The sequence below is a fragment of the Streptomyces sp. NPDC001848 genome (assembly GCF_042891915.1).
GTDB lineage: Bacteria > Actinomycetota > Actinomycetes > Streptomycetales > Streptomycetaceae > Streptomyces.
The window spans coordinates 564632-679974 of the sequence record NZ_JBIATP010000001.1 but is presented as its reverse complement, the minus strand read 5'-3'; the positions used below and the strand labels follow the sequence as shown (position 1 = coordinate 679974).

At 71.5% G+C, this 115343-nt stretch carries 89 protein-coding genes (2 of these 89 running past the window's edge); 58 read left to right on the top strand and 31 right to left on the bottom strand.

Annotated elements, in window-relative coordinates; translation table 11 throughout:
- The 9 genes from ACFYZJ_RS03035 to ACFYZJ_RS02995 form a co-directional block, all read left to right on the top strand.
- Window positions 1-2597, top strand: the final stretch of a protein-coding gene (locus ACFYZJ_RS03035; protein WP_388562173.1) for a HAMP domain-containing protein. 2863 nt of this gene lie to the left of the window's left edge; only the last 2597 of its 5460 coding nucleotides appear in the window; the start codon falls outside the window, past its left edge; it ends in the stop codon at window positions 2595-2597.
- A gap of 286 nt (window positions 2598-2883) precedes the next feature.
- Window positions 2884-3564 (top strand): two-component system response regulator, encoded by a 681-nt coding sequence (locus tag ACFYZJ_RS03030; protein WP_388562171.1) that lies wholly within the window; start codon window positions 2884-2886, stop codon window positions 3562-3564.
- A gap of 138 nt (window positions 3565-3702) precedes the next feature.
- On the top strand, window positions 3703-6423 hold the full coding sequence (locus ACFYZJ_RS03025; protein WP_388562169.1) for a DNA translocase FtsK: 2721 nt from the start codon (window positions 3703-3705) through the stop codon (window positions 6421-6423).
- A 289-nt stretch (window positions 6424-6712) separates the two neighbouring features.
- Entirely contained in the window at window positions 6713-7582 is an 870-nt protein-coding gene (locus ACFYZJ_RS03020; protein WP_388562167.1) for a helix-turn-helix domain-containing protein, read from the top strand.
- Between the two features lie 117 nt (window positions 7583-7699).
- The gene (rimO, locus tag ACFYZJ_RS03015) at window positions 7700-9181 is read left to right on the top strand and encodes a 30S ribosomal protein S12 methylthiotransferase RimO (RefSeq protein ID WP_388562165.1); all 1482 of its coding nucleotides are present in this window, start codon (window positions 7700-7702) and stop codon (window positions 9179-9181) included.
- The gene (gene pgsA, locus ACFYZJ_RS03010; protein ID WP_388562163.1) at window positions 9178-10035 is read left to right on the top strand and encodes a CDP-diacylglycerol--glycerol-3-phosphate 3-phosphatidyltransferase; all 858 of its coding nucleotides are present in this window, start codon (window positions 9178-9180) and stop codon (window positions 10033-10035) included. The genes rimO and pgsA overlap by 4 nt, the downstream gene beginning before the upstream one ends.
- On the top strand, window positions 10032-10577 hold the full coding sequence (locus ACFYZJ_RS03005) for a CinA family protein (RefSeq protein WP_388562161.1): 546 nt from the start codon (window positions 10032-10034) through the stop codon (window positions 10575-10577). The genes pgsA and ACFYZJ_RS03005 overlap by 4 nt, the downstream gene beginning before the upstream one ends.
- 109 nt (window positions 10578-10686) lie before the next feature.
- Complete coding sequence (locus ACFYZJ_RS03000) at window positions 10687-11064, top strand: helix-turn-helix domain-containing protein (protein WP_388562159.1); 378 nt, start codon at window positions 10687-10689, stop codon at window positions 11062-11064.
- A 203-nt stretch (window positions 11065-11267) separates the two neighbouring features.
- Window positions 11268-11738 (top strand): Dps family protein, encoded by a 471-nt coding sequence (locus ACFYZJ_RS02995; RefSeq protein ID WP_388562157.1) that lies wholly within the window; start codon window positions 11268-11270, stop codon window positions 11736-11738.
- Window positions 11739-12315: 577 nt separating this feature from the next.
- Here the strand turns inward: ACFYZJ_RS02995 and ACFYZJ_RS02990 are convergent.
- The 4 genes from ACFYZJ_RS02990 to ACFYZJ_RS02975 form a co-directional block, all read right to left on the bottom strand.
- Window positions 12316-13077: an SDR family NAD(P)-dependent oxidoreductase gene (locus ACFYZJ_RS02990; RefSeq protein WP_388562155.1), complete on the bottom strand. Its 762-nt coding sequence runs from the start codon at window positions 13075-13077 to the stop codon at window positions 12316-12318.
- Between the two features lie 33 nt (window positions 13078-13110).
- Window positions 13111-13953 carry an Fpg/Nei family DNA glycosylase gene (locus ACFYZJ_RS02985; RefSeq protein ID WP_388562153.1) on the bottom strand — a complete coding sequence of 281 codons (843 nt, stop codon included), beginning with the start codon at window positions 13951-13953 and terminating at the stop codon, window positions 13111-13113.
- Between the two features lie 82 nt (window positions 13954-14035).
- Window positions 14036-18964: an ATP-dependent helicase gene (locus tag ACFYZJ_RS02980; protein ID WP_388562151.1), complete on the bottom strand. Its 4929-nt coding sequence runs from the start codon at window positions 18962-18964 to the stop codon at window positions 14036-14038.
- 231 nt (window positions 18965-19195) lie between these two features.
- Window positions 19196-20140, bottom strand: a complete 945-nt coding sequence (locus ACFYZJ_RS02975; RefSeq protein ID WP_388562149.1) for a hypothetical protein — start codon at window positions 20138-20140, stop codon at window positions 19196-19198.
- 80 nt (window positions 20141-20220) lie between these two features.
- Between ACFYZJ_RS02975 and ACFYZJ_RS02970 the strand changes: the two genes are divergently transcribed.
- On the top strand, window positions 20221-20415 hold the full coding sequence (locus tag ACFYZJ_RS02970; protein WP_388562147.1) for a DUF3046 domain-containing protein: 195 nt from the start codon (window positions 20221-20223) through the stop codon (window positions 20413-20415).
- A gap of 58 nt (window positions 20416-20473) precedes the next feature.
- Window positions 20474-21688: an AI-2E family transporter gene (locus ACFYZJ_RS02965; RefSeq protein ID WP_388562145.1), complete on the top strand. Its 1215-nt coding sequence runs from the start codon at window positions 20474-20476 to the stop codon at window positions 21686-21688.
- Between the two features lie 22 nt (window positions 21689-21710).
- Here ACFYZJ_RS02965 and ACFYZJ_RS02960 read toward each other — a convergent pair whose 3' ends face one another.
- Window positions 21711-22445 carry a hypothetical protein gene (locus ACFYZJ_RS02960; protein WP_388562220.1) on the bottom strand — a complete coding sequence of 245 codons (735 nt, stop codon included), beginning with the start codon at window positions 22443-22445 and terminating at the stop codon, window positions 21711-21713.
- A gap of 423 nt (window positions 22446-22868) precedes the next feature.
- On the opposite strand from ACFYZJ_RS02960, the gene recA reads away from it, so the two are divergent.
- A complete protein-coding gene (gene recA / locus ACFYZJ_RS02955) occupies window positions 22869-23999 on the top strand; it encodes a recombinase RecA (protein ID WP_388562143.1) in 1131 nt (376 codons plus the stop codon).
- A 3-nt stretch (window positions 24000-24002) separates the two neighbouring features.
- Window positions 24003-24779, top strand: a complete 777-nt coding sequence (gene recX, locus ACFYZJ_RS02950) for a recombination regulator RecX (protein WP_388562141.1) — start codon at window positions 24003-24005, stop codon at window positions 24777-24779.
- 83 nt (window positions 24780-24862) lie between these two features.
- On the opposite strand, the gene ACFYZJ_RS02945 is transcribed toward recX, so the two are convergent.
- The 8 genes from ACFYZJ_RS02945 to ACFYZJ_RS02910 all read right to left on the bottom strand — a co-directional run bounded on the left by ACFYZJ_RS02945 (window position 24863) and on the right by ACFYZJ_RS02910 (window position 31355).
- Window positions 24863-25264, bottom strand: a complete 402-nt coding sequence (locus ACFYZJ_RS02945; protein WP_388562139.1) for a rhodanese-like domain-containing protein — start codon at window positions 25262-25264, stop codon at window positions 24863-24865.
- Window positions 25261-25809 carry a cysteine dioxygenase gene (locus ACFYZJ_RS02940; RefSeq protein WP_388562137.1) on the bottom strand — a complete coding sequence of 183 codons (549 nt, stop codon included), beginning with the start codon at window positions 25807-25809 and terminating at the stop codon, window positions 25261-25263. The genes ACFYZJ_RS02945 and ACFYZJ_RS02940 overlap by 4 nt, the downstream gene beginning before the upstream one ends.
- A gap of 72 nt (window positions 25810-25881) precedes the next feature.
- A complete protein-coding gene (locus tag ACFYZJ_RS02935) occupies window positions 25882-25929 on the bottom strand; it encodes a hypothetical protein (RefSeq protein ID WP_309506048.1) in 48 nt (15 codons plus the stop codon).
- Window positions 25930-26071: 142 nt separating this feature from the next.
- Window positions 26072-27754, bottom strand: coding sequence for an FAD-dependent monooxygenase (locus tag ACFYZJ_RS02930; protein ID WP_388562135.1), 1683 nt, complete (start codon window positions 27752-27754; stop codon window positions 26072-26074).
- 173 nt (window positions 27755-27927) lie between these two features.
- The gene (locus tag ACFYZJ_RS02925) at window positions 27928-28812 is read right to left on the bottom strand and encodes an amino acid ABC transporter permease (protein WP_388562133.1); all 885 of its coding nucleotides are present in this window, start codon (window positions 28810-28812) and stop codon (window positions 27928-27930) included.
- Window positions 28809-29474, bottom strand: coding sequence for an amino acid ABC transporter permease (locus ACFYZJ_RS02920; RefSeq protein ID WP_388562131.1), 666 nt, complete (start codon window positions 29472-29474; stop codon window positions 28809-28811). The genes ACFYZJ_RS02925 and ACFYZJ_RS02920 overlap by 4 nt, the downstream gene beginning before the upstream one ends.
- Before the next feature lie 75 nt (window positions 29475-29549).
- On the bottom strand, window positions 29550-30389 hold the full coding sequence (locus tag ACFYZJ_RS02915; protein ID WP_388562129.1) for a glutamate ABC transporter substrate-binding protein: 840 nt from the start codon (window positions 30387-30389) through the stop codon (window positions 29550-29552).
- Window positions 30390-30578: 189 nt separating this feature from the next.
- Window positions 30579-31355, bottom strand: coding sequence for an amino acid ABC transporter ATP-binding protein (locus ACFYZJ_RS02910; RefSeq protein ID WP_388562127.1), 777 nt, complete (start codon window positions 31353-31355; stop codon window positions 30579-30581).
- Between the two features lie 358 nt (window positions 31356-31713).
- On the opposite strand from ACFYZJ_RS02910, the gene ACFYZJ_RS02905 reads away from it, so the two are divergent.
- Both ACFYZJ_RS02905 and ACFYZJ_RS02900 read left to right on the top strand, forming a co-directional pair.
- Window positions 31714-32400 carry a response regulator transcription factor gene (locus ACFYZJ_RS02905; protein WP_388562125.1) on the top strand — a complete coding sequence of 229 codons (687 nt, stop codon included), beginning with the start codon at window positions 31714-31716 and terminating at the stop codon, window positions 32398-32400.
- A 9-nt stretch (window positions 32401-32409) separates the two neighbouring features.
- On the top strand, window positions 32410-33825 hold the full coding sequence (locus ACFYZJ_RS02900) for an ATP-binding protein (protein WP_388562123.1): 1416 nt from the start codon (window positions 32410-32412) through the stop codon (window positions 33823-33825).
- A gap of 38 nt (window positions 33826-33863) precedes the next feature.
- On the opposite strand, the gene ACFYZJ_RS02895 is transcribed toward ACFYZJ_RS02900, so the two are convergent.
- On the bottom strand, window positions 33864-34862 hold the full coding sequence (locus ACFYZJ_RS02895) for a TAXI family TRAP transporter solute-binding subunit (RefSeq protein WP_388562121.1): 999 nt from the start codon (window positions 34860-34862) through the stop codon (window positions 33864-33866).
- Window positions 34863-34960: 98 nt separating this feature from the next.
- Between ACFYZJ_RS02895 and ACFYZJ_RS02890 the strand changes: the two genes are divergently transcribed.
- The 3 genes from ACFYZJ_RS02890 (at window position 34961) to mgtA (ending at window position 38348) form a co-directional block, all read left to right on the top strand.
- A complete protein-coding gene (locus tag ACFYZJ_RS02890; RefSeq protein WP_388562119.1) occupies window positions 34961-35365 on the top strand; it encodes a MazG nucleotide pyrophosphohydrolase domain-containing protein in 405 nt (134 codons plus the stop codon).
- Window positions 35366-35440: 75 nt separating this feature from the next.
- The gene (locus ACFYZJ_RS02885; protein ID WP_388562117.1) at window positions 35441-35797 is read left to right on the top strand and encodes an ArsR/SmtB family transcription factor; all 357 of its coding nucleotides are present in this window, start codon (window positions 35441-35443) and stop codon (window positions 35795-35797) included.
- Window positions 35787-38348: a magnesium-translocating P-type ATPase gene (mgtA, locus tag ACFYZJ_RS02880; protein ID WP_388562115.1), complete on the top strand. Its 2562-nt coding sequence runs from the start codon at window positions 35787-35789 to the stop codon at window positions 38346-38348. Before ACFYZJ_RS02885 ends, mgtA begins: the two co-directional genes overlap by 11 nt.
- 138 nt (window positions 38349-38486) lie before the next feature.
- On the opposite strand, the gene ACFYZJ_RS02875 is transcribed toward mgtA, so the two are convergent.
- Together ACFYZJ_RS02875 and ACFYZJ_RS02870 are read right to left on the bottom strand one after the other, a co-directional pair.
- Window positions 38487-38717 carry a hypothetical protein gene (locus tag ACFYZJ_RS02875; RefSeq protein ID WP_388562113.1) on the bottom strand — a complete coding sequence of 77 codons (231 nt, stop codon included), beginning with the start codon at window positions 38715-38717 and terminating at the stop codon, window positions 38487-38489.
- Between the two features lie 78 nt (window positions 38718-38795).
- Window positions 38796-39590: an SGNH/GDSL hydrolase family protein gene (locus tag ACFYZJ_RS02870; RefSeq protein ID WP_388562111.1), complete on the bottom strand. Its 795-nt coding sequence runs from the start codon at window positions 39588-39590 to the stop codon at window positions 38796-38798.
- Between the two features lie 243 nt (window positions 39591-39833).
- Here ACFYZJ_RS02870 and ACFYZJ_RS02865 point away from each other — a divergent pair, with 243 nt between their 5' ends.
- On the top strand, window positions 39834-40670 hold the full coding sequence (locus ACFYZJ_RS02865; RefSeq protein WP_388562109.1) for an alpha/beta fold hydrolase: 837 nt from the start codon (window positions 39834-39836) through the stop codon (window positions 40668-40670).
- Window positions 40671-40794: 124 nt separating this feature from the next.
- Here ACFYZJ_RS02865 and ACFYZJ_RS02860 read toward each other — a convergent pair whose 3' ends face one another.
- From ACFYZJ_RS02860 to ACFYZJ_RS02845, 4 genes are read right to left on the bottom strand one after another with little or no spacing between them, the layout of a single operon-like run.
- Window positions 40795-42432: an ATP-binding cassette domain-containing protein gene (locus ACFYZJ_RS02860; RefSeq protein ID WP_388562107.1), complete on the bottom strand. Its 1638-nt coding sequence runs from the start codon at window positions 42430-42432 to the stop codon at window positions 40795-40797.
- Window positions 42429-44156, bottom strand: a complete 1728-nt coding sequence (locus tag ACFYZJ_RS02855; protein ID WP_388562105.1) for an ABC transporter ATP-binding protein/permease — start codon at window positions 44154-44156, stop codon at window positions 42429-42431. Before ACFYZJ_RS02855 ends, ACFYZJ_RS02860 begins: the two co-directional genes overlap by 4 nt.
- Complete coding sequence (locus tag ACFYZJ_RS02850) at window positions 44153-45451, bottom strand: cytochrome d ubiquinol oxidase subunit II (protein ID WP_388562104.1); 1299 nt, start codon at window positions 45449-45451, stop codon at window positions 44153-44155. Before ACFYZJ_RS02850 ends, ACFYZJ_RS02855 begins: the two co-directional genes overlap by 4 nt.
- The gene (locus ACFYZJ_RS02845; protein WP_388562102.1) at window positions 45444-46811 is read right to left on the bottom strand and encodes a cytochrome ubiquinol oxidase subunit I; all 1368 of its coding nucleotides are present in this window, start codon (window positions 46809-46811) and stop codon (window positions 45444-45446) included. The genes ACFYZJ_RS02850 and ACFYZJ_RS02845 overlap by 8 nt, the downstream gene beginning before the upstream one ends.
- A gap of 394 nt (window positions 46812-47205) precedes the next feature.
- Between ACFYZJ_RS02845 and ACFYZJ_RS02840 the strand changes: the two genes are divergently transcribed.
- Together ACFYZJ_RS02840 and ACFYZJ_RS02835 are read left to right on the top strand one after the other, a co-directional pair.
- A complete protein-coding gene (locus ACFYZJ_RS02840) occupies window positions 47206-48291 on the top strand; it encodes an LLM class flavin-dependent oxidoreductase (protein WP_388562100.1) in 1086 nt (361 codons plus the stop codon).
- Entirely contained in the window at window positions 48288-48902 is a 615-nt protein-coding gene (locus tag ACFYZJ_RS02835; RefSeq protein ID WP_388562099.1) for an FMN reductase, read from the top strand. Before ACFYZJ_RS02840 ends, ACFYZJ_RS02835 begins: the two co-directional genes overlap by 4 nt.
- 169 nt (window positions 48903-49071) lie before the next feature.
- Here ACFYZJ_RS02835 and ACFYZJ_RS02830 read toward each other — a convergent pair whose 3' ends face one another.
- From ACFYZJ_RS02830 to ACFYZJ_RS02815, 4 genes are all read right to left on the bottom strand, one after another.
- Complete coding sequence (locus ACFYZJ_RS02830; protein WP_388562097.1) at window positions 49072-50019, bottom strand: AraC family transcriptional regulator; 948 nt, start codon at window positions 50017-50019, stop codon at window positions 49072-49074.
- Between the two features lie 71 nt (window positions 50020-50090).
- Window positions 50091-51047 (bottom strand): alpha/beta hydrolase, encoded by a 957-nt coding sequence (locus tag ACFYZJ_RS02825; RefSeq protein WP_388562095.1) that lies wholly within the window; start codon window positions 51045-51047, stop codon window positions 50091-50093.
- 158 nt (window positions 51048-51205) lie between these two features.
- Entirely contained in the window at window positions 51206-52201 is a 996-nt protein-coding gene (locus ACFYZJ_RS02820; RefSeq protein ID WP_388562093.1) for an alpha/beta hydrolase, read from the bottom strand.
- A gap of 122 nt (window positions 52202-52323) precedes the next feature.
- Window positions 52324-55065, bottom strand: a complete 2742-nt coding sequence (locus ACFYZJ_RS02815) for an AAA family ATPase (RefSeq protein WP_388562091.1) — start codon at window positions 55063-55065, stop codon at window positions 52324-52326.
- A gap of 243 nt (window positions 55066-55308) precedes the next feature.
- Between ACFYZJ_RS02815 and ACFYZJ_RS02810 the strand changes: the two genes are divergently transcribed.
- From ACFYZJ_RS02810 to ACFYZJ_RS02775, 8 genes are all read left to right on the top strand, one after another.
- Window positions 55309-56364 carry a helix-turn-helix domain-containing protein gene (locus ACFYZJ_RS02810; RefSeq protein WP_388562089.1) on the top strand — a complete coding sequence of 352 codons (1056 nt, stop codon included), beginning with the start codon at window positions 55309-55311 and terminating at the stop codon, window positions 56362-56364.
- A gap of 327 nt (window positions 56365-56691) precedes the next feature.
- Window positions 56692-59439, top strand: coding sequence for a helix-turn-helix transcriptional regulator (locus tag ACFYZJ_RS02805; protein WP_388562087.1), 2748 nt, complete (start codon window positions 56692-56694; stop codon window positions 59437-59439).
- Window positions 59440-59522: 83 nt separating this feature from the next.
- Entirely contained in the window at window positions 59523-60251 is a 729-nt protein-coding gene (locus ACFYZJ_RS02800) for an alpha/beta hydrolase (protein WP_388562085.1), read from the top strand.
- A gap of 339 nt (window positions 60252-60590) precedes the next feature.
- On the top strand, window positions 60591-61841 hold the full coding sequence (locus tag ACFYZJ_RS02795; RefSeq protein WP_388562083.1) for an extracellular solute-binding protein: 1251 nt from the start codon (window positions 60591-60593) through the stop codon (window positions 61839-61841).
- Window positions 61813-62769, top strand: coding sequence for a carbohydrate ABC transporter permease (locus ACFYZJ_RS02790; RefSeq protein ID WP_388562081.1), 957 nt, complete (start codon window positions 61813-61815; stop codon window positions 62767-62769). The genes ACFYZJ_RS02795 and ACFYZJ_RS02790 overlap by 29 nt, the downstream gene beginning before the upstream one ends.
- Window positions 62770-62777: 8 nt before the next feature.
- On the top strand, window positions 62778-63593 hold the full coding sequence (locus tag ACFYZJ_RS02785; RefSeq protein WP_388562079.1) for a carbohydrate ABC transporter permease: 816 nt from the start codon (window positions 62778-62780) through the stop codon (window positions 63591-63593).
- 92 nt (window positions 63594-63685) lie between these two features.
- Window positions 63686-65215: a tRNA (N6-isopentenyl adenosine(37)-C2)-methylthiotransferase MiaB gene (gene miaB, locus ACFYZJ_RS02780; protein WP_388562077.1), complete on the top strand. Its 1530-nt coding sequence runs from the start codon at window positions 63686-63688 to the stop codon at window positions 65213-65215.
- Window positions 65216-65247: 32 nt separating this feature from the next.
- Window positions 65248-65958 carry a class III extradiol dioxygenase subunit B-like domain-containing protein gene (locus tag ACFYZJ_RS02775; protein WP_388562075.1) on the top strand — a complete coding sequence of 237 codons (711 nt, stop codon included), beginning with the start codon at window positions 65248-65250 and terminating at the stop codon, window positions 65956-65958.
- 177 nt (window positions 65959-66135) lie between these two features.
- Here the strand turns inward: ACFYZJ_RS02775 and ACFYZJ_RS02770 are convergent, their stop codons facing one another.
- Together ACFYZJ_RS02770 and ACFYZJ_RS02765 are read right to left on the bottom strand one after the other, a co-directional pair.
- On the bottom strand, window positions 66136-66417 hold the full coding sequence (locus ACFYZJ_RS02770; RefSeq protein ID WP_388562073.1) for an antitoxin: 282 nt from the start codon (window positions 66415-66417) through the stop codon (window positions 66136-66138).
- Window positions 66418-66442: 25 nt separating this feature from the next.
- A complete protein-coding gene (locus ACFYZJ_RS02765; protein WP_388562071.1) occupies window positions 66443-66709 on the bottom strand; it encodes a hypothetical protein in 267 nt (88 codons plus the stop codon).
- Window positions 66710-66891: 182 nt separating this feature from the next.
- On the opposite strand from ACFYZJ_RS02765, the gene miaA reads away from it, so the two are divergent.
- From miaA to hflX, 6 genes are all read left to right on the top strand, one after another.
- Window positions 66892-67830, top strand: coding sequence for a tRNA (adenosine(37)-N6)-dimethylallyltransferase MiaA (gene miaA, locus ACFYZJ_RS02760; RefSeq protein WP_388562069.1), 939 nt, complete (start codon window positions 66892-66894; stop codon window positions 67828-67830).
- Window positions 67831-67937: 107 nt separating this feature from the next.
- Window positions 67938-68426 carry a hypothetical protein gene (locus ACFYZJ_RS02755; protein ID WP_388562218.1) on the top strand — a complete coding sequence of 163 codons (489 nt, stop codon included), beginning with the start codon at window positions 67938-67940 and terminating at the stop codon, window positions 68424-68426.
- A 57-nt stretch (window positions 68427-68483) separates the two neighbouring features.
- Window positions 68484-69353 (top strand): diaminopimelate epimerase, encoded by an 870-nt coding sequence (dapF, locus tag ACFYZJ_RS02750; protein ID WP_388562067.1) that lies wholly within the window; start codon window positions 68484-68486, stop codon window positions 69351-69353.
- 450 nt (window positions 69354-69803) lie between these two features.
- Window positions 69804-71987 carry a RelA/SpoT family protein gene (locus ACFYZJ_RS02745; protein ID WP_388562065.1) on the top strand — a complete coding sequence of 728 codons (2184 nt, stop codon included), beginning with the start codon at window positions 69804-69806 and terminating at the stop codon, window positions 71985-71987.
- A gap of 380 nt (window positions 71988-72367) precedes the next feature.
- Window positions 72368-73870: a M1 family metallopeptidase gene (locus tag ACFYZJ_RS02740; protein ID WP_388562063.1), complete on the top strand. Its 1503-nt coding sequence runs from the start codon at window positions 72368-72370 to the stop codon at window positions 73868-73870.
- 174 nt (window positions 73871-74044) lie between these two features.
- Entirely contained in the window at window positions 74045-75535 is a 1491-nt protein-coding gene (hflX, locus tag ACFYZJ_RS02735; protein ID WP_388562061.1) for a GTPase HflX, read from the top strand.
- Between the two features lie 107 nt (window positions 75536-75642).
- Here the strand turns inward: hflX and ACFYZJ_RS02730 are convergent, their stop codons facing one another.
- Complete coding sequence (locus ACFYZJ_RS02730) at window positions 75643-76878, bottom strand: trypsin-like serine peptidase (RefSeq protein WP_388562059.1); 1236 nt, start codon at window positions 76876-76878, stop codon at window positions 75643-75645.
- Window positions 76879-77184: 306 nt separating this feature from the next.
- On the opposite strand from ACFYZJ_RS02730, the gene ACFYZJ_RS02725 reads away from it, so the two are divergent.
- From ACFYZJ_RS02725 to ACFYZJ_RS02710, 4 genes are all read left to right on the top strand, one after another.
- Window positions 77185-78627, top strand: a complete 1443-nt coding sequence (locus ACFYZJ_RS02725; RefSeq protein WP_388562216.1) for a diaminobutyrate--2-oxoglutarate transaminase family protein — start codon at window positions 77185-77187, stop codon at window positions 78625-78627.
- A gap of 169 nt (window positions 78628-78796) precedes the next feature.
- Window positions 78797-80731: an IucA/IucC family protein gene (locus tag ACFYZJ_RS02720; protein ID WP_388562057.1), complete on the top strand. Its 1935-nt coding sequence runs from the start codon at window positions 78797-78799 to the stop codon at window positions 80729-80731.
- 70 nt (window positions 80732-80801) lie between these two features.
- The gene (locus ACFYZJ_RS02715) at window positions 80802-81545 is read left to right on the top strand and encodes a GNAT family N-acetyltransferase (RefSeq protein WP_388562055.1); all 744 of its coding nucleotides are present in this window, start codon (window positions 80802-80804) and stop codon (window positions 81543-81545) included.
- Window positions 81546-81724: 179 nt separating this feature from the next.
- Window positions 81725-83698: an ATP-dependent DNA helicase gene (locus ACFYZJ_RS02710; protein ID WP_388562053.1), complete on the top strand. Its 1974-nt coding sequence runs from the start codon at window positions 81725-81727 to the stop codon at window positions 83696-83698.
- A gap of 164 nt (window positions 83699-83862) precedes the next feature.
- On the opposite strand, the gene lexA is transcribed toward ACFYZJ_RS02710, so the two are convergent.
- A complete protein-coding gene (lexA, locus tag ACFYZJ_RS02705; protein ID WP_388562051.1) occupies window positions 83863-84642 on the bottom strand; it encodes a transcriptional repressor LexA in 780 nt (259 codons plus the stop codon).
- A 552-nt stretch (window positions 84643-85194) separates the two neighbouring features.
- Here lexA and nrdR point away from each other — a divergent pair.
- Both nrdR and ACFYZJ_RS02695 read left to right on the top strand, forming a co-directional pair.
- Window positions 85195-85752, top strand: a complete 558-nt coding sequence (gene nrdR, locus ACFYZJ_RS02700) for a transcriptional regulator NrdR (RefSeq protein ID WP_388562049.1) — start codon at window positions 85195-85197, stop codon at window positions 85750-85752.
- Between the two features lie 152 nt (window positions 85753-85904).
- Window positions 85905-88790, top strand: coding sequence for a vitamin B12-dependent ribonucleotide reductase (locus tag ACFYZJ_RS02695; protein ID WP_388562047.1), 2886 nt, complete (start codon window positions 85905-85907; stop codon window positions 88788-88790).
- A 117-nt stretch (window positions 88791-88907) separates the two neighbouring features.
- Here ACFYZJ_RS02695 and ACFYZJ_RS02690 read toward each other — a convergent pair whose 3' ends face one another.
- On the bottom strand, window positions 88908-89438 hold the full coding sequence (locus tag ACFYZJ_RS02690; protein WP_388562045.1) for a TerD family protein: 531 nt from the start codon (window positions 89436-89438) through the stop codon (window positions 88908-88910).
- Window positions 89439-89592: 154 nt separating this feature from the next.
- Between ACFYZJ_RS02690 and ACFYZJ_RS02685 the strand changes: the two genes are divergently transcribed.
- From ACFYZJ_RS02685 to ACFYZJ_RS02675, 3 genes are all read left to right on the top strand, one after another.
- On the top strand, window positions 89593-90198 hold the full coding sequence (locus tag ACFYZJ_RS02685; RefSeq protein ID WP_388562043.1) for a YdbC family protein: 606 nt from the start codon (window positions 89593-89595) through the stop codon (window positions 90196-90198).
- Window positions 90199-90312: 114 nt separating this feature from the next.
- Window positions 90313-90972, top strand: coding sequence for a histidine phosphatase family protein (locus tag ACFYZJ_RS02680; protein WP_388562041.1), 660 nt, complete (start codon window positions 90313-90315; stop codon window positions 90970-90972).
- Window positions 90973-90984: 12 nt separating this feature from the next.
- Window positions 90985-91890: an ADP-ribosylglycohydrolase family protein gene (locus tag ACFYZJ_RS02675; protein WP_388562039.1), complete on the top strand. Its 906-nt coding sequence runs from the start codon at window positions 90985-90987 to the stop codon at window positions 91888-91890.
- 185 nt (window positions 91891-92075) lie between these two features.
- Here the strand turns inward: ACFYZJ_RS02675 and ACFYZJ_RS02670 are convergent, their stop codons facing one another.
- Complete coding sequence (locus tag ACFYZJ_RS02670) at window positions 92076-93623, bottom strand: MFS transporter (protein WP_388562037.1); 1548 nt, start codon at window positions 93621-93623, stop codon at window positions 92076-92078.
- Window positions 93624-93798: 175 nt separating this feature from the next.
- On the opposite strand from ACFYZJ_RS02670, the gene ACFYZJ_RS02665 reads away from it, so the two are divergent.
- From ACFYZJ_RS02665 to ACFYZJ_RS02655, 3 genes are all read left to right on the top strand, one after another.
- Entirely contained in the window at window positions 93799-94422 is a 624-nt protein-coding gene (locus ACFYZJ_RS02665) for a TetR/AcrR family transcriptional regulator (protein WP_388562035.1), read from the top strand.
- A gap of 139 nt (window positions 94423-94561) precedes the next feature.
- Window positions 94562-95263: a ribonuclease HII gene (locus tag ACFYZJ_RS02660; protein ID WP_388562033.1), complete on the top strand. Its 702-nt coding sequence runs from the start codon at window positions 94562-94564 to the stop codon at window positions 95261-95263.
- Between the two features lie 69 nt (window positions 95264-95332).
- A complete protein-coding gene (locus tag ACFYZJ_RS02655) occupies window positions 95333-95938 on the top strand; it encodes a hypothetical protein (protein WP_388562031.1) in 606 nt (201 codons plus the stop codon).
- Between the two features lie 208 nt (window positions 95939-96146).
- On the opposite strand, the gene ACFYZJ_RS02650 is transcribed toward ACFYZJ_RS02655, so the two are convergent.
- Window positions 96147-96782, bottom strand: coding sequence for a hypothetical protein (locus ACFYZJ_RS02650; protein ID WP_388562029.1), 636 nt, complete (start codon window positions 96780-96782; stop codon window positions 96147-96149).
- A gap of 347 nt (window positions 96783-97129) precedes the next feature.
- Here ACFYZJ_RS02650 and ACFYZJ_RS02645 point away from each other — a divergent pair, with 347 nt between their 5' ends.
- From ACFYZJ_RS02645 to ACFYZJ_RS02595, 11 genes are all read left to right on the top strand, one after another.
- The gene (locus tag ACFYZJ_RS02645) at window positions 97130-99289 is read left to right on the top strand and encodes a RecQ family ATP-dependent DNA helicase (protein WP_388562027.1); all 2160 of its coding nucleotides are present in this window, start codon (window positions 97130-97132) and stop codon (window positions 99287-99289) included.
- 229 nt (window positions 99290-99518) lie between these two features.
- On the top strand, window positions 99519-100460 hold the full coding sequence (locus ACFYZJ_RS02640; protein ID WP_388562025.1) for an ABC transporter ATP-binding protein: 942 nt from the start codon (window positions 99519-99521) through the stop codon (window positions 100458-100460).
- Window positions 100457-101815, top strand: coding sequence for an ABC transporter permease (locus ACFYZJ_RS02635; RefSeq protein ID WP_388562023.1), 1359 nt, complete (start codon window positions 100457-100459; stop codon window positions 101813-101815). Before ACFYZJ_RS02640 ends, ACFYZJ_RS02635 begins: the two co-directional genes overlap by 4 nt.
- Before the next feature lie 4 nt (window positions 101816-101819).
- Window positions 101820-104576, top strand: coding sequence for an alkaline phosphatase family protein (locus ACFYZJ_RS02630; RefSeq protein WP_388562021.1), 2757 nt, complete (start codon window positions 101820-101822; stop codon window positions 104574-104576).
- Window positions 104577-104782: 206 nt separating this feature from the next.
- Window positions 104783-106324: a DUF4192 family protein gene (locus tag ACFYZJ_RS02625; protein WP_388562019.1), complete on the top strand. Its 1542-nt coding sequence runs from the start codon at window positions 104783-104785 to the stop codon at window positions 106322-106324.
- A gap of 200 nt (window positions 106325-106524) precedes the next feature.
- Entirely contained in the window at window positions 106525-108663 is a 2139-nt protein-coding gene (locus ACFYZJ_RS02620) for a glycogen debranching N-terminal domain-containing protein (RefSeq protein ID WP_388562017.1), read from the top strand.
- Between the two features lie 131 nt (window positions 108664-108794).
- Window positions 108795-109553: an NUDIX domain-containing protein gene (locus tag ACFYZJ_RS02615; protein ID WP_388562015.1), complete on the top strand. Its 759-nt coding sequence runs from the start codon at window positions 108795-108797 to the stop codon at window positions 109551-109553.
- A 121-nt stretch (window positions 109554-109674) separates the two neighbouring features.
- A complete protein-coding gene (locus ACFYZJ_RS02610; RefSeq protein ID WP_388562013.1) occupies window positions 109675-111414 on the top strand; it encodes an ATP-binding cassette domain-containing protein in 1740 nt (579 codons plus the stop codon).
- A 162-nt stretch (window positions 111415-111576) separates the two neighbouring features.
- Window positions 111577-112464 carry a FadR/GntR family transcriptional regulator gene (locus ACFYZJ_RS02605; protein ID WP_388562011.1) on the top strand — a complete coding sequence of 296 codons (888 nt, stop codon included), beginning with the start codon at window positions 111577-111579 and terminating at the stop codon, window positions 112462-112464.
- Between the two features lie 535 nt (window positions 112465-112999).
- Window positions 113000-114538, top strand: a complete 1539-nt coding sequence (locus tag ACFYZJ_RS02600) for an RNA polymerase sigma factor (protein WP_388562009.1) — start codon at window positions 113000-113002, stop codon at window positions 114536-114538.
- Window positions 114539-114658: 120 nt separating this feature from the next.
- Window positions 114659-115343, top strand: partial view of a S1 family serine peptidase gene (locus ACFYZJ_RS02595; protein ID WP_388562007.1) — the 5' portion only. It continues 134 nt past the right edge of the window; the window shows 685 of its 819 coding nt (coding positions 1-685); it begins with the start codon at window positions 114659-114661; the stop codon falls past the right edge of the window.

The window sequence follows — 115343 nt, the reverse complement described above, 5'->3', positions numbered from 1 at the left end:
AGTCCGTGAACCAGATGGCGTCGAACCTGACCGGCCAGGTGCGCAACATCGCCATGGTGACCACGGCCATCGCCAAGGGCGACCTGACCAAGAAGATCGACATCGACGCGCGCGGCGAGATCCTGGAGCTGAAGACGACCATCAACACGATGGTCGACCAGCTGTCGTCGTTCGCCGAGGAGGTCACGCGCGTGGCCCGCGAGGTGGGCACGGAGGGCCAGCTCGGCGGCCAGGCACGCGTGCGTGACGTCGACGGCACCTGGCGGGACCTCACGGAGTCCGTGAACGAGATGGCCGGGAACCTGACCCGGCAGGTGCGCGCCATCGCGCGCGTGGCGACCGCGGTGACGCGCGGCGACCTCAACCTGAAGATCGACGTGGACGCCTCCGGGGAGATCCAGGAGCTTCAGGACTACATCAACAAGATGATCGCCAACCTGCGCGACACCACGATCGCGAACAAGGAGCAGGACTGGCTCAAGGGCAACCTGGCCCGCATCTCCGCGCTGATGCAGGGCCGCCGCGACCTGGAGGACGTGGCCTCGCTGATCATGAGCGAGCTGACGCCGGTAGTGTCCGCGCAGCACGGCGCGTTCTTCGTCGCCATGCCGCTGGTCGACGGCCAGGACGTGAGCGCCGAGAACGAGGACCAGTACGAGCTGCGCATGCTGGGCTCGTACGGCTACTCGATGGGCTCCATGCCGACGTCGTTCCGGCCCGGTGAGGCGCTGATCGGGACGGCGGCCGAGGAGAAGCGCACCATCCTGGTGGAGAACGCGCCCAGCGGCTACCTGAAGATCTCCTCGGGGCTCGGGGAGGCTCCCCCCGCCCAGGTGATCGTCATCCCGGTGCTCTTCGAGGGGAAGGTGCTCGGCGTCATCGAGCTGGCGTCTTTCACTCCGTTCACGCAGATCCAGAAGGACTTCCTGAACCAGATCGCCGAGATGATCGCGACGAGCGTCAACACCATCTCCGTCAACACCAAGACGGAGGTGCTGCTGAAGCAGTCGCAGGAGCTGACCGAGCAACTGAGGCTGCGGTCGGAGGAGTTGGAGCAGCGGCAGAAGGCCCTCCAGGCGTCCAACGCCGAACTGGAGGAGAAGGCCGAGCTGCTGGCCCAGCAGAACCGCGACATCGAGGTCAAGAACACCGAGATCGAGGAGGCGCGGCAGGTCCTGGAGGAGCGCGCCGAGCAGCTCGCGGTGTCCATGCGCTACAAGAGCGAGTTCCTCGCCAACATGTCGCACGAGCTGCGGACGCCGCTGAACTCGCTGCTGATCCTGGCCAAGCTGCTCGCCGACAACGCCGAGGGCAACCTCTCGCCGAAGCAGGTGGAGTTCGCCGAGACCATCCACGGCGCAGGCTCGGATCTGCTGCAGCTCATCAACGACATCCTGGACCTGTCGAAGGTCGAGGCGGGCAAGATGGACGTCTCGCCGACGCGGATCGCGCTCGTCCAGCTCGTCGACTACGTGGAGGCCACCTTCCGGCCGCTGACCGCGGAGAAGGGCCTGGACTTCTCGGTGCGGGTGTCGCCGGAGCTGCCCGCCACGCTGCACACCGACGAGCAGCGGCTGCTGCAGGTGCTGCGCAACCTGCTGTCCAACGCGGTGAAGTTCACCGACACCGGGGCGGTGGAGCTGGTCATCCGGCCTGCGGGCGGCGACGTCCCGATGGCCATCCGGGAGCAGCTCCTGGAGGCCGGCTCGCTGCAGGACGCGGACGCGGAGATGATCGCGTTCTCCGTGGCCGACACCGGCATCGGCATCCCGGCCAGCAAGATGCGCGTGATCTTCGAGGCGTTCAAGCAGGCCGACGGCACCACCAGCCGCAAGTACGGCGGTACGGGCCTCGGACTGTCCATCTCGCGGGAGATCGCCCGGCTGCTCGGCGGTGAGATCCACGCGCAGAGCGAGCCCGGCCGCGGCTCGACGTTCACCCTGTACCTGCCGCTGCACCCGAGCGAACTGCCGCCGCACGGCTACTCGCAGCTCGCGCCCACCATGGAGGCCGGTGAGCTGCTGGCGTCCGAGGCCGAGCTGTCCGCGCCGGACATCGAGACCCCGGCCGAGGTGAAGTCGTACCAGGAGACCCAGAACGGGCCCGCGGCGCTCTTCCGGCGCCGCCGCAGGGCCGTGACCGCGGGCCGCGGCGGCGCGGGCCACGACCAGGCCGGCGGCGAGCCGCAGGAGGGCGCGCTGCCGCGGCAGGGAGTGCGGTTCGACGGCGAGAAGGTGCTGATCGTCGACGACGACATCCGTAACGTCTTCGCGCTGACCAGCGTCCTGGAGCAGCACGGTCTGTCGGTGCTGTACGCCGAGAACGGCCGTGAGGGCATCGAGGTCCTGGAGCAGCACGACGATGTCGCGGTCGTGCTGATGGACATCATGATGCCGGAGATGGACGGGTACGCCACGACCACCGCGATCCGGCGGATGCCGCAGTTCGCGGGGCTGCCGATCATCGCGCTGACGGCGAAGGCGATGAAGGGCGACCGGGAGAAGGCCATCGAGTCGGGCGCTTCCGACTATGTCACCAAGCCGGTCGATCCCGATCATCTTCTGTCGGTGATGGAACAGTGGATGCGCTCGGAGTGAAGGGTTGGCGGAGAACACCTGCCGTTCACGCGGAGTTGCCGCGTGAGGGCGGTGGGAGCCGTGTAGAAGTGCGGTGTGCGGGGAACCTTCTGTTCTCCTGCCGCGTTTCTGCTATGTGCACAGTGACATCGCGGTGACAGGGTGTGGCGACAGGCGGGGTGCGGCTACGATGACCGGCACAAGGACGGGCGGCGCAAGGGAGTCGTCCCCTGGGGCGGCGCCGGGCAGCGTCGTCCTGAGTCCTGTGGACCGGGGAGGCCCCAAGCCGGGGCGAGGAGGGCGGGCCATGGTGCAGAAGGCCAAGATCCTCCTGGTCGATGACCGGCCGGAGAATCTGCTGGCGCTGGAGGCCATCCTCTCTGCGCTCGATCAGACGCTGGTCAGGGCATCGTCCGGGGAGGAAGCGCTCAAGGCGCTGCTGACGGACGACTTCGCGGTGATCCTGCTGGACGTCCAGATGCCGGGCATGGACGGCTTCGAGACCGCCGCGCACATCAAGCGGCGCGAGCGGACCCGGGACATCCCGATCATCTTCCTGACCGCCATCAACCACGGACCGCACCACACCTTCCGGGGGTACGCGGCGGGTGCGGTGGACTACATCTCCAAGCCGTTCGACCCGTGGGTGCTGCGGGCGAAGGTCTCCGTTTTCGTCGAGCTGTACATGAAGAACTGCCAACTGCGGGAGCAGGCGGCCCTGCTGCGACTCCAGCTGGAGGGCGGGAAGCCCGGGGGCGGCGACAGCAAGGAGTCGGCGGGCATCCTCGCCGAGCTCTCGGCGCGGCTCGCGGCGGTGGAGGAGCAGGCGGAGGCGCTGTCCAAGCAATTGGACGACGAGTCGGCGGACGCGGCCGCGGTGGCGACGGCGGCCCATCTCGAACGCAAACTCACGGGCCTGCGCAGGGCGCTGGACGCATTGGAGCCGGGGACGGGCAGCGGGGCGCCGTCGCTGCCTTCGCAGAACTGACGCAGGGCCGGGTCCGGGGCGGTGCGATGAACGCCCGATTGAGCGGATGTCAACTTGGTGCGTCTCCTGAGGCGACACGAACGGGTGAAGCTGCAGGGGCGCGTGTTCCCTGCCCTTTCCCCCGGTAATCTCACACCCATGGCCCCACGTCCCGCAGCCAAGAAGTCGCCCGCGAAGAAGGCGGCCGCTCCGAGGAAGGCTCCGGCGAAGAAGGCCCCCGCCAAGAAAGCCGCCGCGAATAAGGCGCCCGCCAAGAAGGCAGCGGCGAAGAAGCCCGCCCCCGCGCCGGCGCCCAACCCGACCGCGGGCGTGTACAGACTCGTACGCGCCCTGTGGCTCGGCGCCGCGCACGCCGTCGGAGCCCTGTTCCGCGGCATAGGGCGGGGTGCGAAGGGGCTCGACCCGGCGCACCGCAAGGACGGTCTCGCGCTGCTGCTGCTCGCGCTGTCGCTGATCGTCGCCGCCGGCACCTGGGCCAATCTCCGCGGTCCCGTCGGCGCCCTCGTCAAGATGCTGGTGACCGGCGCCTTCGGCCGCCTCGACCTGCTGGTGCCGCTGCTGCTCGGCGCGATCGCCGTGCGCCTGATCCTTCACCCGGAGCGGCCGGAGGCCAACGGCCGCATCGTCATCGGCCTGTCCGCGCTCGTCATCGGCGTGCTCGGCCAGGTGCACATCGCCTGCGGCGCCCCCGCCCGCAGCGACGGCATGCAGGCCATAAGGGACGCCGGCGGGCTCATCGGCTGGGCCGCGGCCACCCCGCTGACGTACACCATGGGCGACGCCCTCGCCGTGGCGCTGCTCGTCCTGCTCACGTTCTTCGGCCTGCTCGTCGTCACCGCCACCCCCGTCACCGCCATCCCGCGGCGGCTGCGCCGGCTCGGCATCCGGCTGGGGCTCCTGCACGACCCGGCGGACGAGGTCCCGACCGAGGACGACGAACGCTACGACGAGCAGTGGCGCGAGGCGCTGCCCCGCACCCGGCGCCGCGGCCCCGCCCCCGACGTGTACGACCCGGAAGGAGCCGAGCAGGAGGCGCTCTCCCGGCGCCGCGGCCGTCCCCGGCGCCCCGCGGTGCAGCAGCCCGCCATGGGCAGGGAGATGGACGCCGTGGACGTCGCGGCGGCCGCCGCCGCGGCCCTGGACGGTGCCGTCCTGCACGGGATGCCGCCGTCCCCGGTCGTCGCCGACCTCACCCAGGGCGTGAGCGTCTCCGACCGGGAGCCGACCACGCCGACGCCCGTGCCGGCCGCGCGCCCCCAGCCGCAGGAGCGCCCCCAGCCGGAGGCGCCCGCGTCCCCGGCCGCGGTGCCCGACCTGACGAAAAGGGCCCCCGAGGAGCCCCGCGAGCTGCCGCCGCGCGCCGAGCAGCTGCAGTTGTCCGGCGACATCACCTACGCCCTGCCCTCCCTGGACCTGCTCCACCGGGGCGGCCCCGGCAAGGCGCGCAGCGCCGCCAACGACGCCGTCGTCGACGCGCTCACCAACGTCTTCACCGAGTTCAAGGTCGACGCCCGCGTCACCGGCTTCACCCGCGGCCCGACGGTCACCCGGTACGAGGTCGAGCTCGGCCCCGCCGTGAAGGTGGAGCGGATCACCGCGCTCACCAAGAACATCGCGTACGCCGTCGCCAGCCCCGATGTGCGGATCATCAGCCCGATCCCCGGCAAGTCCGCGGTCGGCATCGAGATCCCGAACACCGACCGGGAGATGGTCAACCTCGGTGACGTGCTCCGTCTCGCCGAGTCCGCCGAGGACGACGACCCGATGCTGGTCGCCTTCGGCAAGGACGTCGAGGGCGGCTACGTCATGCACAGCCTGGCCCGGATGCCGCACCTGCTGGTCGCCGGCGCCACCGGCTCCGGCAAGTCGTCGTGCATCAACTGCCTGATCACCTCGGTCATGATGCGCGCCACCCCGGAGGACGTGCGCATGGTCCTCGTCGACCCCAAGCGGGTCGAGCTGACCGCGTACGAGGGCATCCCGCACCTGATCACGCCCATCATCACCAACCCCAAGCGGGCCGCCGAGGCGCTCCAGTGGGTCGTCCGCGAGATGGACCTGCGCTACGACGACCTGGCGGCGTACGGCTTCCGGCACATCGACGACTTCAACGAGGCCGTCCGCAACGGCAAGGTGAAGCCACAGGAGGGCAGCGAGCGGGAGCTGCAGCCCTACCCGTACCTGCTGGTGATCGTCGACGAGCTGGCCGACCTGATGATGGTCGCGCCCCGGGACGTCGAGGACGCGATCGTGCGCATCACGCAGCTCGCGCGCGCCGCCGGCATCCACCTGGTGCTCGCCACCCAGCGGCCGTCCGTGGACGTCGTCACCGGCCTGATCAAGGCCAACGTGCCCTCCCGGCTCGCCTTCGCCACCTCCTCCCTGGCCGACTCGCGGGTCATCCTCGACCAGCCCGGCGCCGAGAAGCTGATCGGCAAGGGCGACGGGCTCTTCCTGCCGATGGGCGCGAACAAACCGGTGCGCATGCAGGGCGCGTTCGTGACCGAGGAGGAGGTCGCGGCGGTCGTCCGGCACTGCAAGGAGCAGATGACGCCCGTCTTCCGGGACGACGTCGTGGTCGGCGGCAAGCAGAAGAAGGAGATCGACGAGGACATCGGTGACGACCTGGATCTGCTGTGCCAGGCCGCCGAGCTGGTCGTCTCCACCCAGTTCGGATCCACCTCGATGCTCCAGCGCAAGCTGCGCGTCGGTTTCGCCAAGGCCGGACGTCTGATGGACCTCATGGAGTCGCGGAACATCGTCGGCCCCAGCGAGGGGTCCAAGGCACGTGACGTTCTTGTGAAACCCGACGAGTTGGACGGCGTGCTCGCCCTCATCCGTGGGGAGTCTCAACCGTAGGGATCCGGACGGTCCCGGGCCGCGCCGCGAGGGCCGGCCGAGCCGGTCCGAGTGCGCCCCCGGCGGGCCGCTCGGACGCTCGGTCGTGACCCACTCGTAAGTGTTCCGTGAGCAACCGTTTCCCGCCATCGGACGTCAAGTTGAGAGAGGACGGACGAGTCTCTCGGCATCAGGATGACCGGCCATTCTGATGGCGTACAAAGTCCTACCGCCCGGTTGCCCCACCCTTTCGTACCCCTCCTAGACTGAACTTCCAGCACAGGTGGCTACACGCTCGAAAGGCGCCCCCGTGTCCATCGGCAACTCCCCTGACGGCAACTCCCCTGAGGACGCGCGCCCGTTCGAAGACGGCCGTGACGACGCCTCCGCGTCGGACCGCCCCTCGATCGGCCGAGCCCTGCGACAGGCGCGGCTCGCGGCCGGGCTGACCGTCGACGACGTCAGCAACGCCACCCGGGTCCGTGTCGCCATCGTGCACGCGATCGAACAGGATGACTTCGCCCCCTGCGGCGGCGACGTCTACGCCCGCGGTCACATCCGTACGCTCGCGCGCGCGGTGCACCTCGACCCGGCCCCGCTGCTGGAGCAGTACGCCGCCGAGCACGGCGCACGGCCCGCCCCGACCCCGGCGGCCCCGCTGTTCGAGGCGGAGCGCATCCGGCCCGACCGGCGGGGGCCCAACTGGACCGCTGCCATGGTCGCCGCCATCGTCGTGGTGATCGGTTTCGTCGGGTTCACCCTGATCAAGGGGACCGGCAGCTCGGACACCGTCGACACGCCGGTCGCGAAGGGCCCCACGGCGAGTGCCGGGAAGTCCGCCTCGCCCACCCCGAAGAGCAGCAAGCCCGCCGACCAGAAGCCCGAGCCGTCCGAGAGCGCCATCGCGGCCGCGCCCCGGGACAAGGTGACGGTCCAGGTGAGCGCCGTCGACGGCCGCAGCTGGATCTCCGCCAAGGACCACAACGGCCGGAGCCTCTTCGACGGGCTGCTGAAGAAGGGGGACTCCCAGACCTTCCAGGACAAGCAGAGGATCGACCTCGTCCTCGGCGACGCGGGCGCCATCCAGCTCTACGTCAACGGCAAGAAGATCCAGGACGACTTCAAGCCCGGCCAGGTGGCGCGCCTGACCTACACCAAGGGCGACCCCGTCACCGGCTGACCGAGCGGCGCTCAGCAGTGATCAGGGGGACTCAACGGGCATGGACACACGGGGTTGGCCAAGATCGGCCAACCCCGTCGACGTGGGCTGTCAGCGGGACGAAGTAGTCTTGAGCCCATGCCTGAACGCCGTACCGTCGCACTCGTCACCCTTGGCTGCGCCCGTAACGAGGTGGACTCGGAGGAGCTCGCAGGCCGTTTGGAGGCGGACGGCTGGCAGCTCGTGGAGGACGCCGAGGACGCGGACGTCGCCGTGGTGAACACGTGCGGCTTCGTCGAGGCCGCCAAGAAGGACTCCGTGGACGCCCTCCTGGAGGCGAACGACCTCAAGGGACACGGCAGAACGCAGGCCGTGGTGGCGGTCGGCTGCATGGCCGAGCGGTACGGCAAGGAGCTCGCCGAGGCCCTTCCCGAGGCCGACGGCGTGCTCGGGTTCGACGACTACGAGCACATCTCCGACCGGCTCCGGACCATCCTGTCCGGCGGCATCCACGCCGCCCACACCCCGCGCGACCGGCGCAAGCTGCTGCCGATCAGCCCCGCGGAGCGGCAGTCGGCGGCCGACGTGGCCCTGCCCGGGCACGGCGCCCCGGCCGACCTCCCCGAGGGAATCGCCCCGGCCTCGGGCCCCCGGGCGCCCCTGCGCCGCCGTCTCGACGGCTCCCCGGTCGCCTCGGTGAAGCTCGCCTCCGGCTGTGACCGGCGCTGCTCCTTCTGCGCCATCCCGTCGTTCCGGGGCTCCTTCATCTCCCGCCGCCCGAGCGACGTGCTGAACGAGACCCGCTGGCTGGCCGAGCAGGGTGTGAAGGAGATCATGCTGGTCTCCGAGAACAACACCTCCTACGGCAAGGACCTGGGCGACATCCGCCTCCTGGAGTCCCTGCTGCCGGAGCTGGCCGAGGTGGACGGCATCGAGCGGGTCCGCGTCAGCTACCTCCAGCCGGCCGAGATGCGCCCGGGCCTGATCGACGTGCTGACCTCCACCCCGAAGGTCGCGCCCTACTTCGACCTGTCCTTCCAGCACTCCGCGCCAGGGGTGCTGCGCGCCATGCGGCGCTTCGGCGACACCGACCGCTTCCTGGAGCTGCTCGACACGATCCGCGGCAAGGCACCCGAGGCGGGCGTGCGCTCCAACTTCATCGTGGGCTTCCCCGGCGAGACCGAGGCCGACCTGGCCGAACTGGAGCGCTTCCTGAACGGCGCCCGGCTGGACGCGATCGGTGTCTTCGGCTACTCCGACGAGGAGGGCACGGAGGCCGCCACGTACGACAACAAGCTCGACGAGGACGTCGTCGCCGAGCGCCTGGCCCACATCTCCCGGCTCGCCGAGGAACTGGTGTCACAGCGCGCCGAGGAGCGCGTCGGTGAGACCCTCCACGTGCTCGTCGAATCGGTGGGCGAGGACGACGACGAGGTCGCCGCGTCCGGCAGGGCCGCGCACCAGGCGCCCGAGACGGACGGCCAGGTGCTGTTCACGAGGGGCGAGGGGCTGAGCGCGGGACGTATGGTCGAGGCGAAGGTGGTCGGTACGGAAGGTGTCGATCTGGTGGCCGAGCCCCTTGCGGGGGCGCTCGGGTGTCCTGAGGAGGCGGGCAGATGACCGGAATCCCAGCCTCCGCGGCGGGTGGCTCCTCCGGTGCGCGCGGAGCGGCGTCCACGCCGGGTGCCTCGGGTGCGACCGGCAGGTCCGGGGCCAAGCCGGCCAAAGGGCCCGGCGGTGCGTCGGTCGCCAAGTCGGACAGGCGTCCGGACGGCCCGGACGCACCCCGGGGCTCCGGCCCGGCACCCCGGGGCTCCGGCCCGGCCGACGGGCAGGAGGGCGTACGACCGGCGCGGGGCGGCAAGCTGACGGCCGCCGCGGTCAACCAGGCCAGCGTCTGGAACGTCGCCAACCTCCTGACGATGCTCCGCCTGCTCCTCGTGCCGGGCTTCGTCGCGCTGATGCTGGCCGGCGGCGGGTACGACCCGGCATGGCGCTCGCTCGCCTGGGCCGCCTTCGCCGTCGCCATGATCACCGACCTGTTCGACGGCCATCTGGCACGCACCTACAACCTGGTCACCGACTTCGGGAAGATCGCCGACCCCATTGCCGACAAGGCGATCATGGGTGCGGCCCTGATCTGTCTGTCCGGGCTCGGCGATCTGCCGTGGTGGGTGACGGCCGTCATACTCGGCCGGGAGCTGGGCATCACCCTGCTGCGCTTCGTCGTCATCCGCTACGGGGTGATCCCGGCCAGCCGGGGCGGCAAGCTGAAGACGCTGACGCAGGGCGTCGCCGTCGGCATGTATGTGCTGGCACTCACGGGGTGGCTGGCGACCCTGAGGTTCTGGGTGATGGCCGTGGCCGTCGTGCTGACCGTCGTCACCGGGCTCGACTACGTGAGACAGGCCATTGTGCTGCGCAGGCGCGGCATCGCCGAGCGCCGCACCGCGGCCGAGGAGGCGGAACGGTGAATTCCATGGCCGCCGAGCTGCTGCGACTACTCACGGTGAGAGGTGAGACCCTCGCCGTCGCCGAGTCGCTGACCGGTGGCCTGGTGGCCGCGGAGCTCACGGCTGTGCCCGGCGCCTCCACGGTCTTCCGCGGCTCCGTGACCGCGTACGCCACCGATCTCAAGCGGGACCTGCTCGGTGTGGACGGTACCCTGTTGGATACCCGTGGCGCGGTGGACCCGCAGGTCGCGGTTCAGATGGCGGTCGGCGTGCGCAAGGCGCTCGGCGCGGACTGGGGCCTCGCCACAACAGGAGTGGCCGGCCCCGACCCACAGGACGGACAGCCCGTCGGCACGGTCTTCGTGGCCGTCGCCGGGCCCTTCGAAGAGGTTTCCGACGAACTTGGTGGCGAGAAAGTGGCCTCCCTGCGGTTGAACGGCGACCGTGCGGAAATCCGTATGGAGAGTGTACGGAGCGTGCTCGCACTGCTCCTGGAGCAGCTTGCGGGCGAACAGACCGGGAACGAGCGGGCACAGGATACGGAACAGAACGGGGGGACTTGATGTTTGCAGCTTTCAGTGAACACAACAGCGCTCCCCGCACGGCCGCGGCGCAAGGCGGTACGGTGGGGCGAGAAGGATGCGGCTACGCGGTCCGAGGAGGGAGCCACCGATGATTCTGCTCCGTCGCCTGCTGGGTGACGTGCTGCGTCGGCAGCGCCAGCGCCAGGGCCGTACTCTGCGCGAAGTCTCCTCGACCGCCCGAGTCTCGCTCGGCTATCTCTCCGAGGTGGAGCGGGGGCAGAAGGAGGCGTCCTCCGAGCTGCTCTCCGCGATCTGCGACGCGCTGGACGTACGGATGTCCGAGCTCATGCGGGAAGTGAGCGACGAGCTCGCGCTCGCCGAGCTGGCACAGTCGGCGGCGGCCACCGATCCGGTGCCCGCACCGGTGCGTCGCCCGATGCTCAACTCCGTGTCCGTCACCGGTGTCCCGCCGGAACGGGTCACGATCAAGGCGCCCACCGAGGCAGTGGACGTGGTGGCCGCCTGATCCTCACGCGCGGGAGCGGGTGAGGCGGCAAGCTCTACGAGAGCCCCGGCCCGGGGCCTCTCCGGGGAAGACCTGGAGGGGCACGGCCGGGGCTCTCGTGCGCTCCCGGCGCCGGTGTGACTCCCGTTTGCCGGGTTCGGGTGGGGCCGTCATGGTGGAGGGGCGGGGGCTCGGGATCGTACGAACGCCTGCGGAGGATGCCGATGTACGTCGTGAAGAGCCCGCTGCCCGACTCGGACCTCAAGACCGTCTCCGAGGCGCTGCAAGGCGCCCTGGTCGACCTGCTCGACCTCTCCCTCGTCGCCAAGCAGATCCACTGGACCATCATCGGACCGCGCTTCCGCTCCATCCACCTCCAGCTCGACGAGGTCGTCGACACCGCGCGGCGGCACTCCGACACCGTCGCCGAACGGGCCTCCGCGCTCGGCGTCCCGCCGGACGGACGTGCCGCGACCGTCGCCCGCAGCAGCTGCATCGGCTCCGTGCCCCAGGGCTGGGTCAAGGACACGGACGCGGTGGGCACCCTCGTGTCCGCGCTCGGCGCGGTGGTCACACGGATGCGGGAGCGGGTGCAGTCGACCGCCGAGGCCGACCCGGTGAGCCAGGACATCTTCATCAACGTCACCGCGGACCTGGAGAAGCACCACTGGATGTTCCAGGCGGAGAACGCGTGAGCGCCGGTGTCTGTCCTTCCGGCCCGTGTCCGGGGCCGGCCCCGGCGGGATGTGCGCGGGATGCGCCGCGTGCGCCAGATGCCGGGGGCATGCGCTGGGTCCGGTGCGCCTGTGTGCCGCTGGTGCGCCCTCCCTGGCGGTGACGGCCCGGTCTAGGGTCTGGTTCCTCGGGTTGGAGGTGACGGCCATGGCGGGGCGCACGGCGCGCTGGGGGGTTGCGCTGGCGCTGGGTGCGCTGTGGTGGTGGGGGGTGCTCCGACTCGTGCTGGCACCCGACGCAGGGGTGCTGGAAGGTGCGGTCGCCACCGGGGGATGGGGGCTGAGTCTGCTGCCGGTGCACTGTGTGCCGAAGGCCCGGGCCGTGGGGGCGGCCGGGTCGGATCAGTGGGCTCGGACCTGGCGGCGGTGGCAGGCCGTGAGGGGGCGCGGGAGGGGCGCGCAACCGGGGTGAGGGGGTGGGTGCAGGGGGAGTGTGCGGGGCCGGGACCAGGGCGTCCGGGGGTGTTCAGGGGACCCCCGGGGGCCAGCCCGTGACCGGCCCGGCCGCGCCCGCCCCCGGGCCCTGTGGCTGTGGTCATCACCAGGGCATCGCCACGCCGCCGTTCGGGCGGAGGATCTGCCCCGTCACGAAGGACGAGGCGCCGCAGGCCAGGTACAGCACCGTGTGCGCGACGTCCTGTGGTTCGCCGACCCGGCCCAGCGGTGACAGCCGCGCCATGAACCCCTCCGTGCGCTCCTGCGACTGCCCGTGCCGGGCGGTCATCGGCGTACGGGTCCAGCCCGGCGCCACCGCGTTGACCCGTATGCCGTGCGGCCCGACCTCGGTCGCCAGCGTCTTCGTCAGCTGCACCACGGCCGCCTTCGCCGCGCCGTAGCAGAGCAGCCCCGGGCCGCCGGTGTCGACGGCGCTCGACGCCATGGTGACGATGCTGCCGCGGGTGCCGTCCCCGATCATCCGGAGCGCCGCCTCCTGGCAGGCGTACAGCACCCCCTTGAAGTTGACGGCCATGACCCGGTCCAGGTCCTCGTCGCGGGTCTGAAGGACCGGGCTGCTGTGCATGATCCCGGCGACGGCCGCCATGGCGTCGAGGCGCTCGCAGGAGGCGACCGCTTCCTTGAGCCGGGCCCGGTCCGTCACGTCGAGGTGGTGGGTGTGCGCCGTGCCACCCCGCTCCTCGATCATGGTCGCCGTCTCGCGCAGCCCTGGCGCGTCGCGGTCGGCGCAGTGCACGGTCGCGCCGGCCTCGGCGAGCAGCACGGCCGAGGCCCGGCCGATGCCGCTCGCGGCGCCGGTGACGAAGACGGTGCGTGCGCTGAGGTCGTACGCCGTGACGGGCATGACAGCGACGCTACGAGCCTTTCTGACGGTCCGTCAATCAGTTGGGTGGGGACGGAAGTGACGGTGGTCCGCGGCGCCCGTGGCCGGAGTCGGGCCCCACTGGCAGGCCGGGCACCAATAGGTGGGCCGCTCCCGGGAGCCGTCGCCCTGCTCCGCCACCTGAACCGGGGTGCCGCAGCGCAGGCAGGGGCGGGGCGCGCGGCCGTAGACGAAGAGGTTCTGCTCGCGCCGTCCGGTGGTGTTGCGGGCCGGGCGGTCGCGGTTCGCCTCCAGCAGCCTCTGGGCGAGGGTGGGCAGGTGGGCGGCGTGCCCGGCCGGGAGCTCGCCGACGGGCAGCCACGGGGTCACCCGGAGCAGGAAGCAGAGCTCGCTCTTGTAGACATTGCCGATGCCGGCGAGGTTGCGCTGGTCGAGCAGGGCCTCGCCGAGGGGGCGGGCGGGGTCGCGCAGCAGGTTCTCCAACGCTTTGCCGGGGTCCCAGTCGGGGCCGAGGAGGTCGGGACCGAGGTGCCCCACGGCACGGGGCTCGTCGCCGGTGCGGAGCAGTTCCAGGACGGGCAGGCGGTAGCCGACCGCCGTGCGGTCGCCGGTGCCGAGGATCGCCCGGATCTGGTGGGCGGGACCGCCGCTCCAGCGCTGCCCCGCCGCGAAGACCTTCCACGCACCGTCCATCATCAGGTGCGAGTGCAGCGTGAGCCCGCCCTCGATACGGGCCAGCAGGTGCTTGCCGCGCGCGGTGACGTCCAGGACCGTACGGCCGGTGAGATCGGCCGTCGCGTACCTGGGCACCCGGAGGTCGGAACGCGTCAGCACCTTCCCCGCGAGCGCGCCGTGCAGACGCTTCGCGGCCTGGTGGACGGTGTCACCTTCGGGCATGGGTCAAGGGTGGCACGGTCGGGCGGTGGCGGCTGAGGGCCTGGGCGGCATCGCTGCCGCCTTCGGCGCGGGTACGGTCGGCTCACGCACGGATCCGCAGTCCCCGCGGGGTCGCTATGAAGCCCGCTCCTTCCAGGAGGACGCCGAAGGGGGACGACAGTGCCGAGGCGCCGTTGACCCGTTCCACCGTCACGGTGCCCAGGGAACCCGCCCGGGCGGCCGCCCCCAGGGCCTCGGCGGCCATGCGCAGACGCTCGTCCTCGGTCGGCCCCGCCTGCGGGTCGGAGGGCCAGGCCAGCACGGTCTTGCCGCCCCGCTCGACGTAGAGCGTCAGCTCACCGTCGACCAGGACCACCAGCGAACCGGCCTTCCGCCCCGGCTTGTGCCCCGCACCCGTGGGCGGCTCGGGCCAGGGCAGTGCCGCGCCGTACGCGTTCGCGGGGTCGGCGGCGGCGAGGACCACGGCTCGGGCCGGCCCGGAGGTACGGGTGCGGTTCGGCGAAAGGCCCCCTCGTCCCTGCTGCCCGTAGGGGGAGCGGGAGGCGGGAGACCCTGGGGAGAAGCCGGGCCCCGAACGGGGGCCTCCGAAGCCCGGGGCGGACAGCGGGTCCGGAGCGGTGGGGCCCATGTCGAAGGCGTCGGCGAGGTCGGTGCCGAACGGGTCCTCGGGGCCGTCGCTGCCCGGGACCGTGTCGGAGGCGAACGGGTCTGTGTGAGCGCCGCCGAAACCGTTCCCGGGGCCGGGCGCCGCGCCCGGCAGGGGTTCACCCCTGTCGCGGGCGTTCGCCACCGCGCGCAACCGGTCCACCGCGCCGTCCATCGCGAACTGTGCCGCGCCCAGCCCCTCGACGACATAGCCGCGCCGGGCCTGACCGCTCTCCTCGAAGGCGGACAGCACCCGGTACACGGCCGAGAAGCCGCCCTCCACCCCCTCCGCGGCCACCGCGCCCCGGGTCACCACCCCGTGCCGGTCGAGCAGCGTCCGGGCCAGGGCGTGGGCGCGGACGGTGGGGTCGGCCTCGTGTGCGGGCAGCTGCGACCAGCGGCCCGCGACGGTCGGCGGACCCGTGCGGGACTGGGGTCGGGCGGCGGCCGTCAGTGAGCCGTAGCGCCCGCGCGGGACGGCGCGCTTGGCGCGGTGCGCCGTGGCTCCCGCGGTGCGGCCCGAGCCGAGCAGGGAGCGCATCGGCGCCAGCGTGTCGTTCGTCAGCCGCCCCGACCACGCCAGGTCCCAGATCGCGTCGGCCAGTTGGGGTTCGGTGACGTCCGGGTGGGTGGTGGCGCGGACCTGGTCGGCGATCTGCCGGAAGAACAGCCCGTAGCCGCCCGAGAGGGCGTCCAGCACCGACTGGTGGAGGGCGGTCAGCTCCAGGGGGTGCGGGGCGGACAGCAGCAGGGGGGCGGCGTCCGCGAGGTAGAGGGAGATCCAGCCGTCCTTGCCGGGCAGCGCGCCCGCGCCCGCCCACACCACCTCGCCGGCGGCCGTGAGTTCGTCCAGCATCGCGGGAGTGTAGTTCGCGACGCGGGACGGCAGGACGAGCTTCTCGAGCGCGGACGCGGGCACCGACGCCCCCTGCAACTGCTCGACGGCGCGCACCAGCCCGTCCACGCCCCGCAGCCCGTGCCCGCTGCCGACGTGCTGCCACTGCGGCAGGAACTGCGCCAGCGCCGGCGCCGGAACCGGCTCCAGCTCATGCCGCAGCGCCGCCAGCGAACGGCGCCGCAACCTGCGCAGCACCGCCGCGTCGCACCACTCCTGGCCGATGCCCGCCGGATGGAACTCGCCCTGGACGATCCGCCCGGACGCCGCCAGCCGTTGCAGCGCGCCCTCGGTGACGGCGACCCCGAGCCCGAACCGGGCGGCCGCCGTCGCCGACGTGAACGGCCCGTGAGTACGCGCGTACCGGGCCAGGAGGTCGCCGAGCGGGTCCTTGACCGGCTCGGTGAACGCCTCCGGGACGCCGACGGGCAGCGCCGTGCCCAGCGCGTCGCGGAGCCGGCCCGCGTCCTCGACCGTCGCCCAGTGGTCGGCGCCCGCGACCCGCACCTTGATCGCGCGGCGGGCGGCGGCCAGCTCGCGCGCCCACTGCGGGTCCGCCCCCCGCGCCACCAGGTCGGCGTCCGTGAGCGGCCCCAGCACCCGCAGCACGTCCGCGACCCCCTCGACGTCCTTGACGCGCCGGTCCTCGGTGAGCCACTGCAGCTCCCGCTCCAGCTCGGTCAGCACCTCCGCGTCGAGCAGTTCGCGCAGCTCCGCCTGGCCCAGCAGCTCCGCCAGCAGCCGGGAGTCCAGCGACAGCGCGGCGGCGCGCCGCTCGGCGAGCGGGGAGTCCCCCTCGTAGAGGAACTGCGCGACGTACCCGAACAGCAGCGAGCGGGCGAACGGAGACGGCTCCGGGGTGGTCACCTCGACGAGCCGCACCTTGCGGGACTCCAGATCGCCCATCAGCTCGACGAGCCCCGGGACGTCGAAGACGTCCTGCAGGCATTCACGCACCGCCTCCAGGACGATCGGGAACGAACCGAACTCGCTCGCCACCTGCAGCAGCTGGGCCGCGCGCTGGCGCTGCTGCCACAGCGGGGTGCGCCGGCCCGGGTTGCGGCGCGGCAGCAGCAGCGCGCGGGCCGCGCACTCGCGGAACCGGGACGCGAACAGCGCCGAGCCGCCGACCTGGTCGGTGACGATCTGGTCGACCTCGCCCTTGTCGAAGGCGACGTCCGCCGCACCGACGGGCGCCTGCTCGGCGTCGTACTCCAAGCCGACCCTCATCGGCTCCTGGTCCAGCAGGTCCAGGCCCATCAGGTCGGCGTCCGGCAGGCGCAGCACGATGCCGTCGTCGGCGTGCATGACCTGGGCGTCCATGCCGTACCGCGTGGACAGGCGGGCGCCCAGCGCCAGCGCCCACGGGGCGTGCACCTGGGCGCCGAAGGGGGAGTGCACCACGACCCGCCAGTCGCCCAGCTCGTCGCGGAAGCGCTCCACCACGATCGTGCGGTCGTCGGGCACGTGGCCGCAGGCCTCGCGCTGTTCCTCCAGGTACGACAGCACGTTGTCCGCGGCCCAGGCGTCCAGCCCAGCAGCCAGCAGCCTCAGGCGCGCGTCCTCCTTGGGCATCGAGCCCACCTCGCGCAGGAACGCGCCCACCGCGCGGCCCAGTTCCAACGGGCGACCCAGCTGGTCGCCCTTCCAGAACGGCAGCCGGCCGGGCACACCGGGCGCGGGGGAGACCAGGACGCGGTCGCGGGTGATGTCCTCGATGCGCCAGGAGCTGGTACCGAGGGTGAACACGTCCCCGACCCGGGACTCGTACACCATCTCCTCGTCCAGCTCGCCGACCCGGCCGCCGCCCTTCTTCGGGTCGGACCCGGCGAGGAACACCCCGAACAGCCCGCGGTCCGGGATCGTGCCCCCGGAGGTGACGGCGAGCCGCTGGGCGCCGGGGCGGCCGGTGATCGTGCCCGCGACCCGGTCCCACACCACGCGCGGCCGCAGCTCCGCGAAGGCGTCGGAGGGGTAGCGGCCCGCGAGCATGTCCAGGACCGCCGTGAACGCCGACTCCGGCAGCGAGGCGAACGGGGCCGCCCGGCGCACCACCGCGAGAAGGTCGTCGAACTGCCAGGTGTCGAGCGACGTCATCGCGACGAGCTGCTGCGCGAGCACGTCCAGGGGGTTCGCCGGTACCTTCAGTGACTCGATTGCGCCCGTGCGCATCCGCTCGGTGACCACGGCCGCCTGCACGAGGTCGCCGCGGTACTTGGGGAACACGATGCCCTTGGAGACCGCCCCGACCTGGTGGCCGGCGCGTCCCACGCGCTGCAGCCCGGACGCCACGGACGGCGGAGACTCGACCTGGACGACGAGGTCCACCGCGCCCATGTCGATGCCCAGTTCGAGGCTGGAGGTGGCGACCACCGCCGGCAGCCGGCCCGCCTTCAGGTCCTCCTCGACCAGGGCCCGCTGCTCCTTGGAGACCGAGCCGTGGTGGGCGCGCGCGAGCACCGGGGGCGCCCCTTGTGCGGCGCCGGAGCCGCCCATCAGCTGGGCGGGCGCATGGTGCTCCTGAAGCGTCTCGCCCGTCGCCCTCTCGTAGGCGATCTCGTTCAGCCGGTTGCACAGCCGCTCCGCGAGGCGGCGGGAGTTGGCGAACACGATCGTGGAGCGGTGCGCCTGGACCAGGTCGGCGATGCGTTCCTCGACATGCGGCCAGATGGACGGACGCTCAGCGCCCTCGGTGCCGTCGGAGACGGGGGAGCCGCCCAGCTCGCCGAGGTCCTCGACGGGCACGACGACCGAGAGGTCGAACTCCTTGCCCGACTCGGGCTGGACGATCTCCACCTTGCGGCGCGGGGAGAGGAAGCGGGCCACCTCGTCCACCGGGCGCACGGTGGCGGACAGGCCGATGCGGCGCGCGGGCTTCGGCAGCAGCTCGTCGAGCCGCTCCAGGGACAGCGCCAGGTGCGCGCCCCGCTTGGTGCCCGCAACCGCGTGCACCTCGTCCAGGATGACCGTCTCCACGCCCGTCAGCGCGTCGCGCGTGGACGACGTCAGCATCAGGAACAGTGACTCCGGAGTGGTGATCAGGATGTCCGGCGGGCGTGTGGCCAGGGCGCGGCGCTCGGCGGCCGGGGTGTCGCCGGAGCGGATGCCCACCTTCACCTCCGGCTCGGGCAGGCCGAGCCGGACCGACTCCTGGCGGATGCCGGTGAGCGGACTGCGCAGGTTCCGCTCCACGTCGACCGCGAGGGCCTTCAGCGGGGACACGTACAGCACCCGGCAGCGCTTCCTGGGGTCGGCGGGCGGCGGGGTGGACGCGAGCCGGTCCAGCGCGGCGAGGAAGGCGGCCAGCGTCTTGCCGGAGCCGGTCGGGGCCACGACGAGCACGTCCGAGCCCGCGGCGATGCCACCCCACGCCCCGGCCTGGGCCGCGGTGGGCGCGGAGAACGCCCCCGTGAACCAGGCGCGGGTCGCGGGTGAGAAGCCGTCCAGGGCTCGGTGTGCGGAGCTGACCATGCGTCCATCCTGCACCCGCTCACTGACAATGCCTCGTGACCTGCGGAAACATGCGGCGCCCTGGCACTGGCCCCGGACTCGGTCGGCCTCCCGACACCCCGCCTCACAGGCCGGACAGGCGGCGGCCTCGGCACGGAGCCGTCCACCCGTCATCGGTGCCGGTGGCCGAGCGTGCCGCCCGACCCACCGTCGCCATCACGCACCAGGGCCGCGCGTTGCGGCCGCTGCCTGTCAGCCGATGGCCCGCCCGTACGCCCTGAGAGTGAGCAGCGCGTCGATGGTCACCATCGGGCGGCCCTCCAGGGCCGCGCCCGGAGCCCACTGACGCCACCGGATGGGCCAGCCGCCGTCGTCCTGCTGCTCGGCGGCGAGGAAGTCCAGGGCGCGCTCCATCTCCTCGTCGGTGAACCACACGCGAGCGAGGGAGTCCGGGGTACGCGCGAAGTCGTACGGGAAGTGGTGCTCGCCCGGCGCGTACCCGGGGGCGACCGGACAGGCCTCCCGCCGATCCGGGTCCAGGACCGCGAGCCGCTGTTCGCGCACCAGGCGGCCCAAGCGGTCGGCGGCTGCCTCCGCGCGCGGGCGGTCGGGCGCCGAGTCCAGAAACGCAACGGCCGCCTCGACCTCGTAGGGATGCGACTTGTCCAGCGACTCGACCGCCTGCCAGCAGAAGTCGGTGGCCCGGAACATCCACGCGTGCCACACCTCGTTGCGGTGCAGCAGGCCCACCACCGGTCCCGTGGCGAGCAGATCACTCGGCGGGTTGTCGGTGATGGGCACGAACGGTGCGGCCGGATAGCCGCGCTGAACGGGATGAACCGCCGGAAGGGCGCCGTCCGGCGTCGACACGGCGGTCAGATAGCGGCACACGCGCTCCACCCGCTGCCCGCCGCAACGGCCGATCGAGTCCAGCACCCGCAGGGCGTGGGCCGTGTGCAGGGGCTGGCTGACCGGGCCGCGCAGATCCGGCTCCAGGGCGTGACCGTACCCCTCGTCCTCATTGCGGTAGGCGGCCAACGCCGTCTCCACGGGATCGGCCCCGCCGCCCAGGAAGTGGTACGCGAAACGCCGCTGCTCCAGCACGCGCGCGGTGAGCCACACGAAGTGCTCGGCGCGGGAGAGCGGGGAGCGCGCCGAGGGCGCGGGAAGGAGTGGGGATGCTCCGGTTTCGGCCATGGATCAGACCGTAGGACGGAAAGCGTTCTCGGCAAGCCGTCCCGGCCCGGGCCCACTCTCAGGGGCGGGATACTGGTGTCATGCGGTTGACGGTCTTCTGGCAGCGGATGGCGGATCACTTCGGTGAGGCCTACGCCGACACCTTCGCGCGCGACCACGTGATGTCGGAGCTCGGCGGGCGCACCGTGCACCAGGCGCTCCAGGCCGGCTGGGAGGCCAAGGACGTGTGGCGTGCCGTGTGCACGGCCATGGACGTGCCGCGGGAGAAGCGCTGACGGAGCGCGGAGATCCACAGGGGCCCCGGATGTCGCCGACGTGGGCGAGACTGGCTCCGTGGCCCCGACAGACGAGACCGCGCAGGTCCCCCACCAGGCACCACCGCTCGGCACGACACCGCCCCAACCGCCCCCGCCGGGCGGCGGCGCCGCGCCGGGCGCCCGTATGCCGCGCTGGCTGCCGCGCGCCATGGTGCTCGCCCTCGCGCTCATCGCCGTGTTCCAACTGGGCAGCTGGGCGTTCCACCAGCTCACCGGCCTGCTGATCAACATCCTGATCGCGTTCTTCCTGGCACTCGCCATCGAGCCCGCGGTCAGCTGGATGGCCGCCCAACGCATGCGCCGGGGACTGGCCACCTTCCTCGTCTTCCTCGGCCTGGCGATCGCCGTGGCCGGGTTCGTCACGCTGCTCGGCTCCATGCTCGCCGGCCAGATCATCAAGATGGTCGAGGGCTTCCCGGGCTACCTCGACTCGGTGATCAACTGGATCAACACCACGTTCCACACCCATCTCAGACGCGTGGACGTGCAGGACAGCCTGGTCCACTCCGACTGGCTCCAAAAGTACGTCCAGAACAGCGCCACCGGTGTCCTGGACGTCTCCGCCCAGGTACTGGGCGGTCTCTTCCAACTGCTGACGATCGCCCTGTTCTCGTTCTACTTCGCCGCCGACGGGCCCAGGCTGCGGCGCGCACTGTGCTCGGTGCTGCCGCCCGCCCGGCAGGCCGAGGTGCTGCGCGCCTGGGAGATCGCCGTCGACAAGACGGGCGGCTACCTCTACTCGCGCGGCCTGATGGCGCTGATCTCGGGCATCGCGCACTACGTCCTGCTGCAGGCGCTGAGCATCCCGTACGCACCCGTGCTCGCCGTCTGGGTCGGACTGGTCTCGCAGTTCATCCCCACCATCGGCACCTATCTCGCGGGCGCCCTGCCGATGCTGATCGCCTTCACCGTGGCCCCCTGGTACGCCCTGTGGGTGCTGATCTTCGTCGTGGTCTACCAGCAGTTCGAGAACTACATGCTGCAGCCCAAGCTGACCGCGCGGTCCGTGGACATCCACCCGGCCGTCGCCTTCGGGTCCGTCATAGCGGGCACCGCCCTCCTCGGCGCGGTCGGGGCGCTGATCGCCATCCCCGCGGTCGCCACGCTGCAGGCCTTCCTGGGGGCGTACGTGAAGCGGTACGACGTCACCGACGACCCCCGCGTCCACGGGCACCGCACACGCGGCTCGGGCAGTCTCACGGCGCGCGTGCGGCGGCTGTTCGCGCGCTAGGGGTGGCTGACGACGCACCCGCTCACCAGGTGAGAGCCGCCCAGAGCCCCGCGCCGAGCACCGTGGCCGCGTAGCCGCCGACCGCCGCGTACATGACCCGCCGCCTGGTGGCGTCGCGCCAGGACGTGCGGGACAGCAGCCAGGCCAGCGCGGGCAACACCAGCACGGCGTGCAGGCTGACCCCGTGCAGCGGCTTGAGCGGCGCCGTGGAGTGGTACGCCGCCTGTTGGTGCCCGGCCCGGGACAGCACGGTCCCGCGCGCGATCATCGCGGCACCCGAGAGCAGCCCCACGATCAGGATCGCGAACCCGGAGCGCAGCGCGAGTGCCATACCGAGGGGGCCGCCCGGCCGGCGCCGGAACGCCGTGGCGGCGAACGTCGAGAGCACGACGACGAGGACGACGCCGCCCAGCGCGAGCGTCATCGCCACCGCGGTGTCGAAGGGCGTCTCGGTGTTGAGGTGCGAGGGCACGCGCCGCCACGCCTGGAGGGTGATCCCGGCGACCTCCACGACGCAGTCGGCGGCGAACACGGCGAGCAGCACCGCACGGAGCCGCCACCCGATCCGCAGGTACGACGTCACCCAGGTGACCGCGATCAGCGTCAGCCCGAACGAGAGCCCGAAGGTGAAGGGCTTGCGCCAGGAGACGGGACCGTCCCAGGGACCGCCGTCGACGGCGAACACCACCAGATGCGCCAGACCGGCAAGGATCAGCAAGGCACCGGTCGCTTGGCACAGACGCTCCACCGGGCGCATGCCGGATCCCCGTTCCGGCAGGAGCGACGGCCACGCCCCTGCGACGGACCCCTCTGCCAGCCTCTCGTGTTCCATGGGCCAAGGCTCCCGGGAGCAGCCCCGGCCCGTCGTCCTCCAGCCGAAGACACCCGCCGTACCCCGCGGGGAGTAGCCGGGCCCCGGGCCGCTGTCGAAGCAGCCGGCACCGTGTCGCTGTCGGTGCGCGACCGTAAGCTCGGAGGCGTCGGCGGCGCGCTTGACACAAAAATCGAACATCCATTCTTATGGAGGCTCCGGCGAGCTCACGGTGGGCGTTTCGACACGGTTTTGACGGAGAAGTGCCCGAGTTATCCACAGCCGGACGAGCGTCGAGGCGCATTGTCAGTGGCAGGCGTTAGCGTCTTTGACGTGAAGCGATCGACTCAAGCAAACCGGGTGGAACCCATGGCAGGTACCGACCGCGAGAAGGCCCTCGACGCCGCCCTCGCACAGATTGAACGGCAATTCGGCAAGGGCGCGGTCATGCGCATGGGCGAGCGGTCAAAGGAGCCCATCGAGGTCATCCCGACCGGGTCGACCGCGCTCGACGTGGCCCTCGGCGTCGGCGGTCTGCCCCGCGGCCGCGTCGTGGAGATCTACGGACCGGAGTCCTCCGGCAAGACCACGCTGACCCTGCACGCGGTGGCGAACGCGCAGAAGGCCGGCGGCCAGGTCGCCTTCGTGGACGCGGAGCACGCCCTCGACCCCGAGTACGCGCGCAAGCTCGGCGTCGACATCGACAACCTGATCCTCTCCCAGCCCGACAACGGCGAGCAGGCCCTGGAAATCGTGGACATGCTGGTCCGCTCCGGCGCCCTCGACCTCATCGTCATCGACTCCGTCGCCGCGCTCGTCCCGCGCGCGGAGATCGAGGGCGAGATGGGCGACAGCCACGTCGGTCTGCAGGCCCGTCTGATGAGCCAGGCCCTGCGGAAGATCACCAGCGCGCTCAACCAGTCCAAGACCACCGCCATCTTCATCAACCAGCTCCGCGAGAAGATCGGCGTGATGTTCGGCTCACCGGAGACCACGACCGGTGGCCGGGCTCTGAAGTTCTACGCCTCGGTGCGCATCGACATCCGCCGTATCGAGACCCTGAAGGACGGCACGGAGGCGGTCGGCAACCGCACCCGCTGCAAGGTCGTCAAGAACAAGGTCGCCCCGCCGTTCAAGCAGGCCGAGTTCGACATCCTCTACGGCCAGGGCATCAGCCGCGAGGGCGGCCTGATCGACATGGGCGTGGAGCACGGCTTCGTCCGCAAGGCCGGCGCCTGGTACACGTACGAGGGTGACCAGCTCGGCCAGGGCAAGGAGAACGCACGCAACTTCCTCAAGGACAACCCCGACCTGGCCAACGAGATCGAGAAGAAGATCAAGGAAAAGCTGGGCGTCGGCGTCCGGTCGGAGGAATCCACCGCCGAGCCCGGCACGGATGCGGCGAGTGCCGCCGCCCCCGCGGCCGACGACACCGCCAAGACGGCGCCCGCACCGGCGGCCAAGGCGGCCAAGGCCAAGGCCCCGGCGGCCAAGAGCTAGCCCATGACACGACGGACCGACTGGGCCGAGTACGCCCACCCCATGGCCCCGCAGCGGCGGGGAAGCGGGCGCGACACGGGGTTCGTCGGGGGCGGTGACGAGGCGTACGACGACGTGCGCGGCGACGCGGACGCGCACGGCGAGGACGTTCCACGCGGCGAGGACCGTGTGCCCGGTGGACGGGGACGAAGGCGGCGGCGCGGTGGCGGGGAATTGGCCGACGCCCCACAGGACGGAGGCTCTTCCCTCTCGTCGAGGGCCGGGACGGGGGAGCACCCGGGGGACCCGGTTGAGCGGGCGCGGGCGATCTGCCTGCGCCTGCTCACCGGAACTCCACGCACGCGCAATCAGCTCGCGGACGCCCTGCGCAAGCGGGAGATCCCCGAAGACGTGACGGACGAGGTGCTGTCACGCTTCGAAGAGGTCGGCCTCATCGACGACAGTGCCTTCGCGGACGCCTGGGTGGAATCCCGGCACCACGGCCGGGGCCTGGCCCGCCGGGCGCTCGCCCAGGAGCTGCGGACCAAGGGCGTGGACTCCGCGCTGATCGACGCGGCGGTGGGACAGCTGGACGCCGAGCAGGAAGAGGCCACCGCGCGCGAGCTCGTCGCCCGCAAACTGCGCGCCACGCGGGGCCTCGACCGCGACAAGCGCCTGCGCCGTCTCGCGGGCATGCTCGCCCGCAAGGGCTACTCCGAGGGGATGGCCCTGCGCGTGGTCCGCCAGGCGCTGGCGGAGGAGGGGGAGGACACGGAGGGGCTGGGGGACGAGGGGGCCTGAAGGGGGGAGGGGAGGGAGGGTGGGGGGAGGGGCCCTCCCCCCGGAAGAACCTCACAGCCTCCAACAGGCAACCGCAGAAACCCCTACGACGCCACCGGCAGCCCCGCCGCCCGCCAAGCCTGGAAGCCGCCCACCAGGTCGGTGGCGCGGTGCAGGCCCAGTTGGCGCAGGGACGCGGCGGCCAGACTGGAGGCGTAGCCCTCGTTGCAGACGACCACGACGCGCAGGTCATGGCTGGTGGCCTCGGGGAGGCGGTGGCTGCCCTGCGGGTCCAGGCGCCACTCCAGTTCGTTGCGTTCGACGACCAGTGCGCCGGGGATGAGTCCGTCACGGTCCCGCAGGGCCGCGTAGCGGATGTCCACGAGCAGGGCCTCGCCGGCCCGTGCGGCCTCGTGGGCCTCAGCGGGCTCCACCCGGTCCAGGTCCTCGCGGACCCGCTCCAGCAACTCGTCGATGCCCACAGGGTGTTCGGGTGCGGAACTCACTGCCAGTCCTCCGGGCGTTCGACCTGCTCCAGGCGCAGCACCTGCCCCGTGCGACTGTAGCGGCGGATCTGCGGCAGCGGCGGGTGGTAGGCGTGCACCGATACTGCGTGTCGCTCGGTGGACTCGTTGAGCACCTCGTGCACATGGTGCCGGCCGAAGGAGCGGCCCTCACCGGCCGGCAGTCGTCGTTTCCGGTCGACTCCGTCGGTGAGTTCCAGGGTCTTCCAGCCGTCCGACGGCAGCCGGACCGCGAGGGAGTTCTCCTTGAGTTCGCCCGATGCGGTGACGAAGGCGCCGACCGAGTCGGCGTGGTCGTGCCAGCCGGTGCCCGTCCCGGGCGGCCAGCCGATCAGCCAGGCCTCGCTGCCGCCGGGACCCTCGAGCCGTACCCAGGTACGGCCCTCGGGATCCAGCGGGAGCGAGGCGATCAGTTCGGCGTCGGCGGCCGTACGGCGTGCGAAGTCGAGGAGTTGGGCCTGGGTGGGAGCCTGAGCCCGGGGCCGGGCGGAGTCGGCGGGCAGGGGCACGGAAGGGGAGTGAGACAAGGGGTACCGTCCTGAAGGGTTCGCGTGGGGCGCGCTGCGGCAGAGGCACTGCGCGCGGTGAAGGGAACGAGATCAACAGGACGGGCGACACACGCAGCCCGCATAGCGGACGAGGTCCATATGGACCCTCCGCCACAGGTGCGCATACGTGTCGGTCATGGTCCGGAGTACACCATGGCGGTGCCGACCGGTCAACTCACGGTCCCCATGTGGACCTCATGGTGACCGTGAGCGCGGGCAACGGAGTTCCCCTCCGCAGCGCCTAGCGTGCGCTCGCCGCCTGTGCCTTCGCCGGGCCGCCCAGTGCCGCCTCGGCCGCCGCGTAGAGGTCCGCGGGACGCACCCCCGCGAGTGCCGTCACCAGATGGCCGTCCGGCCGGATCAGCAGGACGGTGTGGGCGGCGGCGCCCGGGTAGCCCTCGGCGACCAGCAACTCCGCGGGGTGCGGCAGGGCCGTCACCGCCGCCGCCAGCCGGGGCATGATGCCGGCCGACACCCAGTGTTTGCGGTCCCATACGCCGGTGCCCGGCGCGACCAGCACCACCAGGAGCGATCCGCGGCCGAGCCGGTCCCGCAGCCGTACGAAGGACCCGTCCTCCGCCGTCACCCGTACGTCTGCGACCTGGGCCCCGGGTTCCGTGGCCACGAAGGCCGCCGACTCGCTGGGCGCGGCCGCCAGCGGTGAGGCGGCGTACGTCCCCGGCGTGCCCAGGGCGCCCCTGCCCAGGTGGCCGTCCGTGAGCAGTGCGTCATGGCCGCGGGCGGCCCCGGGCACGTAGGACCGCAGGCCCCCGCCGCCGCGCAGCAGCGGCACCGCCTGGTCGGCGGCGCGCAGCCGGGCCGCGGCCACGGTGCGGCGCTCGGCCTGGTAGCTGTCGAGCAGCGTCTCGCGCGGCCCGTGGTGCCAGGCCAGCGCCAGCTTCCAGGCGAGGTTGTCGACGTCCCGCAGGCTCTCGTCGAGGCCCTGCGTGCCGAGCGCGCCGAGCAGGTGCGCGGCGTCCCCGGCGAGGAAGACCCGGCCGGAGCGCCAGCGGCGGGCCAGCCGGTGGTGGACGGTGTGGACGCCGGTGTCCAGCAGGTCGTAGGCGGGGGTGGTGCCCCCGTTCCAGCCGGCGAGGGTCTCCCGGATGCGGGTCACCAGCAGTTCGGGCGTGACCAGGTCCTTGCCCGGCGGCAGCAGCCAGTCCAGCCGCCACACCCCGTCGGGCAGGGGCCGTGCCGTGATCTCGCCGCCCGAGGGGCCCGATGTCCGCCACGGCGGCATGCGGTGCAGCAGCGCCTCTCCGGGCCACGGCAGTTCGGCGCGCAGGGCGGCAACGGCGTGCCGCTCCACCGCCGTACGGCCGGGGAAGCGGATGTCGAGCAGCTTGCGCACCGTGGAGCGCGGCCCGTCGCAGCCGACCAGGTAGCTGCCGCGCCACCAGGTGCTGCGGGGGCCGCGTGTGTGCGCCGTGACGCCGGAGGGCTCTTGTTCGAGGGTGTCGAGGCGGCTCTCGACGGCGACCTTGACCAGGGGTTGTCCGGCGATCGCGGTGCGCAGGGCTCCGGTCAGCACATGCTGGGCGATGTGCAGCGGGGCCGGTCCTCCGGGTTCCTCGACCGTGCCTTTGCCGCCCTCGGCGGCCCGTTCGGCACCGGGCCCGTACCTGCCGCCCGGCTCGTCCTGCCGCGCGCCGTCCGTCTCGAAGGCGACCTTCCGGGTGACCTGCTTGCGCCGCATCGACCGCCAGCCGGTGAACCGCAGCCCGGCTCCGGTGAGCGGAACCCCGGCGAGTCGTTCCATCAGGGCGGCCGTGTCGTCGCGCAGCACGACGGTGCGCGCGGCCCGTGGTTCGTCCTTGCCCGGGCCTTCGTCGAGGACGACGGACGGCACCTCCTGCCGGGCCAGGGCCAGCGCGAGCGAGAGCCCGACGGGCCCCGCCCCCACGATGATCACCGGGTCCACGGTGTGGCGCCCCCCGCCCTGCGCGGTGTGTCGGGGAACGTTCGGGAACAGGCAGGTGGAGCCGCGTGCACGATCACACAACGTATGCAACCCATTGCCGGCCTCGCCCGTCAAGCGACGAGGGCAGTGGCGTGACGCCACTGCCCTGCCTGCTCAAAGGGACTGGTGGGGCGTCAGGCGGCCGCCCCCGTGGACTCGGCCGCTCCGACCGCCGCCGGAGGCAGGACCGCGCCGGTCGACTTCTTGCCCCGCCGCAGCCGCTTCTCGAGCCAACTCGCGAACGTCGTCAGCGAGAAGTTGATGGCGATGTAGATGACGGCGACGATCGTGAAGCTGGCGATGGTGTTGGCGCCGTAGTAGGAGCTCATCGGCGAGACCGAGGCCAGCAGTTCGGGGAAGGTGAGGACGGCGCCGCCCAGTGCCGTGTCCTTCACGATGACCACCAGCTGGCTGACGATCGCCGGCAGCATCGCGGTGACCGCCTGCGGCAGCAGGATGAACCGCATCACCTGGTTCTTGCGCAGGCCGATCGCCAGGGCGGCCTCGGACTGGCCCTTCGGCAGGGCCAGGATGCCCGCGCGGACGATTTCCGCGAGGACGGAGGCGTTGTAGAGGACGAGGCCGGTGATCACCGAGTACATCGGGCGATCGTCCGAACTGACGTTGGTGTACTGCGAGAAGAGGGCCTGGCCGAAGATCATCAGGACGAGGACCGGGATGGCCCGGAAGAACTCCACCACGATCGCGACCGGGATCCGTATCCAGGCGTGGTCCGAGAGCCGGGCGATGCCCAGGACCGCGCCCAGCGGCAGCGAGATCAGCATCGCCAGGGCGGCGGCCTTCAGTGTGTTCAGCACCCCTGGCCAGATGTACGTCGACCAGGCCTCCGTACCGCCGAAGAACGGCTTCCACTTCTCCCAGTCGAGCTGGCCCTTGTCGTCGAGACTGGTGAACACCCACCACCCGAGCGCGGCCAGGGCGAGCAGGAACACCACCGTGTAGACGACGTTGCGCCGTTTGGCCCTGGGGCCCTGGGCGTCGTAGAGGACGGACGTCATCGTTTCACCGCCACCTTCTTGCCCACCCAGCCGAGGATCAGGCCGGTCGGCAGCGTCAGACACACGAACCCGAAGGCGATCACGGCGGAGATCAGCAGGAGCTGGGCCTCGTTCTCGATCATCTGCTTCATCAGCAGGGCCGCCTCCGTCACGCCGATCGCGGCCGCCACCGTGGTGTTCTTCGTCAGCGCGATCAGGACGTTCGTCAGGGGGCCGATGACCGAGCGGAACGCCTGGGGCAGCACGACGAGCGTGAGCACCTGAGTGAAGTTCAGCCCGAGCGCACGGGCCGCCTCCGCCTGTCCGACCGGCACGGTGTTGATGCCGGACCGCAGCGCCTCGCACACGAACGCCGCCGTGTAGAGGATCAGACCCAGCACGGCGAGCCGGAAGTTGACGACCTTGAAGTCGGTCGCGCCGAGGCCGACGCGCAGGGTCTGGTTGAGACCGAGCGAGGTGAACAGGACGATCACGGTCAGCGGGATGTTCCGCACGATGTTCACGTAGGCGGCCCCGAAACCGCGCATCAGCGGCACCGGCCCGACCCGCATGGCGGCCAGTACGGTGCCCCAGATCAGGGAGCCGATCGCGGACAGGACGGCGAGCTGCACCGTCGTCCAGAACGCTCCCAGCACGTCGTAGTGATCAAGAAAGTCGAACATGAGGTCCCGCGCTTCCGCGTGTCGGACAGGCCCGGGTGCGCCGCTCCCCCGTGCGGCGCACCCGTGGGGCCCTGATTACTTGACGATGTTGCCGATCTTCGGCGCGGGCTCGTTCTTGTAGTTGGCGGGGCCGAAGTTCTTCTCCACGGCCTTCTCCCACGAACCGTCCGAGACCATCTTCTCCAGGGCGGCGTTGATCTTCGCCTTGAGGTCGCTGCCCTTCTTGACGCCGATGCCGTAGTTCTCGTTGGTCATCTTGAAGCCGCCGAGCTTGAACTTGCCCTTGAAGGCTGCCTGGGAGGCGTAGCCGGCGAGGATCGAGTCGTCGGTGGTCAGTGCGTCGACGGCACCGTTCTGCAGACCCGTCAGGCAGGCCGAGTACGTCGGGTACTGCAGCAGGTTGGCCTTCGGGGCGAGCCTGTCGTGGACGTTCTGCGCCGAGGTCGAGCCCGTCACCGAACACAGCTTCTTGGAGTTCAGGTCCGCGGGCGACTTGATGGAGTTGTCGTCGGCGCGGATCAGCACGTCCTGGTGGGCGAGCAGGTACGGGCCGGCGAAGTCGACCTTCTCCTGGCGCTTCGGCGTGATCGAGTACGTGGCGGCGATGAAGTCGACGTCACCGCGCTGCAGCATGGTCTCGCGGTCGGCGCTCTTCGACTCCTTCCACTCGATCTGGTCGGCGTTGTAGCCGAGCTGCTTGGCGACGTACGTGGCGACGTCCACGTCGAAGCCGGTGTAGCCCTGCGGCGTCTTCTGGCCGAGGCCCGGCTGGTCGAACTTGATACCGATCTTGATCGTCTTGCCGCCGCCGGAGGACGAGCCGCCGTCGCTCTTCTTGTCCGACCCGCAGGCGGTGGCGGCGGTGGCGAGGGCGAGGACGACGGCCGTGGCCGCGGTGACCTTGCGGAGCTTCATGGTGAACATCCTTTGCGTGGTGAAGAGGCGCGGACCGGGACCGGCGCCCGGGAGGCGGGCCGTCGGCGGCGGTGACGCGAGCCGTGCGGGGGGTCGGCGGCGGTGACGCGGCCGCGTGCGGGGTGTCGGCGGTGGGACGCTCGGGGTGAGCGGACGGAGGACGCGGACGGATGGCGCCGGCGCGGAGCCTCAGTGGTGCAGGATCTTCGACAGGAAGTCCTTCGCGCGGTCGCTGCGCGGCGCGCTGAAGAACTGCTCCGGAGTGGCCTCCTCCACGATGCGCCCATCGGCCATGAAGACCACCCGGTTGGCGGCCGACCGGGCGAAGCCCATCTCATGGGTGACCACCACCATGGTCATGCCGTCCCGGGCGAGCTGCTGCATGACCTCCAGGACCTCGTTGATCATCTCCGGGTCCAGGGCGGAGGTCGGCTCGTCGAAGAGGATGACCTTGGGGTCCATCGCGAGCGCGCGGGCGATCGCGACCCGCTGCTGCTGGCCGCCGGAGAGCTGCGCGGGGTACTTGTCCGCCTGGGTGCCGACGCCCACCCGGTCCAGCAGGGCGCGCGCGTTCTCCTCGGCCTTCCGCTTGTCGGTCCTGCGGACCTTGATCTGGCCCAGCATGACGTTCTCGAGCACCGTCTTGTGCGCGAAGAGGTTGAAGGACTGGAAGACCATGCCGACGTCGGCGCGCAGCCGGGCCAGCTCCTTGCCCTCCTGGGGCAGCGGCCTGCCGTCGATCAGGATCTCGCCCGAATCGATGGTCTCCAGGCGGTTGATGGTGCGGCACAGGGTGGACTTGCCGGACCCGGAGGGGCCGATGACCACGACGACTTCACCACGCGCGATGGTCAGGTCGATGTCCTGGAGCACGTGCAACGCGCCGAAGTGCTTGTTGACGCTCTTCAGGACGACCAGTTCGTCGGTCGCGGCCACCGAGTCCTTGGCCACCGATACTTCGGTCATGTGCTCACTGGCTCCGTCCTCGCTCGGTTTCGCAGGACAGTAGTGACCCGTACGACCAGCGTCATTACATCTGAGGGAGATCTGAGCATCACGATCCGGTAGCGGCCGGACACGACCCGTAGCGGACTCCGGCCGACCGCGTACCGGCTGGGTAACGGAAGCCGCCCGCAACCCGAAGCCTCTTGACGGCGTCCTCGTTCATCGGCGTGACTTCCTTGGTGCACGCGCGCGTGCCCACACGTTCGGGTGGGTGACGTCTTTCGGTTGCGGCGCGGGCGACGCCCTTGCGCACGCCGGGAACGCACAGAGACCGTGAGGCCGAACAGACCGTAGGACCGAGAAACCGGAGGGGGCCGGCATGAGACTGCTTCTCGTCGAGGACGACAACCACGTCGCGGCCGCCTTGTCCGCGGTTCTGGCCCGGCACGGCTTCGAGGTCACGCACGCCCGCAGCGGCGAGGAGGCGTTGCAGGCGCTGGTCCCCGAGGGCGCGGGCTTCGGTGTCGTCCTGCTCGACCTGGGGCTTCCCGACCAGGACGGCTACGAGGTCTGCGCCAAGATCCGCAAGCGCACCGGCACCCCGGTGATCATGGTCACCGCTCGTTCGGACGTGCGGTCCCGGATCCACGGCCTGAACCTCGGGGCCGACGACTACGTGGTCAAGCCGTACGACACCGGGGAGCTGCTCGCGCGCATCCACGCGGTCAGCCGGCGCACCCCGCACCTGGACGACACCGGCGCCACCGAGACCGCGCTGCGCCTCGGCCCCGTGCACATCGAGTTCCCCACCCGCCGCGTCAGCGTGGACGGCTCGGTCATCCAGCTGACCCGCAAGGAGTTCGACCTGCTGGCCCTGCTGGCCCAGCGCCCCGGTGTGGTGTTCCGCCGTGAGCAGATCATCAGCGAGGTGTGGCAGACGAGTTGGGAGGGGACCGGGCGCACCCTGGAGGTGCACGTCGCCTCCCTGCGCTCCAAGCTGCGCATGCCCGCGTTGATCGAGACCGTGCGCGGCGTCGGGTACCGGCTCGTCGCCCCGGCCGCGTAGCGGGCAAGGGTGCGCACACGTCTCCTTCCGCTGCTCATCGTCCTGATGGCGGCCGTGCTGCTCGCGCTCGGTGTGCCGCTCGCGGTGAGTCTCGCGGCCGCACAGCAGCAGCGGGTCGTCGTCGACCGCATCGACGACACGGCGCGCTTCGCCGCTCTCGCGCAGTTCGTCACGGACCGGCCGGGCGGCTCCCGGACCGAGGTCACGGACGAGCGCGGCGAGACGCTGGCCAAGGAACTCGGCACGTACTACGACGTGTACGGCATCCGGGCGGGTGTCTTCTACCGCGACGACACGCCGATGGCCAACGCGCCCGGGGACTGGTTCCTGCCGCAGAAGGGGGAGGGCCGCGACGCCTTCAACGAGGCCCTGCTCGGGCGGCGCAGCCACGATCCCGAGCAGGTCTGGCCCTGGCAGCGCAGCCGGCTCGTGGTCGCGTCACCGGTGATCCGCGACGGTGACGTCGTCGCGGTCGTGGTCACGGACTCGCCCACCGGGCAGATGCGGTCCAGGATCCTGCACGGCTGGCTGTTCATCGGCGCGGGGGAGGTCGCGGCGATGCTGCTCGCCGTCGGGGCGGCGCTGCGGCTGACCGGATGGGTGCTCAGGCCGGTACGGGTCCTGGACGCGACCACCCACGACATAGCGACCGGGCGCCTGAAGTCCCGGGTCGCGGTGGCGGGCGGACCGCCGGAACTGAGGCGCCTGGCCCGGTCGTTCAACGAGATGGCGGACAACGTCGAGCAGGTCCTCGAACAGCAGCGCGCGTTCGTCGCCGACGCCTCCCACCAGTTGCGCAACCCGCTGGCCGCGCTGCTGCTGCGCATCGAACTGCTCGCACTGGAACTGCCGGAGGACAACGAGGAGATCGCCTCGGTGCGCACCGAGGGCAAGCGCCTCGCGCAGGTCCTGGACGACCTGCTCGACCTGGCGCTCGCCGAGCACGCCGAGGCGGACCTCAGACTCACCGACATCGGCGCGCTCGCCGCGGAGCGGGTCGCGGCCTGGGGGCCCGCCGCCGAGGCCAAGGGCGTACGGCTGACCGGCACCTGCCCGGCCACCACGGCCTGGGCGGACCCCGTGACGCTGTCCAGCGCGCTGGACGCGGTCATCGACAACGCGGTGAAGTTCACGCCCGCGGGCAAGGGCGTGGAAGTGGAGGTCGCGGCCGCGGGTGACACCGCCACGGTGGTGGTCACCGACGGCGGCCCGGGCCTCAGCGACGACGAACTCTGCCGCGTCGGCGACCGCTTCTGGCGCAGCGCCGCCCACCAGAACATCAAGGGCTCGGGCCTCGGCCTGTCGATCACCCGTACGCTGCTGGCGGCGGGCGGGGGATCGATCTCGTACGCGCATCACGAGCCGCACGGCTTGAGGGTGACGGTGTCGCTCCCGCGGACAGGGGCGGGCGGCGCCGGCGGGTGACTCCGGGCGCCCGTAGCTGCGGACTCGGACGCCCGAAGCTACGGCTTCACCGACCGGTAGTACCGTCGCGCACCTTCGTGCAGTTCCAGCGGGTCCGTGTAGATGGCCGTGCGCAGATCCACCAGCTGTGCCGCGTGCACCTGGGCGCCGATCCGGTCCCGGCTGTCGATGACCACGCGGGTGAGTTTCTCGGTCAGGTCCGCGTTCATGTCCTGCCGCGTGACCAGGAGGTTGGCGACGGCGACGGTCTGCACGGAGACGCCCTGCTGCGCCTGCGGATAGGCGTCGGCGGGCATCACCGCGGCCCGGTACCAGCGTGACGCACCGCCCTGCGCGTGCAGCTTCGTCACCAGGTCGGAGCCGATCGGCACCAGGCGGACCGGGAGGTTCTTCGACAGCTGCGTGATCGCGCTGGTGGGCAGCCCGCCCGACCAGAAGAACGCGTCGATCCGGTGCTTCGTGAGCAGCCCGGGCATCGTCCCGATGCCGTCGGACAGGGGCGTGATGTCCTTCTCCGGGTCCAGCCCGGCCGCCTTCAGCACATGTTCCGCGATCAGCCGCACGCCCGAGCCGCCCGGCCCGACGGCGACCGTGCGGCCCTTCAGGTCCGCCACCGACTGCACGGCGGACGAACGCGGCACCACCAGGTGCACATAGTCGTCGTACAGCCGGGCGCAGCCGCGCAGCCGGTCGGCGCCGGGCCCGTTCCGAAGCCGGTAGGTCTCCACCGCGTCGGCCGCCGCGATGGTGAAGTCCACCTTCCCGGTGGCCACCCGGCGCACGTTCTCCTGCGATCCGTCGCTGTTCAGCAGCCGTACGTCCAGCCGCGGCATGTCCCGGGCGATCGTCTGCCGCAGCAGGGTGCCGTACTTCTCGTAGACGCCGCTCGGAGTGCCGGTGCTGAAGGTGACCGTGCCGCTCGGGGACTCCTCGCCGATCGGCAGCAGCCACCACAGCAGCAGCCCGAGGACCGCGCACGCGGCCACCGAGCCGAGCAGCGCGCGGCGTCTGCCGATACGGGGGAGTGCCTGGAACATGCGCGCGATCCTGCCAGGCCGTGCGCCCGTCTGGCCAGGCCGGGACGGAGAAGGGGAGGGCGCGGGACGGGGGCCGGCGCACGGGTAGGGTCGCACGCATGCGTCCTTCCCCCGCCGACCTCGTCCGTGAGTTCCACCTCGCCTTCGGTCTCGACGTGCGTTCCGTGCCGACGGAGGTCTCCCCGGAGCTGGCCGCGCACCGCGGTGAGCTGCTCGCCGAAGAGGCCGCGGAGGTCGCCGAGGTGTCCGTCACCGGGCCGCTCGACCGGCTGGCGCACGAGCTGGCCGACCTCGTGTACGTGGCGTACGGGACCGCCCTGGTGCACGGCATCGACCTCGACGCCGTCATCGCCGAGATCCACCGCGCCAACATGACGAAGATCGGCCCGGACGGCACGGTGTCCCGCCGGGCCGACGGCAAGGTCCTCAAGGGCGACCACTACCGCGCCCCCGACATCGCGGCGGTCCTGCGCGACCAGGGCTGGACGGCGACGAAGTCGTAGGGACCGCGCCCCCGGGCCGCCTAGACTGACCCCCCGTAAGGACGAGATGACCCAGGTGTGAACAGGAGGCCCACGGTGGCGGCAGTCGGCGGTGGTTTCGAGGATCCGCCCGCCGAGGTGCTGTCCCAGGCGGCCGCCGCGTTCGGGCTGCTCGCCTCGCCCGCGCGGCTGCACATCGTGTGGGCGCTCGCGCAGGGCGAGAGCGATGTCACCGGGCTGGCCGAGCGGGTCGGGGGCGCACTGCCCGCCGTGAGCCAGCACCTGACCAAGCTCAAGCTCGCCGGACTCGTCGGCTCCCGCCGTGAGGGCCGCCGCCAGGTGTACTTCGTCGACGACGCGGACGTCGTGACCGTGGTGCGGCTCCTGGTCGGCCGGCTGACCGACCGTGCCGCTCCGGCCGACGTCCCGGCGCCCAGGCTCCGTGGCCTCTGAGACCGCCGCGGCGCCGGCACCCGCGCCCGGTCCGGACCCCGGCGCTGGCGGCCCCACGTCTCTGCAGGAGCTGCGCCGCCTGGAGAGCAGTCTGCGCGGGCTCACCGAGGCGGAGGCGGAGGCCCGGCTCGCCGAGGCCGGGGAGAACGTGCTCCCGGAGGCCCGTACGACCTCCTGGGCGCGGCGCTTCGTGCGCGGACTGCGCGACCCGTTCACCAGTGTCCTGCTCTGCCTGGGCCTGGTCTCGGCGACCGTCACCGCCTGGGGCACCGCATGCGTGATCCTCTCCCTCGTCGTCGTCAGCTGCTGCCTGCGCGCCACCGGCGAGCACCGGGCCGACCGGTCCATGGCCGCGCTGCGCGACCTGGTCGCCACCACCGCGACCGTGGTGCGCCGACCGAAGACGGCAGGTCCGCCACGGGAGCGTGAGATACCGGCCGCCGAGCTGGTGCCGGGCGACGTGATCCGGCTCGCGCCCGGCGACCTCGTCCCCGCCGACGTACGGCTGCTGCGCGCAAGCGGCCTGACCGTGCACCAGGCGGCGCTCACCGGCGAGTCGGCGCCGGTCGCCAAGAGCGCGCCCGATGTCCCCGGCCCCGTCGGCGGCGGACCCTTCGCCCAGCCCCATCTCTGCTTCCAGGGCAGCAGCGTTGCCTCCGGCAGCGGCACCGCGCTGGTCCTGCACACCGGCGCCCGGACCCGGTTCGCGCGCTCCCACGGCGCGCCCGCCGCGCGCGGGGCGAGCGCCTTCGACCGGTCCGTGCACGGCATCTCCTGGGTGCTGATCCGGTTCATGCTGCTCACCCCGCCACTGGTGCTCATGGCGGGCGCCGCGCTGCGCGGCCGGGGCCTTCAGACGCTGCCGTTCGCCGTCGCGGTCGCCGTCGGCCTCACCCCCGAGATGCTGCCGGTCATCGTCACCACCTGCCTGGCCCGCGGCGCCTCCCTGCTCGCCCGCGGCCACGGCGTGATCGTCAAACGCCTGCCCGCGCTGCACGACCTCGGCGCCGTCGACGTGCTGTGCCTGGACAAGACCGGCACCCTCACCCAGGACCGGCCGGTGGTCGAACGCGCCCTGGACGGCGACGGCAAGGACGCGCCCGAGGTGCTGCGCTGGGCCGCCGTCAGTGCCTGGTGGACCCTCCAGCTCGCCGACCTGCCCGCCCCGGACGCCCTGGACGAGGCGATCCTGGACGCGGCCGACGGCGCCTGGGAGGACTGGGAGGGCGTGGCCGCCGTGCCGTTCGACCCGGTCCGCCGACGTGCCACCGCCGTGGTCCGCGGTGGCCTCGGCAGGCATGTCCTCGTCGTCAAGGGCGCCGCCGAGGACGTACTGGAGCGCTGCGCGCTGGAGCCCGCCGAGCGGGAACGGCTGCTCGCCCGGGCCGCGCGCGAGGCCGGCGACGGCCTCAGGCTGCTGGCGGTCGCCACCGCCGACCGCCCGGCCCGCACCCGCCCCTACACCCCCGCCGACGAACAGGACCTGACCTTCCGCGGCTTCGTCACCTTCCGGGACGCCCTCGCCCCGACCGCCGCCCGCGCCCTGAGGGACCTCGCCGCGCGCGGTGTCACCGTGCGGATCCTCACCGGCGACCACCCCGGCACCGCGGTCCGTGTCTGCCGTGACCTCGGCCTCGACCCGGGCCGGGTGCGGACCGCGGGCGCACCGGACGACGCGAGGGCGACCGTCGTCGCCCGTTGCACCCCCGAGGACAAGGCGCGGATCGTCGCCGACCTGCGCGCGGCCGGGCACACGGTCGGCTTCCTCGGCGACGGCGTCAACGACGTGCCCGCGCTGCACGCAGCCGACGTCGGTGTCGCCCCGCGCGACGCCGTCGACGTGGCCCGCGAGAGCGCGGACGTCGTCCTCGCCTACAAGGACCTCGGCGCGATCGACCACGCCGTCGCCGCCGGCCGGCACGCGAGCGGCAACATCGCCTCGTATCTGCGCATCACGCTCTCCTCGAACCTCGGCAACGTCGTCGCGATGCTCGCCGCCGGCGTCCTGCTGCCCTTCCTGCCGATGCTCCCGGCCCAGGTCCTCGCGCAGAACCTGTGCTTCGACGCGGCCCAGCTCGCCTTCGCCTACGACCGTCCCGCGGCCCGGACCCTCGCCCGGCCCACCGTGCTGCAGCCGCGCGACTTCCTGCGCTTCATCACCGGCTTCGGGCTGCTCAACGCGGTCGCCGACCTCGCCACCTTCGGCGTCCTGGCGATCGCGCTGTACGGGCCGGACGCGCTCGACGACGACGCGGTGTTCCACTCCGCGTGGTTCACGGAGAACCTGCTCACCCAGGCCCTGGTGATGCTGCTGCTGAGGTCCGGCCGGCGCGCTGCCGAGGGGCGCACGCCGGGCCCGCTCGGCCGGGCCGCGGCCGTTCTGGCGGCCGCGGGGCTGCTGCTGCCGATGTCCCCGCTCGGCGCCCTGCTCGGTCTGACCGTGCTGCCGGTGGCGTACTACCTGCTGCTCGCCGCCGTCCTCGCGCTGTACGCGCTCGCCCTCTGGGCGGTCAAAGCACGCTACGAACGACGGACCGGCGACCAGCGGTGACCGGTCGGCCGGGTCCTGTCGGTTTCCCGATGCTCTTCCGCCTGGTTCCGCCACCAACCACGGTGGAGCCGACGGCCGTCCACCTCGGGGAGGCGGCCACGCAGCGGCCGCCGGCCGACCCCGGCTGAGCCACGCGCGTCAGGGGCTGGCGCCGTCGTAGCCGTAGGTCAGCGGCTCGCTGCTCACGCCCAGCCGACGCCGGTAGACGTACAGCGCCTCCACCCGTACGCCGTCCGCCGGGGACTCGACCCGGCAGGGATAGGTCACCTGCAGTACCGAGGGCCGGCCCGCGACCTGCATGCGCAGGCCGTCGGCCGGCCCTCCGGCCAGCACCGCCGTCTCCCACTTCGTCGCGACATGAAGATCCATGTCTGAACTTTAGAGTTGCGCAATCGCTGAAGTGTTGTGAGGTGCGCCACTGGCCCGCGCCAGTTCGTTCCCGGGGTGTCAGCTGTTGGCGTTGAGGACGGGGTAGTAGCCGCTCGCGTGCCCGGTGGCGGTGGGGTGGTACGACTCCCAGCTCGGTGAGGCCACCAGGGAGTGCAGCCAGCCGTCGCCGGAGCAGAGCTCATGGCCGTTGAAGGTGGTGCGCACATCGCCGAAGACGAAGCCGTGGGCCGCGGCCCGGTCGGCGATGACGCCGTCGAGGACGTCCGCGGCCTCGTCGATCTTGCGGTGCTTGGTGTCGCTGAGGCCGACGCAGAAGACGTCGAGGGTGTACATGTGCGGGTAACCCAGCACGACCACCTTGGCGTTGGGCGCCTTGGCGCGGATCGCGTCGTAGGTGGCGTCCAGACGGGCGGGAAGCGTGTTCCGGGCGTAGCTCTCGGCCTGGTCGACCCGGTTGACGCAGTCGGAGTCCGAGCCGGTCACGCATGTGGTCATGACGTCCGAGAAGCCCGCGTCATTGCCGCCCACGGTGAGCGACACCAGCCCGGTGCCGGAGTTCAGCGGGCCGAGCTGACTGCTCGTCACATCCGTGGTGGCCGCGCCCGAGCATGAGGTGTCGGCGAACGCGGACGGCGCGTGCGCGTTCTTCCACAGGTAGGGATAGGCGCTGAAACTGCGGTGGCAGTCGGCGCTCGAACTGTCGTAGTTCCCCGCGCCGTTGCCCGCCGAGTACGAGTCCCCCAGCGCGACGTACGCGGGTCCGGCGGCGTGTGCCGGACCGGTGAGTACCAGGCTGAACATGATCGCCAGGCTCAGCGTGGCAAGGGCTGACAGCGACTTGATGCGTCTCACGAAACCTCCCAGAGCGGGAAAGCCGGCTCTGATGTGGTACAGCGGGCCATCACGCTTGGGAAGTGTTCATGTCAAGAATTTCCGGTATGGGTGTTGCCCGTCCCCGCCCCGTCCCTGGTCCGTGGTTCTTTCTGCGCCCCCGGGCAAACAGCGGTGCGCTGCGCGGCAACGGGTGGTGCGGCGTCCGCCCTAGCGTGACCACGTTCCCCGCCGTACAAGCCATCCGAAACGAGGAAGCAACGCATGCCGTACATCACCGTGGGCCAGGAGAACTCCACCCCCATCGACCTCTACTACGAGGACCACGGATCCGGACAGCCGATCGTTCTCATCCATGGATTCCCCCTCGACGGCCACTCCTGGGAACGGCAGAGTGCCGTGCTGCTCGACGCCGGCTACCGCGTGATCACCTACGACCGCCGTGGTTTCGGGCAGTCCGGCCAGCCGACGACCGGCTACGACTACGACACCTTCGCGGCCGATCTGAACACCGTGCTGGAGACCCTCGACGTGCGGGACGCCGTCCTCGTCGGGTTCTCGATGGGCACCGGAGAGGTCGCCCGGTACGTGTCCACCTACGGTTCCGCCCGGGTCGCCAAGGTGGCCTTCCTGGCCTCGCTGGAGCCCTGCCTGCTCAAGACCGACGACAACCCGGACGGGGTCGCCCCGAAGGAGTTCTTCGACGGCGTCGTCGCGGCCGTCAAGGCGGACCGTTACGCCTATTACACGGACTTCTACAAGGACTTCTACAACCTGGACGAGAACCTCGGCACCAGGATCAGCGAGGAGGCCGTCCGCAACAGCTGGAACGTCGCCGCGGGCGGTGGCTTCTTCGCCGCGGCCGCCGCGCCGTCGACCTGGTACACCGACTTCCGGGCCGACATCCCGGCCATCGACGTGCCCGCCCTGATCCTGCACGGCACGGGTGACCGCATCCTGCCCGTCGAGGGAACCGCGCGGCCGTTCCACAAGGCGCTCCCGTCCGCCGACTACGTCGAGATCGAGGGCGCCCCGCACGGCCTGCTGTGGACCCACGCCGAGGAGGTCAACGCGGCGCTCCTCGCCTTCCTGGCGAAGTGACCCGACCGGAGCCGGGCCGCCGTGCGAGGGCGGCCCGGCTCCCGCATGTCCCGGGCCGTTGCCCCCGCCGCCTGCACCCAGGGCCTGTCCTTCGATTCGCCCTGATCCGAAGGACAGGCTTCGGCTAGGCCACCGGCTCGGGACGGAGCGGCCGTTGCGCGTCCCGGCCCAGTCGGACGACCTCGGTCGGGGGCCGCTTGAGCATGCCGAGGTCCTGCTCCTGCAGGGCGATGACCAGTGCGGTCGCGGGCAGCGCCTCGGGCAGTGCGGCCAGGAGAGCCTCGGCGGTGGGGCGGTCCAGGCCGGCCACCGGCTCGTCGAGCAGCAGGACCGGTGGGCGCCTCAGTACGGCGCGTGCCGTGGCAAGGCGCCGTCGCTGCCCCTGGGACAGCAGACGTCCGCCGGGGCCCACCGGTGTGTCGAGCGGCAGGGCCGACAAGCCCACCACGTCCAGTGCGGTTCGTAGAACGGTGGAGTCCGCCGACGGCGCCGCCTGACGCAGATTGGCCGCGACCGTGTCGTCGGCCAGCCAGTCGTCGGCCTCGACCAGGGTGACCGTCTCGGCGACGGCCGAGGCCGGCAGCTCGTGCACGGGCGTACCGCCGAGGAGCACCGTGCCGGCGAGTGCGGGCACCCGCCCTGCCAGTTGCCCGAGCAGTGTCGACTTCCCGCTGCCGTTGGGGCCGGTGACCAGGACCAGCGCCGGACCTGACACGGTCGTCGTCAGCCCGGTGGGCGAACCGATGAGCGGGAGGCCGTGCGCCTCGACGGAGTGGACGGTCCCGCACCGTCGGCCCGCCGGGTGCGCATCGGCGGAGAGAACGGCCAGGCGCCCGGCCGCGTCCCTGGCCTGAGCCAGGCGCTGCATCAGCCGCGGGAGTCTCTCCAGGAGCTCCCACCCGGCGGCCACCAGCAGCACCTCGCCCACCGCGACGGCGACCGGCTGGGCCGGGGCGGCGCCAAGGGCGATGACCAGGACCACGGCTTGCCCCAGTGCGGCAAGAAGACGCAGCGCCAGCCGGCCGTACCGCTCGGCCCGGGCCGCCGCCCACTCGGCGGACTCGACCAAGGCCATCGCGCTCGCCGTCGTCCGCTGAGCCTGCGGCACGGCGTCCAGGCACCGGAGTTCGTTGAAGGCGGCCCGGCTGCCGAGCAGCGCGGCACCGAAGGCCGCCCTGGCCCCGGCGGCGTCGGCCAGCCGGGCACGCGCACGTCGGTGGGCGTACCGGGCGCAGGCCAGGCCGGCCGCCCAGACGACGAGTTCGGCCGCCCCCAGGACCGGCATGGCCCACAGCAGCAGGGCCTCGGCCAGACACGCGGTGGTGACGGCCGCCCCCAACGGTGCGACGACGTCCGCGGGCAGGCCCGCCACGGTCTCCACATCGGCCGTGAGCCGGCTGAGCAGCGTCCCGTCGCGTTGTCCGCGCAGCTCACGAGGGGTCAGACGGGCAGCGCCGCGGGCCAGCCGAGCCCGCAGGGCCACCTGGGCGGTCAGCAGGGTGCGGTGGTTGACCAGGCGTTCGAGATAGCGCAGACCGGTGCGGGCCAGCGCCAGTGCCCGTACGGCACCCGAGGGGTACATCCAGGACCAGGTGGTGTTGGCCTGGAGGGTGACCACGGCGCACGTCGTCAGGAACCAGCCGGAGACACCGAGCAGTGCGGCGCCGCTGAGTTCCGCCGCCACGGCGAACAGCACGCCGGCCGGCAGGGCGCGGCGCGGAGCCGCCGTACGCAGCAGCCGCCAGGCGCTGAGCCGGTTCATCGGGCTCTCCCGTGGTCCAGCGTGATGACGTGGTCCGCCAGCGGCAGCAGTGCGGGGCTGTGGGTGGCGAGCAGGACCGTACGGTCACGGGTCAGCGTGCGCAGCGCGGACAGGACGCGTTGTTCCGCTTCCGGGTCGAGGTGGGTGGTGGGTTCGTCCAGGCACAGCAGGGGGGCGTCCCGCAGCAACGCCCGGACGAGGGCGAGCTGTTGGGACTGGCCGGAGGACAGGCCGGTGCCGCGTTCGCCGAGCGGGGTGTCCAGTCCCCGCGGCAGTGCGGCGAGGAGGTCCTCGAAGCCGAGGGAGGCGACGGCGTCCAGCAGGTCGCGGTCGTCGGCCGTGGGCCGGGCCAGGAGGAGGTTCTCGCGCAGGGTGCCGGGCAGGAGGTGCGCGGGCTGGCCCACCCAGGCGACCCGGCCGGGGTCGGCGGGGACGGCTCGGCCGTTCAGCAGGTGGAGCGCGCGTCCGCCGTGCGGGGTGTGGAGCCCGGCCGCGACGGCGAGCAGCGTGGACTTGCCGGCCCCGCTGGCTCCGGTGACGGCGAGAGTCCGCCCCGGCGCGAGGTGCAGGCTGACACGGTCGAGCGTGGGTGTCTCCCGGCCTGTGTGCTGGACCGTGACGGCGTCCAGGCTCACCCCGGGTGATGTCGCGGCCCGTCGGCTCGGCCGGGCGGGCGGCGCCACGGTCTCGTGGTGCGCGTCCAGAACCGGGGCCAGCAGGCCGGCGGCCGCGGTCGCCCGGGCGCGGGCGTGGTAGCCGGCGGCCAGGTCCCGGGCCGGCGCGAAGTAGGCGGGCACCAGGACGAGGACGAACAGCGCGGCGGACAGGCTCATGTGGTCCGGTACGACGGGCAGGTCCAGGTAGTCGAGCAGGGCCAGTCCGCAGTAGGTCGCCACCACGGCGAGGGTGCCGGTGATGAGGAGTTCGACCCACGCGGTCGACAGGAAGGCGATCCGCAGCACCTTCTCGGTGCGGTCGGCGACCCCCCGGTCGTGCCGGGCCAGCGCATCGGCCGCCTGGTCGTGCGCCCCGAGCCCGACCAGGGTGGGCAGGCCGCGCAGATGGTCGAGGAGGCGGGCCTGATGGGTGCGGATCGCCGCCAGTTGGGCCCGTACGGCGGTCTGCGTGCCCAGGCCGATGACCTTCAGGTTGGCCGGCAGCAGGGGGGTGGCGGCCAGCACGAGCAGGGCGACGAACCAGCTGCGGGACGCGATCGCGGCCAGGGTGAGGCCGCTGCCGAGCAGCATGGTGGTCCGCGCGGGCAGGTAGTCGGTGAGCCAGTCGGTCAGCTGCTCCACCTCGCCGTCGACGGCCCGGACCAGCGCGGCGTCGTCCAGGTCGGTGCGGGCCGGGCCGCACGCGGGCAGCGCCGTCTCGACGAGCCGGCCGCGCAGGGTCTCGCGTACGGTGCGGGCGCCACGCGCTGCCGCCGCGTCGCCCGCGGCCAGCAGCACGGCGCGCAGGGCCACGCCGGTCGCGATCAGCAGGGCGGGCGGCAGTACGCCGGAAGCGGCGGCGCCGTGGAGAGCGGACAGGCCGCGCTGGGCGCCCCAGGACAGCCCGCCCGCCCAGAGGACCGTGCCCAGCTGGGCCGCGCCGCGCAGCAGGCCCGCGCGGCGCAGCTCTCGCCGGCCGACGGCCGCCCATTCCTTCAACCGGGCGGGCGCCGGGCTCTCGGCGCTGTCCGCGGCCAGTTCGTCCAGGAGCACGGCGGTGGTGCTCATGAGGTGGTCTCCGCCCGGATGCCGTCGATGCCGTCGACGCCCTTCAAGCCCGTGGCGTCCGCCTGGAAGTGGCCGGCGCGCCCGTCCCGGCGGTCGCCCACGACCCAGGCGGCTAGCGCCGTGCCGCCCAGGACGGTGACGCCGACCGGGCCGATCCAGTGGGACACACCGCCGAACACGTCCTGCGACAGTGCCGCCGCCAGGATGCCGGTCACCACGAGCAGGGTCCGCCGCACGACCGTCCGCGCGCGGCCGGACGGCGCGGGGAAGACCGCCAGGGGATGGGCCCGGGCAGGCAGCGGCGGGATCGGACGCTCCACCGGATCGGTGTACTTGCCGCGGAAGCTGCGCCAGGCGTAGATGTTGTACGCCAGTACGAACGGCATGCACAGCCCGACGCCCAGCACCAGGAAGAGCTGGGAGGAGTGCGGGCTCGCCGCCTGATGGACGGTCAGCGTGGGCGGTACGACGACCGGTACGGAGATCACCGCCAGGCCGAGCAGCCCACAGGCCGTCATCGTGGTCACGGCGGCGAACGGCCGCCAGTCGGGGCGGCGGCCGAAGCCGTACCAGGCGACCGCACCGGCCGCGACGGCGGCCACGACCGTGAGCCAGAACAGCACGGCCCGCAGGGGCTGGCCCAGCTGCGTCTGCTGCGGATCGGCACTGGGCAGCAGTAGGCCGAGTACGACCGCCATGACCGCGGTGACCGCCAGCAGCGACCGTCCGGTGCGGCGGACGGCCGACCGCGACCAGCCCCGGGTCTTGTCCTGCAACCAGGCGGCCCCGGCCAGCAGGTAGACGGCGACCAGGCCGAGCGCGCACAGCACGCTGTAGCCGTTGAGCCAGTCGAAGGCCCCGCCCCGGAAGGAGCCGCCCCGCTGGTGCGGGCCGGTGAGCACGCCGCCGAGGACGAGTCCCTGGCACACGGTCGCGGCGAGCGACGCCCCGCCGAACAGCAGCGCCCAGCCTCGCCGGTAGCCGCCGGCCGCGCTCTGCATCTCCAGGCCCAGCCCGCGCAGGATGATGGCCACCAGCATGCCGATCAGCGGTAGGTAGACACTGGGCAGCAGCACGGCGTCGGCGCCCGGCAGACCGGCCCACAGGACGACCCCGGCCAGCACGATCCAGCTCTCGTTGGCGTCCCAGGCGGTGGCGACGATCTCGCCGTACTCCCGCCGCCGCTCCGGCCCTGCCGCCAGGCTGAGCATGCCCACCCCCAGGTCGTAACCGTCGAGGACGACATACATCGCGAGTGAGAAGAGGACCAGGGCGTAACTGGCGTACTCAAGCAACGAGGGCCTCCGATACGTCGGGGGAGGCGGGCCCGGTGGGCAGTGCCTCGGGTCCCGCCTTGACCGTGCGGACGATGTAGCGGGCCCAGATGGCCAGCAGAGAGACGTAGAGCAGAACGAAAGCGGCCAGGCTCGCGGCGACTTCGAACGTGCTGAGGTGGGAGACCGCGTCGACGGTGCGCAGCTGCCCGTAGACGACCCAGGGCTGGCGGCCCGTCTCGGCGACGATCCATCCGCCGGTGATGGCGATGATCCCGGCCGGGGTCATCCACACCATCCACCGCAGGAAGCGCGGGGAGTCGAACAGGCGCCGTCGTACGCGCAGGACCACGCCCGCGAAGGCCGTGGCGAACATGAGCAGCGCGGTGAAGTACATCGCGCGGAAACCGTAGAAGGTGGTCCACATGTTGGGGCGCTCGTCGGGCGGGGTCCCCAGCAGGCCGGGCGTCGTCGTCCTGCCGCTGAGGTCCTGGGCGATGGCCGAGCCGAGATAGGGGATCTCCACGTGCAGCCGGTTCACGCCCTTGCCGGTGTCGGGGACGACGAGCAGGTTGTAGCCGTTGTTGTCGCTCTTCCAGTTGCCCTCGAACGCCTCCAGCTTGGGGAGCTGGTGCTGCCCCATGAAGCCCGCCGTGCCGTCTCCCACATACAGCTGCACCGGCATCAGCACGCCCAGCACGCCGAGTGCGATGGACAGGCAGCGGCGGGCCATGGGCTGGGCGTGGACCCGGTTCTGCACCAGGTACCAGGCGGAGATCCCGCCGACGAACCAGGCGGCGCTGATCAGCACGGCCAGCAGCATGTGCGGGAAGCGGTGGGCGAAGGCGGGGTTGAGAAGAATGCCGATCCAGTCCCTGGCGTGGAACTGGCCGTCGACCTTCTCGTAGCCGACCGGGTCCTGCATCCAGCTGTTGGCCGACAGGATCCAGGTGGTCGACAGCAGCGTTCCGAAGGCCACCATCCAGCAGGCCAGGGCCATGGTGCGCGGGCGGATCCGTCCGTCCCCGTAGAGCATCAGGCCGATGAACCCCGCCTCCAGGAAGAAGGCGGTGATCACTTCCATGCCGATGGTGACCCCGATGACCGGCCCGACCGCGTGGGCGTACGTGCCCCAGTTGAGGCCGAACTCGAACGTCATGACCGTGCCCGCGACGACGCCCAGGCCGAAGCCGACGGCGAAGATCTTCTTCCAGAAGCGGAAGATCTGCAGGTACAGGGGGTTCCCCGTGCGCACGTAGACCGTGTACGCGACGGCGAGGAGCACGGAGAGGCCGACCGTGAGCGCGGGGAAGGTCATATGGAAGACGGCGGTGATCGCGAACTGCCATCGGGACAGTTCGACGACGGCGGGCGAAGCCATGGGTACTCCCGGGGGAGGCGGCGGTTCTGGACGGGGCTCCGCGTGTTCCCGGCTCTGCGGCGCGGCGCCGTGTCCGGCACGGGCGGGTGGGTTGTCGCCGGAGCCGCTGTGGCGTCCCGGGTCCGTCGCGGCGGCCGTGCCGGCCGGGGGAGGGGACGCGGTCGTCGCCCTGTGACACCGACACGCTAGACGGCCGACCGGGTACGACGATGGTCCGCGAGTGCCGTGCCCTTGCCCGACGGCGCACACTCACGGCCGGGAGCGAGCGGCTCACCTCGCCGCACCGTGACAGGACGCTGAGGGGCAAGCCCCTCTGCACGCACAGGCACGACGGCCGCGCGACCGGTGCCTACATTTCCGGAACCCACACAGTTGCCGGAACGAAGAGGCCCCCATGCAGTTCGGAATTTTCTCGGTGGGGGACGTGACCCCCGATCCGACCACCGCTCGTACTCCGTCGGAACACGAGCGGATCAAGGCGATCGTCGCCATCGCGCTGAAGGCGGAGGAGGTGGGCCTCGACGTCTTCGCCACGGGTGAGCACCACAACCCGCCGTTCGTGCCGTCGTCCCCGACCACGATGCTCGGCTACATCGCCGCCCGTACCGAGAAGCTGATCCTGTCCACCGCCACGACGCTGATCACCACCAACGACCCGGTGAAGATCGCCGAGGACTACGCGATGCTTCAGCACCTGGCCGACGGCCGGGTGGATCTGATGATGGGGCGTGGCAACACCGGTCCGGTGTATCCGTGGTTCGGCCAGGACATCCGGGAGGGCATCAACCTCGCCAAGGAGAACTACGCGCTGCTGCGCCGGCTGTGGCGTGAGGACGTGGTGAACTGGGAGGGCAAGTTCCGCACACCGCTGCAGGGCTTCACCTCCACGCCCCGGCCGCTGGACGGCGTACCGCCGTTCGTCTGGCACGGCTCGATCCGCTCCCCGGAGATCGCCGATCAGGCGGCCTTCTACGGCGACGGCTTCTTCCACAACAACATCTTCTGGCCCGCCGAGCACACCAGGCGCATGGTCCAGCTCTACCGGCGGCGCTACGCCCACTACGGTCACGGCCGCCCCGAGGAGGCCATCGTCGGTCTCGGCGGACAGGTGTTCATGCGGAAGAACTCCCAGGACGCCGTGCGGGAGTTCCGCCCCTACTTCGACAACGCGCCGGTCTACGGGCACGGGCCGTCACTGGAGGACTTCACCGAGCAGACCCCGCTGACGGTGGGCTCTCCCCAGCAGGTGATCGAACGGACGCTGTCCTTCCGCGAGACGGTCGGCGACTACCAGCGGCAGCTGTTCCTGATGGACCACGCGGGACTGCCGCTGAAGACGGTCCTGGAGCAGCTCGACATCCTCGGTGAGGAAGTGGTGCCCGTGCTGCGGAAGGAGTTCGCGATCGGCCGCCCGGCCGACGTACCGGACGCTCCCACCCACGAGTCCCTGCGGGCCGTTCAGGAGGTCTCCGCCGCATGAAACTCGTAGCGGTCTCCGCGGGGCTGAGCACCCCCTCCTCCACACGCCTGCTCGCCGACCGTCTCGCCGAGTCGGCCCGCGGTGAACTCGCCGCCCAGAGCCACGACGTGGAAACGCAGGTCGTCGAGTTGCGGGAACTCGCCGTCGCCGTCGCCAACAACCTCGTCACCGGTTTCCCGTCGCCGCCGCTGGCCACCACGATCGACGCGGTGACGGGCGCCCACGGCCTGATCGTCGTGACCCCGGTGTTCACCGCTTCCTACAGCGGGCTGTTCAAGTCGTTCTTCGACCTGATCGACCCGGAGGCCCTCACCGGGAAGCCGGTCCTGATCGGTGCGACCGGAGGAACGGCCCGCCACTCCCTGGTCCTGGAGCACGCCCTGCGTCCGCTCTTCGCCTACCTGCGCGCGGCCGTCGTCCCCACCGCGGTCTACGCGGCCTCCGAGGACTGGGGATCCGGCGGTGACGAGTACACCGAGGGCCTGCCCGCGCGCATCCGGCGGGCGGGCGGCGAGCTGGCAGCCCTGATGGCCGCCCGTCCGGTCGAGGAGACACCCGAGGACGACATCACCGCGCTCGAACGGCAGCTCTCGGACCTGCGCTTCGACTGAGGCCGATCGGGTCGTGCCACCGGGCACGGAGGGACTCCACATCGACCTGGACCGCGTCGTGGCCGAACTCATGGCGGGAAGCGAGTGACAGGTCGGCTCGGAAGGCATGCCCTCCCTCGCCGGGCTCGTGCGCACAGCCCGGCTTTCCGGGCTGTGGGACCGGCCAGGATCAAGCGGCATCGCTGAGCAGAACGCTCCTTCGGCGCCGGGGAACCTGGGTCCTGGTGATCGGTGATTCCAGGATCGACCACGTGCATGCCTGCCATGCCCTGGGCGACATGCCGTAGGCGTCGCGGAACACGCGGCTGAAATGCGACGGGCTGGTGAAGCCCGACCGGCGCGCCACGGCCGCCACGGTCAGCCCGTGGTTCGGTGCCCGATTCAGCATCTGCCGGCTGACGACGAGCCTTCGCTGCCGTATCCACTGGCTCACCGACGTGTCCTCGTTCTGGAAGAGCTTGTGCAGGTAACGGACGGAAATATGGTGCGCCAGCGCTATGGAGGTGGGTGACAGATCGGGATCGCCCAGGTTTCCTTCGATGAATTCCTTGATTCGTGTCAGCAGCTCGTCGCCGGTGTTCGACGCGTCGGATGTCTCCGGCCGTCTCTGCGTCGCCAGGAGTTCCATGACGAGTGCGCCGACGAGGTCCAGGGCGCTGCGGACGAGCCGGTCGCCGATCCTCGAACTGCGGAACTCCCCTGCGGGGGCGAGTGCGGACAGGAGGACCGACGCCATCGAGCCCAGGCCCTCACCGCCGCGTACGGGCACACCCGCGATACGGCGCAGGTCCGGCTCCGCCACTCCCAGGTGGTGCCGGGAGATGCGGAAGACCATCATCTGGCAGTCGTCGTCGAGGTATACGGAACGAAGCAGATCCGGGTCGCAGAAGAGCAGGTCGCCAGGCTCCAGGAGAATCTCCGTCCCATGGTGGGAGACGGCAGTGGATTCGCGTAGCTGCAGGCCGAGGTGAACGAATTCCCCCTCTTCGGTCCCCGGCAACCGGGAGAGGGCGTGAATGTCTTCGGAATTGCCGACCGGGGCGAGGGTCAGTATGTGTTCCACTCCGGTCTGTGATGCGAGGGACATCGCCGACTCGGCCATGACAGCTCCAACCATGCCGTAGCTCGTTGCGTGAGGTGGATCGTTGCCGTTCGCCCGCGCCACCGGACGATCAGGCGCGCGGTGCGTCATACGTGCAGCGCGTCATAGAGGAATTCGCCGCCCTGCTGGGTCGCCGCCCTGGCGGCGCACGTGTCACGCAGCGCGTTGAGCATGACGAAGTCGTGGATGACGCCCTGGTAGAGCACAGCAGTGGTCGGCACACCGGCGGCGCGCAGTCTGGCCGCGTAGGCCTCGCCCTCATCGCGCAGGACGTCCGCCTCGGCGACGATGACCAACGCCTGCGGCAGCCCGGCCAGATCCTCCAGGCTCGCCCGCAGTGGCGAGGCGGTGATCTGCGCGCGCTCGGCCGGATCGGTCGTGTACTGGTCCCAGAACCACTTCATCCCCTCGCGGCTGAGGAAGTAGCCGCGCGCGAACCGCTGGTAGGAGCCGGTGTCGAAGTTCGCGTCGGTCACGGGGTAGAACAGCAACTGCGCGGCCAGCCTCGGACCCTTGCGATGCTTGGCCAGGAGTGTGATGGCGGCGGCCATGTTGCCGCCGACCGAGTCGCCGGCCACCGCGACGCGGGCCGCGTCGAACCCGTGCGCGGCTCCCTGCTCGGAGATCCACAGCAGCGTGGCGTAGATCTCCTCGACCGCCGTCGGGTATTTCGCCTCGGGGGAGAGGCTGTAGTTGACGAAGACCGTCGCCGCCCGGGCCCGTACGGTGAGCTCCCGGACGAGCCGGTCATGGGTGTGGGCGTTGCCGAACACCCAGCCGGCGCCGTGGACGTACAGGACGACGGGCAGGGGCCCCTGGGCACCGGCCGGGCGGAAGACGCGCAGCGAGACCTGCCCCGAGGGGCCTACCGGGATGACCAGGTCCTCCACGTCGGCATCCGGCACCCGGACGTCGCCCGCCTGGACCCGGTCGACGGCCTTCCTCCCCTCGACCGGGCCCAGGTCGTGGAGGTACGGAGGGTTAGCCGTGGTCTCGGCGAAGGCCTGCGCGGCCATTTCCAGGACCGGCTCGACGGTGGACATGCTGCCTCTTCCATGTGCATGACGTGCCGCCCGGGCGGCCTCACGTCCTCACCCTGGCAAGCAGCATGCTCAGAGGCATCAGTATGTTGACGGTCCATTTCCGAGGGCAGCGCGAACAGACCGGTGGCCGGCGGTCGCAGCACCACGGCGGGTGAGCGTCAGCGCCGGTCGGCCAGGGAGTCCTTGAGGAAGTGGCCGCCCTGCCTGATCGCAGCCACCGTGGGCGGGCTCTCCCGCAAAGCATTCAGGGAGGCGAAGTCGTGCACCGTCCCCAGGTAGCGGGCGGCGATCACGGGCACACCCTGCTGCCGCAGCAGGCGGGCGTACTGCTCCCCCTCATCACGTACGACATCCGCCTCCGCCGTCACGACCAGGGCGGGAGGCAGTCCCGCGAGGTCCGCCGTGCCGGCCCGCAGCGGTGCGGCCGTGGGCTCGGCGAGTTCGCACTCGTCGTCGCTGTACTGCCGCCAGTACCACTCCAGAGCCGTGCCCGTCAGCAGGTAACCGGACTCGAACTGTTCCCGCGAGGGGGTGTCGCTGTGCGGCTCGGTCATTGGGTAGTAGAGCAACTGCGCGCGGATGCGGGGGCCGCCGCGCTGCTTGGCCATCATGGTGAGCGCCGTGGCCATGGTCGCGCCGGCGCAGTCGCCGGCCACCGCCAGCCTCCGCTCGTCCAGCTCCAGTTCGGCGGCCTGCTCGACCACCCAGGTCAGCACCGCGTACGACTCCTCCAGCGCGACCGGGTAGCGGGCCTCGGGAGTGCGGGTGTACTCGGGCACGATGAAGGCGGCGGAACTGGCGGCCGCCAGCTCGCTGATCATCCGCGCGTGCGTCCGGGCGTCACCCAGCATCCACCGGCCGCCGTGCAGGTAGACGACGACGGGAAGGGGACCGGTCGGCTCGGTCGGCCGGAACATCCAGAAGCCGACGAGACCGGAGGGGCCCACCGGCGCCACCCTGTACTCGGCGTCCACGCCGAAGTCGTCCGGCGCGTGGCCCTGGATCTCCAGCAGTGCCTGCCGTCCGTCGACCGGACCGAGCTGGTGCAGAAAGGGCGGTGCCGCGGAGGCGTCGACGAGCCGCTGGACGCGGGGATCGAGGACGACGGCGGGGCGGTCGGGTCCGCCGGGGCCCGTGCTGGGCTCGAAGCTCACACTGCTCACGTTCCTTCCAACGAAACGATCAGCCGTCCCCCCGAGTCCTCACCGGCGTCCACAGCATCCGTGATCGCCGCGCGGGAGCGCAAGCGCCCGTGCGGCACGTCCTGCCGTGGGGATCACAGGTCGTCGAAAAGATCACGGAGCTGGTTGCGGCTGCTGATACCCAGCTTCGGATACACGTTGTACAGGTGGGAGCTGACCGTGCGAGGGGACAGCTTCAGCTGCTCGGCGATCTCCCGGTTGCGCAGACCGCGTGCCGCCATCCGTACGATCTGACGCTGCTGCGCGGTCAACTCCGTCAGCGGATCGGCCTTGGCGGGTGAGGTGGCCACGCCGCTGGCCCGCAGCTCCACGCGTGCCTCCTCGGCCAGGCCCGACGCGCCGAGCCGGGTGAACGACTCCAGAGCCGTGGCCAGGAGAGGCCGGGCGTCCAGGGGGCGCCGCCTCCTGCGCAGCCACTGCGCGTAGTGGAGCCTCGCCTGGGCCCGGGCCGGCGGCCACTGGTCACCCGCCGGGTTCACCGTGGCGAGGCGGAAGTGGTGCTCGGCGTCCTTCGGATCGCCGGTCAGCGCGTCGGCGTGATGCAGCAGCAGGGTCATCCGGGTCGTCGGCTGCGGCCCGAGCGCGGCGCGGACCGACTCGACGACGACCGCCGCCTCCTTCTGCCGACCCGTGCGCTGGGCGGCCGCGGCGAGGTCGGCGACCGAACGGAGTGACAGGAAGTGGTGCAGAGGTGTGCCGTCCTCGGCGAACAACGAGCGGAAGTGCCGGAACGCGCCGTCGAAGTCGCCGGCTGCGGCGGCACCGGTGCCGGCGGCTCGCAACAGGCGCGCGTGGGTGGCGCGGTTCTCCTCCAGCCCGACCGCCGTCCAGGCCGGGTACGTCGGCATGCCGACGGGCTCCCCGCGAAGCGCGCGCAGGGTCACCCGGAGCGCCGCCACGTCGATCTGGAGGTGCCTCAGCTTCTGGACCGCCGCCAGCGTCGCGGACTCCTCCAGCAGCTCGTCGGCCTCCACCCACCGCCCGGTGTCGATCAGCGCGGAGCACATCGCCGCGAGCGTGGTCGCGGCAGGGCCCAGGGAGCCGTACGCCCTGAGCACGGCGTACGCCTGCCGGAAGGACTCCACGGCCAGGTCGGACTCGTCGGCGTACCAGGCGACCCCACCGAGCGCGAGCGCCCGGGTCATCTCCGCCACTCCCGTCCCCGGTTCCGTCGTGACCGGCCGTCGGCGCACCCGCCGCAACAACTCGGGGGCGCGGGCCGGGTCGGCCCCGGCCATGGTCACGGCCCACACCGTGTCGGAGGCCTCGTCCGTCGCCAGCTCGAAGTAGGGCGTGTCGCGGCTCCAGCCGTTCATCCCGTCGAGGAGGGGAATGATCGGGCGCCTGATCTCGGGCAGGCCCGACTGGAACGAGACCGCCTGGAGCACGGAGACCAGGGCCAGTACGGTCATCTTGTCCGCGGGTGGCTCGGGCTCCAGCCTGTCCATCAGCACCCGGAACGCCTGCTGCTGATGCCCCAGCATCGACAGGGACATGCCGGCGCCGCAGGCCGCCAGCAGCAGCACGTCCGGGTCCTGGGTCAGCGTGTTGACCTTGTCGTACAACTCGCGCACCCACGAAGGGTCGCCGACGTTGTTGGCAGCTCTCAGGGCCTTGGCGTACCGGCGCGCCCGGTCGGCGACGGTGGGGCTGCACTCCGCCGCCCGCTCCAGCGCCTGTGCCGCCGCGAAGAAACCACCGCGCTTCTCCGAGAGCTCGGCGGTCTCCTCCAGGGCCGCCGCCACGGACTCGTCCTGGCCGAGGCACGCTTCGGCCAGGTGCCAGGCCCGGCGGGCCGGATCGGCCGTGAGGACCGCCGCCAGGTCCCGGTGCGCCTGCTGCCGGAGGTGGGCCGGGGCTCCGTGATAGGACCCGGCGCGTGCCAGCGGATGCCGGAACACCACCCGCCCGTCCGCGACGGCCACGAGACCCGCCTCCTCGGCCGGGGCCCATGCCCCGAGATCCGCCCCCGCGCCGGCGGCGGCCATGATCGTGGCGAGGTCCTCGTACTCCGATGCCGCGGCGTACAGGATCAGCCGCTGGGTCGTTTCCGGGAGGCTGCGCAGGCGGGCCGCGTACAACTCCTGGATGCGCTCGGTCTGCGGCAGCCCACCGCCGGGCAGTGCTCCCCCGCCGGCCCTGCCGGCCGCGCGGCACAGTTCGATGATGGCGAGCGGATTTCCGTCGGCCTGCCGCAGCAGTTCGGCCCGGGTCCGGCCGGTGGGCGCGTGCGGCTGGGCGTCCACCAGTTCGGCCGCGGCCTGTTCGGCGAGCGGTCCCAGGACCAGAGTGCGTAGGTCCGCTGCGACACCGTCCGGGGGCGCCTGCCCGCGTGCCGCCAGCAGCACCGGTACGGCCTCGGCGGTGATGCGGCGCATGACGAAGCCCAGAACGTCGAGAGAGTCGCGATCGAAGTGCTGGACGTCATCGACCGCCAGCAGGACGCGCTGCCGACGGGAGACCTCGGTCAGCAGTGTCAGCACCGCCATGCGCAGCGGCATCGGGTCGGGCGGTCCCGCCGCGGGAGCGATGCCGAACGCGGTCTCCAGTGCCCCCCGCAGATGGTCCGGCAACGTGCCGAGGGCGGACAGGAGGGGCAGGAACAGCTGGTGCAAGGAGGCGAAGGACTGCCGCGCCTCCGCCTCGCTGCCCTGGGCCGCCAGCACGAGAGCCCCGTTGTCCCGCGCGTGGTCGACGGCGACCGCCAGCAGCCTCGACTTGCCCGTGCCTGCCTCTCCCAGCAGGAGCAGCATCCGTTCGCTGCGCCCCTCCTGGACAACGTCCAGGATCTCGGCGATCTCGGCTTGCCGTCCCATCAGCCGAGTGGCGGGCGGGGAGTGGCGGGCGGTGCTGCGACTAGCGGCCATGGCGGGCCTCGGCAATCACATACGTCGGGGCGAGCACCACTGAACTGTACGGGATCGAACACGCTGTCGGCTCGACGGCCGGAACCTCATATGCGGCACGACTCACCCCCCGATCTAGCGGGTTCACGCGATGTGCCGAACCACGCCCGTTGGCACGGTGTTCGCAGAACACAGAGGCCGAAGGGAGAGATCATGTCGTCGGATCCATCGACACCGGAACCCGCACGGCCGCTGTCCGCCACCGTCTACACCACGGACGCGGCGCCCGCCCACCAACGACTGGCGTACTGGCGTGCGGCCCTGTCCCGCACCTTCGCCCCGGTCGCCATCTCCGTCCCCGACGAGGTCTGCTCCGGAACCATCCGAACGTCCCGGCTGGGCCATCTGCGGGTCGCCACCGTGGAGGGCGACCCCCTGTGGGCGCGGCGGACTCCGCAGCTGATCGCCGGGGGCGACGGGGCGTATCTGGCCGTCAAGCTCCTGGCCAGGGGTGTCGCCGCATTCCGGCAGGACGCCCGTGAGGTCCAGCTGGGTCCCGGGGAGATCGTCTTCCTGGACATGGCGCGGCCGCTGCGGATGGAGTTCCCCCATCCCTTCCAGACGAAATCCCTTGTCGTGCCGCGGCGGTTGCTGGGCCTGGAAGAGTCCGACCTGCGACAGCTCACCGCGACAGCCATCCGCCCCGACACCGTGTCGGGCTCGCTGCTGGCACCCTTTCTGACCCAGCTCGTCGACAACGCGGACACGTATCCGTCGGCCACCGCCGAAGCGCTGGCCCGCCACGTGGTCGACCTTCTCACCGTCCTGGTCGAGGAGCGGCTTCACCAGGAGGGCCGTGACGCGCCGAGCCCAGCCCGGGTGATGCTGGCGCGTATCCAGCAGTTCATCGACCGGCACCTCGCCGACCCGGACCTGACGCCGGAAGCCATAGCCCGCGCCAACCGGATCTCCGTACGCTACCTGCACAAGCTCTTCCAGGCCGAGGACATCACGGTCAGCCGGTGGATCCAGCGCCGCAGACTGCAGGAGTGCCGGCGTGAGCTCGCCCGCCGGGAGGCGGCGGGCCGGACCATCGCCGCGGTGGCCCGCCGGTGGGGTTTCACCAGCCCCGCCCACTTCAGCCGGGTCTTCCGGAACGTCTACGGGATGTCCCCCGTCGAGTGGCGCGAGTCCGCAGCGCGAGCGCCTCGCGTGCCCGTGTTGCCGAGCGGTGTGTCAGCGGTGCCGGAGGTCGCGGCGTCTTATTAGTGGCCCGGACCTTCCGGCCTGTCGTGGGCCACAACGCCCGTTCCGGGTTCGGCCCGCGTGCCCGCTCCCTGAGAGCTCCGATCGGACTCCCGTTCTGTTCGGCGCTCGAGTCCGCCCTGCTTGCCCGCGCTTTCGCCGGTGGCGTGGCCGATCTCACTCGCCCTCTGTACCGGGTGCACTGAGCTGTCCTTTTTGCGATAGTGGACCCCGGCTCGTCGTCCATGCCTCCCGGGGCCGTCCGCACGGAACCGGCAGCCGACGCCGAAGGTGCGGAGGAACCGGTCGGCGTGGGATGCGGCCGGGGGCGGTGAACTGGAAGGGGCGTGCGTGGCGGGGTCAGGCGGATCGCTGTCCAGAAGCGGTCTGCGCGGCCGGGAGGCCGAGCTCGAAGAGCTGCGGACACTGATCGCCTCGGTGGCCCGCACCGGAAGCGGCGCGCTGATCCTCATCCGGGGAGAACCGGGCATCGGCAAGACCACGCTGCTCCTCGAGGCGGTGGCCACGGCCAGGACGGCCGGGTTCTCGACCGGCCTCGGCAAGGCCGACGAACTGCATCACATCGTGCCGCTCTCGTCGTTGGCGGCCTGCGTCCTGCACGGCGACGAGCCGCTGCTGTCCGGCGACACCTTCGCCGATCTCGCGCGCCATCACGACCGGCGGATCTGGCTGGTGGAGCGCCTGGCGGAGGCGATCGAAGCCAGAGCGGGCAGCGTGCCGGTGCTGATCGCCCTGGACGACGTGCAGTGGGCCGACCCGCTCAGCCTGTTCGCCCTGAAGCAGCTTCCGGCCCGGCTGCGGACTTCGCCGGTGCTGTGGATGCTGACCGGGCGGCAGGGCCCTGAAGGCCCGGCGGAGGAGATCGTCGCGGCCGCGCGGGACGAACTCCCCGCGGTGACCGTGCCGCTGGGCCCGCTGTCCGGCGCGGCCATCGGCCAACTGGCCGGCGACACCCTGGGGACAGCCGTCGACGAGCGGGTGCGCGAGCTGCTCGACGGAGCCGGCGGCAACCCGTTTCTCGCGGTCGAGATGCTCACCGGGCTGCGGACCGCCGACGCCTCCGGCGAGTCCGTGCCCCCAGCGCTCGTGGTGGGTGTGCGCGGCAGACTCAGGTCACTGCAGCCCGGCACACTGCGCTTCCTCCAGATGGGAGCGGTGCTGGGGCGCACGTTCGGCTTCGAGGACGCCGCCGCGCTCTACGGCCAACCGTCCGCCACGTTGATCGATGCGCTGGAGGAGGTGGTACGCGCCGGGCTCCTGGACGACGACGGCGACCATCTGGTCTTCCGGCACGACCTGCTGCGCCAGGCGGTCTACGTGGACATCCCTCCGTCGGCCCGGAAGGCCCTGCACCGGCAGGCCGCCCACCACCTCGTCGCCACGGGCCACCAGCCCATCGACGCGGTGTCGCACATCCTCAGGAGCGCACAGCCCGGAGACGAGGAAGCCGTGGCGCTGCTGCGGCGGGCCGCTGACGACGTCCTGCCCGTCACGCCGGGCCTCGCGGCCGACCTGATGACGCGCGCCCTGGAGTTGGTGCCGGCCACGCGGCCGTTGAGGTTTGAGGTGGGGGAGCAGGCGATCGTCAGTCTGACGCGGGCCGGCAGGAACCGCGAGGCACTGTCGACCGGTGACCGGCTGCTGGCCGGCCGGCCGCCCCTGGACGCGTTCGGTCGGCTGCAGGCCGCCCTCGGCGGCACGCTGTGGAACCTGGATCTCTCCGAGGAGTTGCGCCGCCGGGCCGAAACGGCCCTCGCCGTGGGGGGGGCCGCCCCCGAGGTCGAGGCCAGGCTGACCGCCCTGCGTGCGCTGGCCCTGTCCCGGAGCCATGACCTGAAGGCGGCGCGGGAGGCGGGCGAGAACGCCCTGCGTGCGGCCATCGCGATCGGTGACCGGGAGGCACACGTGCTGTCCCTGTTCGGGCTCGGCGAGATCGCGCTCAACGCGGGCGAGAACGCCGTCGCCGTGGAGCGCTTCACCGCGCTCAGCGCCGTGGACTCCGCTTTCCTTCCCGAAGAGATCGTGGCGTACCAGCACCTGGACGACTACGAGTCCGGCGAACGGCTGCTCCTGCGGGCGGCGGACGGTGCCGGGTCGTCCCGTGAGGCCATGCTGCTGTGGGCGCAGGCCCAGCAGCACCTGGGGCGGGGCAGGCTCGACGACGCCGAAGCCGACTTCGTGACCATGGAGCGTCTGGAGGACGACGTACAGGTCCCCGTCCAGCAGGTGAACGCCCGCGTGATCCGCTCCCGGCTCGCCCTGCTCCGCGGCGACCGGGAAGCGGCGCGCCAGCACCTGGCGGCAGCAAGGGAAAGACTGGCGGCCAAGCCGAACCCGGGCAACACGGCCGCGGTGCGTTTCCTGGAAGCGGTGGTCGCCGAGGACGACGGGGACATCGGGCTCGCCGTCGACAAGATCCGGCAGGTGCAGCAGGAAGCTCCCTTCATGCGCTGGCGGCTGCTGCGCACCTGGGTCGACTGCGCGATCCGCATGGCCCTGCGTGGCGCGGACCAGGGGCTCGCCGAGGACCTGGCCGCTCAGGCCGAAGCCCACGCCGAACGCAATCCGGACGTGTCCACCGCCACCGGCGTCGCGGCGCAGGCCCTCGGGCTCCTGAAGAACGATCTCGCCCTGCTGGAACGTTCCGTCGAGCTGCTCGGGGCAAGCCCTCGCCCGCTGGTCCGGGCCGCCGCCTGCGCCGATCTCGGACAGGCACTGCTGGCAGCAGGCCGGAAACCCCAGGCGGTGGCCGCCCTGACCGATGCCCGTGCCGCGTTCCTCGCGTCAGGCGCGCACGCCGCAGCGGCTCGCGTACAGCGCGCTCTGAAGGGTGCGGGGGCCGGCGGCCGCAGAACGGCGAGCAGGCAGCGCCCCGTCCAGGGCTGGGAGGCACTGACGGCCTCGGAGAAGAAGATCGCACGCCTGATCGCGGAGGGCCACACCAACCGGTCGGCCGCCGACCTGCTCGTCGTCTCCCCGCACACGGTCAACACACATCTGACGTCCGTCTTCCGGAAACTGTCGGTCAACTCCCGGGTCCAGCTCACTCACGTGGTGATGGCCGTGCACGACGACTGAGCGGGGCTGTTGGTACGTTCACGCGATGCCTCGTCCGCCCGAACGCGCTTGGCTGGGGCCAGACCCATCCGGAGGCCACCGACGTGCACGGACACACCCGCGTACCGCCGACCGTCGTGCTCGTGCACGGTGCGTTCGCCGACGCCTCGTCCTGGGCGGGGGTGATCGACCTCCTCCAGGCCGCCGGACTCACCGTGCGCGCCCTGGCGAACCCGCTGCGCGGCTTGGCGGAGGACGCCGCCTACATCCGGAGCGCGGTGCGCCACATCGAGGACCCGGTCGTGCTCGTCGGCCACGGCTACGGCGGCGCGGTCATCACCCAGGCCGCCACCGACGACGACAACACCGTGGCGTTGTGCTACGTGGCGGCGTTCGGCCTCGACGCCGGAGAATGCCTGCTCGACATCACCAGCCGCTTCGCCCCCATGCCGGTCACCGGGGCGACCTCGGCCGCCGATTTCCCCACCCGGTTTCCCGCCGGCCGGGAAAGCGAGCTGTACATCCGTAAGGAACGGTTCCCGCAGGTGTACGCCGCCGACCTGCCGCCCCGTGTCACCAGCGTGCTGTCCGTGACGCAGCGCCCGATCGCCCAGGGCGCGCTGACCGGCAGGTCGGGCCCGCCGGCATGGGCCTCCAAGCCGTCCTGGTACGCCATCGCGGCCGCCGACCGGATGCTCAGCCCCACCGCTCAGCGCTTCATGGCACAGCGCATGGCAGCCAACGAACACGTACTGGACGCCTCACACGCCGCGGTTCTCTCGCAGCCCGGCGCCGTGGCGGCGATGATCCGGGAAGCCGCGACGGCGCGCTGATCGCGGCGACGGCCGGGATCTGTCTTCCGGCAGGTCGGCTGTGAGGAACGGTCCTTGGCGGAGCGCGTACCAGGGCCGCGACACCGGGCTGATCCGCAGGACAGACCTGAAGGGCCTCGGCCTGCCTTCTGTTCATCGGCGTACCTTCTGTTCGGGTGAATGAGGTAATGTCCGCGCCCGAACGGGAAGCCGCCGGCATGGATGTTCTCCTCAGCGACGCGGACGCCTGGCCCTCGCCCGCAGGGCTACGCCGACCGAGTCGCCGGGGGTGCCTTGGTTCCGCCTTCGCCTCCCGAGATCGAAACGCCGGCGACAGATGTCACTCGGGAAGGCACCACCATGGTCTCAGTCGCCAGATCCTCCGCGCGGCGGTTCACCGCCCTCTTGGGAACCGTCGCCCTGACACTGACTGCCGCCGGGTGCGGGGGCGGAACCGGGGCCGGCGGCGCCACCGGCAAGGTGACCTCCATCACCGCCCTCGACTACTACACCGACACGACCGAACACGCCCAATGGGGCGAGCGGCTCACCGCCTGTGGCAAGGCCGCCGGCGTGACGGTGGAGCACAGCAGTGTTCCCGGGGCGTCGCTCGTCCCGAAGGTGCTGCAGCAGGCGTCGTCGCGGACCCTTCCCGATCTGTTGATGCTGGACAACCCCGACGTGCAGCAGATCGCGCAGACCGGCGCGCTGACCCCGCTGGACCGGTACGGCATCGACTCGGGCGGCTTCACCAAGGGCATCGTGTCGGCGGGCACCTACCAGGGGAAGGTGTACGGACTGGCGCCCACCGTCAGCACCATCGCCCTCTTCTACAACAAGGACATGCTCTCCAAGGCCGGGGTCGCCGTGCCGAGGACCTGGGACGAGCTGAAGGCGGCGGCGGCCAGGCTGAGCCGCCCGGGGCGCTACGGCATGGCGGTCGACGCGAACGCCACCTTCGAGGGCACCTGGCAGTTCCTGCCCTTCCTGTGGTCCAACGGCGGGGACGAGAAGCGGCTGGACACCCCGCAGGCCGCGCAGGCACTCCAGCTGTGGGTCGACCTGGTGAAGAGCGGATCCATGTCGAAGTCGGTACTGAACTGGACCCAGGCCGATGTCCACGACCAGTTCGTCGCCGGCAAGGCGGCCATGATGCTCAACGGTCCCTGGCGGATCTCCGAGCTGAACAAGGCCAAGGACCTGCACTGGGGCGTGGCCCCCATCCCCGTCCGCGAGAAGGGGCAGACCCTGGTCACACCGCTCGGCGGTGAGGTGTGGACGGTCCCGCAGACCGCTTCCAGGGCCCGGCAGCAGAAGGCCGCCCAGGTGCTGGCCTGCCTCAACGACTCCACGCACATGCTCGCCCTGGCCAAGCAGAACTTCACGGTCCCCTCCCGCTCGGCGGTGGCCGATCGCTATGCCGAGCAGGTGCCGTCGATGGCCGCCTTCGTCGACAGCGTCGAGAAGGCCCGAGCCCGGACCGGAGAACTCGGCGTCAAGTGGCCCAAGGCGGCGACCGGGATCTACACCGCCATCCAGGCCGCGCTGACGGGCGAGCAGACACCGAAGGAAGCACTCCGGCATGCGCAGCAGATCGCGACCGGTTCCTGACGAGGCCGAGGCCGCGGCGGCGGCCACGGACGGCGGGGCCCGGGCACGCCTGTGGGAGCCGGTCGTCCCGTGGCTGTTCATCGCGCCCGCGGTGGCGTACCTGCTGCTGTTCTTCGGCTACCCGATCGTCAAGAACGTCGTGATGAGCTTCCAGCAGTACACGATCACGACCTTCTACACCGGTGCCGCGCCCTTCGTGGGGCTGCGGAACTACGCGACGATCCTGCCGTCGGACCTCTTCTCCAAGGCCCTGCTGACGACGGTCCTGTTCACCGCCGGTTCGATAGCCGGGCAGTTCGTGCTCGGCCTGGCCCTCGCCCTGTTCTTCCGCCACCGGTTCCCGCTCGGCGGCGTTCTGCGGTCGCTCCTGCTGCTGCCATGGCTGCTGCCGCTGGCCGTCACCGGGACGACGTGGAGGTGGATGCTCGACACCGACGACGGAGTCGTCAACGAGGCACTGCGCGGCCTCCACCTGCTGTCGTCCGGCATACCCTGGCTGACCGGCACCTCACAGGCGCTCGTCTCCGTGATCCTGATCAACATCTGGGTGGGCATCCCCTTCAACACCGCGATCCTGTACGGCGGTCTGCAGGACATCCCGACCCATGTGTACGAGGCGGCGAAGCTGGACGGCGCCGGTCCGGTGGCGTCGTTCCGCCATATCACCTGGCCACTGCTGCGCCCGGTGGTGAACGTCGTACTGGTGCTGGGCGTGGTCTACACCGTGAAGGTGCTGGAACTCATCCTGATCGTGACGGGCGGGGGACCGGCCGACGCCACCCAGACCCTCGCCACCCGGTCCTACCAACTGTCCTTCCAGCAGTTCGAGTTCGGGCGCGGCGCCGCGACGAGCAACGTACTCGTCGCCGTCTCGCTCGTTTTCGCCTTCGTGTATCTGCGCGCCCAGCGGCGCGCCCGGCACGCCTGAGGGGTTCCGTGAAGCGCGCACCGAGCCGTGGCCTGACGTCCACGATCGTCGGGATCGTCCTGCTCGCGGTGATGCTGTTTCCCGTCTACTGGATGGTGAACGCCTCCCTGCAGCCGGCGGGCGACGCACGGCTGGGTGGCTGGTTTCCCCTCCACCCGGACTTCAGCGGTTATGCCACGGCACTGCGCGACCAGGGTCGCAACCTGGTCACCAGTGTCGTCGTGGCCCTCGGCAGCGTCGCGTTCAGCCTCCTGCTCGCCGCGCCGGCCGCCTACGCGCTGGCCCACCTCCCCGTCCGGGGAGTCAACCCGGTGCTCTTCGGTGTCCTGATCACACAGATGGTGCCGGGCATCGTCGTGGCCAACGCGCTCTACAACGCCTACAACGACCTGGGACTCCTCAACTCCGCCCTCGGACTGATCCTCGCCGACTCCACTGCCGGGGTCCCCTTCGCGATCATCATCCTGCGTTCGTTCATGCAGAGCATTCCCAGAGAGATCATCGAGGCCGCGCGCGTGGACGGCGCCGGGCGGCTGCGGACCTTCCGCTCCGTGGTCCTGCCGCTGAGCGCGAACGCGCTGATCACCGCCGCGCTCTTCACCTTCCTCTTCGCCTGGAGCGACTTCCTCTTCGCCCTGACGCTGACCACCACCCAGACCGTGCGGCCGGTCACCCTCGGCATCTACGAGTACATCGGCGCGCACACGAACCAGTGGAACGCCATCATGGCCACCGCCGTGCTGGCGTCCGCCCCGGCGGCGGTGCTGCTCGTCATCGCCCAGCGCCACGTCACCGCCGGTGCCACCAGCGGCGCCCTGAAGTGAGGGGCGGTCCCGTCCCCGTCCGGTCCGCCGGGGCGGTGCGCCGCGGCCCATCGCCGGGACGGGGCTCTTCGAGTACCGCCTACCCTTGTTCCATGACCAGCAGCAGCGACCGGAGCCCCGCAGTGGACGTTCACGCACCCAAGAGCTACGAGATCCGCACCTACGGGTGCCAGATGAACGTCCACGATTCCGAGCGATTGGCCGGGCTGCTCGAAGAGGCCGGGTACGTGCGCGCGCCCGAGGGCTCGGACGGGGATGCGGACGTGGTCGTCTTCAACACCTGCGCCGTGCGGGAGAACGCCGACAACCGGCTCTACGGCAACCTCGGCCGCCTCGCGCCGAAGAAGGCCGTCCGGCCCGGGATGCAGATCGCCGTCGGCGGCTGTCTGGCGCAGAAGGACCGCGACACCATCGTGAAGAAGGCGCCCTGGGTGGACGTCGTCTTCGGCACGCACAACATCGGCAAGCTGCCCGTCCTGCTGGAGCGCGCCCGCGTGCAGCAGGAGGCACAGGTCGAGATCGCCGAGTCGCTGGAGGCCTTCCCGTCGACCCTGCCGACCCGGCGCGAGAGCGCGTACGCGGCCTGGGTGTCGATCTCCGTCGGCTGCAACAACACCTGCACCTTCTGCATCGTCCCGGCGCTGCGCGGCAAGGAGAAGGACCGTCGGCCCGGCGACATCCTCGCCGAGGTCGAGGCCCTGGTCGCCGAGGGCGTCTCCGAGATCACGCTGCTCGGGCAGAACGTCAACGCCTACGGCTCCGACATCGGCGACCGCGAGGCGTTCAGCAAGCTGCTGCGCGCCTGCGGGACGATCGAGGGCCTGGAGCGGGTGCGGTTCACGTCCCCGCATCCCCGTGACTTCACCGACGACGTCATCGCCGCCATGGCCGAGACGCCGAACGTGATGCCGCAGCTGCACATGCCGCTGCAGTCCGGCTCGGACGCCGTGCTCAAGGCGATGCGCCGGTCCTACCGGCAGGAGCGCTACCTGGGGATCATCGAGAAGGTGCGGGCCGCCATCCCGCACGCCGCGATCACCACCGACATCATCGTCGGCTTCCCCGGGGAGACCGAGGAGGACTTCGAGCAGACGCTGCACGTGGTGCGCGAGGCGCGGTTCGCGCAGGCGTTCACGTTCCAGTACTCCAAGCGGCCCGGCACCCCGGCCGCCACCATGGAGAACCAGATCCCCAAGGAGGTCGTCCAGGCGCGCTACGAGCGGCTCGTCGCCCTCCAGGAGGAGATCTCCTGGGAGGAGAACAAGAAGCAGGTCGGCCGCACCCTGGAGCTGATGGTCGCCGAGGGCGAGGGCCGCAAGGACGGCGCCACCCACCGGCTGTCCGGCCGCGCCCCCGACAACCGCCTCGTCCACTTCACCAAGCCCGAGCAGGAGGTGCGCCCGGGTGACGTGGTGACGGTCGAGGTGACGTACGCCGCCCCGCACCACCTCCTCGCCGAGGGACCCGTCCTGGACGTGCGCCGTACGCGGGCGGGCGACGTGTGGGAGAAGCGCAACGCCGCTCAGGCCGCCAAGCCGGCCGGTGTGATGCTGGGCCTGCCGAAGGTCGGCGTGCCCGAGCCGCTGCCCATGGCCACCGCCGGCGCCTGCGGCTGCGACTGACGCCGGCGTTCGCTCCGGTTACGCTGCGGATCATGCTTGTCGCCGCCGCCGTCTGTCCCTGTCCGCCCCTGCTCGTGCCCGAGGTCGCCGCGGGTGCGGCGCCCGAGCTGGACGGCGCCCGTGCCGCGTGCGAGGACGCGCTGGGCGTGCTCGCCGCCGCGCGCCCCGACCGGCTGGTGGTCGTCGGGCCCGCGGAGGAGGGCCGGGAGGGCAGCTACGCCGAGGGTGCGCCGGGGTCGTTCCGGGGCTTCGGCGTGGACCTCGACGTCCGGCTGGGTGCGGGCGGCACGGGCGAGGAGCGTGAGCTTCCGCGGTCGCTCGCGGTCGCCGCGTGGCTGCTGGAGCGCACGCGCTGGGCCGACGCGCCCGTGGAGGGGCTGGCAGTGCCGGAACTTCTGGCCCCCGAGCGGTGCGCCGAGCTCGGAGCCGGGCTCGCCGGACGGGCCGAGCGGATGGCCCTGCTGATCATGGGCGACGCCAGCGCGTGCCGCTCGGTGAAGGCTCCGGGCTACCTGGACGAGCGCGCGGCCGGCTTCGACGCGGAGGTCGCGCGGGCACTGGGTGCGGCCGACCTGCCGGCCCTGAACTCCCTTGACCCGGCCCTGGCCCAGGAACTGAAGGCCTGCGGCCGGGCCCCCTGGCAGATCCTCGCGGGCGCGGCGGAAGGTGCGTGCCTGTCCGGCAGCCTGCTGTACGACGAGGCGCCGTACGGGGTGGGCTACGTGGTGGCCGCCTGGTCGTAGTCGCCGCGCACAGCGGGTCCCCGCTGAGCGCGGGCGGGCGCGGGGCCGCGTGCCCTGCCGTCGTGGTGCCGCGACCCGGCGGAGGGGCGGGACGCCATGGTGCCGGACACGGCGGACGGCCGGGAGGCCATGGCCCCGCGGCCGTCCGCCGATCGGTGACGCGTTGTCGGTGCGTGGTCAGGAGGCCGGAGGCGGCTGTGGTGTCTCGGGGGGCGCCGCTTCGCCGGTCGACGGACCGGTGTTCGGCGCTTCGCCGGTCGACGGGCCGGTGTCCTGGTGGGCGAGGCGCTCCACCGCGTGCTTCGCCTTGTCCGTGCCCGTGTGGATCTTGTCGCTGTACTTGCCCTTGGTCCGCTCGTCGATCACCTTCGCGGCCTTGTCGAGGCCGCGGTCGACCTTCTCCTCATGCTGCTGCGCGAGGCTCGAGACCTTGGCTTTCAGGTTGTCCACGAGGCCCATGGTCCACCTTCCCTGGCTCAAGGGGTTACGTACGGGCGCCTTCGTCGGCCTCGCTGTCGGCGGCCTTGTCGGCGGACTGCTGCTTCGGGATCCCGACTCCGTCGTCGGCGGCGGCCTCCGCGTCCTCCTCCGGCGCGGCCTCCGGCTGCTCCCCGGCCTCGGTCGCGCCCGAGCCTTTCACGTCCGTCGCCCCCGCGTCGGCGCCCTCCGCCGCCTGTGCGGTCTCAGCCTCGGCCGACCGGTCCTCCTCCGTCGTCCTCGACCACCGGAGAAGCCGTGCAAAAACACCCATATCCACTCCATACGTTACTCGTGCGGGCGAAATACCGCGTAGCCCGGTGCGTCCCATTGCGTCGCCCCGGGTCACCCGTTCTCGAACCGGTGACCGGAACCTCGCAACAGGCAACGACCTCCCACTCGGGGCGTCACGTAACTCGTTCGAGGCGGGGTGCGGAGGTTTGCGAGACTGTTGCGGTGAGTAGTGCAGCCCCCGCGCCGCGGGTCATCGCCGTCGTCGGACCGACCGCGGCCGGAAAGTCCGATCTGGGAGTGTTCCTGGCCCAGCAGCTCGGTGGGGAGGTCGTCAACGCCGACTCCATGCAGCTGTACCGGGGGATGGACATCGGCACCGCCAAGCTGACGCCCGAAGAACGCGGCGGTGTTCCGCACCACCTGCTGGACATCTGGGACGTGACGGTCACGGCGTCCGTCGCCGAGTACCAGCGCCTCGCCCGCGCCCGCATCGACGCGCTGCTCGCCGAGGGCCGCTGGCCCATCCTGGTGGGCGGCTCGGGACTGTACGTGCGCGGCGCGGTCGACAACCTGGAGTTCCCCGGCACCGACCCCGAGGTGCGCGCCCGGCTGGAGGAGGAGCTGGCGCTGCGCGGCTCGGGAGCGCTGCACGCGCGCCTGGCCGCCGCCGACCCGGAGGCCGCGCAGGCGATCCTGCCCAGCAACGGCCGCCGCATCGTCCGGGCCCTGGAGGTCATCGAGATCACCGGCCGGCCCTTCACCGCCAACCTCCCGGGCCACGACTCGGTCTACGACACCGTCCAGATCGGCGTCGACGTCAGCCGACCGGAGCTGGACGAGCGCATCGCGCGCCGGGTGGACCGGATGTGGGAGGCGGGGCTCGTGGAGGAGGTGCGGGTGCTGGAGGCGCAGGGCCTGCGCGAGGGGCGCACGGCGTCGCGCGCGCTCGGATACCAGCAGGTGCTCGCGGCGCTCGCAGGGGAGTGCACGCTGGAAGAGGCGCGCGCCGAGACCATTCGCGCCACCAAGCGCTTCGCGCGCCGTCAGGATTCCTGGTTCCGCCGTGACCCGCGCGTGCACTGGCTCAGTGGCGCTGCGGACGACCTCGGGGAACTTCCGCAGCTCGCGCTGGCGTTGGTCGAACGACCGGTTACAGCCTGATCACGTGATGGCATCGGGACGCTCCGGCCGTCATCCGGGCCTCATCTGGCATGCCATCATCGAGCTTCGATCGACCAAGTGAGTCCGAGTTGGGAGGGCGCGTGGCGATGGAGGCCGGCCCTCGCGACACCGCACAAGGCGCGCAGCACGGGACCGCGCAGGACGAGGACCCAAGGCTCAGTTCCGACGGTCCCGACGAGCAGCCCCCGGGCGGTGTGACCGCCGACGGGCCGGAGGTGGACGAGTTGTCCACCGGGCCCGAGGTCGAGGTCGAGCTGCGCCCGCAGCGTCGGCTGCGCATCTGGCAGCTCGCCCCCATCGTGGGGCTGGCCGCGGTCGGCTCCCTGATGTTCGCCTTCCCGCTGGCGTTCGAGTTCGGCGACGGCGGCGCCGTGGTCGCCATGCTCGGCCTGCTGATCTGCTCGTGCGCGGCCGGCTGGGGCATGATGGCCGCGCGCCGCGTCGGTTACACCTGGCCCGGCCTGCCGCAGCGCGGCTCCGGACGGCGCCCGGACTGGCGTGTCGTCCTCGCGTACGCCGTGGTGGTCGTCGCGGTCGTCGTCCTGGCCGTGTGGCGCGTGGCCCGGCTGCGCTGAGCTCCCTGGGCACCCTGGCCGCACGCCGCTGTCGTACCGACCCCGTACGATCGAGGAATGAGCACGCGGATCGCCTTCCTCAAGGGTCACGGCACGGAGAACGACTTCGTGATCGTCCCGGACCCCGAGAACGTCATCGACCTGCCCCCGGCCGCCGTCGCCGCCCTGTGCGACCGCCGCGCGGGCATCGGAGGCGACGGCCTGCTGCACGTCGTGCGCTCCGCCGCGCACCCCGAGGCCGAGGAGATGGCCGGGGAGGCGGAGTGGTTCATGGACTACCGCAACAGTGACGGCTCGATCGCGGAGATGTGCGGCAACGGCGTACGTGTGTTCGCGCGCTACCTCCAGCGCGCCGGTCATGTGAGCGAGGGTGATCTCGCGGTCGCCACGCGCGGGGGCGTCAAGACCGTCCACATCGCGAAGAACGGCGATGTCACCGTCGGCATGGGCCGTGCCGTGCTGCCCGCCGGGGACGTCACCGTGCGTGTCGGCGAGCGCAGCTGGCCCGCGCGCAACGTGAACATGGGCAACCCGCACGCGGTCGCCTTCGTCGACGACCTCGCGCACGCGGGGAACCTGTACACCCCGCCCCCGTTCAGTCCGGCCTCCGCCTACCCGGACGGGGTGAACGTCGAGTTCGTGGTCGACCGCGCTCCTCGCCACGTCGCGATGCGCGTCCACGAACGCGGCTCCGGGGAGACCCGCTCGTGCGGCACCGGCGCGTGCGCGGTGGCCGTCGCCGCGGCCCGCCGCGACGGCGCCGACCCGGCCGTGACGGGCACCCCCGTGACGTACACCGTGGACGTCCCGGGCGGCACCCTGGTGATCACCGAGCGCCCGGACGGCGAGATCGAGATGACCGGCCCGGCGGTGATCGTCGCCGAGGGCGAGATCGACGCCGAGTGGCTCCGGACCGTGGCCCGCTGACGCGCCCGCGAACCGCAGCCCCGGCGCTGCCCTTCACCGGAGCCGCCGCGCTGCCCCTCAAGGGGGCGTAACGGGCGGCGCGCCGAAGCACGGCGCGGCACGCGGGCGGTGACGCTGTGCACCGCATGGTGGCCGAAAAGCGTGCTGGACCGTGCCGCCGTACGGCTCCGGATCGCAGACCTGGCCGCTTCCGGTGCTCAGATCCGCAGCCCCCGACCGCCGGGAAGGTGTGAATCGACGGCCGGGCGGGTTCCCCTGACTGAAACGCGTAAACCTTCAGAACATCGCTCGAATGGGTGATCCGTTTCACGCTCGGCGAGAGCCGGTCGGGCGGGCGTGGTGGGCTCGATAGCATCAAGCACCGGCCGGGACGGGGGACCGTCGCGAGCCCCTGCGCCGCGAACGCCAGCAGGCACCCCGTCCGCCGGTCAACGCAGCCGGAGGTGCCCAATGAGTGCGGAGGCCACGAACCCTGCCGACCCCGCCCCTGCAACGCCCGGGGCCCACCGAAGGAAGAGCCGCGCCCGGCTCGACCTGCGCCGGCTGGGCCGGGCCGCACTGCTCGGCCCCGCCACCCGCGACCGGCTGCCCGACGCGATCGGCCACGTCGTCGAGGCCCACCGCGCCCACCACCCCGACGCCGACCTCGAACCGCTGCGCCGTGCCTACCTGTTGGCCGAGTCCTCGCACCGGGGACAGATGCGCAAGAGCGGCGAGCCGTACATCACACACCCCCTCGCCGTGACCCTGATCCTGGCCGAACTGGGCGCCGAGACCACGACCTTGACGGCCTCCCTCCTCCACGACACCGTCGAGGACACCGATGTGACGCTCGAACAGGTGCGCGAGCAGTTCGGCGAGGAGGTGCGCTATCTCGTCGACGGCGTCACCAAACTGGAGAAGGTCGACTACGGCGCCGCCGCCGAGCCGGAGACCTTCCGCAAGATGCTCGTCGCCGCCGGCAACGACGTCCGCGTGATGTCGATCAAACTCGCCGACCGGCTGCACAACATGCGCACCCTCGGCGTGATGCGCCGGGAGAAACAGGAACGCATCGCGCGGGTCACCCGGGACGTGCTGATCCCGCTCGCCGAACGCCTCGGTGTCCAGGCGCTCAAGACCGAACTGGAGGACCTCGTCTTCGCGGTTCTGCACCCTGAGGAGTACGAGCACACCAGGGAACTCATCGCCGAGAACGCGGCGCACGGCGACGATCCGCTCGCCGAGACGGCCGACCAGGTGCGCACGGTGCTGCGCGAGGCCGGGATCCCGGCCGAAGTGCTCATCCGGCCACGGCACTTCGTCTCCGTCCACCGCGTCTCCCGCAAGCGGGGCCGGCTGCGCGGAGCGGACTTCGGTCGCCTGCTGGTGCTCGTGAACGAGGACGCCGACTGCTACGCGGTCCTCGGCGAACTGCACACCTGCCTGACCCCGGTGGTCTCGGAGTTCAAGGACTTCATCGCCGTCCCCAAGTTCAACCTGTACCAGTCGCTGCACACCGCGGTCGCGCGGGAGGACGGCGAGGTCGCCGAAGTCCTCATCCGCACCCACCAGATGCACAAGGTGGCCGAGGCCGGAGTGATCGCGCTCGGCAACCCCTACGCCCCCGCCTCCGACGCCCCGGCCGACGGTGAGCGCGAGGACCCCACCCGGCCGGGCTGGCTCTCCCGGCTGCTCCAGTGGCAGCAGGCGGCGCCGGACACCGACACGTTCTGGTCGTCGCTGCGCGAGGACCTCGCCCAGGACCGGGAGATCACCGTGTTCCGCCCCGACGGGGGCACACTGGGGCTTCCGGAGGGCGCCAGTTGCGTGGACGCGGCGTACGCGCAGTACGGGGAGGACGCGCACGCCTGTATCGGAGCCCGGGTCAACGGCCGGCTGGCGACGCTGAGCACGGTCCTGAAGGACGGCGACACCGTGCAGCTCCTCATGGGCCAGGACCCGGCCTCGGAGCCGTCCCGGGAGTGGCTGGAGCACGCGCACACGCCCGCCGCGCGGATCGCGATCCAGCGATGGCTGGCGGCGCATCCGGTGCCCGCCGAGCCATCGGGTGGCGTGTCGGCGCCGGGCGCACGGGACTCGCTGGACGGCGCCGGCGCGCACGCCGGCGACCTCGGGACCGCCGCCCGCCCACCCGCGCTGCCGGCGCGCCCCTCCACGGACGCACCCGGCGCGCGCGCCGCCAACGCCGTCGTGGACCTGCCCGGGGCCTCCGTGCGCCTCGCGGGCTGCTGCACGCCCGTGCCACCGGACGAGGTCACCGGCTTCGCCGTGCGCGGGGGCGTGGTGACCGTGCACCGCGTCGAGTGCGCCGGGGTGGAGCGCATGAAGAGCGCCGGGCGCGAGGAGGTCGGCGTGCGCTGGGGGGACACCACCGAGTGCCGGGTCACGCTCGTCGCGGAGTCCTTCGGCCGCCCGCACCTGCTGGCGGACCTCACCGAGGCCATCGCCCTGGAAGGCGTCGCCATCGTCTCGGCCACGGTCGAACCCCCGAGCCAGCAGCGCGTACGCCACACGTACACACTCCAGCTCCCGGACGCGTCCCATCTTCCGGCCCTGATGCGAGCGATGCGGAACGTGCCGGGCGTGTACGACGTCAGCAGAGCCCAGCATCCGGCGACAACCGCGCACTGACGCTGCCACAGGGGCCGCCTGTCCGACCGACCGGCATCGCCCCGTACTGCCCGTCGGCCGTGGCCCCCGTACCGCCCGTCGGCCGTCGCCCCCGTACGAACCGCCGGCCGTGCCCCCTCGTGCAGCCGCCCCTCGGCGTCTCCGTACGGCCACCGCCCGGCCTCTGCGCGTACGGCCGCCGCCGCACCCCACCAGGCGGCTCCGCCCGGTCGGCCCTCTCGGCGTCTCCGTACGGCCACCGCCCGGCCTCTGCGCGTACGGCCGCCGCCGCACCCCACCAGGCGGCCCCGCCCGGTCAGCCCTCCCCGGGCTGAACCCGTTCGGGTGGGACCGATGCGCGTCGGACACGTCCGGGGGGTGCGCGCTGATAGCGGTGGTCCATGCCGCTCAGCCTTCGTTCCGTCACGCCACGTGTCCGCCGTGCCCAGGCGGCCCTGCTCGCCTGTGCCGTCTCCGGCTGTCTGATCGCCGCGAGCGCCCCCTCGCCCGCCGTCCCCCTCGGCATCGGCGACCGGCTCTACCCGACGCTCGGCAACCCCGGATACGACGTCCGGTCGTACGACCTCTCCTTCACCTACACCGGCGACAACAGCAAGCCGCTCGCCGCCGTCACCACCATCGACGCCCGCACCACCCAGCGGCTGGAGCGCGTCAACCTCGACTTCGCGCACGGCACGGTCGAGTCCGTCGACGTCAACGGCGCGCCCGCGGACTTCACCGAAGCGGGGGAGGACCTGGTGATCACGCCGGCCGCCCCGCTCCCCGCGGGCAGCCTGCTGCGCATCACCGTGCGGCACACCAGCGACCCCGTCTCCGACAAGGACCGGCAGGGCGGCTGGGTGCGCACCGACGACGGGCTCGCCATGGCCAACCAGGCCGACGTCGCCCACCTGGTCTTCCCGTGCAACGACCACCCCTCCGACAAGGCGATGTTCACCATCCACGTGACCACGCCGGACGACTACACGGCCGTGGCGAACGGTGTGCCGGTGAGCACCCGGCGCAGCGGAAGGACGACCACCTGGACCTACCGCACCCAGCACCCCATGGCCACGGAACTCACCCAGGTGTCCATCGGCCGCACCGCCGTCCTGCACCGCCAGGGACCCCACGGCCTTCCGGTCCGCGACGTGGTCCCGGCCAAGGACCAGGCACAGCTCGAACCCTGGCTGGAGAAGACACCCGACCAGATCGCGTGGCTGGAGAAGAAGGTCGGCCCGTACCCGTTCGAGACCTACGGGCTGTTGATCACCCAGGCCAGGACCGGCTTCGAACTCGAGACGCAGACGCTGTCGCTCTTCGAGGAACACGTGTTCACCGAGCACGCCTACCCCACGTGGTACGTCGAGTCGATCATGGTGCACGAGCTGTCCCACCAGTGGTTCGGTGACAGCGTCAGCCCGCGCACCTGGTCCGACGTGTGGCTCAACGAGGGACACGCCACCTGGTACGAGGCCCTGTACGCGGACGAGACGGGGCACCAGTCCCTGGAAGCGCGCATGAAGGCGGCATACGCCCTCTCCGACGGGTGGCGCGCCTCGGGCGGCCCGCCCGCCGAGCCCAAGCTCCCGGAGCCCGGCCGGAAGATCAGTCTCTTCCGGCCCAGTGTCTACGACGGAGCCGCCCTGATGCTGTACGCCCTGCGCCAGAAGATCGGCGCCCCCGCCTTCCAGCGCCTGGAGCGGGCCTGGGTGGCCCTGCACCACGACTCCACGGCGAGCACGGCCGACTTCGAACGACTGGCCTCCGACACCGCCGGACGCGACCTGGGCCCCTTCTTCAGGGACTGGCTCCACGGCGAGAAGACCCCGCCGATGCCGGGCCACCCGGACTGGAAGAGCGACCCCGTCGACAGCGCCAAAGGCACCGAACAAGTCGGATGACGGGACGGGCCGTGCCGTGGGACCATCATCAGGTCGGCGGCGCGGCCCAGTGGGGCGGGTGACCGGGAATCTCCCGGGGCACTCGAGCGTTGTCACCGGTGACGAGTTCTGTGACCGGCCCGCAGGGCCGGCACCCCGTCATCGCAACCGGATTCCCATCGACGTAAGGACCCAATGACCTCCTCTTCTTCCCCTTCCCAGGACACCAAGCGCCTCGCGCACGCCTACCCCGAAGGTCTTCGGGCCGATGCCCTGATGGAAGAGGACGTCGCCTGGAGCCACGAGATCGACGGAGAGCGGGACGGCGACCAGTTCGACCGCTCCGAGCGTGCGGCGCTGCGCCGTGTCGCGGGCCTGTCCACCGAGCTCGAGGACGTCACCGAGGTCGAGTACCGGCAGCTGCGCCTGGAGCGCGTGGTGCTCGTCGGGGTGTGGACGTCGGGGACCGTGCAGGACGCGGAGAACTCCCTCGCCGAGCTGGCCGCCCTGGCGGAGACCGCGGGCGCACTCGTGCTCGACGGTGTGATCCAGCGCCGTGACACGCCCGACGCGGCCACTTACATCGGCTCCGGCAAGGCGGCCGAGCTGCGCGACATCGTCCTCGAGACGGGCGCCGACACCGTCATCTGCGACGGTGAGCTGAGCCCGGCCCAGCTGATCCACCTCGAGGACGTCGTCAAGGTCAAGGTCATCGACCGTACGGCCCTGATCCTGGACATCTTCGCCCAGCACGCGAAGTCCCGCGAGGGCAAGGCGCAGGTCGCGCTCGCGCAGATGCAGTACATGCTGCCCAGGCTGCGCGGCTGGGGTCAGTCGCTGTCCCGGCAGATGGGCGGTGGCAGCGGCGGCCTGGCGACCCGTGGCCCCGGTGAGACCAAGATCGAGACGGACCGGCGGCGGATCCGCGAGAAGATGGCGAAGATGCGCCGGGAGATCGCGGAGATGAAGACCGGCCGCGAGATCAAGCGCCAGGAGCGCAGGCGCCACAAGGTGCCCTCGGTCGCCATCGCGGGCTACACCAACGCCGGCAAGTCCTCCCTGCTCAACCGCCTCACCGGTGCCGGCGTCCTGGTCGAGAACGCGCTGTTCGCGACCCTCGACCCGACCGTGCGCCGGGCCCAGACCCCGAGCGGGCGGCTGTACACGCTGGCGGACACCGTCGGCTTCGTACGGCACCTGCCGCACCACCTGGTCGAGGCGTTCCGCTCCACGATGGAGGAGGTCGGCGACTCCGACCTGATCCTGCACGTGGTCGACGGTTCGCACCCGAACCCGGAGGAGCAGCTGGCCGCCGTGCGTGAGGTGATCACGGACGTCGGCGCCACCGACGTACCCGAGATCGTCGTGATCAACAAGGCGGACGCGGCGGACCCGCTGGTGCTCCAGCGGCTGCTGCGGATCGAGAAGCGCGCCATCGCGGTCTCGGCCCGCACCGGCCAGGGCATCGAGGAACTGCTCGCGCTGATCGACAACGAGCTGCCGAGGCCGTCGGTGGAGATCGAGGCCCTGGTGCCCTACACCCACGGCCGGCTGGTCGCGCGCGCCCACTCCGAGGGCGAGGTGATCTCCGAGGAGCACACCCCGGAGGGCACCGTGCTCAAGGCTCGGGTGCACGAGGAACTGGCGGCGGAGCTGGCGCCGTACGTGCCGGCTTCCGCGCTCTGATCCCACGGCTTCCACGGCGCAACGGTTCGAAGCCCGCTCCCTGCGACAGGGAGCGGGCTTCGCTGTTCACGGGCGTTCGGGGACGAATGACGGCGAGGCGGGCCGCGTCACTGGTTCGCGAACTTCCTACTGACCCCCTCGTAGACGCCCTTGGCCACCGCGCCCAGTCGCGGCCCGGCCAGCCAGCCCGATGTCACCGGGCCGATCGAGGTGTTGGAGACCAGGGCGGGCTTGCCGTCCGCGCCCGTCTCCACCCAGCCGCCGCCGGACGCACCACCCGTCATGGTGCAGCCGATGCGGTACATCGTCGGGTCCGTCCGCCCGAGCGACAGCCGGCCCGGCTTGTCCTGGCACCGGTACAGGGTCTGGCCGTCGTACGGAGGCGCGGCCGGATAGCCGGTCGCGGTGATGCCGTCGACCTTCGGAACGGCCGGTGCGTCGAAGTTCACCGGGAGGGCCGAACCGACGGTCTCCTCCAGGGACTTGCCGCCGTTGCCCTGCTCCGGCGTCACATGGATGACGGCGAAGTCGTACGACGCGCCCTGGCCGCCCGTCTCGCCACCCTGCTCGATCCACTGCGGGGAGGTCTGTGCCCAGTCACCCCACCAGACCCCGTACGGGGCGACCTCCTGCCGCGTCGCGTTCTTCAACTCGGCCGCACTTTTACCGGAGTTGTTGTACGACGGCACGAAGGCGATGTTGCGGTACCAGCCGCCGTCCCTGCCCGCGTGCACGCAGTGGCCCGCCGTCCATACCAGGTTGGACTTGCCAGGGTGGGCCGGGTCCTCCACCACGGTTCCCGAACAGACCATCGTGCCCTTGGGGGAGTCGAAGAACACCTTGCCCGCCGTGGGCGCGTTGTCGTGGTACGCGGCCGGTACCGCCTGCGCCTTCACCGGTGCCGGAGTCGGGTCCGTGACGCCCTGGTCGCCCGAGAGGTCGTTCGGGTCCACCTTCTTGGCCGGGTCATTGGCCTTGCGCATCCGGTCCGGGTTCCACAGACCCTTGATGATCGGGTTGATGAAATCGTCGGCCTCGCGCAGCCAGTCGTTCCTGTTCCAGTTCTTCCAGGCGCCGTTCTTCCACTTGTCGATGTCGATCCCGTGCTGCTTGAGCTTCTGCTTGATGTCGTCCGGGATCTTGATCTTGCCGTCGCCGACGGAGGGCGCGGAGGGCGCGGAGGCGCTCGCCCCCGCGTGGGTGGCGCCGCCGCCGCCCGAGTCGCACGCGGTCGCGGTCAGCGCAAGCGCCGTGGCGAGACCGACCGCCGCCGGCACGGGGGAGGTTCTGCGGCGGGCACCGCCTTCCGAGCGGACGGCGAAGAGCGGTCGTATCGGTCGCATGCTGGAACTCCCCCTGGAAGGAACGGTGTCGGGCAGTGGGTACCGCCTGGGAGGACGGTACCCAAAGGATGATCATCCACTTCCGCTGAACGGCATCACACACTATGCGCTCGCTGTGCGGGAGTTCCCACGGAACGGCAACGGTTCCGTCACGGCGGCGATCAGCGCAATGATCTTCCGCCCGCCCGCTTCCCCGCGCCGCCCGGGTCGTTGGTAGGTGCGGGGGCCTGCCGTCCCGGCTCGAGCCCCGGCCATCGCCTCTGAACAGCGGGAGGAACTGACGTCGTGACCGTGACGGAGACTGCGATGGTGCCGGTGGAGGACGCGTCGGAAGGGCGCGCGGGAGCCGAGAACAGGCGTGCGGGGGCCTGCGAAACCGAGCGTGTGCGCGGGGTGCACGAAGGCATTCTGCGGCGGCAGTCGGCGCGCGAGTCCGCGGCCCGGACCTACGCGCGTGCCCTGCCGATCGTGCCCGTGCGGGCGCGGGGGCTCACCATCGAGGGCGCCGACGGGCGCCGCTACCTGGACTGCCTCTCCGGCGCGGGCACGCTTGCCCTCGGCCACAACCACCCGGTGGTCCTGGAGGCGATCCGGAAGGTCCTCGACTCCGGTGCCCCGCTGCACGTCCTGGACCTGGCCACGCCCGTGAAGGACGCCTTCACCACGGAGCTGTTCCGTACCCTGCCGCCCGCCCTCGCCGACCGCGCGCGTGTGCAGTTCTGCGGACCGGCCGGGACGGACGCCGTCGAGGCGGCACTGAAACTGGTGCGTACGGCCACCGGGCGGCGGGGCATCCTGGCCTTCACCGGCGCCTACCACGGCATGACCGCGGGGGCGCTCGAGGCGTCCGGCGGCGCGAGCGAAGTCCGCGTCACCCGGCTGCCGTTCCCCCAGGACTACCGCTGCCCGTTCGGGGTCGGCGGCGAGCGCGGCGCCGAACTCTCCGCCCGCTGGACGGAGTCCCTCCTCGACGACACCAAGTCAGGGGTGCCGCTGCCCGCCGGGATGATCCTCGAACCGGTCCAGGGCGAGGGCGGGGTGCACCCGGCGCCGGACGCGTGGCTGCGCCGTATGCGGCGGATCACCGAGGCCCGGGCCATCCCGCTGATCGCGGACGAGGTACAGACGGGCGTGGGCCGCACCGGACGCTTCTGGGCGGTCGAACACAGCGGTGTGGTGCCCGATGTGATGGTGCTGTCCAAGGCGATCGGCGGCAGCCTGCCGCTCGCTGTCGTCGTCTACCGCGACGACCTCGACGTGTGGAAGCCCGGCGCCCACGCCGGCACGTTCCGCGGCAACCAGCTCGCCATGGCGGCCGGCACCGCGACGCTCGCCTATGTCCGCGAGAACCGCCTCGCCGAGCGCGCGGCGACGCTCGGCGCCCGCATGCTGGACCGACTCCGCCGTCTCGCCGCCGAGTTCCCATGCGTCGGGGACGTACGCGGCCGGGGGCTGATGATCGGCATCGAGCTGGTGAACCCCGAGTCCGCATCCGATCCGGCGCCTCCGGACTCCCCGGCCTCCCCGCTCGGGGGCACCGGGCCGCGCCTCGCCGCACCCGCGCTGGCCGCCGCCGTGCAGCGGGAGTGCCTGCGGCGCGGCCTGATCGTCGAGCTGGGCGGGCGGCACGCGAGCGTGATCCGCCTGCTGCCGCCGCTGACGATCAGCGACGAGCAGACGGACGCCGTCCTGGACCGGCTCGCGGACGCGGTGGCCGCGGTGGCCGGAGGGCCGATGGCCCATCCCTGAGCCCGCCCCGCGGCCCTGCCCACCGGCGTGGGCACGAGGACCGCCGGCGGCCCCGGCACGACCTTCGTCGACCCCGTACGACCTTCCCCGGCGCCCGGGGACACCGGACCCGCACCCGCACCGCCCGGCCCGACGCCGCAGGAGCCGGAACGACCTCAGAGGTACGCCCTTGAACCCCACCACCGCACACGACGACGGCCGCCCCGCCCCAGCGCCGGGCACCACCGGCCACGCGCAGGCCGCCGTGCCCGCCCCGGGGCCCGGCAGGCTGCCCTCGCAGCAGGCGACGTCACCGGAGGCCGACGAGCCGCACGGCACCGCCGCCGATCCTCTGGACCACCCCGACCCGCACACGGCGGCCCAGGCCGCGACCGTGGAGAACCTACTGCGCTGCTGGGTCCGCGAGAACGACCTGACCGCCCCCGCCGACGGCACCCTGCGCATCCCGCTCCTCAGCAGCGGTACGGCCCTCCTGGTCCCGATCCGCTACTGGTCCCCGACCGGCTGGCACCGCTTCGGTCCGGCCCGCCTGGCCGGCGCCCCGGAGCAGGCCCCGCCCGTGGACGCGGTGACGGTGGCGGCACTGCTGGCACGGGAGACGGCGGGGGTCGTATCCGCCCCGGCCCCGGAACCGGGCATCGTGCCGCACCACGTCACCGACCTGCTGGCCCGCGTCGCCGACTCCGCACGCCGCACCACCACCTTCCTCACCGACCGCCGCGAGCGCCCCGCGGACGAAGCGGACCTCTTCCTCTCCGCCGAACAGGCCCTGCTGCTCGGACATCCGCTGCACCCCACGGCCAAGAGCCGCGAGGGCCTTTCCGACACCGAGTCCCGGCTCTACTCACCCGAGCTGCGCGGCTCCTTCCCCCTGCACTGGTTCGCGGTCGCGCCCTCGGTGCGCGCGGCCGACTCGGCATGGACGGAGGGCGGCCGGCCCGTGCCCGCCGACCGGCTCACCGAGCGGCTCGCCGGCCCGGACCTCCCGCTGCCCGCCGGCTTCACCGCACTGCCGCTGCACCCCTGGCAGGCGCGCGAGATCCGGCACCGCACCGAGGCAGCCGCCCTGCTGGACGCCGGACTGCTCCGCGACCTCGGCCCGCACGGTGCGCGCTGGCGTCCCACCTCCTCCGTCCGCACCGTCCATCGCTCGCTCGTGCCCGCGATGCTCAAGCTGTCGCTCGGCCTGCGCATCACCAACTCCCGGCGGGAGAACCTCCGCAAGGAACTCCACCGGGGCGTCGAGGTGCACCGCCTGCTGCGCGGCGGCCTCGGCAGGCAGTGGCGCGCGGCGCACCCCGGCTTCGACATCGTCCGCGACCCGGCGTGGGTCGCCGTCGACGACCAGGGCGGAAACCCCGTGGCCGGACTCGACGTGGTGATCCGCCACAACCCCTTCGGCCCGACGGACGACGCCTCCTGTGTCGCCGGACTCCTCTCGCCCAGGCCTCGCCCGCATCCCGACGGACAACAGGGCCCCGCCATGCGCTCCCGGCTCGCCGAGATCGTCACCCGCCTCGCCGGGCGCACCGGCCGCTCGCGCGGGGCCGTCGCCACCGAGTGGTTTCTGCGCTACCTCCACCACATGGTGCGCCCGGTGCTCTGGCTGGACAGCGAGGCCGGCATCGCCCTGGAGGCACACCAGCAGAACACCGTGCTCCTGCTGGACGCCGAGGGCTGGCCCGCGGGCGGACGCTACCGCGACAACCAGGGCTACTACTTCCGCGCGTCCCGCCGCGCCGAACTCGACGCACGGCTGCCGGGAATCGGCGAGCACAGCGACACGTTCGTCCCCGACGAGGTCACCGACGAACGCTTCGCCTACTACCTAGGCATCAACAACGTGCTCGGTCTCATTGGAGCCTTCGGCGCCCAGCACCTGGCCGACGAGCGGCTGTTGCTCGCCGCCTTCCGTCGTTTCCTCGCCGAGGCCGCGACCGGTCCCGACCGGCTGCGCACACCTCTGCCGGCCCGTCTGCTCGACTCACCCGTCCTGCGGTGCAAGGCGAATCTGCTGACCCGGCTGCACGGCCTGGACGAACTCGTCGGCCCGGTCGACACCCAGTCCGTCTACGTCACCATCACCAACCCCCTTCATCCCTGACCCGGCCCTCACCAACCGCCTTGATCCCCGAGGAACATGACCCGTCCCGCCTTCTGAGAGGAGCGTCGCCGTGCCTCCCACCGACGCGAGCACCGACATCGGAACCGGCACCGACACCGCCACCGGCACCGGTCCCGACTTCGGCCCCGACTGCGAGGAAACCCTCGACCTTCGGCTGCCCAGCGAGTTCCTGGCGCTCCGGGTCCAGGAGCAGCCGGACATGCCGGCCCTCCCGCCGGACGACGACCTCCTCGACCACGTCGCCGACTGGGGCGCCACCGCCACCCCCGTCGGTGTCTTCCACCTCGTGCCGGTCCAACTCGGCCGCGATCTCCCGCTGATCGCACGCTGGATGAACGACCCCGCCGTGGCGGTCTTCTGGGAACTCGCCGGAGACGCCTCGGTCGCCGAGCGGCACCTGCGCGCCCAACTCGCCGGTGACGGTCGCAGCGTGCCCTGCCTCGGCGTGCTCGACGGCACCCCCATGAGCTACTGGGAGATCTACCGCGCGGACCTCGACCCCCTGGCCCGTAACTACCCAGCTCGTCCACACGACACCGGAATCCACCTCCTCATCGGCGGTGTTGCCGACCGCGGGCGCGGCCTGGGCTCCGCACTGCTCCGTTCCGTCGCCGACCTCGTCCTCGACCGGCGCCCTTCCTGCACTCGCGTCGTCGCCGAACCCGACCTGCGCAACACCCCCTCCGTCGCCGCGTTCCTGAACGCCGGCTTCCGGTTCTCCGCCGAGGTCGACCTGCCCGACAAGCGGGCCGCCCTGATGGTCCGAGACCGGGCCCTGCGTCACCTACTGTAGCGGCTTGCAGGCAATGTTGTCACTCTCTGTGACGAGACTGGTCCGGCATCAGTTCCCCCATCGACGAGGTCGCACCCTCGATTCGGTGTCGACGCACCCCCCGCACCACTCGTGAGCCCCCCGTGCGCCGAGGGATGGAGCCCCCGTTTGTCAGTGCCGCACCGTAGGGTGGTCGCGCTATGACAAAGCCCTCACTCCCCGAACTCCTCCACGCAGCCGTCACAGCCGTCGGCGGCACGGAGCGCCCCGGCCAGGTGGCCATGGCCCAGGCCGTCGCGGAGGCGATCGACGACGGCTCCCATCTGCTGGTCCAGGCCGGCACCGGCACCGGAAAGTCGCTGGGCTATCTGGTGCCGACGCTCGCGCACGGGGAGCGTGTGGTGGTGGCGACCGCCACGCTGGCGCTGCAGCGGCAGCTCGTCGAGCGGGACCTGCCGCGCACCGTGGAGGCGCTGCACCCCCTGCTTCACCGCCGCCCGGAGTTCGCCATGCTCAAGGGCAGGTCGAACTACCTGTGCCTGCACCGTCTGCACGAGGGCGTGCCGCAGGACGAGGAGGACGGCCTCTTCGACCAGTTCGAGGCCGCCGCGCCCACCAGCAAGCTGGGCCAGGACCTGCTGCGGCTGCGCGACTGGTCCCAGGAGACGGAGAGCGGCGACCGCGACGACCTCACCCCCGGCGTCTCCGACCGAGCCTGGGCCCAGGTGTCGGTGTCGTCCCGGGAGTGCCTGGGCGCCTCGAAGTGCGCGTACGGCGCCGAGTGCTTCGCCGAGACGGCCCGTGAGCGGGCCAAGCTCGCCGAGGTCGTCGTCACCAACCACGCACTGCTCGCGATCGACGCCATCGAGGGTGCCCCGGTCCTCCCGCAGCACGAGGTGCTGATCGTCGACGAGGCCCACGAGCTGGTCTCCCGGGTCACCGGGGTCGCCACCGGCGAACTCACCCCCGGACAGGTCAACCGTGCGGTGCGCCGCGCGGCGAAACTCGTCAACGAGAAGGCCGCCGATCAGCTCCAGACGGCAGCCGAGGGCTTCGAACGGCTGATGGAGCTGGCCCTGCCGGGCCGTCTGGAGGAGATCCCGGAGGACCTCGCCTACGCGCTCATGGCGCTGCGCGACGCCTGTCGCACGGTGATCTCCGCGATCGGCGCGACCCGCGACAAGTCGGTCCAGGACGAGGACGCGGTCCGCAAGCAGGCGCTGGCCTCCGTGGAGAGCGTGCACGATGTGGCGGAGCGGATCACCAACGGCTCCGAGTGGGACGTCGTCTGGTACGAGCGCCACGACCGCTTCGGAGCGTCCCTGCGGGTCGCCCCCATGTCGGTGTCGGGACTGCTGAGGGAGAAGCTGTTCGCGGACCGCTCGGTCGTCCTCACCTCCGCGACGCTGAAGCTGGGCGGCGACTTCAACGGCGTCGGGGCGTCCCTGGGCCTCGCCCCCGAGGGCACGGAGGGCGACGACGTGCCGAAGTGGAAGGGCGTGGATGTCGGCTCCCCGTTCGACTATCCGAAGCAGGGCATCCTGTATGTCGCGAAGCATCTGTCACGCCCCGCCCGGGACGGCGACCGCGCGGACATGCTGGACGAGCTGACGGAGCTGATCCAGGCGGCCGGCGGCCGGACCCTGGGCCTGTTCTCATCGATGCGGGCCGCCCAGCTCGCCGCGGAGGAACTGCGCACCCGCATCCCCGAATTCCCGATCCTCCTCCAGGGCGAGGAGACCCTCGGCGAACTGATCAAGAACTTCGCGGCCGACCCGAAGACCTGCCTCTTCGGCACGCTGTCGCTCTGGCAGGGCGTCGACGTCCCCGGGCCCAGCTGCCAGCTGGTCGTCATGGACAAGATCCCCTTCCCGCGCCCCGACGACCCGCTGATGAGCGCCCGCCAGAAGGCCGTGGAGGAGGCAGGGGGCAACGGCTTCATGGCCGTTGCGGCCACGCACGCCGCCCTGCTGATGGCACAGGGCGCCGGCCGGCTCGTACGGGCGTCCGGGGACAGAGGCGTGGTCGCCGTACTGGACCAGCGGCTCGCCACGGCCCGCTACGGCGGCTATCTGAAGGCGTCGCTGCCCGACTTCTGGTACACGACGGACCGCAACCAGGTCCGGAAGTCCCTGGCGGCGATCGACGCCGCGGCGAAGGCCCAGGGAGCGTAGTCCTGCTCGCGCGCGTCACCGCGCCGGCGGGCGGTCCAGGCCGGGCGCTGAAGCGGTGACAGCGTGCACCTGCGAACACAGCGGACAGCATGGGGCCCCGGAACCGGCGCAGGGGTCCCGGGGCCCGGATCGGGGGCGGGCGTCCGTGCGCCCGCAGCGGAGGGTCAGACCCGCCGCAGTACCGCCACCACCTTGCCGAGGATCGTCGCCTCGTCGCCGGGGATCGGCTGGTACGCGGAGTTGTGCGGCAGCAGCCAGACATGGCCGTCCTCGCGCTTGAAGCGCTTCACGGTCGCCTCGCCGTCGAGCATCGCGGCGACGATGTCACCGTTCTCGGCGACGGGCTGGCGGCGGACGGTGACCCAGTCGCCGTCACAGATCGCGGCCTCGATCATGGAGTCGCCGACGACCTTCAGGACGAACAGCTCACCGTCGCCGACGAGCTGCCTCGGGAGCGGGAAGACGTCCTCGACCGACTCCTCGGCGAGGATGGGCCCACCGGCGGCAATCCGGCCGACCAGGGGGACGTACGACGCGGCGGGCTTGCCCGCGGTGTCGGTCGGCTGCACGGAAGACGCCTGGTCGGAGCCGCGCACCTCGTACGCGCGCGGACGGTGCGGGTCACGGCGCAGGAAACCCTTGCGCTCCAGTGCCATCAGCTGGTGTGCGACCGAGGAGGTGCTGGAGAGGCCGACGGCCTGGCCGATCTCCCGCATCGACGGCGGGTAGCCGCGCCGCTGCACGGAGTCCCGGATGACCTCGATCACCCGGCGCTGCCGCTCGGTCAGCCCGGAGCTGTCCGCCCGGATGCCTGGAGGTCGGCCGGGCAGGGACCTCTTGGGCCCCTCGGGGTTCGTGGCTTCGTTCATGGCATGCACCGGCTCGAGTCGGCCCTGGGGGCGGTCCTGGGCAGTGATGGTGGCACTGTCTGCGGTGGTGGTCACGTCGTCGGCCCCTCTCGATGGTCTCCCGTGCAGCACAACGGTAGTTGCTTTCGAAAGGTTGCGCCAAACACACGTTCGAGTGAAAAACCGAGAATTGCCTGACGTGATCAGGTCTCGGGGTGTATGGCCGATGCCCCTCCCTGAGGCTCCCGCACGTGAAGCCGGGAGCGGGCGAGGTGAAAGCATTCACTGCTGTACTCTTCACCGCCGGGGCGATGGCCTTGTGGGCCGCCGCGGACGCCGCCCAGTCTGCCATCCGACGCGCCGTGGGCCGCGTAACGGCCCCGCTTCTCCATGTGGCGTCCACCGTATCCGCGCATGGCCCGATTGGGTATGGCCGTGCGGCACCTCCCTTCCCGTCCTTGACGCGCGTGTCGCCACCGAATGTACGAGCCAATCGCTACATCTAGTGGTTGGATTGCAGTGGTGACCCACAAGTTGTGGTCCCCCTGGTCTTCGCGGTCACCGAGATCGCCTATGCTTGGGGCTGCTTCGTGGGGCTGGTGAGACCCATGAGGTCCATGCGTCGTGCTGAAAAGGAGGGTTGGAGCCATGCACTGCCCCTTCTGCAGGCACCCCGACAGCCGCGTCGTCGACAGCCGTACGACCGACGACGGCACGTCCATCCGCAGGCGCCGCCAGTGCCCCGACTGCTCCCGTCGTTTCACGACCGTGGAGACCTGTTCGCTGATGGTGGTCAAGCGGTCCGGAGTCACCGAGCCCTTCAGCCGTACCAAGGTCATCAACGGCGTGCGCAAGGCATGCCAGGGACGACCTGTCACCGAGGACGCACTCGCCCAGCTCGGCCAGCGGGTCGAGGAGGCGGTGCGGGCCACCGGGAGCGCCGAGCTGACCACCCATGACGTGGGTCTGGCCATACTCGGCCCCCTGCAGGAGCTCGACCTCGTCGCCTACCTGCGGTTCGCGTCCGTCTACCGGGCGTTCGACTCGCTGGAGGACTTCGAGGCCGCCATCGCGGAACTCAGGCAGCAGCGGGAGCGCACCGCCGTGGACGAGGACGACCACGAGATCACTGACGCGGAGCGCCAGGGAACCGACCGCGGGTCCACAGGGGCGGCGGACGCCCTCGTGCCCGCCACCGCCGACTGACGGGCGGGCCGGCCCGGTCCGGCCCCGTCGACGGCGCACACAGACCCGTCACGCGCGCCCGCGTACGACGCGCGTGACAAGCAGACACACAACACCGTGCCTGGGAAGAAAAGGGCACGTCAGGGCGTTTTTGCCTGATACAGGGAGGCGGCATGACAGAGACGGCGAGCGGTCCGGCACGAGGTTCCCGAGCGAAGGGCACCAAGGCCACCAAGGGGCTGCGCATCGAGCGCATCCACACGACCCCGGGCGTGCACCCGTACGACGAGGTCGAGTGGGCGCGCCGTGACGTCGTCATGACCAACTGGCGCGACGGCTCGGTGAACTTCGAGCAGCGTGGCGTCGAGTTCCCCGAGTTCTGGTCGGTGAACGCGGTCAACATCGTCACCAGCAAGTACTTCCGCGGTGCCGTCGGCACCCCCCAGCGCGAGACCAGCCTCAAGCAGCTGATCGACCGCATCGTGAAGACCTACCGGAAGGCCGGTGAGGACCACAGGTACTTCGCCTCGCCCGCCGACGCGGAGATCTTCGAGCACGAACTGGCGTACGCCCTCCTGCACCAGATCTTCAGCTTCAACAGCCCTGTCTGGTTCAACGTCGGCACGACCCAGCCCCAGCAGGTCTCCGCCTGCTTCATCCTGTCCGTCGACGACTCCATGGAGTCGATCCTCGACTGGTACAAGGAAGAGGGCATGATCTTCAAGGGCGGCTCCGGTGCCGGCCTGAACCTCTCCCGCATCCGTTCCTCCAAGGAACTGCTCTCCTCCGGCGGCAACGCCTCCGGCCCGGTCTCCTTCATGCGCGGCGCCGACGCCTCCGCAGGAACGATCAAGTCGGGCGGTGCCACCCGCCGCGCCGCCAAGATGGTCATCCTGGACGTCGACCACCCGGACGTCGAGGACTTCATCGAGACCAAGGTGAAGGAGGAGGAGAAGATCCGCGCGCTGCGCGACGCGGGCTTCGACATGGACCTCGGCGGCGAGGACATCACCTCCGTCCAGTACCAGAACGCCAACAACTCGGTCCGCGTCAACGACACCTTCATGAAGGCCGTCGAGAACGGCGAGAAGTTCGGCCTGCGCGCCCGCATGACCGGTGAGGTCATCGAGGAGGTCGACGCCAAGGCCCTGTTCCGCAAGATGGCCGAGGCCGCCTGGGCCTGCGCCGACCCTGGCATCCAGTACGACGACACGATCAACCACTGGCACACGTGCCCGGAGTCCGGCCGTATCAACGGCTCGAACCCGTGCAGCGAGTACATGCATTTGGACAACACGTCCTGCAACCTCGCCTCGCTGAACCTGATGAAGTTCCTGAAGGACGACGGCAAGGGCAACCAGTCCTTCGACGTCGAGCGCTTCTCGAAGGTCGTCGAGCTGGTCATCACCGCGATGGACATCTCGATCTGCTTCGCGGACTTCCCGACCCAGAAGATCGGCGAGAACACCCGCGCCTTCCGCCAGCTCGGCATCGGCTACGCCAACCTCGGCGCCCTCCTCATGGCGACCGGCCACGCCTACGACTCCGACGGCGGCCGTGCCCTCGCCGGTGCCATCACCTCCCTGATGACCGGCACCGCCTACCGCCGCTCCGCCGAGCTCGCCGCGGTCGTCGGCCCGTACGACGGTTACGCCCGCAACGAGCAGGCGCACCTGCGCGTCATGAAGCAGCACTCCGACGCCAACGCCACCGCCGTCCGCATGGACGACCTGGACACCCCGGTGTGGGCCGCGGCCACCGAGGCCTGGCAGGACGTCCTGCGCCTCGGCGAGAAGAACGGATTCCGCAACTCCCAGGCGTCCGTCCTCGCCCCGACCGGCACCATCGGTCTCGCCATGGGCTGCGACACCACCGGTGTCGAGCCCGACCTGGCGCTGGTCAAGTTCAAGAAGCTGGTCGGCGGCGGCTCGATGCAGATCGTCAACGGCACCGTGCCGCAGGCGCTGCGCCGCCTCGGCTACCAGGAGGAGCAGATCGAGGCGATCGTCGCCCACATCGCCGAGCACGGCAATGTGATCGACGCGCCGGGCCTCAAGCCCGAGCACTACGAGGTCTTCGACTGCGCCATGGGCGAGCGTGCCATCTCCCCGATGGGCCACGTCCGCATGATGGCCGCGATCCAGCCGTGGATCTCCGGCGCCATCTCCAAGACGGTCAACATGCCGGAGTCGGCGACCGTCGAGGAGGTCGAGGAGATCTACTTCGAGGCCTGGAAGATGGGCATCAAGGCACTCGCGATCTACCGCGACAACTGCAAGGTCGGCCAGCCGCTGTCCGCCAAGAAGAAGGAGACCGCCGAGAAGCAGGCCGAGGCGCCCGCCGAGCCGCAGGTCGAGAAGGTCGTCGAGTACCGCCCGGTCCGCAAGCGCCTCCCGAAGGGTCGTCCCGGCATCACCACCTCCTTCACGGTCGGCGGCGCCGAGGGCTACATGACCGCCAACTCCTACCCGGACGACGGTCTCGGTGAGGTCTTCCTGAAGATGTCCAAGCAGGGCTCGACCCTCGCAGGCATGATGGACGCCTTCTCCATCGCCGTCTCGGTGGGCCTGCAGTACGGCGTGCCGCTGGAGACGTACGTCTCGAAGTTCACCAACATGCGCTTCGAGCCGGCCGGTATGACGGACGACCCGGACGTGCGGATGGCGCAGTCGATCGTCGACTACATCTTCCGCCGCCTGGCGCTGGACTTCCTGCCCTTCGAGACGCGTTCCGCGCTCGGCATCCACTCCGCCGAGGAGCGTCAGCGCCACCTGGAGACCGGCTCCTACGAGCCGATCGACGACGAGGAGGTCGACGTCGAGGGCCTGGCCCAGTCGGCCCCGCGCGCCCAGGAGCTGAAGGCGGTCGCCACGCCGAGGACGGAGTCCGCGGCGGCCCAGCCGGCCCCGAAGCAGGCGCACACCAGCGCCGAGCTGGTGGAGATGCAGCTGGGCATCCAGGCCGACGCGCCGCTGTGCTTCTCCTGCGGTACGAAGATGCAGCGGGCGGGTTCCTGCTACATCTGCGAGGGCTGCGGCTCGACCAGCGGCTGCAGCTGACCTGACCCCGCCGAAGGGCGGCACGGCCACCGGTCGTGCCGCCCTTCGGCGTCGACAGCCCCTGGGACAGGGGGCGGCTCTTGGTACGGCGGGCGCCTCCTGGTACGGGGGCCGCCCCTAGGACAGCGGGCGACCCATGACGCGGGCGAAGCCCTCCGGGTCCGTGTCGAAGCCATGGACGCCCGGGTGGAACGTCCACTCCCCGGAGGAGTCGCGTACGAACTCGGCCACCCTTGCCGCGGTGGCGCCGAGGACGTCTCCGAAGTCGTCCTCGGCGAGCACGGTGTAGTCCTCGCGGACCCGTAGCGCCGGGTTCAGGACACCGACGAAGGTCCTGCGGCCGGCGTGCTGCTGGATGGCGACGCCGACCACCACGCGCGCGTACCGCTCATCGAGCCGGTACAGCTCCACGGTCATGACCTCGTCCCAGCCGAAGCCCTTGCCGTCCCGGCTGTCGCGGTTGAGGTAGATCGTGCCGTCGGGGGACCTGCTGTCGAAGTGCACCACATAGGCTGGGGCCCCATAGGGGTCGTCCGCCAAATAGGTCGCGGCCACTATGTCGAGGTCGGTGGGTGGCTGGCCGGAGGGACTCGGGTCCCACTTCACCGCCAGTTCGACCTTGCGGATGCCCTTGTTGAGACCGGTCATCTCTCCATCCCCTCCCCGTCGTCATGTGCCCGTGCGGGAACTCCCGTTCCATGAGGGCCAGTTGTCCATTGTGCCCCGCGCGCGGGGGCGCTCGCTCGGGTGCACTCCGCAGGAGCGTGACCAATGCCACGCAAGCTGGCCTTACGATGGCGCGGTGCTGGTCAAGTGGATTCGCTGCACCGTGGTCGACCGCCGCGGTTTCGAACGGGGGCAGCGAAGGTGGGCGGGGCTTCTGGGGGAGCCGGGATTCCGGGGACAGGGCGGGGGTTTCAGCCGGGTCAGGCCCGGCGTGGCGCACATCTTCGCGTTCTGGGAGAGCCGCGCCTTCTACGACTCGTTCATGGCGCGCTCGCACGATCGGCTGGCCGCCTCGCAGGGCGGCACGTTCAAGGACCAGCAGGTCAGGCTCTTCGACCACCGCTTCGATGTGAAGACCGGCTTCGAGCCCCGCTTCACCGACGCCGACGTCGTGCGTGTCGCGCACTGCCGGATCCACGAGGAGCGCGCCGAGCACTTCGCACTCATGCAGGAGAAGGTCTGGAATCCGGCCATGGCGGGCTCACCCGGCATGATCCGCGGGCTGTTCGGTGAGGCGCCGGGCCATGAGTTCCTGATCCTGTCCATGTGGCAGTCGGCGGCGGAGCACGGCAAGTACCGGGAGGAGCGCGTGGAGCGGCTGGCGCTGCGGGCGCAGACCGAGGCGGATGTCGCGGCGCTCACCGGGGACATCGTGGAGCTGGAGCCGTCGTGGACGGTCTGACCCACATCGTTTGAAATCCGGACGGACCGATGGGGGTGGTGGCTCCGGTGTGACCTGCGCCTTATGGAGGGCCTTGAGTGCCCGTTCGGCCGTCACTCGATCTAGGGTTTTGGCATGGCACGACCACGGCGCATCGTCCTTGTCCGGCACGGCGAGTCGGTGGGCAACGCCGATGACTCCGTGTACGAGCGCGAGCCCGACCACGCGCTGCCGCTCACCGAGAGGGGATGGCGACAGGCGGAGGAGACGGGCAAGCGGCTGCGGGAGCTCTTCGGCAGGGAACGCGTCAGCGTGTACGTCTCCCCCTACCGCCGCACCCATGAGACGCTCCGCGCCTTCCACCTCGACCCCGACCTCGTCCGGGTGCGCGAGGAGCCCCGGCTGCGCGAGCAGGACTGGGGGAACTGGCAGGACCGCGAGGACGTGCGGCTGCAGAAGGCGTACCGGGACGCCTACGGGCACTTCTTCTACCGCTTCGCGCAGGGCGAGTCCGGAGCCGATGTGTACGACCGGGTGGGCGGCTTCCTGGAGAGCCTGTTCCGCAGCTTCGAGGAGCCGGACCATCCGCCGAACGTGCTCCTGGTGACCCACGGGCTCGCCATGCGGCTGTTCTGCATGCGCTGGTTCCACTGGACGGTCGCGGAATTCGAGTCGCTGTCCAACCCCGGGAACGGCGAGACGCGCATGCTCCTGCTCCAGAAGAACGGCAAGTACCGGCTCGACCGGCCCTTCGACCGCTGGCGCGACCCGGATCCGTACTGGGTCACCGGTTAGAGTGGCAGGGCGATGACCTCTGACTTCTCCCCGCCCGGGCGCCTGGAACGCGCGCTCGCCTGCCTGCGCGGACTCTCGGTGGGGGACGCGCTGGGCTCACAGTTCTTCGTTCCTGCGTACTATCCGCTGCTTCAGCGCCGCGAGCTGCCGCCGGGCGTGTGGCAGTGGACGGACGACACCGAGATGGCCTGTTCGGTGGTGTCCGTGCTGGCCAGGCACCAGCGCATCGACCAGGACGAGCTGGCCCGCTCCTTCGCCGAGCACCACGACTTCGACCGCGGCTATGGACCGGCGGTGGGCCGCCTCCTCAGGCTCGTCCGGGAGGGCGGCGACTGGCGCGAGCTGGCGGCGGCGCTCTTCAAGGGGCACGGGTCGTGGGGCAACGGCGCGGCGATGCGGATCGCGCCGCTCGGCGCCTGGTACGCCGACGACCCCGAGCAGGCGACCCACCAGGCGGAGATCTCCGCGTACACGACGCACCAGCACCGCGAGGCCGTGGCCGGTGCCATGGCCGTGGCCGCGGCGGCCGCCCTGGCCGCCGACCCGGCGGGTCCGCCGAGCGCGGAGGCCCTGCTCGACGGGGTGATCGCGCTGGTACCCAGGAGCGCCGTCGCGGCAGGATTGCGCAGGGCCCGGGACATGCTGGACTACGGCGACGCGACGACGGTCGCGGCCGTGCTCGGCTGCGGGCGGCGTACGACGGCGCACGACACGGTGCCGTTCACGCTGTGGTCGGCTGCGCGCGCCCTCGGTGACTATGCGGAGGCGTTCTGGACCACCGCCCAGGTGGGCGGCGACATGGACACGACCTGCGCGATCGTCGGCGGAGTGGTCGCCGCCGGGAAGGCGGGGGCTCCGCCGGGGGAGTGGCTGGAGCGAACGGAGCGGTTGCCGGAGTGGGCGCCGTCGCTTTCGTAGGCGGCAGGGACCGCTGAGCGGGGTCCCGCTCAGCGGGACCGGTCGGCCGCACAGCCGGCACTCGGAACGGCTCCTTGGCCGTCGCCGGGCCTGGACGCGTTCGGCCGTCGGCAGTCCGTCCGGCCGTCCGTCCTCGTCCACCGGTTCCGGAGCGGGGACGAGAACGGACGGCCGAACGGGGACATTCAGCCGGCGGCCGGGCCCGCCGCGCCCGCCAGGGCCTCCAGGTCGCTCCTCCGCACCCGGATGACCACCCCGGCCGTGACCAGAGCCAGGACCGCCATCGCAGCCGCCGGCACGAACGCCGTCGATATGCCGTGGGCGAGCACTTCGTTCCCCCACGGAGCCGGCAACTGGTGCGTCTTCGCGAACTGAGCCCTCTGCTCCGCCGTACCGTTCGCGAGGAATTTGGGCAGTTGCTTGCCCGCCTCGTCCCTGCTCGCCGTCCCGAACACCGTGGTCAGGATCGACAGACCGAGCGAACCGCCCACCTGCTGGGTGGCGTTGAGCAGGCCCGAGGCGGCCCCCGCCTCGTGCTGGGCGACGCCCGAGACCGCGGTGAGCGTCAGCGTCACGAAGTTCAGGCCCATCCCGAAGCCGAATACCAGCATGGGGCCGAGCACACCGCCCGCGTAGGAGCTGTCCGGCTTGATCAACGTCTGCCAGCCGAGCCCGATCGTCACCAGCGTCGCGCCCACCAGCATGAACGGCTTGGGGCCGAGCACCGGCAGGAACCGCTGCGACAGGCCCGCGCCGATCACGATCGCCACCGTCACCGGAAGGAAGGCCACGCCCGCCGAGATCGGCGTGTACCCCAGCACGTTCTGCACGAAGAGCACGATGTAGAAGAACATGCCGAACATCGCCGCGGCCAGGCTCAGCATGATCACGTACGTGCCCGAGCGGTTGCGGTCGGCGAACATCCGCAGCGGTGTGATCGGCTCCCTGGCTCGCCTCTCGATGAAGGCGAACGCCAGCAGCAGCACCACGGCCGCCGCGAAGGACCCGATCGTGAGGGTGTCCCGCCAGCCGTCCTCGGAGGCGCGGATGAAGCCGTACACCAGCGACGCCATGCCCGCCGTCGAGGTGAGCGCGCCGGCGATGTCGAAGCGGCCCGGATGGCGTTCGGACTCATTGATGTACCTGGGGGCGAGCACGGCGATCAGCACGCCGATGGGCACGTTGACGAAGAGGACCCAGCGCCAGTCGAGCCACTCCGTGAGCATGCCGCCGGTCAGCAGACCGATCGCGCCGCCACCGGCCGAGACGGCGGCGAAGACTCCGAACGCCCGGTTGCGCTCCGGACCTTCGGCGAACGTGGTGGTGATCAGCGCGAGCGAGGTGGGCGACGCGATCGCGCCACCCACGCCCTGCAGGGCGCGCGCGGCGAGCAACTGCCAGGGTTCCTGGGCGAGTCCGCCGAGCAGCGAGGCGAAGGTGAACAGCAGGATGCCCGTCATGAACACCCGGCGCCGGCCGAGGATGTCACCGGCCCGTCCGCCGAGAAGCAGCAGGCCGCCGAAGGTGAGGGTGTAGGCGCTGACCACCCATGTGAGGTCGGTGGTGCTGAACGACAGCGCGTCTTGAATGTGCGGGAGTGCGATGTTCACAATCGTCGCGTCGAGTACCACCATGAGTTGGCAGGCCGCGATGACGGCGAGTGCGATGCCGGGACGCCCCTCCCGGCGGGCGGCTTTCGGCTTCTGGTCCTCGAGCAATGGAGAGGTTGTCACGATGGGTCCCCCCACGAGTGCGTAGTGAACGGCTGCGTTCACTGTCCCGTCACACGGTAGTGAGTCCCCGTCAGTGAACGCAAGCGTTCACTGAGTTCGTTGCCGTGCTGCGCTGCCCAACTGCGCGCCCTATCCTCTTCAATCCCCGCTTCCGCTGCTCGACGGAGAAACACAGATGGGTACTTCCTCCGGGACGGCCGCCACGGACCGACCGGCCTCACCCCGCCGGCGTGGCGCCGTGCTCGAACGCGCGATCCTCGACGCCGCGCTCGAGCAACTCGGCACGGTCGGCTGGAAAGGCCTCACGATGGAGGGTGTCGCCGCCGGCGCCCAGACCGGCAAGGCGGCGGTCTACCGCCGCTGGCCGTCCAAGGAGGACCTCGTCGCGGACGCGCTCCAGGCCGGACTGCCGCGCTTCGACGAGGCGCCCGACCTCGGAAGCGTGCGGGAGGAGCTGCTGGCCCTGTGCCGGCAGGCGCGCGACGCGATGTACTCACGACCCGGATTCGCCCTCCGGTCGGTCATTCACGAATGCGACACCCTGGAGGCGGAGCGCTTCCAGGGCGTGATCTACGGGGGTGTCATCGAGCCCAGCATCAGGCTGCTGCGCCAGGTCATCACCCGTGGGATCAAGCGAGGAGAGGTGCGGCCCGACGCGGCGAACGGACTTGTCTTCGACGTCATGCCCGCGATGATGATGTACCGCGCAAAAATTAGCGGGTGCGAATGGAATGAGCGGGACATCGAGGAGATGGTCGATCAGCTGATGGTCCCGCTGTTGCGTCCGGCGGGGGCCTGACCGAAGCCCCCGGGACACCGCGCGGGCCCGGCTGCGGCGTCGTGCCGGCGCCCGTCCGGGCGGCCGGCGGCGCGGCTGCCGTTGCCCGGGGAAACCGGGGTGTCGCTCGGCGATCCCGGCGGCGTACGCTAAGGGCGCCATGCCGTACGAACCACCTACTCACACCGTCGAGCGCTCCCTTCGCGCAACGACCGGAGCGAAGGTCATCGCCGGTGTCGACGAGGTGGGGCGCGGCGCGTGGGCCGGTCCCGTCACCGTCTGCGCGGCGGTCACGGGTCTGCGCCGACCGCCCGAGGGCCTCACCGACTCCAAGCTGCTGACCGTCAAGCGGCGCACCGAACTCGCCGAGCTGCTGCAGAAGTGGGTCACCGCCTACGCCCTCGGTCATGCCACCCCGGAGGAGATCGACGACCTCGGGATGACGGCCGCCCTGCGGCTCGCGGCGGTACGCGCCCTGGAGGCGCTGCCCGTCCGCCCCGACGCGGTCATCCTCGACGGGAAGTACGACTACCTCGGCGCCCCCTGGAGGGTCCGTACGGTGATCAAGGGCGACCGGTCGTGTGTGGCGGTCGCGGCGGCCTCGGTGATCGCCAAGGTTCACCGCGACAAAATGATGGCCGAACTGGGTATCGACCATGCAGACTTCGGTTTTGCGGCCAACGCCGGTTATCCCTCACCGGTGCACAAGGCCGCACTGGAGGAACGGGGACCCACCCCGTACCACCGCTTGTCGTGGGCGTATCTTGATGCGCTGCCCCAGTGGCGGCACCTCAAGAAGGTCCGCAGCTGGGCGGACGGAAGCGTTCCGGAAATCGAGGGCCAGCTCGGCTTCGACTTCTGACCGGTTCCGGTCGTACTGACGTGCCACCCGCCGATGCCGGTCGCTTCGGCGTTTGATAAAAATCAGCTCATGCCTCTCATTCCCGAGGAGCCTCAGATTCACGAGAGTGCCCAGGGTCCCCGCGCCACTCCGGCCGGCGGCCGTACCGCGCCGACCCCCCGTCCCGTACCGGGCCCCCGCCCCGCGGCCCCTGCCCGCCCCGGCCGTCCGGGGCCCACCCGGCCGGTGCCGGCCCAGCGCACCCCGCGCGAGCCGGCCAAGCCCGGACCATCCGCTCCCGCCTCCGCTCCGCAGATCCAGCTGATCCCGGCCTCGGCCGAGGGTGCGCTGGATGCCGCCGAGGAAGCCGTCGACCTGCTGCTGGAGTCCGGTCGCGCCCCTGGCGACGTGCTGGTGATCACCACCGGCGAGCCGCACCCGTGGGCCGCGCACGAACTGTCCTTCGGCGAGGCGGCCTACTGGGCGCAGCACGACGCCGGTGACGACGTCTTCTACGCCGACGCCTCGGTCGCGTCCCGTGCCGCCGCCCGACCCGTCGTCGTGGCCGCCGTCAACGGCGGCACCGACGCCACTGTCGCCGCCGCGCTTCCGCTGGCGCTCACCCGGGCCGGTGCCCTGCTGATCGTCTGCGGCGACCCGAAGCAGATCAACTCGGTGCTGGGCGCGGGCGTCTGAGCGGTCCGGTTCCGGTCCGGTCCGCTCGTGTTCCACTCCTTGCGCCGGGGCCCGGAGCCGGTGCGCCGGTTCCGGCTTCGGCCGGGCGGTCGGAGGGCGCCGCGCCGTCGGCACCGGAACGGCGGTCCCTTCGGCATGCCCTCGTGCGGTCGGCTTCCGCCGTCGACGTCCCCGGCCGCGGGCGTCGCTTCCGGCGGCGCCGTGTCGCTCAGCGGGCGGCGGCCCGGCGCAGCAGGTCCGCGGAAACGCCCCCGGTGCGATGCTGCTGCAGCGGTATGCCCGCGGCATCGAACTCCTCGGGGGCCGACTGGGCGTTGGGGCGGCGGCCGCCGCGGTCCTCACCGAGGACCTGCCAGCCGTCGCGCGTCAGCGTGATGTACGCACCGCAGCGCAGCCCGTGCAACGTGCACGCGTCGCGCAGGCCCCACATCCACGCCCCGTCCTCCTCCGTCCACCGGATGTCGCCCTCCCGGCAGTAGAGCAGCACCGCCGTGCGCACCGGCGTCCGGCGCCTCAGGTCGTGCGGGATGACCCGGCGCAGCTGGGCCAGCAGTGCGTTACGGAACACCCACCCGTCCGCGGGGGCGGGACGCCGGGTGAACGACGCGCTGGCGCACAGCCGTTCGTCCGGGTCCAGAACGGCCACCACGGCCGTGGAGGGCCGTGGCCGGTGTCGGGCGTGCAGCCCGCTGACGACTTCCCGGGGGTTGCGCAGCAGGGGAATCCCGGCGGCCGCCCACTCCGCCGGCTCGAGCAGTCGGGCCACGGGATGGGCGGAAGCGGCGGACGGGTCGGCGGAACCTGCCAGGGATGCCGCCGAGGACGGAGCGAATCCGAAGGTCACGATCCTCCCTTCGGCTGACGCGCCCACACTGCGGGCGGGGTGGGATGGGGGGCGCGCACCGCAGCAGAGCCCTGCCGGATCACGGGCGAGCCGTGCGGGGAGCGGACCTCAATTCTTCCCGCCGAACTGGGTTGCGGCAACGAGCAATTGTGGCTGCCGACCGGTTTTTGGTGATGTGTGGCCTATATCCACGCTACTTCTCTGCCCAGTGTTTTCCCGGCGAAGGAACGGGACACGCCTGTACGGCCAGGACGGTCATCGTCCTGTGCCTGGTCCTGCCCTTTGCGAGCAGCTCGTCACGGTGGGTGAGATGGCCGATTGTCAGTGCCATCGGGTTGCATGGGAACATGGACGAACTCGAGCTCCGCGCTGAAGCCGACGCCATCCTCGCCGAGCTCGTCGGTGATCCCGGGGGCTCGGCCCGGCTGCGGGAGGACCAGTGGCAGGCGGTCGCGGCGCTGGTGGAGGAGCGCCGGCGTGCCCTGGTGGTGCAGCGCACCGGCTGGGGGAAGTCCGCGGTGTACTTCGTCGCCACCGCTCTGCTGCGCCGGCGAGGCTCCGGCCCGACGGTGATCGTCTCGCCGCTGCTGGCGCTGATGCGCAACCAGGTCGAGTCGGCGGCGCGCGCCGGTATCCGGGCGCGCACCATCAACTCGGCCAACCTGGAGGAGTGGGACGCCATCCACGAGGAGATCGAGCGCGGCGAGACCGACGTTCTCCTCGTGAGCCCGGAGCGCCTCAATTCCGTGGACTTTCGCGATCAGGTGCTGCCGAAGCTCGCGGCCACGACCGGCCTGCTGGTGGTCGACGAGGCGCACTGCATCTCCGACTGGGGGCATGACTTCCGGCCGGACTACCGCCGGCTGCGGGCCATGCTCGCCGAGCTCGCCCCCGGAGTGCCGGTGCTGGCCACCACCGCGACCGCCAACGCGCGGGTCACCGCGGACGTGGCCGAGCAATTGGGTACCGGAGCCGGTGAGGCCCTGGTGCTGCGCGGCCCGCTCGAGAGGGAGAGCCTGAGGCTGGGCGTGGTCGAGCTGCCGGACGCCGCGCACCGGCTGGCCTGGCTGGCGGAGCATCTCGACGAGCTGCCGGGTTCCGGGATCATTTACACGCTGACGGTGGCCGCGGCCGAGGAGGCGACCGCCTTCCTGCGGCAGCGCGGCTTCCGGGTGGCCTCCTACACGGGGCGCACGGAGAACGCCGACCGGCTGCAGGCCGAGGCCGACCTGCTGGAGAACCGGGTCAAGGCACTGGTGGCGACGTCGGCGCTGGGCATGGGCTTCGACAAGCCTGACCTGGGCTTCGTGGTGCACCTCGGCTCGCCGTCCTCGCCGATCGCCTACTACCAGCAGGTGGGGCGGGCCGGGCGCGGTGTCGCCCACGCCGATGTGCTGCTGCTGCCGGGCAAGGAGGACGAGGCCGTCTGGCGCTACTTCGCCGACACCGCCTTCCCGCCCGAGGAGCAGGTTCGGCAGACCCTCTCGGCCCTCGCCGGTGCCGGGCGGCCGCTGTCCGTGCCGGCCCTGGAGGCGGCGGTGGACCTTCGACGCAGTCGGCTGGAGACGATGCTGAAGGTGCTCGACGTGGACGGGGCGGTCAAGCGCGTCAAGGGCGGCTGGGTCTCCACCGGTCAGCAGTGGGTCTACGACGCAGAGCGGTACGCCTGGGTGGCGCGGCAGCGGGCCGCCGAGCAACAGGCCATGCGCGACTACGTGAGCACGTCCCGGTGCCGGATGGAGTTCCTGCGCCGACAGCTGGACGACGAGGGGGCGACCCCGTGCGGGCGTTGCGACAACTGCGCAGGTGCCTGGGCCGATTCCGCCGTTTCGGCGGAGGCGTTGGCCGGGGCGGCGAAGCAACTGGACCGCCCGGGGGTGGAGGTCGAGCCGCGCCGCATGTGGCCGACGGGGATGCCCGCGCTGGGCATCGACCTCAAGGGGCGTATCCCGGCCGCCGAACAGTGCTCCACCGGGCGCGCCCTGGGGCGGCTCTCCGACATCGGCTGGGGCAACCGATTGCGCCCGCTGCTGGCGGAGAACGCTCCCGACGGTCCGGTCCCCGACGACGTCCTGCGGGCCGCGGTGGCGGTCCTCGCCGACTGGGCGCGCTCCCCGGGGGGCTGGGCCACGAATGCGCCGGACGCCTCCGCACGGCCGGTGGGAGTCGTCTCCGTACCGTCCCTGACCCGCCCACAACTGGTGGGGTCCCTCGCCCAGGGCATCGCGGCCATCGGCCGCCTCCCGTATCTGGGCACCCTGACCTATACCGGGCCGGGTGGCGCGCACGCGGCACGCCGCAGCAACTCCGCCCAACGCCTCAGGGCGCTGTCCGGCGCCCTGACCGTCCCCGAGGAGCTTGCCGCCGCCCTGGCCGGCTCTCCCGGTCCCGTGCTGCTCGTGGACGACTACACCGACTCCGGCTGGACCCTCGCGGTGGCCGCCCGCCTCCTGCGTCGGGCAGGCAGCGAGCAGGTCCTTCCGCTCGTCCTTGCCGCGGCAGGCTGAGCTGCCCTCATCGGGGTCCTTTTCCGGTCCGCTCCGGAACATAGCGGGTCACACCACTTCATACGTGCCCTTCGCGTCCCGGCGCTGCCCAAGTCCTCCTCGGTGCGGCTGGTCGTGCACACGACTTGCCGACGCCTTGACGATCCGTTCCACGAGCGTTCAACCAGTCGTCTGTGTCCGGGTTGTGTGCCGTCCTTAGGGTCCCTGCGGGTTTCGAAGAAAGGGACTCATGGACGCACTCCTCGCAGTCCGGGCTCGCGGGATCAGCAAATGCTTCGGCGACGTCATCGCACTCGACAGCATCGACCTGGATGTGACCCCAGGTCAGATCCATGGTCTGGTCGGACCGAACGGCGCCGGCAAGACCACGTTGCTCGGTCTGCTGCTCGGCCTCGCCGTTGCCGACAGCGGCCGCCTCGAAATCCTCGGCGCGCCGGTCGGTCGGGCGCTCGCCGCTCCCGACGGTGTCGCCGGCTTCGTGGACGGGCCCGGCCTCTATCCCTCCCTCACGGCCAGGCAGAACCTCGCCGCGCTGGCCGCTCTCCACGGCCGCGACGCGCGGACAGCGGCGGTCGACGACGTGCTCGACCAGGTCGGGCTCACCGATGTCGCCGACGACCGGACCCGCGGCTTCTCCCTCGGTATGCGTCAGCGTCTCGGGCTCGCCGCCGCCCTGCTCACCAAGCCCCGGCTGCTTGTGCTCGACGAGCCTTCCAACGGCCTCGATCCGTCGGGCAAGAGACACGTGCACGGTGTCCTGACCCGGCTCGCCGCGGACGGAACCAGCGTCGTGCTCTCGAGCCACCGCATGGACGACCTCGAGGCACTGTGCTCCGAGGTCACCATCCTGGCCACCGGACGGGTCGTCTTCTCGGGCCCGTTGAGCAAGCTGGCAGCCGAGCACCGTGAACTCGACTACCGATTGCGGACCTCCGACCCCCAGGCCGCCCGCCGACTGGCCGCCGACACGGCCGGGATCGGCGTCGTCGACGACGCAGGGGCACGGCGCGACGACGAGGTGCTCGTCGTACGGGCGCTGGTTCCCGCCCTCGACGAACTGGTGGTGGCGCTCGTTCAGGCGGGCATCGCGGTGCGGGAGCTCGCCCCCGTGGTGTCGCCGCTCGAAGCCGCGTTCCTCGCCCTCACCGAGCAGCAGGAGGCCGGCCGATGACCACGACCGTCGCCGAGGGCACCGTCGCCGGGGTCCGCCGCGTCTCGGTTTCCCGCGGCTACCGCTTCGAGCTGGTCAAGCTCGTCTCGCAGTGGCGGATCCGCCTGCTCGTCCTCGCCTGCTGGATCGCGCCGGCGCTCTTCGTCGCCGGAGTGAGCCGACAGAGCACGCTCCCCGCCGACACCCTCTTCGGTCGCTGGATGCACGCCACGGGGTGGGCCGGACCGCTGGTGACACTCGGTTTCGCGGGCACCTGGGCGCTCCCGCTGCTGACCTCGGTGGTGGCCGGTGACGTGTTCGCCGCCGAGGACCGGCTCGGCACCTGGCGCCACCTGCTCGTGGCGGTCCGGTCGACCAGGCGGATCTTCGCCGCCAAGGCACTGGCCAGCCTCACCGTCATCCTGCTGCTGGTGACCGGGCTGGTCTGTGCCGGCACGGTCGGCGGGGTCGTGGCGGTCGGCAACCAGCCGCTGGTCGGCCTCGACGGCCACCTGCTGACGCCGGGGGACGCCGCCGGCAGGGTCCTGCTCGCCTGGGTCTGCGCCCTCGCCCCGACCCTGGCCCTCGCCGCGATCGGACTGCTCGGGTCGGTCGCGCTGGGGCGATCCCCGACGGGGCTGCTGCTGCCCCCGATCGTCGCGCTCGCGATGCAGGTCGCCCAGATGCTGCCGCTGCCCGTCGCCGTGCGCCTCGCCCTGCCCGGCTACGCCTTCATCTCCTGGAACGGCCTGTTCACCAGCCCGGCGCAACTCGGCCCCCTCCTGATCGGCATCGTGGTCGGCCTGGCGTGGGCGGTGACCGCGACAGTGCTGGCCTACCTGCTGTTCGTGCGGCGGGACTTCACCAATCCGAGCTACGACGGCTCGGGGCGCCGTGCGGTCACCGCCGGAGTCCTGCCGCTGGTCGGACTGTTCGCCGCCACGGTCACGGTGGTCGCCGTGGCGACCCCGTCGACGGGCTCCGGAATCGAGCAGGACAAGGTACAGCGCTCGGTCGCCACGGCATTCGCCCACCTCTACCGCATGCAGACCCGACAACTCCACCGCCCCGCCGTCACCGAAGCCCAACTGCGGGTCACAGCGGCGTGCAACAAGGGCGACGGCCAGGTCGCCGCCCAGGGGGCGGGCAACGACTGGCGCTGCGTCGTCACCTGGCACCTCCCCGGCGTCGCGGCCCCGGGGACGGCCATCTACCAGCTCGACATCGCCTCAGACGGGCGGTTCGTGGCCGACGGCGACGGACCGAAGGAAGTGAACGGCTACTTCCTGGTGCGGACCCCGACCGGAGACGCACCCAACCCGCTTTGGCAGTTCGACGGCAACGTCGAACTGCTCGACACCACCCCGAAGGGATAGTTCCATGCAGGTAACACGACAGCGTCGGACCAACGAGAAGGCGCAGGTCAGCCTCTTCGGTAGACGCGTCGGCCGCCGGACCATGCTGGTCACGGCGGGCATAGCAGTCGCTCTCGGCGTCACGGGCACCGCCGTTGCCCAGACGTACCAGTTCGGCACCCAGCAGGTCGGCCAGGTCACCGCCAACGGCCAGGTTGTCTCCGCCGACCAGTACATCGCTCCGTACGGCACCCGCACCGTCATCGACGACGGCAAGATCATGTCGTCGTCCGTCAGCCCGGACGGCAGCCATCTGGCGGCCTCGATCGCCGATGGCCCTGCGTCGCTGGTCATCGTGGACCTCAAGACCGGACAGGTGAAGCAGCGCGTCGGCAGCAACGCGAAGGACGACCTGCGCATCAAGAGCGGCTCCGTCGGCCAGGAGGGCCCGACGTACTCGCCCGACGGTTCGCAGCTGTGGCTGGGCCAGAGCGACGGCTACACCAAGTTCACCGTGAACCCGGACGGCACCCTCTCCAACCCGACGACCATCACGATCCCGGCCGACGGATCCAAGCACGCGCTGGTGGGCGCGGCGGTGTTCTCGGCCGACGGCTCCACCGTGTACTCCGCGGTCAACGGCCAGAACCGGGTGGTCGCCATCGACGCGGCGACCGGGACCATCAAGCAGAGCTGGGCCGTGGGCAACGCCCCCCGTGGCATCGCCATGGTCGGCAACAAGCTCTACGTCAGCAACGAGGGCGGGCGTCCGGCCAAGGCCGGCGAGACCACGATGAACTCCTACGGCACCCAGGTGCCGGCCAACCCGGCGACCGGTGCCGCCACCAGCGGCACGGTCAGCGTCATCAACCTGGCGAACCCGTCCGCCGCCGTCGGGAGCATCGACGTCGGTCTGCACCCGACCGCGGTGTACGCCAGGAAGGGCGCGGTGTTCGTCACCAACACCGCCGACAACAACGTGTCGGTCATCAACACCGCCAACGACAAGGTCGTGCAGACCATAGCCACCCAGCCGTGGCCGGAGGCGTCGGTGGGCTATGAACCGAACGCGGTGACGCTCACCGACGACGGCCACCTGCTGGTGACGCTCGGCCGGGCCAACGCGGTCGCCGTCTACCGGTACACCTCCCCGCAGCAGCCGGCGAGCTACGTTGGCCTGCTCCCGACGGACTACTTCCCCGCGGAGATCGCCACCGTGGGCAAGAACGTGGTCGTCTCCAACAGCCGTGGTATCGACGCCCGCCGCCCCACCACCGCCGCCGGCCACGGCACCCACGACACGACGTCGAGCCTGACGCAGTTCACGCTGCCGGACGACAGCGTCATCAGGTCCGAGACGGCCAAGGTCTTCAAGCAGAACGGCTGGACCGCGGGCTCGGTCAGGCTGAGCCAGGGCAGGAGCACGGCGAAGCCGGTGCCGGTCCCGGTGCGGCTCGGGGCCCCCTCGACGATCAAGCACGTCTTCCTGCTCGTCAAGGAGAACCGGACCTACGACCAGGTCTTCGGTGACCTGAAGCAGGGCAACGGTGACCCGTCGCTCACGCAGTTCGGCGAGAACGTGACGCCGAACCAGCACGCGCTTGCGCAGCAGTTCGGGCTGTACGACAACTTCTACGACGTCGGCACGAACTCCGCCGAGGGCCACAACTGGCTGATGCAGGCCGACAACCCGGAGTACACCGAGTCCTCCGCCGGTGAGTACACGCGCAGCTACGACACCGAGGACGACGTTCTCGGTCACCAGAAGTCCGGCTTCATCTGGACCGGTGCGCAGGCGGTCGGCAAGTCCGTCAAGGACTTCGGCGAGTTCCAGTCGATCGAGAGCAAGCCGGCCGGCGCCACCTGGCAGAACCTGTACTGCGACGCCAAGAACATGGAGGCGACCGGGCAGAAGACCGCCTATCCCATTCAGACCGGTTCGGCGATTCCGTCCCTCAACAAGGTGTCGGTGCCCGGCTTCCCGCTGTTCGACCTCAGCGTCCCGGACATCTACAAGGAACAGATCTGGAAGCAGGACTTCGAGAAGAACGGTCCGGCGAACCTGAACATGTTCTGGTTCTCCAACGACCACACCGGTGGTCCGCCGAGCCCGGCCGCCGAGGTCGCGGACAACGACCTCGCGGTCGGCAAGATGGTCGATGAGATCACGCACAGCAAGTACTGGAAGGACTCGGCGATCTTCGTCGTCGAGGACGACTCCCAGGCGGGCCTCGACCACATCGACGGCCACCGTGCGCCGGTCCAGATCATCAGCCCCTGGGCACAGCACGGCAAGGTCGACAACCACTACTACTCGCAGATCACGATGATCCGCACCATCGAGCAGATCCTCGGGATCCACCCGATGAACCAGAAGGACAGCGCGGCCACCCCGATGTTCGGGGCATTCACCCAGAAGCCGAACTACACGCCGTTCAAGGCGCTGCCCAACCGGACCTCGCTGACCGACGGCCTGAGCACCCAGCCCTCCTGCGGCACGGACACCCCGGCGCCGCAGGACGCCAAGGCGGCGCCCGCGCCGACGACTGCGAAGGTGCCGGCGACCGAGCAGAGCGTCGCGGCGCAGTGGAAGGCCTGGGCGTCGCACCAGCGCCTGACCGGGCCGGGCGCCGTGCCCGACTTCGCCAACCCCGCCCAGATGAACCACCTCACGTGGTACGAGACGTACAACTGGACCAAGCCGTACCCCGGCGAGAACAAGATCTACGCACCGAACGACGTGCCGGGCGCCTACATCCCGTCGTCGGAGTCCGACGGCTGACGTAACTGTTCGGATCGAGGGGCCCCAGGCTGGCGTCACCGCCCGCCCGGGGCCTTTTCCGTTGTCGGTCATGGCGTCAAGGCAACCCCATCGGTCGGACATCGTGCGAGCAAGCCCGGCTGCCTGTGGACAACTCCTGGCGTGCCCATGGCCATGGTTGTCCACAGGCCCAAGCGGAATTCCAAGATCCGCGAGATGGTCGCCGCATGACGAACCACGACGAAGCGGCCGGCCCCTCCGGCATCGGAGACATGCACGGATCCGCACACCACAGCGGCGAGCCCACCGCGTACCCCGGACACGGCGGCTCGGCGGGAGGACCCGGCGAGACCCAGGTCACCCTGCGTACTCCGGCCGAACTGGCCGACGCCCTGCCGTATCTGCTCGGGTACCGCCCGGAGGACAGCATCGTGCTGGTGGCACTGCACGACCGGGACGGACGGGGAAGGTTCGGCGGGCGCGCACGGCTCGGCATCCCCGCTCAGCCCGGCGACTGGCCGTCCGCGGCACAGCAGTTGGCGCGCGGCCTGGTGACCGGCAGCGAACGCAGAGGTGCCCGACCGGAGAACATGGTCGCCTACCTCGTCCAGGAACCATCGAACGGCGAGACCGGACGCGATGTGATGGAACGCCTCCGACCGCTGGCCCAGTCGTTGCGCACGGCCTGCGGCAGCCTCGACGCGCCCGTGGTGGAGGCCCTGTGCCTCTCCGACGGCCGCTTCTGGTCGTACGTGTGCCCGAGCCCCGGCTGCTGTCCCTCCGAGGGGCAGCCCATGGGCCTGCCCGGTACCTCCGTCCTGGCCGCCGCCGCGACCTACGCGGGCCTTCAGGTGCGCGGCACGCTCAAGGAGTTCCGGGCAAGGCTCAGCCCCCGGGAGACGGCGTCCGTGCTGGATCAGGAAGTGGCGCTGGACGCCGCGAGCATGGCGCTCGTCCGGAGAATCCTGGACGACGGCACCCGCGACGAGGTCGCCGCCGAGACGCTCGCACTCGCCGAGCGGGTCATGGCCCGACTCGCCGAGGTCCCGACGGTGTCCGGAGCCCCGGCGGCGGACCTGCGCGACGACGAGCTGCTCGGGCACGACGAGGCCGCGACCCTGATCGTCGGCCTCCAGGACCGCATGACCCGCGACCGCGCCGCAGAGTGGATGGAGGGCGCGGAGGCCGCCGTGGCGCTGCGGCTGTGGCGCGCCCTGGCCCGCCGCTGCGTCGGCTCGTACGGAGAGCACGCCGCGGCGCCGTTGACACTCGCCGGGTGGGTCGCCTGGTCGACCGGCGACGAACTGGAGGCTCGTGAAGCCCTCGCCATGGCCCTGGCCGCGGACCCGGACTACCTCTTCGCCCGCCTCCTGCACCAGGCCTGCAACGAGGGCCTGAGCCCGGAGACCGTGCGCCGCTGCCTGCGCGCGGAACGGGTGGGCCGTGACCGGAAGCAGGGCCCAACCGCCACGAGGCGGGACGGCACGGCCGAGCCGCCGGGCGGTGCCGAGCCCTGCGCCGCGGCCGGGGAGCCCGCTCCGCAGCGGCCCGCCCACGCCGCCGCTCCCCGGCGCAGGCGCACGGCCCGCCCGGCGAGCGGCGGAAGCCGGCCGCCCCGTGGCCCCGCCCAGGCGTCCGGAGCCCGGCCCCGGCCTCCCGCCGACATCCCGTCCGCCGGCGAAGGGCCGCGGCGGACGACGGAGGAGGCGAGCGGTCGGTCCCCTGCCCGCCGCCGTCCCGGCCGGAGTACGGGGGAGGGTGGCACATGAGCGGGTGCTGCCGCGCGGCATACGGCCGTTCGGTCGGCTTCCCCTCCCACGGGCGTGACCTGGGGCAGGCGCGATCCGTTCACCTGAGTGGCGGAACCCGTGCTCGGGTCGCGCCGCCGCATCGCTCACGACCCTCTCCGGAGCCGCTCATCCGGCTCCGGGCGCACCCCAGGCGTACCGAGCGCAGAGAAAGCCGCCCCATGCCCCTGCCCGCACCGTTCTCCACCCCCGACGGCAACCGGCGTCCCCGCCACGGCCCCTCGGCGCCCCACCCTGCCAGGGGTGTCCCACCGGCCGTGCCCAGGACGCCGGGCGGCACACCGGCTCCTGTCCCGCACGTCGACCGGCTCCAGGCCTGCCCTGCGCCGCCGCCCGCTCCGCCGCGCCGCGTGGCCGACCTGCCGCCCGCCCACACCGCACTGATCTGCGTCGCCCTGCCCGGCCTTGTGATCTCCACCGATCAGGGACAGCTGACGGGGCAGGGCCTGGAAGGGTTCTACCGCGCGGGCCGGCGCGTGCTCTCCCGCTGCCAGGTGCGGGTGGCCGGGCGGGAGCCGCTGCCCGTGCAGGCCCGCATGGTCGCGGCCGACCGGGCCCGCTTCGTGGGGACGGTGCACGCGTCCCCCGACGCGGGACCGGATCCGGACGTCGTAGTGGAGCGCGTCCGGTCCGCCGACGGCACGGAGCGGATCACCCTGCACAGCGCGGCCCCCCGCCCGCTGCGGCTGCCGGTGGAGGTGGCCCTGGGCACGGACCTCGCGGAACTGGGAGAGATCGCCTCGGGCAGCACCGGACCCGAACTTCCGGCCACCGTCCATGACTCCGGGCTGCGCTGGTCCTGTCGGAAGGGCGACTGCGCGGTCACGGTCGCACCGCCCCCCACGGACGCCCTCGCCTCGGCCGGGCTCCTGCGCTGGGAGCTGGAACTGCCGCCCGGCGGGACGCGAAGTGTGGAACTGCGGGTGCGGCCGGACGGCGCGGGCCCGGTCAGAGCGGTGGGACGCGGCGCGACGAACCCGCTCGCGCAGACCCGGGCCACCGGGGACGACCCCCGTGTCCAGCCGCTGCTGCACACCTGCGTCGAGGACCTCCGGGCCCTGCTGCTCCGGGACCCCGCGCATCCTTCCGATATCCAGCTGGCGGCCGGAGCGCCGTGGCGCTGCGGCCCGGCGCCCGCGGAGTCCCTGGTGGCGGCCCGGATGACGCTGCCGCTCGGCACCCGGCTGGCCGCGGGCACGCTGCGGATCCTCGCCCGTACCCAACTCGGTGGCCCGGGCCTCCGCTCGGGCATGATCCCCGGGCCCCGCCGGGACGCGGGCGCGTATCTGCCAGCGGGCTGCACGGGCACCGAGGCCACCCTGCTGTTCCCCGTGCTCCTCGCGGAAGCCTGGCGCTGGGGGCTTCCCGAGCGGGACACGCAGGAGCTGCTGCCGGCGGCCGAGCACTGTCTGCGGTGGCTGCGCACCACCGTCGGCGACGGCGTCTACCTCCCCGACCCGCAGCCGGCCGGGCCGCTGCGCTGCGAGACCCAGGCGCATGCCCACCGCGCCGCGGTGGTCGGCGCCGACCTGCTCGACGCGTGCGGGCGACCGGGCGGGGCGGAGCTGCGCGCCTGGGCCGAGGAACTGCGCGACGCGTTCTGCGAGGACTTCTGGATCGAGGACCGGTCCGGTGGCAGACCGGCCGCCGCCCGCACCCGCGACGGACACCTCGTACCGCACCTCGGCGCGGGCGTCGCCCACCTCCTCGACACGGGACTGCTCGGCTGCGGCACCCTGGCGCCCGGTCTGCTGGACAAGGTGCGCACCGAGCAGCTCGCCCGGTTGCTCGGCGGCCCCGCCATGGACTCGGGCTGGGGGCTGCGCGGACTGGCGGCCAGGGAGACGGCGTACAACCCGTTCGGACACCGCGGGGGAGCGGTCCGGGTCCAGGAGACGGCGGTCGCCGTGGCGGGACTGGCCGCCGCCGGGTACGAGAAGGAGGCGGGCGGGCTGCTCGGCGGGATGCTGGCGGCGGCGGAGGCGTTCGGATACCGGCTGCCCGAGATGTTCGCCGGCGAGCCGCGGACGGAAGGGAGCGCGCCGCTGCCGCATCCGGCGGCCTGTCGACCCGCCGCCACGGCGGCCGCCGCCGGGGTGCTGCTGCTCACCGCGCTCGTCGGAATCCGTCCCGATGCGCCCGCCGGGACGGTGACCCTGTGTCCGGTCCGCAGCGCCCCGCTCGGCGAGATCGTCCTGACCGGACTGAGGCTCGCCGGCGCGCCCTTCTCCGTGCGGGTGGGCCGGCTCGGCCTCGCCATGGTGGAGGAGGCGGCAGACGGGCTGCAGCTGGGGGTGTGACCTCGGATGATGCGGCGCGGCAGGGCGGAGGGCGGCCGTCGATGACACCTGCACCGGACAGAAGTGGATCAGCTGCCGAAGCGGTCGCGGAAGGGAGTGTTTATCGTCAGGAAGACGACTATGATCGCGACATGCCCTACGACCCGTCGGCCTTTCCGCCCTTCGCCGTCACCGTGGACCTGGTCGTGCTGACCGTGCGCCGCCACGCCCTGTGTGCGCTGGCGGTGCGCAGGGGCGAGCCGCCGTTCCAGGGCCGGTGGGCGCTGCCGGGCGGCTTCGTCCGGGCGGACGAGGACCTGGCGCAGGCCGCCGCGCGTGAGCTGGCCGAGGAGACGGGGCTGCGGGCCCACGACCCGTCCGCACCGGCTCAGGACAACGGCGCCCACCTGGAGCAGCTGGCCACGTACGGCGACCCGAAGCGCGACCCGCGGATGAGGGTGGTGAGCGTCGCCCATCTCGCGCTCGCCCCCGACCTGCCCGCGCCCCGAGCCGGCGGTGACGCCGGCAATGTGCGCTGGGCGCCCGTCGAGGAGCTGCTGCAGCAGGGCGGGTACGGCCGCGCCGGCGAACCGGTGGCTCCGCTCGCCTTCGATCACGCGCAGATCCTCGCGGACGGTGTCGAGCGCGCCCGATCCAAGATCGAGTACTCCTCGCTGGCCACCGCCTTCTGCCCTCCCGAGTTCACCGTCGGGGAGCTGCGCAGGGTCTACGAGGCCGTCTGGGGCGTGGCGCTCGACCCGCGCAACTTTCACCGCAAGGTGACCGGTACGCCCGGCTTCCTCGTCCCCACGGGTGGTACGACGACCCGGCAGGGCGGCCGCCCCGCACAGCTCTTCCGTGCGGGCGGCGCCACGCTGCTGAACCCGCCCATGCTGCGTCCTGAGGTCTGAGCCTCCGTCGCCGAGATCGGTTCCGGACATATGTCCGATCATGTTATGTCTGATCAAAGTGAGAGCCGGTTCGTCAGCAAGGTTCCCGACAAAATCGGCATATCGCGCTATCTTGCATCGGGTGATCCAGGCGATCGGATTGACCAGCAACCCCCGCAAGGACCTTCCGCCCGCCGTCGACGACGTGTCCTTCGAGGCCCACGCAGGCCACGTCACCGCGCTTCTGGGAGCCTCGGGTGCGGGCAAGACGACGGCGCTCAGGCTCATGCTCGAACTTCAATCGGGCCGCGGCGTCACCTACTTCCGGGGCCGTCCGCTGCACCGCATCGCCCACCCCGCCCGTGAGGTGGGCGTTCTGCTCGGCGATGTCTCCGGTCATCCCGCGCGCACGGTCCGCGGACAACTGCGCATGCTGTGTGCCGCGGCGGGCGTGCCGGCCCGTCGCGCCGACGAGGTCCTCGACGCGGTGGGACTCGTCGGCCTGCGCAACGAGCGGCTCGGCACCCTCTCGCGAGGGATGGACCGGCGCCTCGGCCTCGCCTGCGCTCTGCTCGCCGACCCGTACACGCTCGTGCTCGACGACCCCGCGGGCGGGCTCTCCACCCGTGAGGGGCGCTGGCTGCACGGCGTGCTGCGCGCGCACGCCGCCCAGGGCGGCACCGTTCTGTTCACCACGGCCGACCCGAGGGAGGCGGCGCGCGCCGCCGATCACGTCGTCACTCTCGACCGGGGCCGTCTCGTCGCGGACCAACCGGCCGCCGACTTCGCCGGTACCCGGCTGCGGCCCCGCGTGGCCGTCCGCAGCCCGCACGCCGCCCGCCTCGGCACCCTGCTCGCCAAGGAGGCCAGGGCCGCGCAGCGTTCCGTGGAGATCGTCCAGGAGGACGGCAACCGGCTGTCGGTGTACGGCAGTACGTGTGCCGACATCGGCGAAGCCGCCTTCCGGCACGGCATCCTCATTCACCAACTCGCCGACGAAATCGGTGACATGGGGCCGACCGCCGATGCCGAGGCCACCTTGACCCCGTCGGCCGAGACGCCGGAACGGGGCGACCGGCAGCCGCTGCCGCCGCCCGTCAGAGTCCGCTCCGCCCCGAGCCCCCTGCGCCCGCTGCGGTACGAACTGCGCCGTGCCGCCGGGATCGGCACCGGCTGGGCCACCGCCGCCGCCGTCCTCGTCACCTCCGTCCTCCTGTCCGTCCTCCTCGCCCGCACGGGGCACACTCCCCAGCGCCGCCTGCTGGCCGCCTGGCCGCAACAGCTCCCGCTGCCGCCCGGGGCACTCGGCGCCGGCCTGCTGGGCGCTCTCGCCTACGGCGACGAGTTCCGCCATCCCGCCCTGGCGGTGAACTGCGGGACCGTCCCCCGCCGCCTGGGGCTGCTCGCCGCGAAACTCCTCGTCGCCGGGGCCACCGCGCTGGCGCTGGCCGCCCTCGCCGCCGGCTGCGACCTCGTGTCGCTCCACCTCCTCTACGGGCGGGAGGTCGCCCAGGTTCCCGCCGACTGGCTGCCGCTCGCAGCGAGTTGGTGCGGGCTGGTCGCGGGATGCGCCTGGGCCGGTGTGCTGGCCGCCGGTCTCTTCCGGTCCACGACGGCGGGGCTCGCCGCCGTCCTCGCGGTGCCGGTCGTCGTCGTGCCCCTGGTCGAGAAGGTGCTGGCGGGGCCGCCCGTGCGGGACTCGACGGGCTTCGCCCAGCGGATGCACACCCTGACGCTGTTGCGGTGGCCCTTCGGTGGGGAACGGTACCTGGCCGCGGCGGCGCACATGATCGCTCAACCCGTGGGTGGGGCACTGGCCTTGTCCCTGTCCGCACTGCTGTGCGCGTACCTGATCACAACCCTGCGCAGCAGAGTCCGATGACAACAGTCCGTGCCGATCCGGTCCTCCTGTGTCACAACTCCCCTGAAAAGCGCCCATTTCTTTCCGATAAGGCGTCAATTGCGACGCCGTGAGCGATCACCCTTTCGTGTGCTTTTCACCAAAGACCTCAAGGGAGTTGGAGAGGGAGCCGACAAAGGATCCGTGAGTACCCTTGCGCACACCATGATGACCGCCGCCCGCTCAGCAGACTCCGGCCTGGCCGGACCGGGCGAACTCGACCGCTACCCCTACGCCGAGGCGCCCGCCGCCGACCGCGTCGGCGCCCCCTCGTGGGAGGGCGGAGACCCGGAACTGGGCCGCGTCGGCCGGCGCGCCGCGGGCAGCCGCGGACGCGGACTGCACGGCCAACTCGTCCAGCAGCTGGGCCAGATGATCGTCTCCGGCGACCTGGGCGCCGACCGCCCGCTGGTGCCCGAGGAGATCGGACAGCGTTTCGAGGTCTCCCGGACCGTCGTCCGTGAATCGCTGCGCGTCCTGGAGGCCAAGGGCCTGGTCAGCGCCCGTCCGAATGTCGGCACACGCGTACGCCCCGTCAGCGACTGGAACCTCCTGGACCCGGACATCATCGAGTGGCGTGCCTTCGGGCCGCAGCGCGACGACCAGCGCCGCGAGCTGAGCGAGCTGCGCTGGACCATCGAGCCGCTCGCCGCTCGCCTCGCCGCCGGGCACGGGCGCGAGGAGGTGCAGCAGCGGCTCGGCGACATGGTCGAGATCATGGGCCACGCCATGGGGCAGGGCGACTCCCTGACCTTCTCGCGTGCCGACGCGGAGTTCCACTCGCTGCTCATCCAGGTCGCCGGTAACCGCATGCTGGAGCACCTCTCGGGGATCGTCTCGGCCGCCCTCCAGGTCTCCGGCGGCCCGGTCACCGGGTGTGACCGCCCGAACGACACGGCCCTGTCACAGCACGCCCGCATCGTCGACGCGCTCGCCGCGGGTGACGGCGCGGCAGCCGAGGGGGCCATGCGGCAACTGCTCACCGTCCACCCCGAGGTTGAGCGCGTGGTGCCCGCGCCGCGCGAGCACTGAGACGGCACACCGGCAGCCATGCGACCAGGGGGTGGGTATCCGCATCGGGCGGCACCCGGTGCGCGCGGTCCGGTGGCCGCGGAGCGCCCGTGCGCCCGCCGTCGGACTCCGTCGGATCCTCCCGGGACCCGGCGGAGTCCGACGGAGACCGGCGCCCCCGCCCCGGGCCGGCGACGGATTCCCGGTGTCGGACGCGGATTCCGTGTGTCGGATGCGGCTTCCGGGATACGCGATGGTGTGGAACCGTCGACAGTTGAGGTCGGCAGCGGCGTCGGCCGACCACCTCTGCCCGTATCTGGACGTTTTTGAGCGGTTACGGGGTGTGATCCGGGCCACGCGGATTGGGCGTAACGCTCTCCGGGGCTGTGCGATGACCTAAGAGGTGACAGCCGAGGAGGGAATACGGACGCCGTTCGCGGCGCTGTGCATCTCCCGGCCCCGCCCGCGCCGTCGGCCCATCCCCAAGCCGGCGGTCGGCTCCTGTCCGTTGTGGATGGGGCCGGAAGCCGTTTTCCAACGTTCCGAGAGGTTGTTCGTGTCGGCCAGCACATCCCGTACGCTCCCGCCGGAGATCGCCGAGTCCGTCTCTGTCATGGCTCTCATTGAGCGGGGAAAGGCTGAGGGGCAGATCGCCGGCGACGATGTGCGTCGGGCCTTCGAAGCTGACCAGATTCCGGCCACTCAGTGGAAGAACGTACTGCGCAGCCTCAACCAGATCCTCGAGGAAGAGGGTGTGACGCTGATGGTCAGTGCCGCAGAGCCCAAGCGCACCCGAAAGAGCGTCGCAGCGAAGAGTCCGGCCAAGCGCACCGCCACCAAGTCCGTCGCGGCGAAGACGGTGACCACCAAGAAGGCCACCGCACCCGCCGCTCCGGCGGTTCCGGTCGCGGACGACCCGGCTGAGGACGCGCCCGTCAAGAAGACCGCGGCCAAGAAGGCGGCGGCAGCGAAGAAGACGGTCGCGAAGAAGACCGTCGCCAAGAAGACGGCGGCCAAGAAGACCACCGCCGCCAAGAAGGACGAAGTCGAGCTGCTCGACGAGGACGTCCTCGAGGACACCCCCGTCAAGGCCGGCGAGGAGCCCGAGGGCGCGGAGAGCGCCGGCTTCGTGCTCTCCGACGAGGACGAGGACGACGCGCCCGCGCAGCAGGTCGCCGCCGCCGGTGCCACTGCGGACCCGGTCAAGGACTACCTGAAGCAGATCGGCAAGGTCCCCCTGCTCAACGCCGAGCAGGAGGTGGAGCTCGCCAAGCGCATCGAGGCCGGCCTCTTCGCCGAGGACAAGCTGGCCAACGCCGACAAGCTCGCCCCCAAGCTCAAGCGCGAGCTGGAGATCATCGCCGAGGACGGCCGCCGCGCCAAGAACCACCTGCTGGAGGCCAACCTCCGTCTGGTGGTCTCCCTGGCCAAGCGCTACACCGGCCGCGGCATGCTCTTCCTGGACCTCATCCAGGAGGGCAACCTCGGTCTGATCCGCGCGGTCGAGAAGTTCGACTACACCAAGGGCTACAAGTTCTCCACGTACGCCACCTGGTGGATCCGTCAGGCGATCACCCGCGCCATGGCTGACCAGGCGCGCACCATCCGCATCCCGGTGCACATGGTCGAGGTCATCAACAAGCTCGCGCGCGTGCAGCGCCAGATGCTCCAGGACCTGGGCCGCGAGCCCACCCCGGAGGAGCTGGCCAAGGAGCTCGACATGACCCCGGAGAAGGTCATCGAGGTCCAGAAGTACGGGCGGGAGCCGATCTCGCTGCACACCCCGCTGGGCGAGGACGGGGACAGCGAGTTCGGTGACCTCATCGAGGACTCCGAGGCCGTCGTCCCGGCCGACGCGGTCAGCTTCACGCTGCTGCAGGAGCAGCTGCACTCCGTGCTCGACACGCTGTCCGAGCGCGAGGCGGGCGTCGTCTCCATGCGTTTCGGTCTCACCGACGGTCAGCCGAAGACCCTCGACGAGATCGGCAAGGTGTACGGCGTCACCCGTGAGCGCATCCGCCAGATCGAGTCCAAGACGATGTCGAAGCTGCGTCACCCGTCGCGCTCCCAGGTGCTGCGCGATTACCTCGACTAGGCCTCGGCCGTACGTCATAAGGGGCCGTCTCCTACGGGAGGCGGCCCCTTTGCGTGTGCGGGATGCGGTCGGCTGGATCACTGTGGGTGTTCTACGACGATCCGACAGTGAGGAGAGCGCATGCGTCGCCCCTACGCCCGATCCCTGGCACTCGCAGCCGCAGCAGCCCTGATACAGCTGGCGGCCCCCGTGCCTGCGACGGCCGACAGCGTTGTCATCGGAGGGGTTCCGGTCGACATCTCACAGAGCCCGTGGACGGTTGCCCTCTCCAGCCGTGACCGGTTTGGGGGTACCCGGGCGGGGCAGTTCTGCGGAGGCGTGGTGGTGGACCGCTCCATGGTCCTGACCGCCGCCCACTGTCTGAGCGCGGCCGTCCTGGGAGGGCCGCCGGGACGGCTGCGGGATCTGAAGGTGATCGCGGACCGTACGGATCTCACGTCCAGCCAGGGCAAGGAGATCCCCGTGACCTCCACATGGGTCAATCCGCAGTACAACAGCGTCACGAACACCGGGGATTTCGGCGTGCTCACGCTCGCCTCCCCGCTCCCCGCGAGCTCGGTCATCCCGATGGCGCCCGCCGGTGATCCGGCCTATACGCCGGGCACGCCTGCGACGGTGTACGGCTGGGGGGACATGACTGGGAATGCCGACTACACGAGCAGTCTGCGGGCCGCCGGCCTTCAGGTGCTGACAGATGCGACCTGTGAGCGGGCCTATCCCGGCGGTCTGGAGGGCAAGTACGACCCGTCCTCCATGCTGTGCGCCGGGGCGCCGGAAGGCGGTCATGACGCCTGCCAGGGGGACA

Excerpts from the sequence above, each read along its gene's own strand:
- ACFYZJ_RS02635 (WP_388562023.1), top strand. The coding sequence starts at position 100,457 with ATGACCACGACCGTCGCCGAGGGCACCGTCGCCGGGGTCCGCCGCGTC.
- ACFYZJ_RS02925 (WP_388562133.1), bottom strand. The coding sequence starts at position 28,812 with ATGACGTCCGTCCTCTACGACGCCCAGGGCCCCAGGGCCAAACGGCGC.
- ACFYZJ_RS02840 (WP_388562100.1), top strand. The coding sequence starts at position 47,206 with ATGCAGTTCGGAATTTTCTCGGTGGGGGACGTGACCCCCGATCCGACC.
- ACFYZJ_RS02860 (WP_388562107.1), bottom strand. The coding sequence starts at position 42,432 with ATGAACCGGCTCAGCGCCTGGCGGCTGCTGCGTACGGCGGCTCCGCGC.
- ACFYZJ_RS02660 (WP_388562033.1), top strand. The coding sequence starts at position 94,562 with ATGCCGTACGAACCACCTACTCACACCGTCGAGCGCTCCCTTCGCGCA.
- ACFYZJ_RS02835 (WP_388562099.1), top strand. The coding sequence starts at position 48,288 with ATGAAACTCGTAGCGGTCTCCGCGGGGCTGAGCACCCCCTCCTCCACA.
- ACFYZJ_RS02665 (WP_388562035.1), top strand. The coding sequence starts at position 93,799 with ATGGGTACTTCCTCCGGGACGGCCGCCACGGACCGACCGGCCTCACCC.
- ACFYZJ_RS02620 (WP_388562017.1), top strand. The coding sequence starts at position 106,525 with ATGCCCCTGCCCGCACCGTTCTCCACCCCCGACGGCAACCGGCGTCCC.
- ACFYZJ_RS02755 (WP_388562218.1), top strand. The coding sequence starts at position 67,938 with ATGGAGGCCGGCCCTCGCGACACCGCACAAGGCGCGCAGCACGGGACC.
- ACFYZJ_RS02975 (WP_388562149.1), bottom strand. The coding sequence starts at position 20,140 with ATGGCCGAAACCGGAGCATCCCCACTCCTTCCCGCGCCCTCGGCGCGC.
- ACFYZJ_RS02855 (WP_388562105.1), bottom strand. The coding sequence starts at position 44,156 with ATGAGCACCACCGCCGTGCTCCTGGACGAACTGGCCGCGGACAGCGCC.
- ACFYZJ_RS02865 (WP_388562109.1), top strand. The coding sequence starts at position 39,834 with ATGCCGTACATCACCGTGGGCCAGGAGAACTCCACCCCCATCGACCTC.
- ACFYZJ_RS02655 (WP_388562031.1), top strand. The coding sequence starts at position 95,333 with ATGCCTCTCATTCCCGAGGAGCCTCAGATTCACGAGAGTGCCCAGGGT.
- ACFYZJ_RS02960 (WP_388562220.1), bottom strand. The coding sequence starts at position 22,445 with ATGCGCCCGGTGGAGCGTCTGTGCCAAGCGACCGGTGCCTTGCTGATC.
- ACFYZJ_RS02625 (WP_388562019.1), top strand. The coding sequence starts at position 104,783 with ATGACGAACCACGACGAAGCGGCCGGCCCCTCCGGCATCGGAGACATG.
- ACFYZJ_RS02970 (WP_388562147.1), top strand. The coding sequence starts at position 20,221 with ATGCGGTTGACGGTCTTCTGGCAGCGGATGGCGGATCACTTCGGTGAG.
- dapF (WP_388562067.1), top strand. The coding sequence starts at position 68,484 with ATGAGCACGCGGATCGCCTTCCTCAAGGGTCACGGCACGGAGAACGAC.
- miaB (WP_388562077.1), top strand. The coding sequence starts at position 63,686 with ATGACCAGCAGCAGCGACCGGAGCCCCGCAGTGGACGTTCACGCACCC.
- ACFYZJ_RS02615 (WP_388562015.1), top strand. The coding sequence starts at position 108,795 with ATGCCCTACGACCCGTCGGCCTTTCCGCCCTTCGCCGTCACCGTGGAC.
- nrdR (WP_388562049.1), top strand. The coding sequence starts at position 85,195 with ATGCACTGCCCCTTCTGCAGGCACCCCGACAGCCGCGTCGTCGACAGC.
- ACFYZJ_RS02790 (WP_388562081.1), top strand. The coding sequence starts at position 61,813 with ATGCGCAGCAGATCGCGACCGGTTCCTGACGAGGCCGAGGCCGCGGCG.
- pgsA (WP_388562163.1), top strand. The coding sequence starts at position 9,178 with ATGACCGGAATCCCAGCCTCCGCGGCGGGTGGCTCCTCCGGTGCGCGC.
- ACFYZJ_RS02985 (WP_388562153.1), bottom strand. The coding sequence starts at position 13,953 with ATGCCCGAAGGTGACACCGTCCACCAGGCCGCGAAGCGTCTGCACGGC.
- ACFYZJ_RS02630 (WP_388562021.1), top strand. The coding sequence starts at position 101,820 with ATGCAGGTAACACGACAGCGTCGGACCAACGAGAAGGCGCAGGTCAGC.
- ACFYZJ_RS02795 (WP_388562083.1), top strand. The coding sequence starts at position 60,591 with ATGGTCTCAGTCGCCAGATCCTCCGCGCGGCGGTTCACCGCCCTCTTG.
- ACFYZJ_RS02810 (WP_388562089.1), top strand. The coding sequence starts at position 55,309 with ATGTCGTCGGATCCATCGACACCGGAACCCGCACGGCCGCTGTCCGCC.
- ACFYZJ_RS02830 (WP_388562097.1), bottom strand. The coding sequence starts at position 50,019 with ATGGTTGGAGCTGTCATGGCCGAGTCGGCGATGTCCCTCGCATCACAG.
- ACFYZJ_RS02740 (WP_388562063.1), top strand. The coding sequence starts at position 72,368 with ATGCCGCTCAGCCTTCGTTCCGTCACGCCACGTGTCCGCCGTGCCCAG.
- ACFYZJ_RS03000 (WP_388562159.1), top strand. The coding sequence starts at position 10,687 with ATGATTCTGCTCCGTCGCCTGCTGGGTGACGTGCTGCGTCGGCAGCGC.
- recA (WP_388562143.1), top strand. The coding sequence starts at position 22,869 with ATGGCAGGTACCGACCGCGAGAAGGCCCTCGACGCCGCCCTCGCACAG.
- ACFYZJ_RS02765 (WP_388562071.1), bottom strand. The coding sequence starts at position 66,709 with ATGGGTGTTTTTGCACGGCTTCTCCGGTGGTCGAGGACGACGGAGGAG.
- ACFYZJ_RS02905 (WP_388562125.1), top strand. The coding sequence starts at position 31,714 with ATGAGACTGCTTCTCGTCGAGGACGACAACCACGTCGCGGCCGCCTTG.
- ACFYZJ_RS03030 (WP_388562171.1), top strand. The coding sequence starts at position 2,884 with ATGGTGCAGAAGGCCAAGATCCTCCTGGTCGATGACCGGCCGGAGAAT.
- ACFYZJ_RS02915 (WP_388562129.1), bottom strand. The coding sequence starts at position 30,389 with ATGAAGCTCCGCAAGGTCACCGCGGCCACGGCCGTCGTCCTCGCCCTC.
- ACFYZJ_RS02775 (WP_388562075.1), top strand. The coding sequence starts at position 65,248 with ATGCTTGTCGCCGCCGCCGTCTGTCCCTGTCCGCCCCTGCTCGTGCCC.
- ACFYZJ_RS02815 (WP_388562091.1), bottom strand. The coding sequence starts at position 55,065 with ATGGGACGGCAAGCCGAGATCGCCGAGATCCTGGACGTTGTCCAGGAG.
- ACFYZJ_RS02745 (WP_388562065.1), top strand. The coding sequence starts at position 69,804 with ATGAGTGCGGAGGCCACGAACCCTGCCGACCCCGCCCCTGCAACGCCC.
- ACFYZJ_RS02770 (WP_388562073.1), bottom strand. The coding sequence starts at position 66,417 with ATGGGCCTCGTGGACAACCTGAAAGCCAAGGTCTCGAGCCTCGCGCAG.
- ACFYZJ_RS02895 (WP_388562121.1), bottom strand. The coding sequence starts at position 34,862 with ATGTTCCAGGCACTCCCCCGTATCGGCAGACGCCGCGCGCTGCTCGGC.
- ACFYZJ_RS02845 (WP_388562102.1), bottom strand. The coding sequence starts at position 46,811 with ATGGCTTCGCCCGCCGTCGTCGAACTGTCCCGATGGCAGTTCGCGATC.
- recX (WP_388562141.1), top strand. The coding sequence starts at position 24,003 with ATGACACGACGGACCGACTGGGCCGAGTACGCCCACCCCATGGCCCCG.
- ACFYZJ_RS02730 (WP_388562059.1), bottom strand. The coding sequence starts at position 76,878 with ATGCGACCGATACGACCGCTCTTCGCCGTCCGCTCGGAAGGCGGTGCC.
- ACFYZJ_RS02980 (WP_388562151.1), bottom strand. The coding sequence starts at position 18,964 with ATGGTCAGCTCCGCACACCGAGCCCTGGACGGCTTCTCACCCGCGACC.
- hflX (WP_388562061.1), top strand. The coding sequence starts at position 74,045 with ATGACCTCCTCTTCTTCCCCTTCCCAGGACACCAAGCGCCTCGCGCAC.
- ACFYZJ_RS02725 (WP_388562216.1), top strand. The coding sequence starts at position 77,185 with ATGGTGCCGGTGGAGGACGCGTCGGAAGGGCGCGCGGGAGCCGAGAAC.
- ACFYZJ_RS02680 (WP_388562041.1), top strand. The coding sequence starts at position 90,313 with ATGGCACGACCACGGCGCATCGTCCTTGTCCGGCACGGCGAGTCGGTG.
- ACFYZJ_RS02890 (WP_388562119.1), top strand. The coding sequence starts at position 34,961 with ATGCGTCCTTCCCCCGCCGACCTCGTCCGTGAGTTCCACCTCGCCTTC.
- ACFYZJ_RS02690 (WP_388562045.1), bottom strand. The coding sequence starts at position 89,438 with ATGACCGGTCTCAACAAGGGCATCCGCAAGGTCGAACTGGCGGTGAAG.
- ACFYZJ_RS02710 (WP_388562053.1), top strand. The coding sequence starts at position 81,725 with ATGACAAAGCCCTCACTCCCCGAACTCCTCCACGCAGCCGTCACAGCC.
- ACFYZJ_RS02675 (WP_388562039.1), top strand. The coding sequence starts at position 90,985 with ATGACCTCTGACTTCTCCCCGCCCGGGCGCCTGGAACGCGCGCTCGCC.
- ACFYZJ_RS02825 (WP_388562095.1), bottom strand. The coding sequence starts at position 51,047 with ATGTCCACCGTCGAGCCGGTCCTGGAAATGGCCGCGCAGGCCTTCGCC.
- ACFYZJ_RS02695 (WP_388562047.1), top strand. The coding sequence starts at position 85,905 with ATGACAGAGACGGCGAGCGGTCCGGCACGAGGTTCCCGAGCGAAGGGC.
- ACFYZJ_RS02875 (WP_388562113.1), bottom strand. The coding sequence starts at position 38,717 with ATGGATCTTCATGTCGCGACGAAGTGGGAGACGGCGGTGCTGGCCGGA.
- ACFYZJ_RS02640 (WP_388562025.1), top strand. The coding sequence starts at position 99,519 with ATGGACGCACTCCTCGCAGTCCGGGCTCGCGGGATCAGCAAATGCTTC.
- ACFYZJ_RS02995 (WP_388562157.1), top strand. The coding sequence starts at position 11,268 with ATGTACGTCGTGAAGAGCCCGCTGCCCGACTCGGACCTCAAGACCGTC.
- rimO (WP_388562165.1), top strand. The coding sequence starts at position 7,700 with ATGCCTGAACGCCGTACCGTCGCACTCGTCACCCTTGGCTGCGCCCGT.
- ACFYZJ_RS03025 (WP_388562169.1), top strand. The coding sequence starts at position 3,703 with ATGGCCCCACGTCCCGCAGCCAAGAAGTCGCCCGCGAAGAAGGCGGCC.
- ACFYZJ_RS02990 (WP_388562155.1), bottom strand. The coding sequence starts at position 13,077 with ATGCCCGTCACGGCGTACGACCTCAGCGCACGCACCGTCTTCGTCACC.
- ACFYZJ_RS02910 (WP_388562127.1), bottom strand. The coding sequence starts at position 31,355 with ATGACCGAAGTATCGGTGGCCAAGGACTCGGTGGCCGCGACCGACGAA.
- ACFYZJ_RS02645 (WP_388562027.1), top strand. The coding sequence starts at position 97,130 with ATGGACGAACTCGAGCTCCGCGCTGAAGCCGACGCCATCCTCGCCGAG.
- ACFYZJ_RS02920 (WP_388562131.1), bottom strand. The coding sequence starts at position 29,474 with ATGTTCGACTTTCTTGATCACTACGACGTGCTGGGAGCGTTCTGGACG.